This is a genomic window from Streptomyces alanosinicus (genome assembly GCF_014650595.1).
GTDB lineage: Bacteria > Actinomycetota > Actinomycetes > Streptomycetales > Streptomycetaceae > Streptomyces > Streptomyces alanosinicus.
The window spans coordinates 1-82,159 of sequence record NZ_BMVG01000031.1 but is presented as its reverse complement, the minus strand read 5'-3'; the positions used below and the strand labels follow the sequence as shown (position 1 = coordinate 82,159).

Here is an 82,159-nt window from a genome sequence, read left to right as displayed (position 1 = left end):
TTGAAAAGCCAACCAAGTGGTGGGAAGAGCGAACCTGGCGATTTTCAAGAATCGCCATCAGCTGTACCGACGAGGAGTCCTGGCTCGGCTGCTGACCGACGAACCCGTGGAGGTACAGGGCCTCGCCCGGCATGCGGCCGCCAATCCCGGATACCTGCACATTGCCCTCGGCCTCCTGGCCAATCAGGGATGGCTCGTACCCCACGCGGGCCCAGGGCCCGTCGACACACTGCACTACCAACTCACCGGTCATGGCCGTACCGTCCTGACCGCGCTTGCCGCCTCGTACGCGTCGGCAGTCGCGTTCCTACCATTGGCCCAGCGGCTCGGTAGGGTGCTGTTCGCGGACCATGACCCGGAAGCCGAAGAGGAACTGGTCGTGGTGCGCGATCTCATGCGGGCCGAGTGGCACGTGCCCGCCGGTCTGCGTCCTGTGGCGCCCAGGCTTCAGGTACTGGCCCATCTGGACGGCCACATCACAGCGCCGCTGATGGTCCATCTGACCAAGCAGAGCCTCCTGAACCCGGCCACCGAATCCATTCCGTTCGCCGTGGACTGTGCAAACCCACGCGCCCTGAAGACCGCCTGCGAGATCCTCGCGCAGCAGGGATGGGTCATCGTGGACGACGGCGTCGCCCGGGTAACCCCGTTAGGCGCTGTCGCCGCAGCGTATGCGCGCCAGTACTGGCACCCAGTCAGCTATTTGCCGACTCTCAGAAATGTGGAGAACCTGCTCTTCGGTGACCCAAGTACCGTTGTTGCTGCCCTCGGCGAAGACGCACATCTCGACCGGGAGCTGGACATCGTCTTCAGTGGGGACGTGTTCACCGCCACCTGTTCTGAACCCTTTCTGGACGTGTGCCTGCCCCTCTTCGACAGCTCGGATCTCGACCGGCAGCCCGCATTGGTTATCGACTCGGGATGCGGCGACGGAACCCTGTTGCACACGCTCCACACCGCGATCCGAGAGCGCACGGCACGGGGCACACGGCTTCATGAGCGCCCGCTTCTCATGGTCGGTGTGGAACCGAGCCCCGTAGCCCGGCGAATCACCGACGAACGGCTCGCCGGCGTAGGCATCCCTCATCTCGTCATCGACGGCGACATCACCGATCCCTACAGCTTGGGACGTGCGCTGGCGGAGCATGGTCTAGACGCCACTGACGCTTTGCACGTCAGCAAATCGGTCATTCACGACCGGAACTTCCGGGCCGGGCGGCCAGATACCGTGCCCCACACGGGCCGCTCGCCCCGCATGCTCCGTTTCTTCGCGGCTCCTGACGGGCAGGCTGTCAGCCCGGACGCCATGGCCCGCGATCTTGCCGCACACTTCCGCAGCTGGCGTCACCTTGCCCGCCGTCACGGTCTAGTCGTGATCGAGGCTCATGCCGTGGACGTGACGCGAGCGGCATCTGTCAACGGCAGCACCCTGGCAAGCGATCTCGATGCTACGCACGGCTACTCCCATCAGTATCCAGTGGAACCGGCGGTGTTCGCCTGGGCAGCTGAAGTGGCTGGATTTCACAGTCTTCGACATCACGAGCTTGGCGTCGTGAACTCCGGACATACGATGCTGACCATCGACCACTTCACGACGCGTGAGGAGCGATGATGGTGCTGTCCGTCGAGGACGTGTGCGCCGGATACCGGGGGCGGTCCGTCCTGACGGACGTGAATCTGGACTTCGGGCCGGGAGTGCACATCCTGCTCGGACCCAACGGAGCTGGAAAGACCACCCTGTTCCGGGTACTGGCCGCAGTGCTCAGACCCACGTCCGGGCGAGTACTGATCGCTGGTCTCGATCCGCATCACGATCCCAGTGCCAAACGGTTGGTCTCCGTGACCGCGCACCGGCCTGCGCTCTCCCCCCAGTTGACCGTCGGCGGAAACCTCGGTTACTGGGCTCGGGTACTTGATCTGCCCGTTGTGCTGCGCAAGCAGCGCGTCGCCGCCGCCGTATCCGCGCTGCATCTACACGATCTCGTCGCATGCAAGGCCGGCACGCTCAGCCGCGGACAGGCGCAGCGCGTCGCGCTGGCCAAGGCGCTGTTGTCCGATCCGCCCGTCCTCCTTCTGGACGAACCTACAACCGGTATGGATCCAGCGGCGACTGCCGATCTCAGGGAGCGGCTGCGAGGACTTGCTGCGGATGGCCGTACGATCATCGCGTCGACCCACAACATGAGTGAGGCGCAGGCACTGGCCGACGATGTCACGCTGCTCAGTAGCGGTCACATCGCTGGGCGCGGAACCCCTGCCGAACTGCGTGAGCAGATGGTCGGCCGAGGTATTCGCCTGCGTATCCGCGCCCGGCTGGACCCCACCGATGTACTCCGCGGTCTCGGCCATGAATCGCTCCATGACCGTGACGGTGCGGTCCTGGTCGAGGTCGCCGACGACAGCGGAGCCGAAACCCTCATTGAGGAACTCGCCCGTCAAGGCGTGGGACTCAGAGAGGTCGCCCACTCCGGCAACGCCCTCGAAGAGGTATTCCTCCACCTGGACGGCCAGTCCCGCCACCAGCCCACCTACCAGGCCTGGGACCAACAGTGACGGCATCCTCGGGCAATCCCCGCCCGTTCGCGCTCACCCACGCACTCCTCTGGCGCCTGCTCCACGAGGGCAGACACCATCTGCTCGCGCCCGTGCTCCCCTTTGTCGCGGCCCTGGCCATCATGGTGCTCACCTCCCTGCGTGGCAGCGGAGCGGTCAACGGCGCTGGCTCCTTCCTCAACGTCGCCGCCCGCTACACCAGCGGTGGCCATGCTGTCACGGTGGGCATCCTGCTGACCCTGGGCCCCGCTTTGGCCGCGCTATTCAACTCCATGTCCGTGACCCGCGCCGTCCAGGGCCTGGTGGGTGCGGAGGTCACTCGGGGCGGCTTCGAGGAGCTCCTCGGCGCCCCCTACACACCCCGGCGCATCGCCGCCGCCATCCTCGGTTACATGGCCGCCGCTGCGACCTGCTTCTGGGCCGCCTACATGGCCATCGTGGCCTTGGCGACGGGCTTGCTCGTCGCCACGACATCGACGAGGCTCCACCTGGGCGCGGGATACACGGCCCTGGCCCTCGTCCTGCCGTTGCTTATCGCCCTTACTGGCGGGAGCTTGGCCCTCCTGGTCAGTCTGCTGTTCCCCCGTCTCACCCAGATCGGGGGCGCTGCCGGCCTGTCCGGCGGAAACCTGGGCAACGTCATCTCCATGCTGCCCGCGCTCGGGTCCGTGTTCGTGCTGACCTACGGTCTGCCGCACCTGGGGGCCACCCGGCTGCTGGTTGCTGCCGGAGGCACCACGTTCGTCATCGCGTTCGCCTCGGTCACTATCGTGGCCGCCTGTTTCAGCCCGGAAACCGCACTCGATTCCTGACACGTCGATTGAGCCGCCACGGCAAGGAGGAGATGGACAATGGCTCCCAATACCATCGTGCGATGCTCCGCGGGGCACCAGTACACGGCGACGTGGACTCCGCTGATCTACATTCGGTCGGTACGCTTCACGCACGGCCGACGTTTCACGAGGTGCCCTGTCAAACGCCATTGGGGTGTGGTGGCCAAAATCGACAGCATGAACCCGGGCCAAGCCGAACTGGCATCGGCCCAGTCCCGCGACGCGGGCCTGTAGTAGCCCGGCCACGCCCCAGATCCCGACCCACGGCGCCACTCACGGATGCCGGCACTGCGAGTCGAACTAGGCCTCGCTGTCCTGCGTCCAGCCATAGCGCGCGCCGCCGACCGGGTCGCTGACGTCCGCCCTTACCTGGCTCACTCCGCCGTCGTACTTGGCTTCCACCCTCGTGCCGGAGCTGCGCGAACTGACGGAGGAAGGGACCGGCCGATGCTCCGGATTGCCCCCGTGGTCCAAACTGTCATAACTCGGCCAGAGCATGATATGGCCGAATTAGTCTTCGCCGTTTGGTCCTCCCACTGCAAATAGCCGCTGCCGGGCGCGGCACGCCAAGCGACTCCACTGCTGCGGGAACTTCCCGAGGCACTGATCGCGGGGTACGGATTCATTTCCGGAGTGGAGCAGACGGAACGCGCTGCCGTCGTGCTCTTGCTGACCTATGCCCACGGCTTCGCCACCTACGTCGGACGGCACTCAGTGCTCGTCGTGTACGCCGAGGTGACGTCAGGTACGTTGGCTTCGAAGGATGCGCCGCACTCGACGGAACGGACCGACTCAGTGAGCGTCTTTCATCCTGAGTTCGTGCAGATCAGGAGAGTGTGGACTGCACGGACGATGCGGCCGGGGCGGTTGGTTGAACAGCGTGCCTTTCGGAGCAGGCGCCAGGACTTGAGCTGGGCGAAGGCGCGTTCGCCGGATGCGCGCAGGTGGGCGTGGTCGCGGTTGTACTGCTGGTAGTGCTCGGGCAGTTCGTGGTGACCGTAGTAGGGGGTGCGGACGGTGGCGCCGGCGCCCTGGTAGGCGTGGTCGGCCAGGATGAGGATCTGGCGTGTCAGGCAGGCTTGGACGATGCCGTGGGCGCGGGCGGCGGTCAGTCAGGTCGTGGGTCCGTCCCGGCGTTGCCCGTGAGAACCACAGCGGCGTACCGTCCGGCGTCGTGATGACCTGGACGTTCATGCCGTGCTTCTTGTGCTTTCGCGAGTAGTACGGCTCGTCGGCCCGGATGCGGTCGGTGGGAATCAGCGTCCCGTCGACGATGACGAAGTCGCCCTCGCCCAGGCCCACCAGGGCCTCGTGCAGGCCCGGTGCCCAGGCGGCCAGGACCTCGAGTGTCTCGTCTACATACCGCCACGCCGTCGCCTCCGACACTCCGAACCCGGCCCCCACCTGGGCGAACGTCTCGTTCTTCCGTAGGTGGGCCAGGACCAGCAGGGCCTGCTTGAAGCAGCCCAGCCTCCGCCACGGAGAGTTCAGTTCACGCCTTCGGGCGTAGATGAGCCAGGAAACATGCTCGACCAGCTCATGCGGGGCATCGAGCATGGAAGGATACGGAACCAACGAAGCCCCCCGGCTGTCGGCGTGTTGAGTGAGACCACAACACCAACGACGAGGGGCTTCGCCGAGTCACCGTTCCTGACCAGCCCTTTTCACTCCTGAACCACAGGATGAAAGAGGCTCAGTGCCTCGACGAGTTTGCCAATGCGCTACATGGCCGGTCACGGAAGCGTCTTGATCATGTCGATGACGTCGCTCTTGTTGTATCCGAGGCGCGCCGCGTCAGCCACGACATCAAGTAGTCGGTCCAGTAGCGCTGAGCGTTCATCTGCCCTGCGGGTCACAGTCACACCTCGACCTCGTCGGAATTCCAGTAGTCCCTCGTTACGTAGAGTTCGAAGGCCGCGTAGGGTCGTGTTGACGTTCACCCGCAGCGCTTGGGAGAGGGCCCGCGCAGCGGGGAGTCGGTCGCCCGGCGCCCAGTCTCCCTCAGCGATGGCGCGCCGAATCGCACTGGCCACCTGTTCATGCAGGGGGCGCTTGTCCGCCGTGTCTAACTCAAGCATGGTGCCAGCGAGAATAGCTCCAAGGTTGGGAAAGCTTATGACTTGAGGCGCACCCCCGTGCCAGGGGCCAGATCAGGTGATATTTCTGGATTGATCACGGGATCCCGAGGGCGACCAGTGGGCGGTCGGTGTCGCGGGCGTGGTGGCGGAGCACAGCTTGCGAGGGGCTGCCGCCAGGAGTCGCTGCTGTCTTCGGCGGCGTGGAACACGTCAATGCAAGGTAACCCGATGCAACTGGGCAGATGAACAACTAAAGCAAGGAATTCGGTGATGGTCATGGTGAACGTCGTCGTAGACATCCGTCCGTCGCTGGTGGCGATGCCCTTCCACCGTGCCTTCACGAGGCCAGTAGTGGACATCGACGGGGTTGAGTGGCCCGCGAGGTGGGGCACGACGGAGGTATTGATCGAGCCAGGAGCCCATAAGATCGCCGTGTTCTTCCGCTACAAAGGTCAGCGGGCGGCCCGGCTCGGTGTAGGCACGGAGGAGTTTACGGTGCAGGGTGACGCCCGCATACAGCCGCGGGTAACGGCGCGACTCGGCCCCCGCAATGGCAGCGGCTTCAAGGTCAAGTCCGCCTGAAGTGCCAAGGAGAAGGGGGGATAAATGGCTAAAAACGATCGTGCAGTGCTCAGCGGATACTTCTGCACGGCTCTCCGTCGCGCGCAGCACGATGAAGGAGCGGGACCGGGGCGACGGCGGCGATGTGCGGGCTGTGGGTGGTGAGGATGAGCGATGGCCCGGTGCGCAGCAGATACCTGAAGAGGTGCCGTTGGAGGGTGACGTGGAGGTGGGCTTCGGGTTCCTCCACGGAGACGAGGGTGGCGATGAACTCCTCGTCCAGTCGCTGCTGGCTGAGTGCTTCCAGCAGCAGGCCGAGGTAGATGACGTTGGCGCTGCCCAGGCTGGTGTCGGAGATGCCTCTGCGGCGGGCCGTGTCGAAGAACAGGCGCACAGCGCGGATGAGTTCGTCCGGCTTGGAGGAGGTAAAGCCCAGGGTGGGCTGTACCGCCAGGCGCGGCCCGAGCATCGCTCCCAGCCGGGCCGTCAGGTGGCCTTCCAGTTTGGCGACGTTGTCCATCCTTGAAGTCTCCCCTGACTACGACGGCTGTTGGCACCGTTGCGCCTTCCGCTCCCGTGCCGGAACGGTTGCGTGGCCCGAGCGCGCGTCGGAGCTGAAGCAGCGGGTCGTGGCCGATCGGCGCGCCCCGGCGGAGCAGCGCGAGTGGTGGACCGTCACGGCCGGCCGGGTCACTGACCTGGACGACTCCGTCCCGCTCTCCGCCACCACAGCCTCCTCTGCGGAGGCTCAGGCCGGTCCCCGTACCTGCGTCGACATCCACCTCGCCCGCGGTACCTGGCAGCGTAAGCCACTGCCCTGGATCCGCCTGTACCGCGCGCACGCCGCCCCCGATGCCACCTCATGAGCGACCGCCCCCGCGAGGAGCGACCACCAGCACCCGAGGCTCCGCCTTCAGCCGATGAAGCCCCGGAGCCGGCTGCGTCGGTCGACGATGCTCCGGAGTCGCCCGCGCCGAGGGACGTTTCGGGACCACCTATCGACACCGCCGCCCCGGCCGACGAGGCTCCGAAGCCGCCGACGGATGCTCCGGAGCCGGCTGATGGGGTGCGGCAATCGCCGGCGGACGTCCTGGGCTCGGCTGACGAGGTCCCCGAGCCGACGCCACCGGTTGACCTTCTGTACCAGGCGGCCCCGGTAGAGGCCTCGGATGTGGGCGGCGGAGCTTCGGACCGGGCTGATGAAGCCCCCGAACCGCACTCGGCCGACGAGGCTCCGAAGCCGCCGACGGATGCTCCGGAGCCGACCGATGGGGCGCCGCACTTGCCAGCGGACGCCCTGGGCTCGGGTGACGAGGCCCCCGAGCCGACAGCACCGACCGATGTTGCGGAGGCGCAGGCAGAAGGTGCTCAGAACCCCGTCGCGCACGCTGAGAACGAGGCCAGGCCGGTCGAAGGGCTCAAGGCCAAGACTTCCAGAGACGAGGCCGGGGCCTCCGACCTCGTCGGTCCCGGTGCAGAGGCCGGGAACACCGTCCTGTCGGGTGACCGCAACCGCATCCCCCAGGCCATCGAGCCGACGGCCGAGTTGGAGGTCGGCGCGGCCGAGGGTGGAGCCGACCAGTACGGCAACAGCGCGCTACGTGACGGCCCGAACTACCAGGAGGAGATCGACGACCAGCTGGGGGCACGCAGCCTGGACCGCTCTGAGCATGACAAGCTCCGGCTCACCCCGACCAACGATCTGACCGAGGCGCAGGCCCGCGAGGTCGTCGGGGTCCGTGACGGGATCAAGCTCGGTGAGGGTCGTATGGTGACCAAGGTACTCAAGCCCGAGGTCGCGCAGGCCTATCTGGAGAACGCCACAAAGCTCGGCAATTACGACTTTAAGCCCGGCGAGTTCCGCGGCTCCATTGCGCGCGGCTCCGACACCGCCGACCTGCGCAGCATGGACCAACTGCGCGACGGGCTCGCCCTTGACGATGGCGGGGCCGGCTGGACCCCCGTCCCACCGGGCGCGTCCGAGGCCTACCAGCTGCGCTTCCCGGCCCCGCATGGCATGCGCGCCGAGGTGACCCTCGGCGCCGTCGGCGACCAGGAGCTGGCCGACCACGTCGCCGGCATGGCCGGCCAAAGCCCGGGACGGGCCTGGGATGACCCGTTCCTCGGCACCGGCTACACCGGCGGAGGCGTCCCGGAGTGGGACGCCAAGCCCACCGGCTTCCCACACCATGCCGAGATCTGGCGTATGAACGCCGACGGAACCGAAGAGGCCGTCGGCTTCTTCGACAAGAACGAAAGGCTGTGGAACTACTATGACTGACCCTGCGGGCCACCCCTTCCCGGTCAGAGGCGAGGTCGCAGCCTTCCACGGCGACCTCTACCAGGCCCGTGCCGCCGTGGGTCTGTGGCCGTACGTCGAGCTGCTACCCGAGCCCGGCCGCCCCGCACCCGCAGACCTCGCGCCGCGCGAGGCCGCCGACGGGTCGGTGGGATACCCAGTTGCGCCTGAGCGCCTCGAAGCCTGGTACACCGTGCAGTGGACATTCCGCTGGCACGACGAGCTCTTCGAGTGCACCGCCGCCACGCCCACCACGCTCTCGGGCAACTACCTCGGCTCCGACGAACACTTCGCCAAGGAGCACCTCAAGCGCAGGGTCATCGGCTACCGCGGCGTCTTCCCACGCCACGAGATCACGGAGCTGGCGGAGCACCGCGAGGATCTGCTCCAGCCACTGCGCGCCCTGGTGCGGCGTTTGGCCGAGGCCGACCATTTCCGCCCCCAGACCTACGCGGTCCACCACGGCCAGACGTATCCGGCTGCCGCCGAGGCCGACGCCTCGGGCCTCATCGCGCTGACCACCGGGCACGACCGACCTGAGGATCTTGGCGCCGATCCCCGGGACCCGAGCGCCGAGCACTTCCTGGCCGCCCCGGAGCAGTTGGACGCCTGGTACCGGACCCACTGGACCTTCCGCTGGCAGGGCGGCCCCTTCGACGCCATCGGGACGGTGGACGGCAGGATCAAGGGCGTCTACACAGGCGGCAGCTGGGGCTTCGCGGACACCTGGCAGCTGACCCGGGAGACGGGTCCCGACGCAGTACACACCCGATACACCGTCGAGGTGGACCTCGACGGTGTCACCGACCTCGAACAGCACCGCACCGACCTACTGGCCAACCAATAGCCGAAGCCCTGGAGGCCTGAGGTCGCAGCCTCACGCCGCAACGAGACCCCGACCACGCACCCACTTCCAGCATCTCTGTCAAAGACTGACGGCCTAGTGCCGCGAGCACATAGGTTCGCCGGGTTCGGCCTTGCCGACCTTAAATTCGCGCACAGGGCATGGAGGTCCAGGGACACCATGGGCGTCATGGATCTGGTCGCGAAGCAACCCCGGATTGACGATGCCTTCGGCCGTGTTCTGGCCCGTTGCTGGGAGGCCGGTGCCGCGCCGTGGTCGGTGGTGGAAGTGATCGAGCGCGACGACGGCCTGATCGCGGCCAATGACGCCTCCCGGTACTTCAGCGAGCCCGCACAGTGGTCGGCGCTGGATCGGTGGGCGTGGGAACAGGCTGAGGGCCGGATCTTGGACGTGGGGTGCGGCGGCGGGCGCCACGCGGTCGCGTGGGTGGCCCGCGGGCACGAGGTAGTAGGTGTGGACCCCTCGCCCGCGGCTGTGCGGATCACGCGCGAGCGAGGGGCCAAGGCCGTGGTGGGCTCGGTGCCGTCGCTGCCCGAAGACCTCGGGAGGTTCGACACGATCGCCCTGTGCGGGGACAGCCTAGGCCTGCTGGGCGGCCCCGAACAGGCGCCGCAGGTCCTGTCGGCCCTTGCCACAGCGGCAGGCCCCGGCGCGCGGTTGATCGGCACCGGCACGGATCCCGGCGACGGTGCCGACACGGTCCACGCTGACTACCACTCCTGGAATCTCAGCCGCAGCCGAGCACGTGGGCAGCTGCGGCTGCGTGTACGGGACGGCGCAGTGGCAACGCCCTGGTTCGACTACTGGCTGGCGTCGCCGGAGGAGTTCGCCGCGGCCGTGGACGGTTCCGCCTGGACCCTGGAGACGCTGCACCGCGACCCCGCCGGATCCGGGTACGCGGTGAGCCTGCGCAAATAGAGGTTGACACATCGAACCCGAAACTGCTGCCCAGGCTCCCGCCCCAGGAATGAGCCGCTCTCACTCCAACGCGCGGACCCCGCCCCTGTCCCCGGCATGCGGTGCACAGTAGGGCAGCCTTCCTGCGGAGGGGCCGTGGCCGGGACAATGGCGGGCATGACTGGTCAGCGGGAAGAGCTGGGCGACCGCGGCGAGCGGGTGGTGCGGATCTCGGCCGGCCGCCAGGACGAGGCCGTTGTGGCGTAGCACTTTGGGTGCTCATTGATCTTGTTTGTGGCCTGCTGTTGTGCAGTTGTGCTGGGCGGTGTTTTTGTTGTGTGGGGGAGGGTTCCACGCGGGGCCGTACATAGTCGGCGCACTCATGAGGTCGGTCCAGCGACGATCCGTTGTTCACCCGGCATCGGTGATTTCGATGCCGGTGCCAACGCCCTCGTAACCTCAGCGGCGGTGGACGTGTGCCGAGCGGGCGAGCGTGAGCTCGACTGCGGCCGGGGGCACGGCACTTGATGCCCCTTCTCCTCGGTGCGGCAGACATCGGACATCCGTTTGCACGTGATCACGGGCTACTGGATGATGTGGTGTCAGATAATGGTTGATGGGGGACGATCAGCGTGATGGACACAAGCGGCGGACAAGATGGATGGGCCGCGTCGGGCGCGGTCGGGCCGAACGAGGCCGACGCGGCCTGCCACAGCCAGGCCATGAAGTACGGCGACGTCGAATGCCGATGGGTCGCCCTCCGTGGATGCCACCCTCGCACCTTTCCCGGGCTGTGAGGGCTGCCGCCGCCGCTGTGCCTTCCGCTCGCGCGCGGCCACAGCTGTCAGTCCCGAACACGCCTTGGAACTGAGGAAGCGTGTAACCCCGTGCCCCGGGGCGAAGCCGGACCAGTCCGCCTGGTGGCAGCCCACCGCCACCGGGATCGCCGAGATCGACGGCGGTCCTCCTCCCGGGCCCCACCGCCACCCCCGAAGCGGTGGCCGACTACCGCGCCTGCGTCTTCCTCCATCTCACCCGCACCACCCGGCAACGCAAACCCTCCCCTGGGTACGGCTCTACCGGAGTCGCACCGTCCCACCCGGAGCTTCCAATGACCGATCGCCCTTCGGAACGACCCCCGATACCGGAGGCGTCTCGTCCCGCGGACGTCCCGGACCTGGAGGCACCCGACCCGACCGAGGCGCCTGACTCAACCGAAGCCCCGGGCCCCTTGAAGGCTCTCGACACGGCAGACACGCCGGATCCGACCGAGGCCCCGGATCCAGCGGAGGCCGGCGATGATACGACCGAGCACCCTGAGCCCACGGAAGCCCCGAACTCTGCAGAGGCCGACGAAAGCACCGACGCTCCCGACCCGGCGGCCGCGGAGCAGGTGGACGCTCCTGAACCAGCCGAAGCCTACGACCCGACCGAGGCCCCGGACCCCACAGAAGCCGACCATGACACGACCGAACACCCTGAGCCCACGGAAGCCCCGCACCCTGCGGAAGCCGACGAAAGCACCGACGCTCCCGACCCGACGGAAGCTCCCGATCCGACGGAGGCCGCAGAGAAGGTGGCCGATCCGGCCGAGAGCCCTGCAGTCGTCGACGTCGACGGAGGGGCGCCGGACCCGGCTGAGACTGGTGATCCGGACGAGGTGCCCCAGCCGGTCGAGACCACCGATGACACCGATCCGGGCGAGGTATCTGACCAGGGCGAGCCGGTCGAGGACGAGGCAGGAGCGGGTGGTGCCGATGCGGACACCCCCGAGCGTCTGCATGCCTTCGGCAACAAGGAAGCGCCGAGACCGGTACGGCTGGACCGGGACCTGGAAGCGGAGGACGCCGACGACATCGTCGGGCCCTTCGCACCGCAATCTCCCACCGATCATGTCCTGGGCGCCTCCACCTTCATCGACCCTGAACGAGCACCGACCACGGGCCAATACCATGTGCTGCCACAGGACGCCGTCCTCCCGCCCGGACTCGGACTGCACGCCGACGGGGAGGACAAGGGAGGCAACGCACCATGGGGGCACCGAACGATCTATCCCACGGAACAGATGAGTGCCGGTGACTTCCGGGACCGGGTGGCCGGGCTGGACTGGCAATGGGCCGGCAACAAGAAGAAGAAGTGAAAGGGAACACTGACGTGCCGAACACCGAACCGGAGTGGGAGCCTTTCTCGCACGCTCTCGCGGCAGCCGGCGCCCTGAACCGCTCACTCGTACCACTGCGACAGGACAGGGAAGCCACCGTGCGCGTGCTCGGGGAAGCCCTGCAAACATTCGAAACACGGGACGAGGCACTCCTGCTCCTGGCAGCCCTCGGCACAGACATCACCGAAGCGCTCGTTTCCCCTCTGCTCAGGACCGCACTGCGTATCCGAGACACGCTTCGGGTGCGGCAGCTGCTCGGCAGGCTGCCCCACTCCGCCGCCGAGGCCGCAATTCCGCCAGCCGTACGGAAGCTGCTGGACGAGGCGTCGGACAGCGACGACTACCGGCGCATGGCCGAACTGCTCGACCACCTCGGCCTGGACGCTGCTCTCCACGACCTTTGCATCCGGGCACGCGACAGCATCGACGAGGAAATGCGAGAGGTAGCCGAGGACTTCGACGGCGAATGACCGCACGCGCAGCCACGCGACAGCCCGCAGAGTAGAACGACGCAAGCCCTGCCGGGAGTGGGCGAATTCCAGGGGGCGTTGCAACACAAGTGATCAACTGGCTAGGTCCAGGAGCTTAGCGAGACGCTCGGCTGGGTTTCCCAGCCGAGCGTTTTGCGTGGGCATCCGTTCAGCTCGGCGGCTACCGGCCGACCGGTGCCCAACGCGCCGCGCTGGCCCTGTTTCCCACGGTCTACCGCAGCCAGGACGGGACGGTGTCACTGACTCACCAGTGGTTCTACAGCCGGTTCCGGCCCTGGGTGGACGCCATGGACCTCGACCACTACGTCCCCCATCAGGCCCGTCATACTCTGGCCACCAGCCTGTTGCGCCACGGCGCCACCCTGACCCACATCCGCCGCTACCTGGGACAGGTCAGTGACCGGATGGCTGAGCACTACGTCCACCTGACCAGCTCTGATCTGGAGAACGTGCTCCAGCACGTCTGGGTCGCCGGCCCCGGCACGGCTCAGCCCGGCGAACTCCTGGCCGGGGAGACCACCCCGCTCACCCGACAGCAGGCCCAGGCTCTGGCGATCGACCTGTCACGCCGCAGCACCCCGGCCGAGGGCGGGTTCTGCACCTTCCAGCCCGTCGTCGACGGCGGCGCCTGCCCCTGGAACCTCGACTGCCACAACTGCGACAAGTTCGTCCTGTCCGGCGCGGACCTGCTCTACTGGCGGCGCAAGCGCGAGCAGTGGCGGCTGCTGGCCGAGGGCGCCCCCGATGACGCCACCGCTGACTACCTCCACCGCTACTTCGAGCCCACCGCCCGCGCCATCGACGGTCTGGAGAAGGCCCTGGCCGGTCTCGGTCTCCTCGATGACGCCCTCGCCCTGGACCTGCGCAAACCCCAGGACTACTTCCACCGCGTGTGGTCCACCGCCTTCCGTGCCGCTGACCTCGCCGACGCGGGCAGCGATGAGCCGGACGAGTACAGCGATACGTGCACAGCCGACGGCGACGACCCCGAACAGGACGCTGCATGAACACCGCCCCCGTTCCCGAACCCCGCACCGCGGTGGCCCTAGCCGCCCGACGCCGCAAGACCGACGCCGCCCTTGAGCGCGTCCACCAGGCCATCGCCCGGCTCCGGCGCGAGAAAGCCCAGGCCAGTATCGCCGCCGTCGCCCGCCGAGCGGACGTCTCGCGCACCTTCCTCTACGACAACGCCGAGGCCAGAGCCGCGGTCGCCGCAGCGATGACCGAGGCCAGCGAACGCCGGTCCCGCACCCTCGCCGAGCAGGACGACGAGCGTGAGGCGACCTGGCGCGAACGCGCCCTGAACGCGGAGGAGGCGCTCAAGGCCGCCCACTCCGAGATCCTCGCTCAACGCACCAGGATCGGTGAACTCCTCGGTCAGATCCGCGACTTGGAAGCCGAGTGGACTGAGGGTGCCATCCAGCGGATCACCACGGAGAACACCACCCTCAAGCAGCGGGTCCGCCAGCTCACCACCGACAACCGCACCCTCGACGAGCGGCTCAAGGCCGCCCGCTCGAACCTGCGCTTCCAGGACCGGCGCGTCGCCGACCTCGAAGCCCGCATTGCCGAACCGGCGCTGAAGTCCTGATCTCTCTCGCCCAACCACTTCACGGCCCGTCCACCGTTCCGGTGGACGGGCCGTCCCATGAGACCTCCCAGGCGAGTTGCAGCAACCGCCCCAACTCCCCGTCGCGGACATGTAGTCTATGAATCGTCGCAGTTCAGAGCCGGTTCACGAGCTCCTGCGGTCGGTAAAGTCGACGAGCTGCACAACACTCGCTGATCACCCGCCATGGCGCCGAAGTCGCCGACACCCTCAAGTACTTCTCCGAGCGCATCGCCGCCACTTTCGTCTACGCCGGCACGTCGAGCACAGCAGCCTGCTCTCCGGCACCCGCGGAGCCCACATCGCCGGACGCTTCACCCTGATCCCCACTCACCTCTTCCCCTACGGCCAGGAGTGGAAAGGGCTGGTCAGCGCCATGGAGAGGATACTGTTGCTGCACTGTCACGCCCCCGGAACACTGGTCAAGCTCGATCGCCTCCTGCACAAACGAACTGGCGGCGTGATCGGCGCGCTCTGCACCCGCGGAGCCTCTCCGGCAGGTTCAGGTCAGGGAGCCGAGCCGGTTGTGATGGCATAGCCGATCGCGGCGGCTGCGTCGGCAATGCCCGCCAGGGATGCCTTGTCGTTCAAAGCGGTGACCACGTCCTGGGTCAGTGGGCGAAGGGCGTATACGTGGCGCACCGCGTGGATGTCGACCGGGATCTCGTAGTAGTCCTCCGCGAACTTCTGGAATGCCTCCGGCGATGGGTCGACCAGCAGGTGGAACAGCCAACCCGAGCCGTCAGGGTCGGTGTTGTCTTCAGGGAAGTCAATCTCTCCTGCCTGCCAGTGCTCGCTTCCCGCCTCACGCCACATGCAGGCCGTCACCCTGGGCATTCCGTCGTCTGTGAAGGCCGGCTCTTCGACGCAACTGCGGAACACCTCGGGGACCGAGTCCACTACGCCTGGCCAGGGCGCGTCGTCGACATATGGGCTCATCGCCGACTCGTGATCGAAGCCTCGGACATACGCGCCTGCCGGAGAGAAGATGACGTCGAACTCGTCCCCCGAGCCGTTGCGCATGGAGGCGATCTTCTCCGTCTCGGACCAGGCCCGGCTGAATGAGTAGTAGCGGTCACCGTCAGGGTTCAGCACAGTCTCCAGCATGGCCATCGACCGACACCGGTCCCGCAGCGTCGGGATATCAGGAAGAGCCTCGGCAACGTCGTGAACAGTCATGCGGCTATCCAAGCGCACGCCACTGACAGCAGATCGCGCGTTCGCTGGGCGGCAGGCCTCGCGACCCGGACGAGGTGACATTCATCCCGAAAGTTGCAGAAGATCGACAACGGCAGATGACAGAAACCGTTACAGGTAACACCTATCGCGTCACGGCGCACTACCGTCCGACCGGTCCAACTTCCCTACGTTGTTCTGCGGGACAGGGCGAGCCCTTCGTATGGTTGGCCCACCCAGGGGCGTCGGGTGTGGCTTTCCAACTTCTGCCGCTTGTGGCTTCCATCGATTGGCCGCCCGGCACCCCACGACGACTCGGCTGCCAATTAGGAATTGCGAATGATCGCTCCGTAGGGAATCGACAGCGAGGTCGTCCGTCGGGAGGAACCTGCAGCACACCGTACGGAGGCACACCGTGGCCGCGATCTGGGCCGGCATCGACGCAGGAAAGACCCACCACCACTGCGTCGCGATCGACGAGAGCGGCCGCCGGCTGCTGTCGCAACGCGTCGCCAACGACGAGCCGGACCTGCTTGAACTCCTCGCCGACGTCCTGGCCTTGGGCGACGAGGCGACCTGGGGCATAGACCTGGCCGACGGCGGAGCCGCCCTGGCCATCGCGATCCTGCTCAACCACGACCAGCCGGTGCACTACATCTCCGGCCGGGCCATCCACCGTGCTTCCGAGAGCTACCGCGGTGAAGGCAAGACCGATGCCAAGGACGCCGCGGTCATCGCTGACCAGGTCCGAGTCCGACGGGACCTCCACCCCATACGTGCCGGCGACGAGACCGTCATCGACCTCAAGATCCTCACCGGCCGCCGCATGGACCTGGTCGCCGACCGAACCCGCACCGTCAACCGGCTCCGCGCCCAGCTCACCGGCATCTTCCCCGGCCTGGAACGCACGCTAGACCTCACCAACACCGGCCCGCTCACCCTCCTGACCGGCTACCAGACGCCGGCCGCTATTCGCAGGCTCGGCGCCAAGCGCCTGGAGACCTGGCTCCGCAACCGGAAGCTCGTTCGCGCCGACCAGCTCGCCGAAGCCGCCGTCCAGGCCGCCGAGCGACAGCACACCAGCCTGCCCGGCGAGAAGCTGACCGCGCAGCTGGTCCACACGCTGGCCAGGGAGGTGATGGCGCTCAACCAGCAGGTCGCCGAGCTCGACAAGGCCATCGAGGCCCGGTTTCGTGATCACAGCACCTTCGAAGTGATCACCAGCATGCCCGGCCTGGGCATCATCCTCGGCGCCGAGTTCCTGGCCGCCACCGGCGGCGACATGAGCGTCTTCGGCACTCCGGACCGCCTCGCCGGATTCGGCGGCGTCGCGCCGGTCCCGCGCGACTCCGGCAAGATCAGCGGGAACCTACACCGCCCGCAGCGATACAACCGCCGACTCCAGCGTGTCTTCTACACCTCCGCGCTGTTCAGCATCCGCAAGTGCGAGGAATCCCGTCGGTTTTACGATCGCAAGCGAGCCGAGGGGAAGCGCCACACCCAGGCTGTCCTCGCGCTCGCCCGCCGCCGCGGCAACGTCCTCTGGGCCGTCTTGCGTGACGGACGAGCCTACGAGCTCACGCCGCCGACTGCCCTCGCTGCTTGACAAACGGCATTAGGAATCGATGACAAACGATCCAGCTTCGATTCACCATGGGCGGCGGCTTACGAGCGATCCAGGGCGTCTGCCCGCAGGTGGGCCAGCAAGGCCCGTACTTCCTGTGGATCGTCGCCGTCCGTGGTGAAGGACAGGATTGCCTGCAGGACACGCCGGGCGAGGTCGCCGGTTGCCTGGACATCCTTGCCCGCGCTGAGAGCCCACCCGGACATCATGTTCAGCGCCACCGTGAGCATGTGCGCGATGAGGCCCTCCCTCAACTCCGCGAGCGCCTCCTGCCGGTCAGCCCCGTCCAGGCCGGCAATGCCGGTGACGACAAGCACCACGTTCTGCAGCCGGGTGTCGCCGTACTGGGCGATCAGCTCCGCCAGCGGTCGCTCGCCATGCCCGCTGCGCACCAGAGCGGCCAGGTCGTCGTTGTCATCGGCCCACGCGGCTTCCAGTGCGGCAACCACACGCATGACCTGATCTGGGGACAGCTCTGATGACATAGGCCGCACCGTAGCCACCCCAGTACGACCGTGGGGGTGACTGCAAGCGGAAGTCCCCGGACGAGTGAAAGGCGGGCCGGCACGCCTCCCACCTCTGGAGTCGGCCGCTGTTGCGGCCTGCCGGACTTCGCAGGTTCTCCCCCTCACCGACACCGAGGCTGGCGCGCGGGCCACTGCACAGTCTTGGTCGGCCGCCGGCCGCCGGCCGCCGGACAGCCGAAGAGCCGAAGAGCCGAAGAGCCGGAAGCGGACAGCAGCAGAGGACCGAAGAGACACAACATCTGCCAGTGAGACGATGTCGTGTGCTCCTGGAGTGCGTCAGCTGTCAGTTGAGGCGGTGCCAGAGGTAGACGCAGCTCTTCAGGCTGGCGAGCTGGGGCCGGTCCAGGACGGCCTGGAGTTTTTCGGGTCCGGTGAGGATGACGGGCAGGCGTGGCTCGTGTTCCTGAAATGCGTCCCACAGCCGGTAGAGGTAGTAGAGGGCGTCGCTGCGCAGCAGGTGGGCGTCGTGGACGACGACCGCCGGCCGGGGGCGTCGCACGAGTTCTGCCTCGATCGTGTCCTGCAGTTGTGCCGCTTGCCGTGGGCGGGTCGCTGTCGGGGCGAGTTGGTCGTGCAGCGAGGCGAGGAGGGCGGGAAGAGTGCCGGGCGCGGTCCCGGTGACGATGACCGGTTCGGCCTGAGCGTGCTGCAGGGCGGCCTGGACGACGGTCTCGCCCTGGACGCTGTCGGGAGCGATGACGCACATCAGCGCGCACGCCTGCAGGACGTGCCCCAGGTTCTCGCACAGCGCGGCGGCCGCTTCGTCCGGCACGGTCTCGTTCATCGGCACCTCCACTGCAGTGACGGTATCTGGGCAGTGCATCACGGTGCCCGCCCCCGATGGGGGCAGGCATTGGAACCGGCTGTCCTCGAACGCTTTGGTGCGCACCGTGATCGGACCTGCACCCTGGCTGCGCTTCCCGGACTGAACCGATGGCCGGATGCTCTGCGAACGGGGTAGTTCGGCGTCGGCGGCTGGTGCGCCGGACGACCCGCGACCGACCGCCGGGGCAGTGGCGGCATCCCGGCATTGGACTGCATGGACTCCCACCTCCTTGGATCAGCAGGCTCGACCTGGGGGCGTGCTCTGAGGGTGAAGGTGGCGTGGGGGAGTTGTTCGTATCTGGTCGACGCGCGTAGCGCACCGTACTGCCGTTGCGGTTTCCTCATACACGCATCTCCAACCCCCCCACAATCTTTGGAGAGTTCATGCGCCGCGCTTTCTACGGCTTGCCCACCGCTGCCCTGCTCCTGATCGGCGTCGGTGCTGCTCCGGCTCTGGCTGATCCTCCGGCGCCGCCGTCGTCGGCGACTGCCCGCGCGGAGCTGTCCGCGCTGAAGGTGGGCGCGCCGCATTCGATGGACGGTTACGCCCGTGACAAGTTCGACATCTGGGCGACCCAGTCGGACGGCTGCACCACCCGTCAGGACGTCCTGGCCCGGGACGGCAAGAACGTCCAGGACAAGCCCGATCGTTGCCAGCCGGCCTCTGGTTCCTGGTACTCCGTCTACGACGACACCACGGTCACCGACGTCGCCAAGGCCACCATCGACCACATGGTGCCCCTCGCCGAGGCCTGGCGCTCCGGCGCCGACACCTGGACCGCGGATCAGCGCAAGGCCTTCGGCAACGACCTGAAGGACCCGCAGCTGCTGATCGCGTCGGGGTCGTCGAACTCGGCGAAGGGCGACAGTGGGCCGGCCGAGTGGAAGCCTACGAACCATGCGTTCTGGTGTACGTATGCCGAGGACTACACGCACGTGAAGTCGGTGTGGAAGCTGACGACCACGGACAAGGAGAAGTCGGCGCTGTCCTCGATGCTGGACGGCTGCAAGAACTGACACGGTGCACCGCACGATCAGCGAGGCGCTGCTGGGTGGTTGAGCCCCCGCGCACCTCACTGCGACGGACGCTTCGTCCCGGAGCCGCCCGTGGGTATGTCCGGCGGGCGGCCGCGGCGAGGAAGCTGTGAGGGGCCGGGTTACGTCCGTCCCGGACTGGGAACGCAGGTCGCGCCTCCCGCGCGGATGGCCTCGACGACCGCTCTGTGGACGGTGGCGAGGCTGTCTGCCGGGAGGGGTACGGGGCTGCCTTGCAGTTCGTACCACTCATCGGCTCCGGCGTACTGGACACTGATGGTGGCCGTGCCCTGACCGGTGTCGGCGGTCCTCACCATGAGGTCACCGGTGATGACCCCGACCTCGACGGTCATGGCCCCGCCGGGGCCGGCGGTGACCTGGTCGGTCACCGCGGGCCGCTGAGGGTTGCTCACTCGCAGGTGTCCAGCATCTCGGTGAGCTTGGCCTTCTCCGCCTCGGTGACGTTGAGGTGGTAGAGGTGCTTGATGTCCGTCCAGGCGCGGGAGTAGGTGCACCAGTAGGCGTGGCGGGGTGGTGCCCACTGGTCGGGGCTCTGGTCGCCCTTCTGCCGGTTGCTGCGGGCGGAGACCGCGATCAGCTGCGAGTGGACGAGGTCGTTGGCGAACTGCCTGCGCTCGGGGGTGGTCCATGTGTCGGCGCCGGAGCGCCAGGCGTTGGCCAGGGGGACGACGTGGTCGATGTCGAGCTGACCGGAGTTGTGGAAGACCGCGGCGTCGTACTCGCTGAACCATGTCCCCGAGATCGCCCGGCACATCTCGTCCTGTGTGACGTCCTGGCCGTCGCGGGCGAGGACGACCTCGCGGGTGTCGCACTCCCCGTACTGCTTGATCCAGTGCGGGAACTTCGCCCGGCTGTAGCCGGCCATCGAATGCGGCGCCTCCACGTTCAGCCCGGCCAGCTCGACACGGACCACGCCGACGGACGGTGGCTCCGGCAGCGTGAACGGGAGCCGGTGTCGGGCTGCGGAGGACGGCTTTGCAGCGGCGGGTGCGGCGGCTCCGGTTGCTGCCGGGACCAGCACAGCGGTAGCGGCAGCAACCATCGTGACGGCGGCGCGGCACCAGGAATTCTTGACCATGCGGAGGGCATGACCAGGAGAAACGCTCCCGCATGCGGGATGTCACCCGAACGAGAACGCCACAGGCCGGCCAGCCATCCGGGCCGTAGAACCTGAGGTTGCGCATTGCCCGGCTGCCATGCCTGCCCGTAAGCCGGTGGTGGCGTGCCTGCTGGGAACCGTGTCTTCGGCGCCGGCGCCATGCGGGCTGGACCGGAAGACGGTTGCGGTCCAGCCCGCGGTGTGCACATGGCAGTGTCCGGTTCAACGAGCCGGTGACAGTCCGGTCACCCGACTCCGAGCCGACCTGGCTGAGCGGGCATCACCCTGGACAACGAACGTGGTCATGAGGTCCTCGCTGACCTGCAAGGACGGGATTGATCGGCACAGGGGCAAGGGCAGGCGCCGGGAGCAGACTGCGAGGGCCCCTGGCGTTCCGGGCGCTGGTCCCCGATACAAGTCACCCTGATGGGCGCGGTCTTCAGCCATTCCAGGCACAAGCCCGATCATCCGCCGACCAGGCCGCTATACAGGCGGAATGATCTCCTCGAACTCTTCCCGCCGCCGCTTTTTGCGCACAGCTGTCGCAGCCGCACCGCTCTCCGCGCTCGGCGTGCTCGCTCCACCCGCGAGCGCCCTACAGGGGCACCGGGGCGAGGACTGGCCGGCCGATCTCACGGACGCGGTGGAACACGCCATGCCTGTCGCTGTGGACTGGGCCCGCCAGGCCCGCTGGCCCTTCGGGGCCGTCCTGGTCGATGCCGGCAGCGGGGCCGTCGTAGCCGGGTCCTGCAACACCACGGACAATACCGGTGACCCGACGGCACACGCCGAGGTCAACCTGCTGCGCAAAGCCACCGATGCCGGCCTGGACCTCCCCTCGCACGTGGTGGTGACCACCGCCGAGCCGTGCGCGATGTGCGCGGGCGCGCTCCTGTGGGCCAAGGTGCGGGGCGTCGCCTACGGCACCTCGGTCGCCAAGCTCATCTCCTACGGGATCTCTCAGATCGATGTCTCCTTCACCGCCATCGCCCAGCGCTCGCGGCTGACCGGACATCCCGTGGTGGCGTGTAACGTGCGGCCGGACCTCACCGACCCCCTCTACAGGCGGCTCATCGGAGAGACCGGTGATGCACCGTGACGAGCTGCCGAGGCCGTCGCTCCGGGTCCGTTGAGGCAGAAGCCCGAACGACTCGGTTCGCTGGGAGGCCGATTCGCTGGAGTGCGACGGGAGAATGTCCCTTTGCCGGGTTCACCGGTAGCGGGCACGAGGGCTGGCCTTGAGGGTAGGGGGCTGTTGACGACTCTGCACGGGCGGTGGCACGTGGGCTTGTCGTTGGAGGGCTTGACCGGGTGAGGGTTCGCGCGTCTGTGCGCCCTGGGCCCCGGGGAGTAGGGCGATAGGGGAGTGGGGGAGCATCTGCTCAGCTGCTGTCTGTCTGTGAGGGGTTGTCATGGGTCTGTCCCGTCGTGTTGTTCCGCTGGTGGCGTTGTCCTGTCTTGTGGTGGCGGGGTGTTCGTCCTCCAGCACGCATTCGGGTGCAGGGGCGGGTGGGAAGAACGGTGCGTCTGCTTCCCGGTCATCGGGTACGACGCCGGCCGGGGGTTCGGTGGGGGCGATTCCGGTGGGTGCGGGGCCGCAGTCGACCTACACGGTGCAGCAGCAGCCGCCCGCGGGCAGCTGTCACTACCGCATGGAGAAGGGTGAGCCTCTTGAGGACCTGAAGTGCAATCCCGGTGCCATCTCTCCGGCGGTGACGCAGGCGAATCTGTCGACGACGATCTGCCGCAAGGGCGGCTACACCAAGAACATCCGTCCGCCGGAGGCGATCACCCGCAAGGAGAAGCAGGCGAACGCCGCCTCCTACGGCTACAAGGGCAGTCTCGGCGACGCCGAGTACGACCACCTCATCTCGCTGCAGCTGGGCGGTGACCCGAACGATGCCCGCAATTTGTGGGTGGAGCCGGCCGACCCGGGTCACAAGCCGGGTTCAGGCGTGAACAATCTCAAGGACCCGGTGGAGACGAAGCTGCACACCGCGGTCTGCTCCGGGAAGGTCACCTTGAAGGCGGCGCAGCAGGCCATCGTCAGTGACTGGACCACCGCGCTGAGCAGTCTCGGTCTGAGCTGACGGCCACCGGGCCGCTGCCGGTCGGTCCCACGGCCAGGTGATCTTCTGCTGTTCGCGCATGTCCCCTGCGGCTCGGCTCCTAGCCGTGGGGCAGCAGCCGTTCGTGAAATGCGCGGGGTGCCCACAACCACGAGAAATTGTTAATACCTGTGGATCAAGCGTTCTATAGACTCCCCGGATGAGTAGCGATCTTCTCCGCCTCACCGTCCTGGGGTGTGCCACGCCCTACGCGACCGTGGACAACCCGTGCTCCGGCTACCTGGTGTCCAGCGGCGGCACTCGGGTCTGGGTGGATGCGGGCAGCGGGACGCTGGCGCAGCTGCAGCGGCATGTCCGGCTCGAAGAGGTGGACGCGATATGGATCTCGCACCTGCATGCCGATCACAGCGCGGACCTGCTCACTGCCTATTACGCGGCGCTCTTCGCGGATATTCAGCTTGCCGCGCCCATCCCCCTGTACGGGCCGCCGGGTATCGCTGACCGGCTGGCCCACTTCCTGACCAACACCTCGACGCGCAGCCCGGTCGAGTCCGCTTTCGCCGTCCATGAGCTGGATGACGGGCATCAGGCGTGTGTCGGCGCGCTCACGTTGACCAGCCGGGCAGTGGCGCATGGCATTCCGGCCTTCGCCGTGCGTATCGAGGCCGAGGGCCGATCGCTGGTCTACTCCGGGGACACAGCACCGTGCGCGAACCTCACGGAGTTGGCCGAGGGATGCGATGTACTTCTGTGTGAGGCCGAAAGCGCCCAGGCGCCGGCCGAGGGCGAACAGGTGCACCACACGCCCGAAGACACCGGCGACACGGCCAGCGCGGCCCGGGCAGGCCGGTTGATCGTCACCCACGTCGGCCGATTCCTCACCCCGCAGCAGGCGGTGGTGCGCGCCTCGGCCCGGTTCGACGGTCCCGTCGACTATGCCTCACCCGGTGCCACCTTCTCGATTGGCTAGGCCGCCACTGCCTTGGGCCGTTCGACAAGGCGGCCGCGTTCGAAGCGGGCTCCAGCGCGGACGAGGGCGACGAGGTGGGGTGCGTTCACGGCCCGCCACCGCTGCTGGGCGGACTCGACGAGCTTGAAGACCATGGCCAGTGCGGCGGCCGCGCTGCCGGCGCCCCGGGTGACCTTCGTTCGCAGGCGGACGGTGGCGAAGGTCGACTCGATCGGGTTCGTACCCGGTATGAACATCGGTGGAGGCCCGTTCTGGTACCGGTAGTGACGGGACGTGGTTCTCGCCGTACGGTGCGACCGTCCGGGCCAGGGGCATCCGGGGATTCAGCATGGGCAGGCCGGTGTTGAACGATGGGCTGTGCGCCCGAGTTAGTAGTTGGCCGCCCCTGCGACCTGCCAGGATGCGCTGCGAGCGCGGATCCGTAGGTGTCGTTTCGCCCAGCTGGTCCCCAGCACGGAAGGATCAGAGGGAGGCGGCCATGGGCCGCAAAATCGGAATGGACATCCACCGCGACTTCGCCCAGATAGCGATTGTCGAGGACGGCCTCCTTCGGGATGCCGGGCAGATCGGCTGCCGCCCTGAGGAACTGCGGGCCTGGGCCGCGACGTTGCGAAAGGACGACGAGGTGGCCCTGGAGGCCACCGGCAACTCCGAGGCGATTGCGCTGTTGCTGCGTCCCAAGGTGGCGCGGGTCGTGGTGTCGAACCCGCACAAGACCAGGGCGATCGCGGAGGCCAAGGTCAAGACCGACAAGGTCGATGCACGGATCCTCGCCCAGCTCCTGGCTGCGGACTTCCTGCCGCCGGTGTGGCTGCCCGACGAGCGCACGAGCCGCCGGCGGCGGCTGATCGCGCGGCGTATGCACGTGGTCCGCCAGCGCACCCGGATCAAGAACCAGGTCCAGTCGATCCTGCACCGTAACCTGATGCCCAGGCCGCCGGTCAGCGACGCCTTCGGCACTCGTGGCCGTGCCTGGCTGCAGCGCCTGCCGCTGCCGGACGACGAACGCGAGGCGGTCGATGCGCTGCTGCGGCAGCTGGACTTCCACGGCACGGAACTGGCCGAGCTGGACCGACGGGTCGCCGTCGAGGCCCTGGACGACCCCGACATCCGCCGGCTGATGACGATCCCCGGTGTCGACGTCAACGTCGCTCTGTCCGTCACCGCGGCCGTCGGCGACTTCGCGCGCTTCCGCTCCGCCGACAAGCTGGTCGCTTACTTCGGGCTCAATCCTCGCGTGCGCCAGTCCGGCGGGCTGCCGGCCGCCACCGGCCGGATCACCAAGACCGGCCGGTCCCAAGTCAGGGGCATGCTGGTGGAGGCAGCGTGGGTGGCATCCCGCTCCCCGGGGCCTCTGCGCGCGTTCTACCAGCGCATCAAGGCGCGGCGCGGTATCCAGGTCGCGATCGTCGCCACCGCCCGGAAAATGACCACCTTGTGCTGGCACTTGGTCACCAAGGGCGAGGACTATGCCTTCGCCCGGCCCAGCCTGGTGGCCTTCAAACGGCGCAAGCTGCAACTGCAGGCCGGCGCCGAGCGCCGCGTCGCCCGCCGCGGCCTGGGTTACGAGTACAACGACAAGGCCCTGCGCCGCCATGAGCGAGAGATCGTCGAGCAACAGGAGCGCGCCTACGCGGTGATGACGGCTCACTGGCAGCCGCGCGGCCCCGCCACTGCATCGAAGAACTCCACGTAAACCCGCCGCAGGGCTTGCCGATTTCATCCGTGGTCCGCAGGTGAATCCAGTGCTCGGCGGGGAAGCCGTAGAACGCCAGCAGCTCGTCCACGCCGTCGGTGACCTTCTTGACGGCCTTGGGGAACTTCGCACCGTATGCCGTCTCGAACGCCGTGATGGCATTGAGCGCGTGGTCGCGGTCCTCGGCGTTGTAGATCTCCTGCAGGGCCTTCTTCGCGCCGGGCTGCGCAGATTTCGGCAGGGCGTTTGCAACGTTGGCGGTCTTGTGAACCCAGCACCTCTGATGGCGGGCTTCGGGGAACACTTCGGCCAGGGACTTCCAAAAGCCCAGGGCGCCGTCGCCGACCGCGAGGACGGGAGCACGCATGCCCCGGCGTGCGCAGTCCCGCAGCAAGTCGGCCCAGGAGTCGGCGGATTCGCGGTAGCCGTCGGCCATGGCGATCAGCTCTTTGGTGCCGTCCGCGCGCACCCCCATCAGCACCAGGACGCACGACTTCGCCTCCCGCAAGCGTATGCGCAGGTGGATGCCGTCAGCCCACACGTAGACGTAGTCGCTGCCCGACAGATCACGCTCGCCGAACGCGGTGTGGTCCGCCTGCCACTGGGCCGTCAGCCGTGTCACGGTCGCTGGTGAGAGCCCGGCGGAGCTGCCCAGAAACTGCTCCAGTGCGGCTACGAAATCGCCGGACGACAGGCCGTGGAGGTAGAGCAGCGGCAGCACCTCACTGATCTTCGGGGACTTGCGGCACCATGGCGGCAGGATCGCCGAGGAGAATCGCTTGCGCTCACCCGTCGTCTCGTCGACGCGCTTGTCGTTCACCCGCGGGGCTTTCACCTCGACCGACCCGGCCGCGGTCGTGACCTTCCGAGGCTGGTGATAGCCGTTTCGGACCACCAGACGATGCCCGCGCTCATCACGCTTGTCGGTCAACTCGGCTATATAGGCGTCGACTTCGGCCTCCAGCGCGGCGGCCAGCATCCGCCTCGCGCCCTCGCGGACGATGTCGTCGATCAGGGAGCCAGCCTCGGTCGTTCCATCGGCATTCACTACGCTCAGCACGGGCGTGCCTTCCCGACCGACGGTGCAACGTCGGCCTGCTCGATGACCAGAAGTCGATCACTCGGGAAGGTACGCCCTCCGCGTCCAACCCGAGGCCGATCCACAGGTCACGAGCATTGCTCGTCCGCCGCGTCGAATCCGACATCGAAGCCGGCCGCATCGCCGCCGGCTGCCAGGCGGGCAAGCGCCACGACCACAGGTGAAGACCGCAGTCACATCAGGTGGTTGCCTGGCGTCGTGCAGCGTGCCGTACTCACCGAACTGAGCGTCCGCCAGTCCTCCGGGTCCACGCCTAGCGATCGGGCTGTCCTGCTCGCGGAGGAGCCGAGTGGTGATAGCCCTGGTCGGCGTCAGACAGACTCCGCGGTCCTCCGCTGCGTCCGCTATCTCGAAACCGCACGTAAGCGGTTGAAATCCATATAGAGTCCCCCTGCACTTGCTCGAACTCAAAGGGGGGTTCCTTTGCGCGCTCGTCTTGCTGTCTCAGCGGTGGCTGTCGCCGTGGCCGGTGTCTTCTTCAGTGCACCGGCCGCGTCCGCGGCGACCCTGCCGTCGACCAACACCGCTCACCACTGCATCCGCCACACCACTGGTGTGTGCGGCTGGACGCACCGTCAAAAGCCCAGGGACAAGTACGAGACCGCGAAGTGCTACGACGCGAGCGTGTCGTACTCGTCGCACTCACAGGGCACCTGCTCCCACCACCACGGCGTCCGCTACTGGTTCAAGTAGACCGCCATGACGCAGGGTGTCTCCCCCGCGGCCTGCGGAGCAGACACCCTGCACGCATTCACACCAGCCCGTGCACCGGCGTCACCTGCGTCGACGAAGCGGCCGCAGGCGTTGCGCAGGGTCGCGGTGTCACCGTGGTCATCCCGCACCTCGCGGCGTCGGCCCTGATGCAGGTCGGCGCTGGTGTCGCGGCCGTATCCGGTGTGGATCCGGACCATGGCCCAGCCGCTCAGCCACACGTGATGGAAGGTGTAGGTTCGGCCCTCGTCGTCGGAGAGGGTCCGACGGCCGAACTAGACGGGTCCCGCGGCGTTCCAGGCGGTCCCGGTGTAGGCCTTGGTGGCGGACAGACGGCCGTTGACGTAGAGCAGGAGCTGGCCGGCGTCAGCGTCGTAGACGCCGACGAGGTGGGTCCACTTGCCTGCCTGAGCCTTGGCACCGTAGGCGGCGGTGAAGGAGGCACTGGTGCTGTCCATCCGACGCGGCCAAGCCGTCCAGGCCACATGACCTGATGACGGCCCACGCTGCCCACTAGGGAGTGTCCGGTTAGAGAGTGACAGGATCCGTCAGACAGCCCCAGGGACGTGTGGTAGTGCAGCGCGATGCTGTACGACTCCCACGCTCGGTCCGTCAGATTACGGAAAGCCATAGTCCCCATCGGATCGTCGGCAGGTTCATGCCGCAGTACCGGGTCGACCTTGTCTGTCTGTGTCACGAGGCGGTGCTCCTGACTGTCATGAGCACCCGCGCGCTGGGCGCCGTGATGAGTACCGACGCCTGTCGCCACTGCGCCCACGGCACCTCTGGGGCGCGGATCCTCGCCGCCCTCGACCTGCTCGACGGCGCCGACGTCGTGCACCTGGCCGCGGCGACAGGCCTGCACCGCACCACGGTGCGCCGCCGCGTGACGTCGCCCTCGCCCGCGGCACCGCCGGCCTGGGGGAACGGCGCCGCAAACGGCACGGAGACCAGCGGCGCCGGTACCGGGAGCGGCTCACCGCACGGACGCAACACGCCGTCGAGCGTCGCCGGTCCGCCCGGCCGCGGCTGCGGCTGGTGCCCGAGGGCGTGGTCGACGAGAGCACGGGCGAGCTCCGCGACACCGCATGGCGGGGGTGGATCATCGACGACCCGTACCGCCCGACCTGGCCGGACGACGGATCCCTCGAGGCGGTGTGCGGATGACCCCGCCACCAGGACTGCACGTGCGGCCCCGCGCCGGACTGCGCAGACGATGCCCACAGGGATTCCGCACCGACCGGCTGGGCGTGTCTCCAACGCTGCGCTTCAGACGGTTCGGCTTCAGCACGGACCTTGCTGTCCTAGCGTGGAAGGCATGACGGTACTGATCGTGGGCGGCAGCGGGTTCCTGGGCGCTGAGCTGGCCCGCCAGGGACGTGCAGCGGGCCTGGAGACGGCCGCCACCTTCCACTCACACCCCGGCGAGATCGCCGGATTGACGTGGCACCGCCTTGACCTGCGCAATCCTGCGAGTCTGCGGGGAGTCCTGGACGCGGTCAGCCCAACGGCGGTCGTCAACGCGAGCAGTGGCGGATCCGAGTGGGCAGTCACGGCCGAGGGCGGGATGCGACTGGCCCAAGCCGCGGCTCAACGGGGCATCCGCCTGGTCCACGTCTCGAGTGACGCCGTTTTCTCCGGCCGCCGCCACGACCTGTACGACGAGACGTGTCTACCCGACCCGGTAACGCCGTACGGGGCGGCAAAGGCGGCGGCCGAGACCGCCGTGCGGCTCCTGGACGTCGGCGCCGTCGTCGCTCGGACCTCGCTGATCATCGGCGATGGTCGCCGGTCCGAGCACGAACGCATGGTGCACGCCCTGGTCGCCGGCACGCGGGACGGGGCCCTGTTCAGTGACGATGTCCGTTGCCCAGTCCATGTCGGTGATCTGGCCGCCGCACTGTGGGAGCTCACCTTGTCCGATGCGGCTGGCGTCTTTCACCTCGCCGGCCCGGACGCCGTCACTCGCCACGAACTCGGCACCCTCATTGCGCAGCGGGACGGCCTCGACGCATCGCTGTTGCCGACCGGCCGTCGCGCCGACAGCGGCCTCCCTGGCGGACTCCGCGTCCGCCTCGACAGCCGCGTCACCCAGGAATACCTGGCGACCCGCCTCCGCGGAGCCCGGGAGTTCCTCCGGCAGCAAAACCGCGACCGATGAACCGACGGCGCGAGGCCAGCCCTCACCGCCCGCCCTGGCGGGCAACACGACCTGCTTGCCGCCACCACCGACGACACCCCTCAGACCCTCGCCCTGACTACTGACTCGGAACCAGCAGGGCCGGCGAGTTCGGTGACGGGTGGGTGAGGAGCCGTGGGAATGCCGAGGGAATCTGGCCGTAGGGCGGTCTCAGAACGCTGTGCGTGCATCGCTGCGCGGATCCCCGACGGGGGTCCGCTCCTCGTAGAGTCCAGATCGAGCAGTGCGCCGCCACGGGCGGGCGCAGCGAACGGCCATGTCGATGTCTTCGTCCTGCGAGTCGAGGTCGATGTCCGCGATCGCGAGGGCAGGTTGTCCGTTCGCGGGACAGCGCGCCAGCCACCTTCCGCCGGGCGCCACGACCCCGGACGGCACCGTAGCGCTGAACTGGGCCGGGATGGAGTAGCCGAGCCAGTAGTTGTAGAGCGTCCCGTACGCCTGGGCGACACGGGCACGGGGCGCGTCGTCGACCATCACCGACAGCAGGACGCAGTCGACGTCCAAGCGCTCGTACTCGGCGAACACCTCCGGGAAGTTGGCCTCGATGCACAGCGCGAAGCCGAACCGAATGCCGTCCACCTCGATGACGAGCGGCTGGTGTCCTGGGGAGTACAAGTAGGACACCTCGGTGTGTGACAGGAACCTCTTGTCGTACCGTGCGACCAGCTGGCCGTGGTCGGAGACGACGTAGAGGCTGTTGTGCGGTCGGTTCGGCGGTGTGAGCGGGTGGATCGATCCGAACACCGTCCACAAGCGGAGCTTTCCCGCCAGCGCGGTGATCGACTCCGCTTCCTCGCGCATCACATCCCACGCGGCACGGCTCCAATCAGCCGGCACCAGCTCGCCGGCCGGGCCCGCCGCCATTACGTGCTTGCTCGGGTAGGTGATCGCCCCCTCGGGGAACTGCACCAACCGCGCACCAGCCTCGGCGGCCTCGACCATCAGGGCCCGGATCTCTTGCCCGGCCGCCCGCAGTGCTCCTCGATCAGTGGGATCCTCCGGCACCGTGCTCTGCGCGACCGCCAGCCGCAATGTCCTGGCCACACTGAGGCGTTCGTCGGGGGCAGAAGTCGTAGTCATCGCTCTCCGATGGGTAGGTGCTTGCTCGTGGGCGCGGTGAAAGGGCGGTCGGCACGGGGCCGAGGTGTCAGTGGGTCAGCTGGACTGGGTCGCCCTTTGCGGGGCCGGGGGTGAGGCGGGTGAAGTGCTCGATCTGGATGATCCGGTTGCGGTCGGCTTCGGGAAGGCGGGCGAGGATGCCGGGCAGGGGCCGCTCGCGTGCGACTTCGCCGCGGTGCGCGAGGATCGCCGCCCACTTCACGTCGACCCAGGGGGTGACGTCGACCGTGGTGGTGGCGTACGCGTCCGGCACCGCGAGCACGGCTTTGCCGACGGCCTCCAGAAGCGGCCCGAGTTCGCCGACACCGGACTCGGGGTGCGTGGCGCAGTACACGACGCGAGGTTGCCAGGGCTCACCTGCTTCAGGGTGAAGGTGCGGGAGGCCCGCATCCTGAGCGGCGAGGAGAGCGGCCTGGTGGGTGCGGCGGTGGTCCGGGTGACCGGTCAGCTGGCCCAGGGCGTCGTGTGTGACCACGATGTCGGGGCGGAACGAGCGGATCTGCTGGACCAGGGCGGCGACCACCTCGTCGAGCGGTGCGTCGACGAGCCGGGGACGGCCGGGAGCCGCCTGCGGGTTGCGGGCATCGCCGTATCCGAGCATGCGAGGGGCGCCCGCGCCGAGCGCCCGCAAGGCGTCGGCGAGTTCGGGAGCCCGCGGGCTGTCGGGCGCCCACGTCATGGTGACGACGGCGGTGCGCGCGTGCGCGGCGGCGTGCTGGGCGAGGACACCGCCGGCGAGGAGGCTCTCGTCGTCGGGGTGGGCGAACACGCCGAGCAGGGACGGCATCGTGGAGGACGCCGCCGTCTCGGGGATCAACTCGTCGGAGTCAGGCACGCTGTCCCCCTGCGGTCGAGAGGCTCAGTGCGCCGGCGGGGGTCCGTTCCGGCCACTGGAGGACAAGCCGTGCGCTGGGCTTGTCGAGCACGTCGCCGGGCGGCAGCTGGTCGTCGGGCGTTGCCGCCGGGTAGACGGTCATCGGCGGATATCCGCTCTCGCGCACGTCGCGGTCCCAGACGCGCACGCACAGGTGCGCGTAGAAGAACCGCGGCTTCAGCACGGCGGACAGCTCCAGCGCCAATGCCGCAGCCTGCTCCACCGGCACGGTCAGCTCGATGATCTCGATCTCAGTCTGGTCGCCCAGCCGGCTCCGGTAGCGGCGGTCCTCCATGCCGGCGGAGGCCGTAGGGAGTGAACCTGCCTTGAGGCTTTCGCCGACCACGACGGCACGCAGAGTGGGGCTGGTCATGTCGGACAGGGTCCTTTCGGTCGAGCGGATAGGGGGAGAGGTGAGGGTCTCGAAGGCGGCCGGCAGGTGCAGGGCCTGATCAGCGGGGTCTCGGCTCTCATGCCGATGGTCGTGCCGGTGATGGCGATGAACGTCGGGCTTCCGTTGGCCCCGTCTGCAGCGGGGTAGCCGCCAGGCATTCGGTTCACGCTGCGCCCTTGGCCACTGGGCTGATCGGACGACGGTGCAGGCGGACGCCGAGCTGGGTCGGCAGATGGTCGGAGAGCCTGGTCAGGTCCGGAACCTCGGGATTGAGCGTGCGGTAGTCGACCACTTCGATGCGTTGACCGGTAACGAGCGCTTGGTCGAGGCGGAGAGGTACTGGCTCGTTGTCGTACCAGTAACCAACGGTGGGCTCCCGCTGAATCGGGATGCTGGCCTGGGGATCGCGCCAGCCGGAGTTCAGCAGCAGCCTGCGAGCCCGCCGGTCCCAGCTCCCGAACGAGCCGTCCGGGAGAATTTCCCGATAACGGTGCCAAAGGTTCCGCGGTATCTGCGCCCAGCCTTCTGGATCCTCCGGCTCGGGATCATTGTCGTCAGGTCCATTGGCATCCATGAGCAGCACGGCGTCCTCGGGCCAGTCGCCGAACTGCTGCCCGTAGTCGGCGAGATGGTGGGCCTCTCTCAGCCGTGTCTCGCCGTCGGCGTACGCCAGGTGCGCACCGAGCAGGAGCAGGCGGATGCCGTCGACGTCGAAGACCGCTCGGGTAACGCCGTGGTGGAAGGCGCCCCGCGCGAGTTCGGTAGCCGGTGGGATCAGGTGGAGCTTGTCGGCGCGGAAGTACAAGCAGCTGTGGTTACGCCCGTCTCCGACGTGGGAGGTCACGTAGGGGAGGGCGGTCAGGCCCGTGGCGTCGGCGAGTTCCCGGAAGCGGCGGTCGTTGTCCTCGTGCCAGCCGGTGGCCTCCATCGCCCAGAACACGTCGAGGTCTTGGATGGATGCGAGAAACTCCAACTGCTGGAGCCGGCGCTCCTCGGTCTTCTTGTCGACGCCTCCGAGTAGCAGGTTCCAAGCGACGATGGTGAGGTCGATCGGGCTGCTGGTACTGGCCATGTGCGTGCTTCTCCCGTTTGTTGTCGTGAGTCGTGCGGTGACCGATGAGTCCTCGCTGCCGGCTGATCAGCCGGTCGTGCGATATGACCTGCGGCTCGTCCCGACAGCGGCAGCGGGCCGATCAGTCAGGTGGGGATAGCGGACAGGGCTGACCGACCCCACGGCGGATGTCGGCGACGGTCCTGCGGCAGGGGTTTGAGATCAGGAAGCGGCCGGAGTGGGAATCAGGCGTTGAGGACCGTGAAGGTGACGGGAGGGAAGCGGCGACCGTTGACCTGGAGGGCAATGGAGTAGGGCCCGGAGACACCTTCCACGTAGCGGTGGAGCGCAGCACGTGATTCTTGGCGAGGTGCAGTTCCCGGCCCGGCTCGGTTGTGCCGCGATGAAGGAAGTACGCCTTCTCGCGCGGCCTTCCGGTTTGCGTCGTTGTGGAGATCACGAACATCACGTGCACCGGCCCCGGGGCGGTGCTCGTGAGAGCGGCGGAGAAGCTGAGGGTGTCGCCGTCGGACAGCTGGTTGCGCTCCATGGTCAGGGGCGTCAGCTCAACCGGCGCATCGTGCGCGTACCCAAGGAACGCGTAGGCCTCCGGCCAGCCCTTCTTCAGCCTGCTACGCAGAGCCTCCCGGGCGATGAACGTCATGTGCTGGCCGGTGGCGCGGCCCGACTCCTTCCACCGCTGAAGGGTGGCGAGCACCAGTTCGGGCTGGTCCGTGGAGAGGTCATGGAGATGGTTGGCGACCGAGGTGCGCACATAGGAACTGGTGTCGGTGTAGAGCTGGTCAAGGACGGGCAGCGCCGCACCGGTGGGCAGGGCGATTCGTGGGGCCCAGGGCAGGCGGGGACGGGTTGCTTCGCTCGCCAGTCGGCGGACCCGATGGTCCTCGTCGCGAGACCACGTCTGGACGGCCTTCATCGTCTCGTCGGGGAAGCTGGCCAGAAAGTGCCTCGCTGCGACCTCGGCCGAGAAGTACCGGGTCAGGCGCGCGAGAGCGGCCAGGGCCTGGTCCAGGTGCTCGGCTGTGCGCAGGTAGCGGGAGACGTAGTCGGAGTGGGGCGAGTAGATGTGCAGGCCGAAGTCGGTGGTCACGCCGGCCGCTTCGGGAGTCGGCGGCAGCGAGCGCAGCAGGACCTCGAGCGCCTCCGGGCCGGTGACCGGAAGGTAGGCGTGCAGGCCCTCGCTGGTGCGGGTGATCCGGTCCTTCAGCTCCAGCCCGGGAAGGTCGGCCATGACCGACCGGGCGAAGCCGTCGGCATCGAACTCGGGGCAAACACTGTGGACTTCGCGGCCGATACGAGCGATGCGCTCGGCGTTGAGTGCGGACTCTTTCAGAGGAACCTTTACGGTCATGGGCAAAACCTAAGGGCGGTTACGGGGGCGGCCTTCGCGTTCCGACCGCAGGTCATCCGGCGGTGTGACGCGAGGTCTTCGGCTATCGGACGACGGCGCGGTACAGCAGCCGGCGGTTGCGGGAGCTGTCGCACGGGGAGGCGGTGTGGAGTGTGGCGAGGTTGTCCCATACGACCAGGTCGCCCTGTCTCCAGCAGTGGCTGTAGACGTATCGCTCGCTGGTCGTGTGCCGCAGCAGTTCGTCGAGCATGCCACGGCTGTCCTGTTGGGACAGGCCGGTGATGCCGCGGATCACCATGGAACCGAGCAGCAGCGAACGGGCGCCGGTGACAGGGTGCGTCAGGACGAGCGGGTGCTCGACCTCCGGGTGGCCGGCGAGACTTCCGGCCGCCACCGACGACTGCCCGCCGCTGGCCTGGCTCTGTAAGGTGCCCAGATGCTCGGCGGAGTGCACCGCGCGCATCTCCGCGGTCCGCTGGCGCATCGCCGGAGGAAGGCCGGCGTAGGCGCGGGTGGCGTCGGCGAAGCGGGTCTCGCCGCCCGCGCCTGGGGTGATGACCGAGTACAGCAGGGTGGCGGCGGTCAGCCGAGGCTTGAAGGAGTTGTCGGCGTGCCACTCCTCCTCCTGGTCGCCGTCGTAGATGCCGATCGGTGTGCCGTCCTGGTGGATGTTGGAGACGATGGTGAGGCCGGGGAAGCCGGGGACCGTGTAGCGGCGGTCGGTGGCGGTGTCGACGGCGCCGAACAGGGAGGCGGCGGCGACCAGGTCGGTGTGGTTGAGGTGCTGGCCGGGCAGGACCAGCACGCGGTGGTGGTGCAGGGCATCGGTGAGAACGCGTGCTGCGGCGGAGCCGGTCGTGCGGGCGAGGTCGGTCTCGACGCGGGCGCCGAATCCGCCGGGCAGCGGGATGATCGCAAGGTCCATCGTGCCTCCGGGGTGGGAGCCGTGCGTCAGAACTGGGGGGACTGGAGGAATGGCGTGATGTCGCGCAGCCCGGCGGAGGCGGCGCACAGCCGCTCGATGCCGATGCCGAGGCCCGCGGTGTCAGCAGGTACGGCCCCGGCCTCGACGGCTTCCTGGGCGAGCTGCTGCTCGTCGTCGTAGAGACCGACGGCCTTCGCGCGTTCGGTGAAGGCATTCCGGTCCGTTTCGTCGGTGTATCCGTGGACGAGTTCGATGCCGTCGACGATCAGCTCGAACCGTTCCAGGACGGCGGTGGTGCCGGCGGCCAGGCGGGCGCATGGCTCGTCGCCGCCGGTCGGGTAGTCGGTCAGGAACACCGCGCGGCCCACGGTGCCAGCCTCGAGTTCGAGGGCGATGTAGCGGCCGAGGACGTCGCGGAACGGCTCGCCCGCGTCGGAGCCGATCCGGACGGCCATGCGCGAGTGCAGGCCGCCGATGGACTCGGTGCGCAGGTCGATGCCGAACTCGTCGTGGACGTGGTCGGCGATCGAGAGCCGCTCGGGGGCGTAGGAGGGCAGGTGCGGCCCGACCAGGCGCCAGGCGAGGTCGATCAGGTCCTCGAAGCCGAGGTGCGCCGCGTACAAGTCGAGCATCGTGAATTCGCCAGCGTGGAGGGCGTCCGGGGGCTCGGGTCGAAAGCACGGGCCGATCTCGTACACCCGTGGGAGGTCGGTGCTCACGTTGACGCGCAGCGCCGGGCCGATCATCGCGCGCAGGTACCGGCCTTCGTGGAGGCCGGCGGGTGCGCGGCGGCCGGGCCCGAGGTCGGAGCGGCGGGCGACGGGGGTGACGAGCTCAGTGAAGCCCTCCACGTGCAGCAGGGTCCGCAGGCCGTGCAGCACGTGGGCTTTGGCACGGATGGGACCGGACAGCGCGGACATGCGTGCCTCCTCTCAACTCAGGCAAGGAAAAAGGAAGTTTGCGAACCGGAGTACGGCTTGGGCGGCGCGCCCTCCTCGGAGCGCCTCAAGGTAGCCGCACGCCGACGCAGCGCAGAAGGCCGCGCGCACCGGCCGAGCGGGCTGGCGCTCGGCGAGTGGCGGCATTCCAGCGGCCCGCATGAGCGTTTCCCCAGGCCAGAGGCAGTATGGACGCAACGGATGCGCAACGCCCCGGCGCACCTGGCGCAACGTCACAACCCGTTGCTGCTGCCCTTGGCACGGCCCTAACGTGATGGCACGGCCACTCGGCGCGACAGCTTCACCAGCGCCCTCGGCGCAGCGCCTGGCCGGCTCCTTCGAGCCGCGCTCATCTCTGGCTCGACCATCCGATTCACCACGCGCGGCCGCAGCATGCCCGCGGCCGAGAGGAGAACACATGGACCAGAAGCTGAAGCTCGGAATGCGCCCGGGCGAGGGCGTCAAGCTCGGCATGCGCCCCGGCGCGGTCGCCGTCAAGCTCGGCATGCGCCCGGGCGTCAAGCTCGGCATGCGCCCCGGCGCCACCGCCTGACCCCGATCGTCCTCATCGGCTGACGTGCTGCTGCCGGTGAGCGGGGCGCCCCGCCCACCGGCAGCAGCTCACGAAAGGCCAATGTCCGGTTCCAGTCCAGTGATGTCCGGAGGAGAGCAGATGGGCAGGCCCAGCCGGTGGTCGGTACGCCGGCGCGAGAAGACACCGAGGCGCACCCGGCACTCGACCGGCGCGTCCGGTCCGGTCCGGCAGGCGCTGGGGCCGGAGCTGATCGGCAAGCTGGAGGGCTTGTGCGGCGCTCCGAGTGTCGGCCTGCGGGACGTCGCGTGCGATGTCGGCGCGATCGTCGTGGCGGCGCTCGTCGGCGCGCTGGCCGGGCACCTCGTCGGGCCGCTGCTCGCGGTGCTGTACATCGGGGTGCGCCAGCGGCACCTGTCGAACCTGGCGCACGAGTGCGTCCACGCGAAACTGCTGGCCACCGCGCGCGGCAACCGCCTGGTGGGGTACCTGCTGACCGGCATGCTCGGCGAGGGGCTTCGGCCCTACCGGGTCACCCACGGGGTGCACCACGCGCAGCTGGGCACCGGAGCCGATCCGATGTTCCAGTCGTACCAGGCCGGGCGCCTTCACACCGTTCGGGTGCCGATGAGCCGGACCGGGTTTGTGCTGCGGGTGCTTGTCAGGGCCGCGCTGTGGCGGCTGCCGACGTCGGCGCTGCGGGTGCTGCTGACCCGCGGCCCGAGGGAGAGCCGGTGGGCGCCAGCCGCCCGCGCGGTGCTGTGGGCGGGCGTCGCCGTCACGTGCTGGTCCTTCGGCGTCCTCCGCGACCTGCTGCTGTACTGGCTGGTCCCGCTGGTGTTCGTGCGGCCAGCGGTCACCTGGATCACCGACCTCGGCAACCACGCCGGGCTGATCGAGAACCGCGACGACGTGTTGCTGCAGACCCGCGGCTGGTCCTCGCACTGGCTCACCCGGCACCTGCTCGGCGGCCACCTCGACGACATGTTCCACCCGGTGCACCACTGGTGCCCCAAGATCCCCTGGCGGCGCCTGCCCGAGGCCACCGCCCTCCTCTCCGAGTGCCTGGAGCGCTGGGACGAGGTGCCGTGGTGCTCCGGCTATTTCTTCCGCCGCCGTTCCACCCCCGAGGTGCCGTGCGTGATCGAGGACGTCATCGCCCGCCTCGTCTCCAAGCCCGCACCCCCCGCGGCCGTGGCCGCCGAACACGCGGCCGTCTGACCGATCCCCTTCATCCTGTCCACGCCCGGACCGCCCCAGTGCCGCCCGGGCGGCACCCCCTTGCCCGTCCGGGCCGTGCCGGCACCCGCCGCCGAGGAGGCGGCCAACCATGACCCATCCCCAGCTCGACCTGCCCACCGCAAGCGTGCACAGCTTCGACGACTTCACCCGGTTGCGCGAGGTCGTCGTCGGCCGCGCCGACCACTACACCGCGCACGACGCCGACCCGACCTGGCGGCTGTTCTACTTCGAGAACGTCGCCCCCCACCTGGCCGACGGACAGCGGCAGATGCCGATCCCGCAGCAGATCGTCGACGAGCTGAACGAGGACGTCGCCGGCTTCGCCGACGCCTTGGCCGGCTGCGGGGTGCGCGTGCTGCGCCCCGCATCTCCGGGCAAGGACGCCGAGGTGTCCTCCCCCTGGTGGAGCAGCGGAGCGACACCACCGCTGAACGTCCGCGACAACGCGATCATCCTCGGGGAGACGATCGTGGAGACCGCCCCACACATCCGCGGCCGGATCTTCGAGAACGACCACCTCAAGCCCCACTTCACCCGCTACTTCGAGCAGGGCGCGAACTGGCTGTCCATGCCGCGCCCCGCTCTCGCCGCCGGCTCCCTCGACACCGCCTACTTCGACCGACAGGGCATCGACGTCACTGCGGCGATGGCCGACGAGGCCGCCCTGCCGATCGACGGCCTGGGCCTGGAGATGGTCTTCGACGGCGCGCAGTGCATCCGCTTGGGCCGCGACGTGCTGTGCAACGTCGCCAACCGCAACCACCAGCTGGCCTACCGGTGGCTGGCCCGCAACTTCCCTGACCTGCGCCTGCACCGGCTGCCGGGGATCGCCGACAACCACGTCGACTCCATCGTCGTGCCGCTGCGCCCGGGCCTGATGCTGCTGCGATCCCCGCAGTACCTGCAGTTCCTGCCGGAGGCAATGCGCGGCTGGGAGGCGATCTACCCGCCGCCGAGCGCTGTGGCCGAGCAGGACTACGACGCGCTCGGGTTCGTGATCCCCACCGCGTCCCGGTACATCGATATCAACGTCCTGTCGATCGACGAGAACACGGTGGTCGTCAACTCGCTCTACCCGGAGCTGATCGAGCTGCTGGAGCAGCGAGGCTTCACCGTCGTCCCTGTCCGGCACCGGCACCGGCGCCTGTTCGGCGGCGGGCACCACTGTTTCACCCTCGACACCGTCCGCGACGGCGGTCTCGAGGACTACCTCGCGACCTGAACGCCAGGCCCGCACCCCAACAAGCCCGTCCGGCCGCCACCTGCGCGGCCCGAACCCCAAGGAGTACCCGGCCATGAGCAGCAGCACCGGAGCGTGGCCTCCGCCCCGCGCGTTCTGGACCGACATCCTGCCCGAGAAGACCGCCGGCATGAGGCGCCCGTACCTGTTCAAGGGCGTCGTCCCCGCCTCGGCGGCGAACACGGCCGCCGTCCTGGACGGCTTCGCCGCGATCCGCCGTGCCCACGCCACCGGGGTGGAGATCACCGCGAACGCCAGGGTGTACGTGGGCGAGGAGCACCGCCCCGACCTGGTGGACAAGGTGCTGGCCGCCGACGGCTGGCACGAGGGCGGCGGCTTTCCTGCGTGGATGCAGGAGCAGGTCGGCGCCGAGCGGTTCAGCCTGGTCCTCAACACACTGGAGAGCGTCAGCGAGCCGCTGGCCGCGGGCCTGGGCGAGTTCGTCGGCGCGCTGATCGACGGCTGGGGCCTCCCGGCCGGCGGCGCCGAGCTGGTCGCCTTCGTCGGCAACTACAGCGGGACCGCCTTTGGCTGCCACGAGGGCTACGAGAACGCGTTCCTCACCCACTACGGGCCCGGCACCAAGGACTTCTACTGCTGGCCGGCCGAGGAGTACCGCAAGCTCACCGGAGGCAGCGACCCGCTGTACGGCGACTACACGTGGCTCCTGGAGCACGGCGAGCACTTCGCCCTGGAGCCCGGCGACGCGCTGTTCCTGCCCGAGCGGGTCTTCCACGTCGGCCGGCAGAGCGAGTTCTCCGTCTCCGTCGCCATCTGCCTCTACACCCTCCCCGACGCCGCGATCGCCCGGGCCTGGATCGCACCGGACCTGCTCGGTGCCCTGCTGGCCAGCGAGCCGGACACCGACGCCGGCAGGCCGTCCCCGATGCAGCCGCTGACCGCCGGCCCCGGCGAGCTCGCCGGCCGCCTGAGCACGGTGACCGCCGCCGCGTTCACCACCGCCGCCCAGCAGGCGCCGGGCGCCGCACAGCAGCACGCCCACCAGCGCTGGTACACCGTCCTCAGCAACGGCGGCTGGCAGCAGGCCGACCACGACCTCGCCCGCGACGAGGCTGCCGCCGCGTTCGCGGTCACCGACCTCGCGCCCGGCACGAGCGTCGCGGTCCGCGCCCCCTACCGGCTGATGGTCACCGGCAAGCAGGCGTTCCTCCGCAGCTGCGAGACGGCGGCCGACCCCGCCGTCCTCACCCCCGGCCTGGTCGAGCGCCTAAACGACGGCCCGACCACCCTTCCCGACGACCCGAAGGTGATCGCCGCGATCCGCACGCTCGGCGCCACCGGCGGCCTGACCGTCACCACTGCGCCCGAGGAGACCGAGTGACCACCACCGCACCCGCCCCCACGCTCGACAGCCTCAGCGGCACCAGCCTCGTCGAGGCGTATCTGCGAGCGAACCCGGAGACCCGCAGCTACATCCACGCCACCCTCCAGGGCACCCGCAACAGCGGTGACGACCTCGTCGACAAGCACCTGAAGCCCATGATCGACACGGTATACCGGCAGATCCGCGCCCTGGTCGACCCCGGCGCTCTCACCGTGGCCCAGGCCCGCATGTACATCGCCGAGCTCGCCGTCTTCGCCCGACACAATGCCCAGTTCCTGCGCCTCGCCGCCCAGCAGGTCTACGGCTCCTGCCCCGCCCTCGGGCACGAGTTCGACCGCAACTTCCTGGAGGAGGGCGGCGAGCCCGGCAAGGTCCCCGCCCACTACATCCTCTACACCCGCGCGCTGCTCGCCGACCTCGGCCTGCTCGTCAACGGCCACGTCCCCGCCGACGAGACCGCCAAGCTGGTCCTCCAGCACCAGGTCCTCGTGAACTCCCACATGACAGGACTCATCGCCGGCGGCTACTACGCCACCGAGGGCGTCGCCGTCGCTGAGACGGAGATCCTGAGGGAGATCACCGACCGTTACGGCGAGCTGACCATCCAGGCCAGTGGCGCGGAGCTGAAGAACCTGGACTACTACTACCGGCTCCACCTCGACGAAGGCCACGAGGCCGCGCAGGTCGGCGGCATGAGCGTGGAAGAGGCGCACATCGAGGGCCTGGCCCGGTTCATTCGTCAGAGTGAGCTCTTCCACCTCGACCTGCCGCAGGCCTCTGAGGGCTTCCTTCAGATCTTCAACGCGATGGCACACTGGTGGACCCAACTAGCCTATCGCGCAAGGGAATTGAACTAGTGTCCGAGACTGTCGCCGCCACCGGCTCCGGCCCCGAGGTCCGCTCCGGCGGCTGCCTGTGCGGGAAGATCCGCTTCACCGTCACCGGCCCGGTGGACGACCCGCACATCTGCGCCTGCAAGGACTGCTCGAAGCGCTCCGGCGCGCCGTTCCAGTGGTGGCTCGGCTTCGCGATGGCAGGGCTGAAGTGGACCGGTGCCGAGCCGACCTGGTTCGACACCCACCCCGGCAAGACCGCTCGCGGCTTCTGCGGCGCCTGCGGCAGCCACATCGCCGCCCGCGACTACGGTGACGGCATGGTCATCGGCATCCTCGCCACCGCCCTCGACCACTGCGCCACCGACCTGGCCCTGGTACCCACCAACCTGAATCGGCTCGCCGAGGCCGCCCCCTGGCTCGCCCAGTACGACAACCGGCACGCGGCGGCTGGCTGACCCCGGCCCCTGCGGGGGCAGGCGCACCTGACAGCGTGCGCCCCCGCAGGACCCTGTCGCCGGGCTGTGCTGGGGCCGCCTCCACCCCGCACCACCAGCGCCCGCACCGACCGCCCCGGAGGACCCGTGCCCACCGCCACCCATGTCGCCACCGAGTACGGAACCCTGCGCCGCGTCGCCATGCGTCACGCTGGCGACTTCACCCGCCCCCTGACCGGCCCCGGCGTTCACCCCGTCCTCGCCCGCCAGCAAGCCACCAGCACCTGGACCTTCTACGATCCCGCCGCCGTCCGCGCGCAACAGGACCAGCTGATCGGCCTGTTGCGCGATCGCGCCACCGAGGTAGTCCTGCTCCCCGCGGCGCCGGGCTGCTCCGCCCAGCACTACCCCCGCGACATCGCCTTCGTCGTCGACCACATCCTGGTCCGGGCTCGCCTGAACTCAGCGCACCGCCTTCCCGAGACCGACGCCCTCACCGACCCCGCGCTCGGACTGCGGCCCGTCGACCTGGAGCGCGGCACGATCGAGGGCGGTGACGTCCTGCTCCCCGACACAGGACGCGTCCTCGTCGGCCTGAGCGAGGAGACCAGCCCCGACGGTGCGGCAGCCCTCCAGGAGGCCCTCGTCCGGCACCGCGTCGACCGCGAGGTCATCCCCGTGCACTTCGCGGTCAAGGGGATCGTGCACCTCGACGACCACCTCGCCGTGGTCGCGCCGAGCACCGCCCTCATCCACCGCGAGGTGTTCACCGCCGACCAGAACCGCTGGTTCGACGCCCACTTCGACGACATCCTCCCGGTCACCGACACCGAAGCCCTCGCGGTCCAGGTCAACGTCCTGGCCATCGCCCCCGCCACGATCGTGGTCGCCGCCGGAAGCGACCGCATCGCCGCCGCCCTGGCCGCCCGCGGACTCGAGGTCCTAACCGTCGACTACTGCGAGGTCACCCGCATCCCCGGCTCCCTGCGCTGCACCACCCTGCCCCTGCTGCGCACCTGACCTCCGCTCGCCTTCTCGAAGCTGCCCGCTCCCGACTCGCCCACTCGGGCTCGCCCACTCCGGGCTGCCGGGCCGCTCACGCACCGCCGGCCCCCTCGCCGCCGCCCCCGGAGGATCCCTGCGTTGTCCAGTCCTCTCTCACTCGTCCTCGTCGCCGTTCCCGCCGTGGTGCTGGCCTGCCAGGCCGGCGGCTGGGCCGCCCGCCGCCTCGGCCAGCCGCCCGTCATCGGCGAGATGGCCGTCGGCATCCTCCTCGGCCCCTCCCTCCTCGGCTGGCTCGCCCCCGGCGTCCAGCACTTCCTGCTGCCGCCCGCCGTCCTGCCCTACACCTCCGTGCTCGGCAACCTCGCCCTGCTCGTCTTCCTCTTCCTAATCGGCCTCAATCTCGACCTGGGCGCCTTGCGCGCCACCCGCCGCGCCGTCGCCTCCGTAGCCGCTGGCAGCATCCTGCTGCCCCTCGCGCTCGGCGCCGCCCTCGCGCTCGCGATGTACCCGGCCCTCGCGCCTCCCGGCGTGGAGCAACTGCCGTTCGTGCTGTTCGCCGGCACCGCTCTGTCCATCACCGCCTTCCCTGTCCTCGCGCGGATCCTCACCGACCGGGGCCTGGCTACCACCCGCCTGGGCACCTTCGCGCTCGCGTGCGCGGCCACCGACGACGCCCTCGCCTGGTGCCTGCTTATAGCGGTCACCTCCCTGGCCACGGCCGGCTCCCCGATGGATGCGCTCACCGCCCTTGCCCTGACCGCCGCCCTCACCGCCGCGTTAGCCGCGGCGCGCCCCGTCGTGAAGCGGACGCTGGAGCGCGCCGCCCGCACCTCCGACGACCTGGTGACGGTGCTGCTGGTCACCGAGCTGCTCCTGGCCGCGTGCGCCACCGACCGGATCGGCGTCCACCCCGCGATCGGCGCGTTCCTGGTCGGCGCGACCGTGCCGCGCGGGGTGCCGACCGTCGAACGCAGCGCTGCTCGCCTCCAGGCGGTGGTCGTCCCGGTGCTGCTGCCGCTCTTCTTCGTCGACACCGGTCTGCACACCGACCTCGCCGCCCTCCCCGCCGGCCAATGGGGGTGGGCCGCACTCGTCCTGGCCGTCGCCGTGATGGGCAAGTGGGTCGGCGCCGCCGGAGCAGCCAGGCTCGCCGGCTGCGACTGGCGGTGGTCCGCATTGCTGGGCACCCTGATGAACTGCCGCGGGATCACCGAGATCGTCGTCCTCGGCATCGGCCTCCAGCTCGGAGTCATCTCCGCAAACCTGTTCACGATCATGGTCGTCATGGCCGTCGTGACCACCGCCGCCACCGCGCCCCTGCTCGACCGCCTCACCCGCAACGCCCCCGACCTCAATGCCCCGTCCCCCGCCGGGGTGCCGGTCACCGCGCTGCCCAACACACCGGGAGCGACCCGATGACCACCGTCCCTGCCGCACGGGCCGCCGCGGGCGACGCCGAGACGGCGATACGCTCCCGGCGCAGTACCGTCCGCCTCACCGCGCCAGCTCCTGGCCCAGACGAACTCCTCGACCTACTGGCAGCCGCGGCCACCGCACCCGACCACGGCCAGCTGCGCCCCTGGCGTCTGATCGCGATCTGCGGCAACGCCCGCGTCCGGCTCGGCGAAGCTGCGGCCGAGGCCGCGCCCACCGCCGACCTGGCCAAGAGGACCGCCGCCAAACACCTGCGTGCCCCGCTGATGCTCGCCCTCGTCTTCCAGCCCCGCGACCTTCCGGCCATCCCGCGCTGGGAGCAACTGGCCGCGACGTCCGCGATGGCCACCACCCTGCTGCTGCTCCTCGACGCCCGCGGCTGGGGCGGTGTCTGGTACGGCGGGCCCTACCCGGATGCGCCGCAGGTCCGCAAGCACCTCGGCGTCGGCGACGCAGAGCAACTGCTCGGCTACCTGAACGTCGGCACCCCCGTCCCCGGCGAGGCACCCCGGTCGCGTGCCGCTGCCGACGTCCGGTCCAAGCTCAGCTGGCTCGGCGACACCGCCCTCTGACCCCGCTCCGTGATCGGCCCGACCAGTTCACTCCCGGGTCGGGCCGATCAGGTCAGAAGGCGTGGAGCGGGCCCCCCTCGGCGGCGTCGGCCAGGCGCCGCGCCAAGCGCCGACTCTTGAGGTGCTGAGCAGCCGTCTTCGCCTTCGCCAGCGACTCCTCCCACTCCGCCCGGTCACCACGCAGCCGCGCCAGTTCCGCACCGGTGATCAACAGCTCCACACTGTCGCGCGTACGCTCCGGCGGCAGCCCCATCGCCACCTTCAAAGCCTCCGTACCCTCCTCGGCCAGCCCGGCCATCGCCAGCGCCCACGCGGCCTGCCCTTCCAGCTCCGGGCGGTCCAGCCACGCCAGCCACCTCGGGTCCGACCCACGCCCGGCCCGGTCGAACGCGGCACGCGCCCGCTCCACCGCCGCCCGGCACCGCGCGCCGTCACCGTTGTAGGCCCACGCCCTCGCCTCCGTCACCGCAACGTAGGCCCGCACGAGCGCCGGTGCGCCAGTCGCCGCGACCACCGCGCTGCGGGCATGGGTCAGCACCTCCCGGCCGTCGCCCCGTACCGCCGCCAGCCGGGCCTGGTGAATGCATCCGCGTGCCAGCCGGCCGCGATCCCCGATCGCCTGCGCCAGCCGCATCGCCTGCAGGTCGTAGCGTTGAGCCAGGCCCGGCAGCTGGTCGTCGTAAGCCATGCTCGCCAGCGCGAGCACCGCGTCGGCGACGCTGCCGTACAGCAGCCGGGCACGCCCGGCGTTGAAACCCCCTTCGAGCAGCGGAACGGCGTGGGCGGCGAGGAAGGCGGCGAACACGGAGCGGAACTGCCCCCCTCCGTGCCGGGCGTCCGTCCTGCCGTACAGGTCGGTATGCGCGTCCAAGAGCTCGATGTCCGCCACAGTCACCCGCCGCTGTCCGCGCCCGGTGATCTCCGTGTCGGGAAGCATGACCAGCGCCTCGACCGCAGAGGGCGTCGAGGCGAACGGCATCCTCCGCACCGCCGCACTCCTGGGCACGGCGTCCATCTGCCAAAGCCGCCGCAGCATCCGCACAGCGTGTCTCAGGTCGCCGTATTGGAGCGCCTGCTCGGCGACATCCGTGTCCTCGGACGACCATCCCAGGCTCTCAGGGGTCACCTGACGCTTGCACGCCCGGGTCAGGACGTAGCACGCCGCAGCCGCCAGTTCCGGACCCGGCTGCGCCCCCGCGAACCAACGCGACACCGTGCTTGTGCTTACGGACCGGGGATGGCCGGTGGCCGCGCAATGCTCGCGGATCCTCTTGGCGAAACCCGACATCGACCACTTGAGCCCATCCAGCACGATCCGCTCGAGGTCCCTGTTCCTCTGCGAGGCGCCGCGCACCGACGCCGACCCGCTCATGCGCCTGCCCCCGGGATCTGGGTCACCGTCAGCTCACGCATGCCGGTCTCGGACCGGTTGGACGAAGACCTTCGTGCGGTGTCGCGGGGCTACCAGGGCGCTGCAGGACGCGCCCGCCCGATCCATGTCGCCGGCCGTCTCGCCGGTAGGCGGGTCGGTGGAGCTATCCGCGGGCCGAGGCACGGAGCCGGTCGTGTCCATGAGGAGCCCCCGAGGGCGGTGTCAGATGGCGATCTCATTCCGGACCAGGGCGAGGAAGCCTCCGCGCGCCTGGATTGCGGTGAGGGTGTCGGCATAGACACATGGAAAGGTGCTGATATCGACCCGGGACACCGCGACGATGCCGTGGATCTCGCCGCGGCAGATCGCCGCGTACAGCCGGGCCATCTGCGGGCGGATCGCGGGGTCGGCCATGCCGGTGCTGTCGTACGTCGTGATGGGGGCCTGCCAGCTGAGGCGGTGGACCACGGCTTGGGTCTCGGCCAGTCGGCCGGCGGGATCCTGGCCCGGCTTGACCAGGGTGTACCGGCCGACCCGCACGGGTGTACCAGTTGCAGCGAGGCGCTGCACGGCGCGGTTGAGGAATGCCTCACGCAGGGCGAGCAACTGGGCGGTGTTCGCCTCCTCGCGTAGAAATCCTCCGGCGGTGTGCAGAGGCGGTCTGCTGCTCGTGTGCAAGGCGCTGGGCCGTGCCGGCAGATAGGAGACGGACGGGCGCAGGACGCGTACCTCGTCGGCACGCTTCGCCTTCGTTGTGATGGTCGGCAAGACGAAGGGGCGGTCAGCTGTTTGCGGTGTTGTGTCAGCAGGCGATGCCATGGGTCACCTTCACTGCGTCGGCGGCGGGCGAAGAACGATGAGACGAGGTCTGACTGGGGTGGCGTGCGCTGCCGCTGGTGGTGGGGGCGGACCAGAAGGCAGGACGTGTGAATCGGCCGGGGCCGGGAGCGCGGGTGAGGAGCGCGCACACCGGCAGCCGCCCGGGGCCGGAGTGGATGTAGGTGGGCCACGTGCCGGTCAGTGCGGTGACGTCCGGCATGTGCCGGGGCCACAGCCCGATCCCCGCCTTCCGGTGGTGCAGTACCAGCGGGGCGGTGGCGTAGGGGTGAGGCGTGGAGAGGAGGTGGGTGGAGGAGATGACGCTGCCGGGCGGGAGCCCGTGCCGGAGTACGGCCATCAGGTGGCTGGCCGCGTCGTTGGGCAGCCATGGCAGTACGTCGTGCAGGAGGACAGCGATGGGGCGCCGCCAGTCGAGCCCTTGAACCGCGGGATGGGCCAGCAGCGCCTCGGTTGCGGTGATATCGGCGAGGACCGCGTCCGAGCTGTCCGAGCCGGGCCGGCAGACCAGCCCGATGCGGCGGGCAGCGTGCGCGTGGAGGTCGCGGTCGACGTAGACCGTGCGGGCGCCGGCCGGGCCCGGGTGCCGAGCGGCGGCGATCTCGTGGACTTGCGGGCCAGTGGGGGAGGGCAGGCCGCAGCCCAGGTCGAGAATCTGGTCGAAGCCTCGCGCGACGAGGTGGGCCGCCGTGCGTCGTCCGTGCTGATGCAGAGTGCGAGCGGCCTGCGGCCACCAGGTGACTGCTCTGGCTACCTGGGCGGCCACGTTGCGGTCCACCGCGAAGACGGCGCCGCCCAGGAGAGCAGTGTGGATCCGGGCCGCCGAGACAGCGGGTACGCGGGGGTTCATGCCGGCCTCCTTGCCCCGGAGTCCTGTGTCGCGGCATGAACCGTGGCCGCCTGCCGGGTGGCGCGGCTACCGGCGGCCTCGGCGGATGACTGTTGCTGGACAACGGCTTGTTGCAGCTGGGCCAGGCTCCACTGGGAGGGCATCGCCCTGCGGACGGCGTCCTCCAGCAGCTGGCGCTGGCCTATCGCCGCCCGACCGTTGTCTACGCCGCTCTGCGCCTGGCGGGGATGGTGAGTGACGTAGACCTGACGGCGCAGCCGCTGGGTGTTGCTTCCGTCCCAGCCCCATGCCGTGCACGTGTACTCGGTGAGCAGCGCGACGGGTTCAGCCAGTGATTCCGGTACGAGACGCATGGTGATCGCCCCCTTCTCGGCCAAGCGGACGAGCAGGGACAGTCCGTCGGGTATCCGGTCCAGCACGCTCTGGTGCAGCAGCAGTAGCGTCCGGCACCCATGGGAGGACGCCTGTCGCCGGCCAGGGTTGGCGGAGGCCGGTGGGTCCGGCAGAGGCAGGAGGGACGCCGGGAGGGGACCGGCGCTGTAGACGAGGGCGGCCCGGGCGCTGGCCTGGAGCGCGTCCACCCATGCTCCGGACGGGGCGAAACCGTCGAGATGGTGCTGATGGCCCGGATGTGTCAGGAGTGCACGTGCCTCCTGCACCTCGCGGTCGGGTGCTCCGTAGGCGCCCAGCAGGGCGCCCGCGATCGCGGCGGACATCGGAGCCCGGGCCAGCTCCAGGGCGCGAATCCTGCTGGCCGACGCCTTGACGATGTCCGCGGCCTGCTGGTCGCTCAGCCCGGCGCGCGTGCGGTAGCGGCGCATCAGCGCGCCGACCAGGACGCGAGGCAGGGAGGGAATGGCGCACTGCGGTGCACACGGCGGGAAGACGAGTCTGCCGGTGGTCATGGGCGTACCGCCGTGGGACCTGTCGGGACGAGGGCGGTGGGGACCTGGGGTTGGGACCGCAGCCAGTCGCAGGCCTCGACGGTGGTGTCCACGGCAAGGGTGGGCACGGAGCCTTCGGGACAGTGAGTGCGCCCCGCCGCGATCCACACGGTGTGCAGCCCCGCCCGCACACCTCCCTGGATGTCCGTGTCCAGGCGGTCACCGACCATGGCCGCCCAGGTGCTTTCGTCGGCATGGAGTTCGTCCAGCGCCACACGGAACAAGGCCGGGTCCGGTTTGCGTACGCCGTACTCGCCGGAGACGACGACGGAGTCGAAGTACGGCGTGAGCCGGGCCATGTCGAGCTTGATGCGCTGCGCGTCCGGCGATCCGTTGGTCACCACACCCAGCGCCCACCCATCGTCCACCAGCTCCTCCAGGGCGGTGCAGACCTCCGGGCGGTGCGGAACGAGATCGGCGGACCGGCGCCGGTACTCGGCGTGCAGGGTGGCGATGGACGTACGGATCCCGAAGTCGCTTTTGATCTCTTCGAAGAAGTGATGCCGTGCCCCGGCGTGCCGCTGCTCCGCCTCCAGGAGCCAGGGCAGAGGGATGCCCGTGCTCCGGGAGTACTCGGCGGCCCAGCGGGCGAACGCGGCCGTGTGGTCGGTGAGGGTGTCGTCTAGATCGAACAGCGCGATCTTCCGTGCGGGACGCGGGCTTGTCGCAGGCCCAGTGCGTGTCATCGTTGTCACGCTCGCGGCGGCTGCCGTCGGCTCCGCCGAGCTCCTGCGGTGCCGCAAGGTGCAGTCGGCCAGGGTGACTTTGTCAAGGACGGCGCCGCGCAGCTCCCGCAGAAGCTGACGGGCGATGACGCGATGGATGGCGTCGTCGTCGAACCGCACGTCCTGGTCGACCTGTGGCGGATTCGTTGGCGAGTAGACGGTGCCGCGGACCCCGACAAGTTCGGCCTCGCGCACGCGCAGCGCGATGAATCCCTGCTGCAGAACGTGGCAGGCGCGCAGGGCGCGGCGGGCGTCCTTGAGGCACACGGCCGGCGTCGCGGTGACGATATCCCGGGGGAAGGTCAGCGACTTCTGCAAGGCGGCGTCCGCGTTGAGCAGCCATAGCACCCCGTGCTCGTTGCAGTCCGGCTCAGCGCTGCAGACGGCGCACAGCGGCCTTTGGTCCATGACCTCACGCTGCCGCGCCGGGTGGTGCAGGGCCCACTGCCTGGGGCCGGATGGCGTTCCGCCCCACCGCTCCCACAGGACGCCGTCGATGTCGCGGTCCTCGGGCTGCTCGTCGGCGTACGCGACGTGGCCGCTGTCGTCGAAGAGCACGGTGACGTCGCACGGACCTTCGTCCGCGAAGGGAGCGACGTAGAGCTGGTTCCCGGGCGCAATAAGAGCGCTCACGGCAGCCGGGGCCGCGGCGGGTGGGAGAGCGAGGGGTCTCACGGGAGGTCTCCGGGGTTCAGGACGCGAGGGCGCGCGGGGCTACGGCGTTCACAGCGAGCTGGAGGAGCAGCGGGGCAGTGATGACGCGACCGAAGGGCTGCCAGCGGATCCATCGCGTGGAATTGATGAGCGCCGGGGTGGTGCCGGGGATTGGCGGGAGCGGGAGGGTGGTGCCACAACTGAAGTACTGGGTGCGGGCCGGCCACACGGGGATGTCCGATTCCTCGGGGACGAAGAACGCCCATCGGCCCTCGACGGCGCTGACCGCGCCGACCGGGTCGACGGACAGCTCCATCCGATCGAGCAGAGCGACGGCCTGGTGGGCCAAGTCCTCGTCGATGAGGACGACCTCGAAGCCGGGGCCGACGGGCAGGATCCCTGCGCAGTGCAGAAGCAGCAGGTCCGCAAGCTCCGAGTCCGGGCGCACACTGCGGGACAGACGGGTGCTCAACTCGGCCTCCTCGCGGCTTTGGAGTACACCGTGGAGGTCTTCTCATACGGGGCGACTCCCACAGCGGCCGGTACGCAGGAGTAGCTCCGTACGGTGTTGTGGCAGTCGACCTGGACCCGCTCGTTGAACAGGCTGACGGAACAGCTGGGGGTGGCGGTGTGCGTGGGCATCGGGGGAATCTCCAAGGAAGGGGGAGGTGGAGCGGCCTGCGCGTTCGGCGCCCGGTTTAGGCGGGAATGGCCGTTGTGGCGTGGCGGGTGGCGTGCTCCGGTCCGGCGAAGCGGTGGGAGTACTGGCCCTTGGAGGTGCCCAGGGCTGTCTCGGCCAGTCGCAGCAGTTGGATGTCGGAGGTGCCGGCGGGCGCGTAGATGTGGTGCGCGTCGCGCAGATAGCGCTCCATGGGGCGGTCGGTCTGCAGGCCTGCGGCTGCGTGGATTTCCATAGCAGTGCGGGCGGAGTCCAGGAGGAACTCCACATTGACGAACTTGGCGTTCATCAGCTCGGCGTCGCAGGACGGGGGGTCGTCCCGCAACTCGGTGCCGTTGTGCAGAACGCCATCAAGGAGGCTGGCCGCGTGGTAGGCGGTGAGCCGGGCCGTCATCAGCCGCGATTGGATCTGGCCGATCTTGCGTTGGACCGTCGGCAGGGCGTGCAGAGGCTTGCCGTAGCGGATGCGCTCGCGGCAGAACGCCGTGGTGGTCTCCAAGATGGCCTCGTGTAGACCGAGGGCCACGGCCGTGAGGTTGGGGCGGCCGTACAGGATGCTCGAGGAGTAGGCGACGTCTTTGCCGTCGCCCTCGGCGCCGAGCCGGTTGGTGGCGGGAATGCGGCAGTTGTCGAAGATCAGCTCTCCGAAGGAGAACCCGTGCAGGCCGAGGGTGTCCTGGTGTGGTGAGACGGTCAGGCCGGGCCTGCCGGATTCGACGAGGAAGGCGGTCAGCCCTCGGGAACCGGTGCCGGTGCGGGCGACGACGCCGTGAAGGTGGCCGATGTGGGAGTTGCCGACGTAGACCTTGGCGCCGTTGAGGAGGTAGTCGTCGCCGTCACGTTCGGCGGTCATCTGCATGCCGAGTACGTGGCTGCCGGAGACTTCCTCGGTGACCGCGATCGTGGGCAGGCACGTTCCGGCGGCGATCCGGGGCAGCCAGGTGGCCTTCTGCTCGTCGGTCCCGAAGTGCATGATCTTGGCTGTGCCGAGCTGGGAGGCCTGCACCATCGCGCCCATCGAGGCGCTGATGCGGGAGAGTTCCGCGATGATGAGGGTCTTGGCGAGGTGACCGACTGCCATCCCGCCGTACTCCGTTCCGATCGTGGCGCCGACCCAGCCGCGCCGGGCGATCTGACCTGCCAGCTCGTGCTCGATGCGGTGGCTGGCTTCCATGTCCGCGACGCGTGGCGCGACGACGGTCTCGGCGAACGCGCGTACTTCGTGACGGAGCTGCCGGTGGCTCTCGGTCAGGAACGACTCGGACACGGGATTCCCCTCCATTGGGACACCCAGGGTCGGGTGTCGTCGGCGAAGCGGTGACTACGAAAGACGGATGCCGGCACCGTCGTAGACGAGTTGCAGAACGCGGTCGCGGTACTGCTTGATCAGGGCGAGGGATGCCTGGCCGGTGGACTGGTCCATCGCCTCGAGCCCGATGAAGCACACGGTCCCGAAGACGTCGCCGCCGGTTCCGTCGGGGTCGTGGATGAGGGGAGCTCCGGCGTAGGTGCGGATGCCGAGTTGGTCTACGACTGGGTTCACCGCGAAGCGGGGCTTGGCACAGACATTCGGCAGGACGAGGGCCTTGGTGCGGTGGGCAACTTCGGGGCAGTACCCCCAGTCGGGGGCCATCGACCGCTCCACCTGCGGAAGATCGCCGCCCGGGTGGGCGGAGAGGCCGACGAATTCCTGTCGGCCGGTGACCGGGTTGAACGCGTTGACGATGGCGTACGGAGCGCCGGCCTCGGCCGCCAGCGCGGTTGCCAGCTCATCCAGCTGCGGGTCTATGCGGTCCAGGCCGAGATGCTGTAGCAGCTGAAAGCGGGCTTCAGCGGCAGGGGTTCGGGGGGCAGGGATCATGTGCGGGCTCCGAGGACGGTGTGCGGGGACGCGGGCAGGCGGTACAGGGCATGGCGAACGACGTCTTTGAGGACCTCGAGGACGGACCGGCGGTCGCGGGCGTCACACGCGACGACCGGAACGCTGGCGTCAAGTCGCAGGGCTTCGCGGACCTCGTCCAGCAGGTAGCGCGGAGCTCGGTCGAACTGGTTCACCGCGATGAGGAAGGGCAGTTGCTGTGCCTCGAAGTAGGCCACAGCGTCGAAGGCGTCTTCCAGGCGACGGGTGTCGACCAGCACCACCGCGCCGGCTGCGCCACGGGAGAGGTCGTCCCAGATGTTGTTGAAGCGGTCCTGCCCTGGAGTGCCGAACAGCATCAGAATGATTTCCGGGTGGAGGGTGATCCTCCCGAAGTCCATGGCCACGGTGGTTGTCTTCTTGGACTCCACGCCCACCAAGGCGTCGACGCCCTCGCTGGCCTGGGTCATCGCCGCTTCCGTGAGGAGCGGCCGGACCTCGCTGACTGCGCCGACCAGGGTCGTCTTGCCCGTGCCGAAGCCCCCGGCGATAACAATCTTGATCTTCCGCAGGCGCGGGGGAGCAGCCTCACAGGTTGTGTAGGCCGACAAGGACAGCCTCCAGGAGTTCTCGGTCGGGACGATGGCTGGCGTCGTGGTGTTCGGCGATGACCAGGGCTTGGACGTGGAGCAGGTCGGAGGCGAGGATCTTGGCCACCTGAACGGGCTGCCCCAGGTGGAACGCGAGTTCGGCGACGGGCTGGGGAGTCGCGCACAGCAGGCGGATCCGCTCGCCCTCCGGGCCGAGATCGATGTCCGCGGGAACGGGGTGAGCAGCCAGCAGCGTGTCCAGCTGCAGCGGGTAGTCAGAGCGGGTGCGTCCGCCCGTAAGCGCGTAAGGGCGAAGCCGTGCACCTCCCGCCCCGATGACAGCGTCGCTATAGGGGCCGACCACGTCACTGGACCAGCTGCGGTGCGCTGGGGGCAGGGTTGAGCGATGCGCTGCGGACAGGGTTGAGCAAGTGCTCGCGCATCCTGTCGATCCACTGGTGCATCTCGTATCCGACAACGCCCACGTCGGCCGTCGAGCTGGTGAGCACGGCCAGCAGCGCACCGACCATGTTGGGGACCTGCTTCGGGCCGTCCGCCCGCATGATGAACAGCGTGCCGGAGTCGTGTTCGATGGCGGTCTGCTGCACCTGGCCCGGCGCGTCCACGAACACTCCGCTCGACAGGGACGCGAGCCCGCTGACTCCCGCAGCAAGCGTGTCCGCGTCCGTTTCCGAGAGCCCGGCGTATTCGTTGACCAGGCCGTCGGACGTGACGAGGACAGACGCGGCGACTCCGGGGACGCGGTCGACGAAGTCCGCCAGCATCTGACCCAGGGCGCTCAACGAGGTGGTGTGCTGTGACATGAAAATTCTCCAGGGAAGGGGAAAAGGGGGCGTCACTCGCCGGCCGAGCGATGGCCCGCCGCGTGGTGGGCACCCGCGCGGTACTGCGCCATGAGGCCGGGCGTGGGGCCTTTGCTCGCCGGCGCAGACTGGGGTGGAGCAGAGGTCTGGCCAGCGGCGGGCGTGGCAGGGCGGCGGGGCAGGGGAGCTCGCCCCTCGGTCGGGGCTTCGGTGGCATGTTGGCGCACGGCAGGTGCTTCCGTCGCTATCGGGTGCACAGCGCCCGAAGGCTGGGACAGGCCAGAACGGCCTTGGTGGACCGAGAGCTCGGGGAGCACCTGGTATTGCACTGGCTCTGCCGGCGACGCGGGCACGCTGTGGACCGTGGCCACGGGCGAGGTCATGAGGACCGCGTTGGGGATGAGCGCGAAGGCGGTCACCCCGGGGCCGTCGGTGTTCGCCTGCAACTGGACCCGGATGCCGCAGCGCTGGGCAAGCTGGCCGGTGACCACCAAACCGATGCGGCCCGCTTTCAGGTGCGAATAGACGTCCACGGTCTGCGGCGCGGCCAACTGCTCGTTCAGCTGGCACACCAGCGCGGGAGTCATGGACATGCCCTGGTCGCGGACCGCAATCACCAGGCCGCCTTGCTCCACCGTCGCGGTCAGCTGCACCTTCGTCCGGGAATCGGAAAACTGGGTGGCGTTCTCCAGCAACTCGGCCAGCAGGTGGACCACGCTGGGACCCACGTGTCCAGGGAAGGACAGCCTGTCCGGGGCCAGGCCGACCCCCACCCGGTCGTACCGTTCGATCTCCTCGACGGCCTGGCGCAGCGCGGTGGACACCGGCAGAGGATCACGGGGACGGCCAGCCAGACTCTGCCCGCCCAGTACCGCGATGTTCTCCGTGAACCGCCGCAGCTGGGTCACCAGATGGTCGATGCCGAAGAAGTCATTGAGGATGTCAGGGTCCTCAACCCTGTTCTCCGCCTTGTCGAGGGCTGCCAGAGCTCGGCCCACCAGCGCGTTCTGCCGCTGGGCGATGGTCCGCAACAAATCTGTCTGCGCGCGCTCGCCGAGCGCGCTTCGCTGATGGAGCTGCCCTGCACGGTCGATAGCCTGTTCCACCTCGGCACGGGCGTGGAACAGCAGCTGCTCCACGGCCAGCGCGGGGTCGGCGCTGAGCGACCCGATGAACTCCGGTGGGACCGCCGACGGACTGCTGAGGGCTCCACCCTCTACCCGCTCCAGTGCCCCGCTGATCGCGGCACGCAGCTCCTCGACGCCGGTGACCAGGCTCTCCAGGTGCGCGTCAGCGCCCTCGAATGTGGCATCCGCGCGACGAACCCCGAACCAGGTGAACCCGATCCAGGCGGCACCAGCGACGGGCACGGCCACGGCGAGGGGGGCGAACGCCGCGTTGTGCACTGCCCAGGCACCGCCCGCCGAGACACCCGTCGCCAGCATCGGACCTAGGACCAGCCCGCGTAGCGAATTCCTGCTCAGCGGTGCTGAGCGGGCGGTGCGGCGCCGGAGTTGATTGGGGCGGCGGTGGTCAGACATGGGATTCCTCAAGAACACGGGCCCGGCAGGCTAGGGCGGGTGGAAGGGGGAGTCGTCGGCCGAACATCTGCCAGTGGCGGCGCCTGCGCGGCTGTGCTGCTGCGGACGGGAAGGCGGATTCGGCACGAACCCTGGCCAGCAGTTCCTGCACGGCTTCTGCGGCCATCACCAACCGGATCCGCGATTCCATGAGGCCAGCGGGCCCGGGAACACTGCTCAACCGTCGCGCCGCAGCGACTTTCGTGCCGGACATCGAGCCCGCCTCGCTCGCCCTGCCGAGGCCCTCAACATGGCTGGCGAGCCGGGTCAGGAGCTGGTCGACATCGGCTTGCCGCGACGGAAGCGGCAGGTCGTCGCCAAGCACGAGGTAGACGTCGCGCTCAGCCTTGGTGATGACCGCTGCGATATCGACGCCGGGCCGCTTGCCCGCCATGCGCGGCCACCACCACGAACGCGGAGCTGACACGATTGTGCTCAGTACCGGGGATACCGCAGGGGATGTGTCCGAGGCCGGGTCTGCGGAGGCCCTCACAAGGTCTCCTTGTTCCCACGGGAATCCGTCGATGTCATCGCGGTCTTCGGGGCGCTTGTCGGCGTAGCGGGTGCGGCCGGTCGCCGATGGGCACACTGACGCCGCACGGGGCCTCGCCCTACTCATGCGCCGGCTCCAACCGCGGAGCCGGCCAGCCGGAAGGGGTTGATCACGCGTCCGTCCGGGAGGATTTCGCCGGTGTCGAAGCGGACGACGCCGTTGCACAGCAGACCTTCCCTGCGCCGGGTGAGCAGCAAGCACTACGGCGGCATCGCGGTCCTGGGCTTCTGCGGAGGGGCAGTGGGGTCGGTGCTGACACATGGCGGGTCCTCGGAAGAAACGGCTCTGCGGTCATGGGCAGTGGCTGAAGGCGTAGAGGCTGCGAATAACGTTGCCTTTCGGCGGTGCGTTTCGGTAGCAAAAACGGCCCCCACTTCTCCCCACTTCAGGGCCCCCAGAGATTCCGAAATTTCTCCGCGCCACCCCTTCAAAGAACGGATATTCGCGATGAAATGGGACGGTCGGGGCAGTCGTGGTTCACGTGAGCGACGCCCGACGGCGGGAAGCTGTCCGGGGTTCCCACTTCTCCCCACTTCGTCGAAATTGCTTGACTGAAGTCATGGGTAGCGGTACAAGTCCTGGTCTCTGCTCAGGCGAGGCGCCGCCGTTCGCGGGAACACGAAGGGCCCTTCGTTTCTCCTGTTCAGAGCGCCGTGAGGTCTTCTCGGCAAGTCGGCCGCGCCCTTCTCACGTATCCGAGTCTCTGCGGGATGACGATCGCTACTGAGGCGTCGCAGCTCGAAAATCTCCACGATGAACCGTCTCGCTGTACGCATGTGGCACCGCGGGCCGACCAGGTGCGCCTCGAAAGGGAGAGAGTCGCTCGGGCAAGTGGGAAGAAGTGGGGATCTCTTTCGCTACCAATGGCTCTGCCGAATGGTCCACGGTGTTAGCAGGACTTGTAAGTCCGCGCCCCTGGGCGTCTCGAAATGCAGCGAGGAGGCGAGGGTGATCCCCGTGCTCGACCCCATCACCACCGAATCAGCGTGCGGTCATGGCGGCCTGGACGGTGCCCCGCTGACGCACGTCGCCTGTGACATCAGCGGCCTCGCAGCCCCGCAGCAGGCTGCCCGGCGCTTGGTCCGTGACGTCCTTGCGGGAAAGGCCGGCCAGAGCTGGGTGGATGATGTTGTCCTGGTGGCTGATGAGCTTGTAGGAAACGCCGTTCAACACGCCAAGGCCGCGATCGGCATCTCCCTTGATCTGTACGTCTGGGGGGCGACCGTGCAAGTCAGCGACAGCGGCGCGGACGTCGAGGCCGTCCCGGGCTCGCTGCAGTTGGCCGATGAGTTCGACGAGGGCGGCAGGGGCCTCTTTCTGGTTGACGTGCTGTCCAGCGCGTGGGAGGTGCAGCCGGAGGACCACGGGAAGCGTGTTGTCGCAGTCTTCCTGCACCGAGAGGTCGGCGCTGCTCGATGACTCCGCATGATCTTGTCCCGCGTTCCTTGTGCGGTGACCTTGTCTTCCGGCCACTGGGCATCAGCAGCGGAACCTCACGTTGGGGTCCGTCCTCCAGATGCATCAACGACGGGCGGTTGCTTGACGGGCTACGGCGGGCTGTGGAGTCGGGCGTCGACCTTGTCGACACCGCTGACTTTTACGGCAGTGGGCACGCGGAGAGGTTGATCGGCAAGGTGCTCCGGGAATTCCCGGGCCACACGGTGCAGGTCGCCGGCAAGGTCGGGCACGTGCGCGGTTCAGCATCGCACCCGTACGCCGGCTGCCGACTGCGGCACCAGCTCGAACAGACGCTGGAGAATCTCTACCTGGACGCTCTGGCCGTCTACACACTTGATTCCTATGACTTCGGATTGGGGGATCAGCACCTCGATCCGGTTATCGAGCAACTGCAGGCGATGCGAGACCTTCGTCAGATCAGGGCCGTCGGTCTTCGCGGCCCCGATTCCCGCGACTCCGCGCGGCACATACGGCGTTTCCGTGAACTATTTGACCGGATCAGGCCGGACGTGGTCTGGACGCAGGCCAGCGGGCTTCTCCCCCTCGCGATTCTGGAAGACGGAGAGGACCTTGGTGCCTTCACCGCGCGGCACGGCGTCGGCCTCGTGGTTGCCTCCCCCCTGGCCCACGGTGCGCTGGTCGGCGGTTGTCCGGCCAGAGCGCTCGCCGCCCTGGAAGGTCGGGCGCTCGCCGATGCGGATGCGGCCGCCATGGTGATCGACCGGGGCTTGGCGGAGTTGTCCCTCCGATTCGGAGGGGCACCAAGCTCCTTGGTGCGGCTGGCACTGCGCTTCACCCTCCAAGCGGCCTCGCACGCTGTTGTGGTCGTGGGCGTGGGTGATGAACGGCAGGTGGAGCAGTACTTCAGCTGTCTCGCCGGCCCGTTGTCGGACGAGGAGCTCGCCGAGGTTCAGGAAGTTTTTACTCGCATACGGATCGGCCTGCAGGATCGAGCAGGTGGCGTCCCCGTTGCCGGGGTGAACGTGTGATCGAGGAACGGGCCGTTCAGCCGGCCAGGGGCACGGTCACGATCGTCTCCCAGCGGTAGGCGGACCTTTCTCGCCGGAGCTCGACCAGGTCGACCGCACTCACCTGCAACGGAACAGGCGGTAGCTTTCGTAGCTCGCTGACGGCATTAACCACGGGTGCGGCCGGGCGGCGGCAGGGGTTGTACGCGAGTCCGAGGTGGGGTCGGTAACCCGAGGACGGTGCTCCGCCCGGCACTCCGACGCGCCGGCTCACGTCCGTCAGGGTGAGGTGGAGAGCTACCAGTGGCGTCCACGGGGTCAGAGTGAAGCGCACGGCTCCTCGGGAGCCAGCCACGGGATGGGCCAGGAGAGGGAAAGGCGCGACAGGCAGCTGCCACGCCTCACGGCAGAGCCGGTCCAACACGTCCGGTCGCATCTGCGCCGCGGAGCCGACCTTCACTACGGTGATGTGCATCCCGTCCGTTGGCACGAGGTCCATGCCGAGATGCTCGATCTGCTGCTGGCACTGGGCGGCATGGGCTTCCAGGACCGGCGATCCGAAGTCCGTGATCAGCCAATAGAAGTGCCGTTGGCCCTGCGTCCATCCTGGGCGGTCCCAGTGATCAGTCATCGCGTTCAGAGCGGCGAAGGCGGCCCAGTCGTGTTCGACGATCAGGACAGGATCGTCCAGGTCACTCGGAGGAGCAGGCGGGAAGGATCGGTCGTCCCTCGTCAGAACGTCTCGCAGCGGGTGGCGGTCGCTCAGCATCGAGGACCTCCGTTCTGAAGGTAGCGCGGGGACCCGTCATCCAGGGCTAGCAGCGCCTGGACGGTGCGAGCGCGCTGTCGCTCGGGGAGCTGCCGCAGTGCCTCGCCGCGCTCGAAAAACCGATGCTCCGAGATCTCCTCGTCCTGTGGTGACAGCTGCGCGATCTGCTCCGGTTCCAGGACGCCAGCGTCGAACACGAATCCCAGGAGATCGTCCCACGGACCATGCGGTGCCACCCAGTCCACGCAAAGAAAGCGCAGATCACCGACGGCTAGGCCGAGCTCTTCCGCAAGCTCGCGACGTACGGCGTGCTCGGGCGGTTCGTTCTCCTCCGCCATCCCGCCGGGAAGGTCCCATCCTTCCTTGTAGGTGGGGTTCACCAGAAGCAGGCGATCTTGCCTGTCGCGGATCAGGGCGTCGGCGGCCACCCGCTTCCGGGCCTGCTTCGCGTTGCCCTCGGCGAGGTACGCGTCACGGCCAGGTTCGCCTGGCCTGGGTGCAACGGTCACTGCGGGCCTTCCGGGAGGGCGAGACTGCCGAGCAGCAATCTACGGTGCTGGGCAACAGCGGTCATACGCGACAGCAGCTCACGCACAGCGGGGTGGCCGCGGTGCGTCACGAAATCCCCTTGCAGGCCGTCGAGCTGGACGCTGAGCCGAAGGGAGCCGACCGGCTGGCAGGCGTCCAGGAGGTCACCCGCTACAGCGCACGCTGCGTCGACCTGTCCTTGTGCCAGGAAAATCCGGGCCAGTGTGACCTGTCCGAACGCCCGGCTTCGTGCTCGGCTCGCGTCGCGCAGTGCTAGCGCCCTCTCGGCCTCCTCCGAGGCACCCTTGAGCACGTTGGCGTCCAGCAGCGCCAACGCGGACTCGCTTGCGAGGGCGGCGTCATCGAAGGGAGCCACCCAGTCCGGAGTCGTCGTCCCGCGTGCGAGGGCCAGGGTTTCACGCGCCTTCTCAAGAGCGCGCTGCGTCCCGGGCGCCTCGCCGAGCTGCGCGAGCGCGCGGGCTTCCATGGCGTGAAGACGGGAGGAAAGAACCGGCACCGGCGCTGCGCTGGCGATCCGGCTCAGGCCTTGACGGGCCAGATCGGCTGCCTCGCTGGCCTGACCGTTCTGAAGGGCCAGGTGGCTCATGCCGGCCAGGACGTTGGCCGAGACAGAGACGTCCGTCAGGCTCTGGCCCAGGCGCAGTGCGCTGGCGCGATCGTCCCGCCCTGCGTCATGGGCCATCCATGCCGCCATCTCCGTCAGCACGGCTGCCGCACGGAACGCGTCTTCGCCGCCGCCCGGTTGGTTCTCTGCGCCGAAGAGACCGGGGGCGACGGCGGTGTGGAGGTATTGCACTACGGACCTGTAGACGTGACCGCCCCCGAGCTGGCGGTCTGCAAGCCGGAAGGACGCCATGGCGGCGAGGTGCGGAGACTCGGTCTCGGGCCCCGAGGGCCTGCTTTCGGCAGCGGACGCGATCTGAGCATCGCTCCGCTGACTGGTGGATGGCAGTGGTGGGCCGAACAGCTTCTCCGCCGGCTCGCCGAGAAGGTGTTCCAGCACTCTGCAGGTATGCCGTCGGGGGAGGCCCTTGATGTCTCCGATCATCCATCGGTCGAAGGCAGACCGGGAGACGAATGCAGAGGCAAGAGCGGGGTTGCTGTCCAGCCGTGCCACTTCCTTGGCGGCTTGCTTGTAGTGGAGACAGAACGTCTCGTAGATGCCCAGGTTGCGGCCAGTGACCACCTGGTGGAATCGTCGAGCCGTTCCGCGCATCACTGCCTCCGAGACTCAGAGGCCGGTGCCGAAGCCGAGAAGCGGGACGTCGTACAGTTCCGCGGCTCGACGGCGCGTCAGTCCAGGCCTGTTCTCGCTTCCGAGCACCTCGATGATGGGAATCTCGCAGATGAACTGCACGGTCGCGTCCAGCAGGTGAGAGACCCGTCCGTGAGCGGAGTCGCCCTTGAGGCCGGCGGCGACATGGATGTGGGGAGCAAGGTGCTCTTCTTCGGTGTCCCACGCGAGCGTTCCGCCCCCGAGCGCTTCGAGTGTCTCCACCGTGATTTCTTCCCAAAGCGGGGCTTCGGGGTTGGCCAGAGGCGTGCAGGATCCAACCAGCCGGGCTGTGCTGAACCCGCCGACGAAGGACGGGATGAAGCCTGCGCGGATGCCCTGTTCCGAGCAGAACGCGGTGAGGCCCGTGAAGAAGTCCTCGCCGTGGTCGAGCGCGAGCATGAAGGTTCTGCCGGTGTTGATGAGGGTGGAACGCATGGTGTGGTCGGTCCTTGTCTGGTCGGGCGGATCAGTGACGCTCGCGGAAGGCCTTCGCGATCTCGGAGCGGGACGAGCCCGCGGCGAGGAGTGCGCCGAGGAGCAGGCGTGCCTTGTACGGATCGAGCGTGCCAGCACCGATGAGTCCGCGGCTCCGCAGATCGCTCTCCGAGCCGGGAAAGGCATAGGTGCTGTTCAGGATCGGGCCCGCCCCGATGCGAGAGGCGAGAACGACCGGCATCCTGTCGGCCAGCGCCTCAAGGCGGGCACACCAGCTCTCCGGGACGTGGCCCACGCCAAAAGCGGCGATCACCAGTCCGTCGAGCTTGTCCTCAAGCCCGTCGAGAAGGAGGCCGTCGCTGCCCAGCGTGGCGGTGACGAGCTCCACGCGGGGCAGCTGAGAACTGGGCCGGGGGACGGGCGGGACCGGTGCGAGGATGCCTCGGACGTGCGGATTCCCCTCCTCCACGTATCCGACGGGCCCGGTCTGAGGTGAGGCGAACGCGCCGGTGCTCGTGGTGTGCATCTTGCGGACATGACGCGCGGCGTGGATCTCATCGCTCAGGACGACGAGCACTCCCATCCCCCGCACCTCGCTGGCGACGGCCGTTTGTGCTGAGGCCAGGAGATTTGCCGGGCCGTCAGCCCCAGCCGCAGCCGCCGTTCGCATGGCCCCGGTGAACACCACGGGAGCGGAGCCCTGGTAGTAGAGGTCGGTCAGGTACGCGGTTTCCTCAAGGGTGTCGGTGCCCTGAGTGACGACGACGCCGTGGAAGCCCTCGTGGTCGGCCTGGGCGAGCCGCTGAACGAGGCTGACGATGTCGTTGATCGTCAGCGAGGCGCCGGGCATCTGCCGGAAGTCCTCAACGACGATCTCCGCGACCTCCCGAAGGCCCGGCACGGCGGCCACGAGATCGGCCCCCGTCAGGTTCGGCACGACGCCGCTGACGCTTGCGCCAGTGTGCGTCATGGCGATCGTTCCACCCAGGGTCAGCACCAGGAGTTTGCGGTTCAAGGTGGGGTCAGCGGAGTTCACAGAGGGCCTTTCGGAGAGTGTGGATGCCGAGGCAAGGAAGCGGGTTCAGCGGTCTGGTGCGAGTGCGCCGAGGAAGGCGAGGGCCTCGTCGACTGCCTCGACGGTGAGCAGTCTGCTTCGGGGCCGGACCAGGTCGGCCACGCCGTGCTCGCCCAGGGAGCGGCAGCGCGAGGTCAGCCATGCCCAGTCGATGTCGAGATAGTCCGCGAGCGACCGCAGCCGCCCTTCCGTGTCGGTGCCCACCAAGAGATCTTCATCTTGAGCGTCGCCGAACACCTCGGCGTACGTGCGCAGATCCCCGCGGCTGGTAGTGGTACTGGCGGCCCACAGCACCTCACCGTGGACTCGCACCCAGTTCGCAACGACGGCCCTTTGGCCGGGCACCAGGGCCACGCCGTCCACGTCCGAGTACTCCGGCTTCGGTATCACCCGCACGCGGATGCCGAAGTGCTCCATCAGGGCGATGGCCAGGAGCAGGAGGATTCGTTCGTACCGCTCGGAACGAGTCACGGTGGCGTTCGGGAGGCAGAACACACGGGTGGTCGGCGATGCCGTGCTGTGGAAGCGATTCAGCGCTCGCAGGTACTCGATCTTATGCTGGAAGAACAGCCACGGCGCAGCTTCCTCTCCGCTCTGTTCCCGGGTCCAGAAGGTCGGCACCGTGGTGGCGTCGGCGAGCTGATGCTGAATGTGCTGGGCACAGAACGCCGAACCCACCCAGCTCGTGCCGACCGAGGTCAGGTCCACGAACATTCTGCTGGGTGCCGATCTCGGCAGGGCAAGGTAGGTGCTGAGGAGGCGCTGCTCCGCATCAAGTGCCTGGTCGTCGGCCAGCAACCCGTCATCGAGCTGCGTGAGGGACCAAAGGATGCCGTAGGTGAGGTCATCCAGGAGGTAAGCCGAGGGGATCGTCATCCCCGCCGTAGACATGCCTGAGCTTGCCGCCCTACGTGCTGGGCCAGCGTCGCGGACGTAGAACTGCGGGTCGTTGTCCCTGTTCTCAACTCCCACGAGGAAGCCCCGGCGCGCCGGCCGTAAGAACCGCTCGAGTTCGTGGAGTCCATCCGCGTTCATGTCCCAGGCACCCGTGTCATCACCGCATCGAGCGACAGGAAGGAAGTGCACCGCGGCGCTGGTGCCGTCCAGATTCTGCCGGCCAGACAGCTCCCAAGTTCCTACCAGGGCGTCGGCAGGAAGAAGGAGACGCGAGGTGGTCCACCGCGAAGCGATCCGTTCGGCGGCTTCAGTGATCGGCTTCGCAATAGAGTCAGAGCCGTCCGCCGGGCTGAATAGCACATCGACTGTGTGCCCGAACATGCGCTCAAGGACCTGTGCCGCCTCGCCTCGGGGCCGGCCGAACCACGTTCCGGATGACCAGCGGTCGAAGGTTGTGCGTCCTACAGTCACAGAGGCCAGGCGGCGGTTTCCCGACTCATGAGCCAACTCCCTTGTCGACGCCGCAAAGTGGACGCAGAACGCTTCCCAGCGGAGAAGCTGGCGCTCCTGGAGCAGGAGGCTGAACAGCGTCCGGCGCATCGCGCGGCCCTCCCTGGGTGAGTATGGGCAGCAGAGCAGCAGAAGGCCACCACGCGGGGCGACGCAGGCTGCACACTTCGTGATCCCGGCCAGGATGCTCCTCCGGGTGTGTTGTTAGCAACATGACTGAGCAAATTGCTCGGCGGATTGGTTGTATCGGTCCCGACGAACCGTCACACTGGCCACCATGCCGGAAGTGAACCAGGTGCCTTGGTCGCTGACTCTCAGCGAAGTAGGCGCCCGTCTTGAGGAGTTGCGGAAACGCCGCGACCTGACGCAAAGCCACGTGGCCGGCGTGCTACGAGACCGTGGCATCAGGATCGACACGAGCGGGCTGAGCAGGCTCGAGCAAGGCCAACGACGTCGCGTCTCCCGTGACCTCGCCGAGGCTCTCCTCGACTGCTATGACGCCGACTCCACCGAACGTGCCGAGATCCTCCAGCTTCTCAGCGCCGACACCACTCCGGCCGGACGGCCGCGACCAGCACTGTGGCGACGCAACGCCGCACTGCTCGGACCGATGCAGTTCGAGGGCTTCCTGAAGATGGAGCGGAGAGCCACCGCCATCCTCAACTACGAGCGAGCACTCATCCCGGGACTGTTCCAGACTCCGGAATACGCCCGAGCCGTAATTGCTGGCATGCGCCCCGAGCTCCGTCTCGCCGAGGTGAAGGCGCTCGCCGATGTTCGTGTGGACCGGCAGCGGAAGGTCGCCGACTGGGCGCTACAGGACTTCCGAGCCCTCATCGACGAGGAGGCGCTCCACCTCGACGTCGGCGACCCAGCAGTAATGCAGGTGCAGTTGGAGCGGCTCATTGAGGAATCCGAGAAGACGAGCCAGGAGATCCGGATTCTCCCGGACACGGTCGGACTCCATCCGGGGAAGGCGGGGCCGTTCGTTGTTATGCGCTTCCCAGAAGCCGCCCGCGCGGTTGTGTGGGCGGAAACCATGGTCAGCTCGGTGTACTACGACGGAGAGGCGGATGTGCAGCGCTACACCGAGGCTTTCACGAATCTGTGGGAGCGGGCATTGGAGCCCACCGAGTCGCGCGTACGCCTCAAGAAGATGATCAAGGAGCTGCAACAGTGACAGCGAAGCCCGACCCGTCCTCTTTCGACCTCGACAACGTCGAGTGGACAGTCTCCAAGTACAGCGGAGGCGGTGGAAACTGCATCCGGGTCGGCGTGCAGAACGGCTACGTCCTGGTCGGCGATTCCCAGAACCCTGCCCGGCTTCCGCACGTCTTCACGACGGACGAGGCCAAAGCCTGGCTGATGGGCGCGAAGGACAACGACTTCGACTTCCTGCTCGACCTCTGACCTCTGGCTGAGGCAATGGTCGACGGGTCGGCCCCAAGGCGACTGGGGCCGACCCGTCTCATGGTTCCCCACGCATCCGCCGCACACATCTGTGTGCGGTTCCCCCTGGACTCCCTACAGCGGCCATCCACGGAGACGCATGGCAACTGCGCCGTGACTGACGAGGCGACGCTCCTCATGGACTTCGAACGCACGTCGCTCGGACCGCCCGAGTGGGACCTGACATCGACCGCTGTCGCTTATGACACCTTCGGCACGGTGTCGGATGAGCAGTATGCGGCCTATTGCGAGTTGTACGGCTACGACGTCAGGAAGTGGCCAGGCTATCCCACCCTTCGTGGCATCCGGGAGCTGCGCCTCGTGACCTTTGCCCTCCAGATTGCGGGCCAAGATCCAGACATGCTTGCCCAGGCTCGCTATCGCCTTGAGTGCGTAGGGGGCCTGCAAGGGCCACGTCCATGGCGGTGGCAGGCTGTGGCGTGAACAGTGGTCGAATGGGAACGCCCTCCGGCCAGACCGTACCCAACTGGGCTGCTTCGGATGCGTATTCACCGTCCCGCTGTCAGTCGACAGCCAACCCAGTCCGGTCCCAGTCCCTGCCCGGCGCGGACTGGATTGGTATGTCCTCGGAGGGTGTGGCTTCCGCGACATTCGATCTCGTATTCCCGGGCACCGGCGTCCTCGGCCTTCCGACGGGTCCTGGACTCGAATTGCCGGAGACCAGGCAGTTGGCGACCTCGGGAATGCGCTCTGCCTTGCGTTCCAAGGCGTACGTGGGCTGGCCTTCGGAGGGAGACAACTTGCGAACGAGCTGGAAGTGCTGCTGTTGGTAGTACGAGGCGAGGGCTGGGGAGCTGCAGTCGCGGCGGACGCGGCTGATGTCTTCGCGGGCAACGCGGTCGACGGCCCAGTCGGCGATGAGCGTGCCGAGTTTGCGGTGGCGTTCGGCGGGGTCGGTGACGGTGCCGTTGAGGTAGAAGGCGGTGTCCGCAGCTTCGCCTGTGGTCCAGGCCCAGGGCGCCGCGGTCCTAAGGATCGTGGTGCAGCCGAGGATCCGTTCACCCTCCTCGGCAAGAACCCACATCTCGCTCGGGTGCCGCGTGCAGTTGCTGGCCAGCTCGCGGACGTGCAGTCCCCAGCTGTGCCAGCTCGGGAGCTGCTTGGCTTTCATCCAGTCGGAGCGGGCCTGGATCATGGCGGCGAGGCCGGGTTGGTCCTCCGGCGTGGCTGGGCGCATTACGAGCATGCGGTCCGCTCCTGTGCGCTCGTCAGTGAGCGGTCGGCAGTCTGGTGTCCTGGTCTGAACCATAGACGTCTGCTGCCTGGCAGGTGCAACCCTATCGGTGCTGGGTGCTGGGTGCTGGGTGCTGGGTGCTGGGTGCTGGGTGCCGGAGCGGTGTGTGGCGGGATGCGGCGGGGCGGGGCCGGGTACGCCGACGGCGGCCCGGGTCCCAGGGGGCCGGGCCGCCGTCGCGTCGTCCTGAGCCTGTACAGGGTGACGGCTCAGGCGTTGGAGGCCGGGACTGGGTGAGGTTTCCTGTGACGCTGCGCTCCGTCGACAGGACGTGGGCGCGACGTGAGCGGTCGCCCAGACCCAGTGCCTTTGTGGGCAGCCTCGTCAGTCGGTCTGCATGGGCACCGCGAGGTACTGGTTGGCCACCCAGCCCCACTCGCCCTTGTGCGCTCCGCGCTCGACCTTGACGTAGGCCCATGAGCCCTTGTTGCAGGACCACCAGACGCCGGTCATCTTCGGGAGCTGGCCGGTGGCGCTGTATCCGGCGCCCGGGCCGGTGCGGATCTTGAGTGCCGAGGCGGTCTCGACCCACGAGTGGATCTGGGCCTTGCTCGTGCAGGCGCTGCCGCCGACCGTGCCTGCGGCGCTGGCGGTGGAGGCGGTGGCGATGGCGCCGCCGACGAGCAGCGCGCCGGTGGATGCCACGGTCGCGACGCGGCGGGTGAGGGTGTTCATGTGCGGCTCTTCCTGGGGTCGTCGGCCAGAATTCGCTCGCGCGGGCCTGCGCAAGGCTTCTTCACCAGTGATGCGGTGTGGTGAAGGCGGCGAAGAAAGTCAGGAACGCGACAGGTTCGTCTTCGTTCCGGATTCGATCTTCTGTCTGCGCAGGGGAGTTGACCAGGCTCGGTTTATTCCGTGAAACGGGATTCCGGAACGGCGTGGTCAGGTATGGGACGTTCCGGAAAACGGTACGCAGGAAGACGAATTACAGGAAGCGAGGTTTCCGGCAATCCAAGGCGACGGTCATGCCGCGGTGACGGAGACGACGAGGGCCCCGATGACCATGTAGGGGCCGAAGGAGACGTGCGTGCGGCGGGCGCGGCCGACTGCCATCCGCGCCACCTCCGACACCGCGCCGACGACGAAGCCCGCGCCTGCTCCCCAGAACAGGGCCGTCCAGCTGCTCCAGCCCAGGAGCGCTCCGATGGCCGGTGCGAGCTTGACGTCTCCCAGACCCATGGCGCCAGTGAACGCCATGAGGAGGAAGACGGCGGTGAGCACGGCCGCGGCGGCCGCGGCGCGGCCCAGGCTTCCGGGCTCGCCCGCCAGCGCGGCCGCGGTGAGCAGGATCAGCGTCCCGCCGCCGGCGGGGAGGGTGAGCACGTTGGGGAGCCGTTGCACAGCGAGGTCGATCAGCGACCCAGTACTGGGCGGCGGCGAACCAGCCGTTCGCCCCGCCCGCTGCGACCGCGGCGAACGCGGCGGCGGCGGCCGCCTCCGGTGCGAGGGTGTGCGGCCCGATCGCCTGTGTGCACGCCGGGCAGCGTCCGGAGACGGGCAGTACGGGCAGCCGGCCTCGGAGGATGGAGCTGTTGCAGTGCGGGCAGTGGCTGCGTGCGGACGCGGGCGCCGGGACCGAGCGTGCGAAGACCAGCGGGCGTGCTGCGGCACCGGTCAGGGCTCCGACGGCGGCGGTCAGGGCAACGCTGAGGGCGGACAACCGAGACTCCTACGCGCACAGCCCGGCCTCCTTGTGTCGGGCCGGTCGGCTTCGACCTTACGACCCGCCGCGACGACTCCCGTCGGCCCGCCTCCATGAAGCCCCGCTGCTGCGCCCGGTGAGTACCGAGCCCGGGCGGTGCCCCGACGGAACCTGAGGGGGTCCTTGCCGTCGTAGGGCGCTGGCTCATGCTCCCCGTGAGCTGGCGTCGAGCGTCTCCGCCAAGCTGAGCACGGCCAGGACCTGCACCTGGCCCTCGGCCGGCTGCAGGGTGCCGGCCGCGGTCGCCTCGGCGACCCGGGCCGCGTGTTCCAGTGCCATCGCCACGCCGGTCGGCTCCCGGTACGTGGTCAGCCACTCGAATCCCGCGCGGAGCGCGGCTGCGAGGTCGCCGTCGTGGTCCTCGGGACCGTTCGTGGTTAACGCCTTGAGCCACAGGTCGGCATGGGACTGCACGATCGCGGCGAAAGGCCGGTAGTCCGTGACGGTGCCGCACCGGCCGCCGGCGCCTTCGGGTCCGCGCCGCCCGGTCCAGCTGTTCGCCAGCCACCGGTGGCGGTGGCAGACCTCGAGCCGGTAGTCCACCGGCCGGTCCCGTGCTCGGGTGCGGCGTTCGACAACGATGGTCGACGGCGCGGTGCATGTGGTGATCTGGCGCAGGACCGGCACAGCGGTAGCCCCTCCTGGTCGCGGGTGAGGATCTGATCATGACCACGGGAGGTGCACGCCGTTGTCCACGATTGGACGCTACGGCTGTGACCCGGCTCTCATTCTCTGGCCGAGGGATGAAGCGTGAGGTGGCCGGGCGGTTCCCGGACGTCGCCGGGGGCCATGTCGTCGCGCAGGGCCGGTATCGGCCTGCAGCGGCGCACCGCCGTTTGCGACATCACCGAGACGCTGTCGACATGATCGGGCCACGTTCATGCGCACCCGCCACGGTGACGACTACGACGACGTCTCGCCGACCGCCGAGGTGTGGCAGGCCGCGGACGGGGAGACGTCCGTCAGCCGCTACCCGCTCACCTACGTTCCGGTCGGGCCACTGGTGTCTGCCGCGCTCACCGCGGGCGCGGGCGGCCCCCCGCTGCTGCCTCTGCCCGTGCTCACCGAGCACGCCGGGGAAGGGGGGGCTGGTCGTGCTGCTGGGACCGATGTCCGAGCCGGTAGGGCTAGGGCGGGAGCGACTTGGGGGATGAGCCTTCCGGCGTGTCGCGCGGTGTATGGAGGACTGCGGAACGACGCATTTGCATGATCGATGTATGGAGTACTCGGGGCGGCGGTGCCTGGAGGCTGGCCTTTGCCGCGCCGATGGCGGGCGGTGCCGCCAAGCGTGCGCCGCGCTGGCGGGGGAGTGGGGGGATGCGTTCGGCCGTCTGGTCGACGGGCTGCCGGTGAGCCTGGTGAGGCCTAGCGATACCGAGCGGCCGACCTGGGCGGTCTATCAACACGAGCGGTACCTCGGCACGGTGCACGCCCGTCCGGACGACGACGGGCTGTGGCACGTGCAGTCCGTGGCGGAGCAGTGCCCCAGTCTGGATGATGCGGTGAGGGTGCTGCGCCGGCCGTCTTCCTGGTTTCGTCAGCGGCAGCAGGTGGCTCGCTGGGCGCGCACGGTGCTGGCTGATCCGGCGCTGCTGGTGATCGATGTCCAGACTGCCGGTCTGGGCGCACAGGCCTGGGCGGTGCAGATCGCGGCACTGGACGGCAGGGGCCGAACGCTGGTGAATGAGGTGCTCGACCCACGCGAGCCGATCACGGCGGCGGCCAGCGAACTGCACGGAATCACCTGCTCCCAGGTTGCTCACGCTCCCCGTTTCGCCGACCTGCTGCCGGAGCTGACTGGTGTGGTGGCGGGGCGGCGCTGCGTCGCCTACAACGCCCGCTTCGACTGCGGTGTCCTGGCCCGGGAACTGCTGCGCCACCACGCCGACGTCTCTTTGGTGCGGGCCTGGCTGGGCCGAAGCCGCTGGGAGGACGCGATGGGACCGGCCGCAGTGGCCGAAGGACTGTGGTCAGTTGATGGTTCGCACTACCGTCGCCAGCGCCTCGGCGGCCGCTATGACGCGGTCGACAAATGCCGGGCCTTGCTGCGGCGCCTGCATCACCTGGCCTGGGCGGTGTAGCGACGTTTGCTACCGGTCGAGAAGCGAGCGTGGCAGCCCGGGGCCGGCGGGGTGGATCTCCAGGTTGCCGTCGGCGTTCACCAGGACCCGGCGGCCGGGGTAGGTCCGTTGCGCGGTGATGGCATCGCGCTGATCGAAGTCGCCGGTGAACAGCAGCACGCCGTGGATGAGTTCCGTGCGCATCGGGGCGGTCGGCCAGCGGCCCAGGCACGCCGCGATGGTCATGGGCTCATCGGCAGCAGGCAGGTCGTCTGCTGCCATCACAGGCGCCTGTTCGCCCTTGGGTGGCCGTGAGCCGGTGCGCCAGCAGACGGGCGGCCCTCGTGAAGATCGGTGAGGAGCTCATCGATGAGGCCTTCTTCGTAGGCGGCCTGGCCGCACGCGCGCATGCTGGCGGCGAGCGATGGATCCCAGGGGGTGTCGCCGAGACGGTCGGGGGCCAGGGCGACTGGCTCGAAAGGTGAGGGGTGCAGGCTGGCGGTGTAGTAGTCGGCGGTCATGTGCCATGCCTCGGCTTGGGGCACCGCGGCCAGGACCGTCCGTACGAGGGCGAGACCCGCTGCGTCGAAGTCTGCGCGTACGGCGATGCGCCAGCCGCTGTCCGCGAGGCGGGCGAGAGCGTCGACTTCGACGGCCGAGACAGTCCCGGCGGTGCACAGCAGCCGCACTGGGACGTTGGCCGGCAGGGCGAGAGCCGCAGCGGTGATCGAAGGGTTCTCGGTGACGAACACCCAGGAGTCCTCCTCGCGGTCCGGTCCGGGCCAGGTGGCCTCCGCCAAGGTGTAGGGGGGCAGGATGCAGGGATGCCGGGCGGGCAGGGTCCAGCCCTTGGGATGGACGCCGACGCTGAGGAGTCCTCCGCTGAGGGCGTCGAGAGCCACCCGCAGCCGGCTCCAGGCCGCCCGCAGGGGCATGCCGGGGGCGGTCACCCCGGCGAGCGCGGCTTCGGCCAGGACGAGCCCGGCCAGATCGCTGCCCGCGTCCAGCCCGTGGGGGTCGCCGGTTACCCGGTGGGCCAACACGCGGCGGTCGACACAGCCGCGCACCGGCAGCAGCCGCAACACTTCGGCTCCCCTCCTCAGCAACTCCTCGGGCGCGGGATGCTGCAGGATCCGGGCCACACGGCCGGTGTGGTGCAGTTCCTCCCAGCCCTCGTCCGACGGCCGCACCGGGGCCTGGCCGGGCAGGGCCGCGCCAAGGCGCGCCCGAAGCAGCCGCAGCCCGCCTGCGCGGGCTGTCTGGCGGGCCCGCTCGGCAACAGCCGAGCCGAGCGGCCGACCGACCGCGTGGGCGGCGACGGCTCCCGGGGTGAGCCGGGCACCGTGCCGTCGCAGACGAAGCGTCAGCTCCTCCAGCCGGATCCTGCACCGCTCCCCGGGCGCCAGGATCCGGGTGCCGATCAGACCGAGCACTGCTGCTCGCTGCCCGGCGCCCTCGGGTGCTGTGATCACGGTGGTGCCGCCGGTCATGGACCGCTCGCCGCGTTTGTCGGCCCTGGCGGCGAGTTGTTCCCACAGCCACCGTGCTTCGGGGGTGAGCAGGGAGTCCAGCCGGGCGCCGTGGCAAGCCCCGTCCGGGCACCAGCCCCGGGAGCAGTCGGCTGGTGCGGTGCTCACTCGGTCACCTCCATCGTCCGGCCGGTGTTCTGGGCGGGGAGGTGCCCCGTGGCGGTGAGCATCTGGCGGCTGTAGAGGTGCATGGGTTCGGCGATGATGACGCCGGTGGAGGACTTGGCCAGGTCGTGGATGTCGATGCCGTCCCAGGCGCCGGGGGAGCCGTCCCAGTGGTGGCTGGTGCACATCAGGTCCAGGTCGAGACTGGCGGTGTACTTGGCGATGCCGTCCCGTCCGGCCTCGTCGACCTCACCGGGTACTTCGTCCAGCGCGCACAGGCGCAGAGCGTGGGCGGGCAGATCGCGGTACTCCGCCGCCAGCGCGGCAAGCATAGGGGCCAGCACGATCAGCCTGCTCTCGCCGCCGGAGACCGTCGTCTGTGGCTTGCCCCACTGCTCTTCCGTGCCGTCTTCGCGGACGATCATGTACTGCACGGTGACCCAGTTGCGGATGTCGATGGCCTCAGCCAGCCGCGTGGCCCGGTCGGCAGCTCCGCCTTCCTCGCTGTGGCGCATGACGGCCAGCAGTTCCTGGCCGACGCTGTGCTGCTGCTCGGGTGTGCGGTCAGCATCGCCGATCTCGCAGGTGAGCTGGTGGATGAGCGCACGCGAGGGCGTCAGGTCGGGAGCGAGGCGGACTTTGAGCTGGACGAGGAGACCAGAGGATGCTCTGGCGAGCTTCATCTGGGAGTTGATGTCCTTGACCCAGGTGTGGAGATCGACCCATGCGGTGCTGATGGCGGTCGGGATGCGACCGAGGACGAACTGCTGCAGAGCCTGGTCCTCTGCGCTGTCGTAGGCGGCCTGAGCCGCTTGGAGACGGGCGGCAGCGTGTTGCGCGGCCGCCGGCGGCGACATCGCCTTGTGTCCGGTCAGCGTCAGCTCGTGGGTGGGAAGCCCGTCGGGGGCCTGCCCGTGGCCGAGCTGCCAGTCGTCGTCCTCGCTGGCCAGATGTGCGCGCACCGCCGCGGCGCAGTCCTCCAGCGGCGTGCCCGGGGCCGGCACGGCCTGCAGTCGGCCGCGCAGCTCGGTGAGCCACCCGCTGGCGTCGTTGTCGTCGGCCGGCTCTTCGGGTGGGCAGTCGAGCAGTTCCCGCAGTGCCTCGAAGTCCATGAGCCCGCGTACGCGGTCCAGCAGGCTCTGTGCCGCAGGCACTGCTCGCTCCACCCGGCGCTCCGCTTCGTCCGCGGCCCGCCGTGCGTCTCCTGCCCGGCTTGCGACGCTCTCCATCCGGGAGCGGGCCTCCGCCAGCCGCTCTTGAGTGTCGTTGTGGGCCTTGTGGGCGGCTTCGGCCGCTTCCGTCAGCGCGAGCTCGTCCATCCCGCTGCGCTGCCGGCAGGCCTCCATTGCGGCGTGGGCGGCGAGGACTTCTGCGTAACTGGCCTGGGCCGCCCGTACCGCCTGAGCTACTTGCTGTGACGCGGCCTCTGCCTGCCCGGCCGCGTCCTGGACCTTCTTGAGGAGGCGGCCGATGCCCTGCAGATCGTCGGCGGCAGCGCGCACGGCCGCAGCGCGCCGCTGCGCGTCCTGTGCCTCGTGTTCCACCGCGAGGATGGTGTCGGGTAGTCCCAGCGCCACGGCCGAATTGCGCCACCGGCTCAGCGCCGCGCGGTGAGAACTCTCTTTGTCCTGGGCGATGCGGTCCTGCTGTGCGGCATGGGCGTCGGCTGTGTGCGCGGCCCGTGATGCCTCGGCCCGGGTGGTCTCCGCCCGGTCTGCGTCGGCCACGGCATCGTGGGGGAACCGGGAGGCTAGTTCCTGGACGGTGTCAGCGAACAGGGTCATCCGGTGTGCCGCCCGCGCATGCCGCATGGCCTGCTGCTGCCAGTGGTCACACTCGCCTTGAGCCTCTGCCGCGGCGCGCAGGGCGGCCGCCTGCCGGACGGCGGCGCCGATGTGCGAGGCCTGAGGTACCTGCCCGGCGTTCACCGGGAGCCGCCCGGTCATCACACCAGCACGGAACGTGCCGTCCGCGCCCACGACGAGCCCCGCCGCGATGTGGTCTGCCTCCGCCCCGACGGCGCTGGGCAGATATGCGATTCGCTGAAGGACGCGGGCCGTCACTTCCTGCAGCGGATGTCCGGGAACCGCCCGTAGGACGGCAGCCATCGACTGCTGCTCGGGCAGCGCCGGGCCGTGCGGATGCACCAGCCAGCGGCCGTGCCCGTCCGCCCCAAGCTCGGTCACCTCGGCCGACAGCAGACCCGCCGCCGCCATCACCGCCTCGGCCACATCGCGCAGCGCACCGCTCCCGGCGTCCGGCGAGGTCCATTCCACGGCACACGCGAACGCCCGCTCCTCATCGACCCCCTCGTGCCAGGAGGGAGCCGGCAGCGGCAGCAGCTCCCCCGAACCCAGACGCCACGCCCGCTCGGCCGCTTCAACGGCGGCCTTCTGCGCCTGCTCGGCCTGGCCGGCGTGGCGCTCGGCACGCGTGCGCGCCTGCCGGCTGCTGGTATCAGCCTCCAGCGCCACCTTCCGGGCGAGCCGACCGGCGTCGTGAACCACGCCGGAACACTCCCGTCCATCACCCCACCCATGAGCCTGTCCCGCGATCCCCCCGGCATCCAAGTGCGGGGTGCGGCACCGACCGCGGACCTCCCGCGCCCACCCCTGCACGCGGTCCGACAGGGCCACGACCCGCTCCTGGGCGTGCTCCAGGGTCGCCTGGTGGCGAGCAGCGGCCTCCTGCGCCGTCCCGGCGGCGGCATCGGCCAGCTGGCGGGCCTGAACGCTCTCCTCCTGCGCCACTTCGACGTCCCTGTAGGCCAGCGCGACCGCTGCTGCGTCCTCACCGCGCCGCTCCAGCCGCGCGCAGACCTGCTGCAGCTGCTCCACCGACTGCCCGGCAGCCGACTCGTCGACCGCCACGTCCACACGCGGGGCCTGTTCGAAGCCGCGCTCCCCAATACGCAAAGGCGCCTGCTCGTCGAGCCGCACGCTCACCGCAACGGCGACCGGCACCGGCACCAGCGCCGCGCGGCAGGAACGCGCCACCCGGTCCGTCAGCTCCGACACGGCGCCCACCGCGTCCTGCACGTCACCGGCGGTGCGCACCGCCGCCTCCGTGCGCACTGTGAGGATCTCGCAGTCCTTCTCGTGCGCCGAACCCGACCGTGCGACCTCGCCGCGGGCTTGAGCCACGTCGCTGGAGGCGGCATCGCTGGCCAGGGCCTTGGCCAGCTCGGCGGTCTGCCGTTCCGCGGCCGTCAGTTCCTCGATCGACGCCCGCAATCCGTCGAGGTCCCGCGCGCGTGCCTGATCGTTCATGCGCGCCCGGCCCGCCTCTGCCCGGTCTTCGGCCAGCGCGGCGGCGCAGGTAAGGGCGGCGTCGACGGCTTGTGCGCCGACCCGGGCGGCGGCGTGGGACCAGGCAGCGGCCAGGTCTTCGAGAAGCTGGGCGGATTTCGCGTCACGCTCAAAGCGCCGGCGGGTCGTCTCCGCCGCGGCGAGCGCCTCCTGGGTCGCCTTCACCACCTCCGGGCTCACGGTGGGCAGTGCCTTGCGCAGCTCGGCGGCGGCGTCGGCCGGCGACAGCCCGGTCAGCAGGCCGGGGTTGCGGACTTTCCTGATCTGCCGGGCGATCCGCCTGAGCGCCGCTGGGCCGCAGCCGAAGACCCGCTGAGCGAGATCCGCTACGTAGGCCTCGGTGGACCCGAAGACCTCACCGCCCTGGGCTTCGGCCCAGGCGCGGAAGTCGTCGAGGCTCATCGTGGACAGGTCGCTGCCGTCGTGCCCCGGGACGACCGGCAGCCGGAAGCCAGCCGTCTCCACGCTGTTGCTGCTCTGGGCATACTCCAGGCGCAGCCCGTAGTGCTGCTCTCCTGCGTCCGCATCCCCGCTGGCCGGATCGCCGGGCGGGCCGAAACTGATCCACATGTACCCGAAGCGCCGCCTGCCGCTGCTGCCGCCCTTCATCAGCGACACCAGACTCGTGGACCGCCCCGCCGCCGAACTCAGATGGTGGTGTGCGGGGTTCAACAGATAGGGGCACAGTCCCTCCAGCAGCGTCGTCTTCCCGGTGCCGTTGGGACCACGTGCCAGCCACCGCCCGGACGGGCAGGTGAGCACCTCCCGCGTGTAGTACCAGACGTTGTCCACGCCGGCTCCGATCAGATGCCAGCGCCGCCACCAGCGTTCGATCCCGTCCACCGGATTCACCGCCCAGCCTCCCTCACCCCTGTACCGGGCACTGCGGGCACCGGTTGTTCCTCGGGCAGAACCGTCCACCGTGCCCCAGCGGGCGACAGCCACCACCAGTCCTCGTAGCCGCCCACCACCCGCAGCAGATCCGCCTCGGGCTCCAGCACCTGACGCACATCTTCGGCCAGACGCGGCAGATCGCTCCGCAGGTCCTTGCTCCACCACGCATGTCGCCCGGCCATCTCGCCCAGCCGGCCTACCACCCAGCTCTTCGGCGCACCGCACCAACCCGGCCCCGGTGCTCCCGTCCCGCCCCGCTCACCCTCGGCGCTCAGCACGTCGATGAGCAGCAGCGCGGCATGCCTCACCGTTCCCGCACTGCTGCGGCTGCGGCCGGGAAACCGGAACGGCCCCATCACCTGCTCCTCGTATGTCTCCTGCGGCATCACGAACGCCGCCCCCTCCAGCCGGTGCTCCAGCGCCAGCCCGAAGGACCGGGCGACGGCCGCACCGTCCGTGGCGACCTTGTCACTGAGCCACTGCAGCTCGTCCTCTCCCAGATCACAGGCGTGCACCACGGCCTGATCGACGAGCATCGCGCACACCCTGATACCGGCGTCGACGGGCCGGACCAGCCCCGCCAGCCACCCTGCGGGGTCCTCGGCCGGGTCGATGGCCCACTGCCCCCACTCGTCAACGGGCACATCCCTGGGCAATACGCACAGAAGCCGGGTGTGATGGACCCTGAGCAGTACCGGAGGGTCGTCCTCGCCGTCCAGCAGCGCCTCGACGCGGCCCTCCAGCTCCTCCAGCACACCGCACGCGCACAGCCGCCGAAGGCCGGCCGCGAGCGCCGCCAGCTCCGCGCGCGACTGCGTCACCGACAGCTCGATCTCGGCTGCGGCCGCCCGCGCCGCCGCTGCGACCTGGCCCAGCCTGACCTTCACCGGCAACGACTCCAGCGCACTGACCGTGAGCCAGAACCACACCCCCTTGGGGGAGTCCCCCTCGGGCAGTCGCGCCGACAGCGGGGGAGCGGGGTTGTACACCCGCACCAGATCCGGCTCCACCACCAGCACACACCCCACCGCCGCCAGTACCTCGCGCAGCGCACTGCGATGCCGGTACACCGCCTCGATGACCGCGTCATCCCGCCCGCCGACCAGCCACGCCCGCGTCTTCAACACCCGGGCCAGCTGCCAGACGACCTCTTCCTCGTCCTCCCCTTGCCCCCAGCCTCCGGACAGGCTCATGCCAGCACCTCCACGCGCACCGCCGCCACGTCCGACCGCGCGCCACGCAGCTCCGCAGCACGCGCCGCCCCCGTGACAGCCTCCGGATGGAAGGCGACCTGCCGCCCCGGGACCAGCACCGACCACCCCACCCCGTCCACACGCCCCAGCGCCCCCTCCACCGCCGTCAGTACGCAGCCCACCCCGCCCACCTGCCCGGCACGGACGCCGCCCACCTCCACGCCCCGAGCAGCCGCCATCACCGCTCGCAGAGCCACCCGGCACGCACGATCCGACAGCGGGAACACACCCGCGAGTGCCTCGGCCACAGCCTCCCGCTGCTCCGCCTCGACCCGCTCCCGCTCCCGTGCCACCTCCCGCGCCGCCTCCGCACGGTCCCGCCGCGGCGTCACCGTGCCTCTTGGACCGCTCTGCCCGCTCGCGCGCAGCATCGCCAGTGCGGAAACCCGCGGCCCCGCATGCCAGGAGACGACCTCGCCGCCGCCTTCCCCCTCCGCACACGTATGCAGCTTCACCCACGGCCGGTCCGCCAGCGACGCCCGGAACACCGCCTCACCCCGCCGCGCATCACGGCACGCCGCCGCCAGGGACAGCGCCTTCGCCCGCAACGTCCCCGGCCCCGCCACACTCTGTTGCCGCCGCAGATTCGCGTGCATCATCGGGATCGCCCGCACCAGCTGCAACCCGAATCGCGCACACCTGCCCGAAGACGGCGCGAACCAGCTCAGCAACTGTTCCCAGTCCCCCTCTTGCGCCCCGCGCGAAGGAGCAAGCACCCCTCGCGCGACCAGGGCACCCGCCCGGGACTGTGCACGGCACGCCGCCGCCAATTCGGTGAACCGAGGCCGCAACCGCACTAGCTGTGTGTGGACGGCCACCACCCCCTGGTCGAGATGAACGACCACATGGGTCGCGTACTCGACGATGAGCTGCTTGAGCTCGGCCGTGCCATCCGCGTCCAGGTCGAAGCGGTCGGCCAGCTGGGCCAGCATGTCCGCCTGCCCCACCAGCGACGCATCCAGCTGGTCGTGCTCCACGAAAGCCTGCCCCGCCAGCTTCACCAGATCCTCGGGCGTCACATCCTCCTCCTGCAGAGCTGCGAGCGCTTCACGCATCCGGGCCAGCCCGTCCAACGGAATCTCCCGCTGGACCAGCCCTTCCGCCGCCAGCAGCGTCCACAGCCGCTGCACCTGCCGCCCCTGCGCCGTCGCGGTGTACCGCCACCGTGCGCCGTTCAGCTCCTGCCAGCGCTCGATGTCGTTGTCCGGCTGGCCCGAGACCGCCAGAAAGGTATCCCGCAGAGCGCGAAGCCGCTGCGCGACCACCACGGGGTGAAGGTCGACTCCTCCCGCTGCGAGCTGCACCGAGATCTGTGCGGGCGTCAGGTGGTCAACGGCCTGGTCCAGCACGTCCATGATCGCCGCGTACTCCTCGCGGACCGTGCTCATGACGTACCCGAACGCCCGGGTCGGGTCCTGTGCCTTCAGTTTCGTCCTGGCCCACCCCTCGACGATCCAGTTGTCGTCGCCGGAACCACTGAAGGGAACGATATGGGGCATTTGAACCTTTCTGGGGTTATGTGGCATTTGTTTGGATGTGAGGCTAAGTGGGGGCACTGACAATGCCTTCACCCGGGCGAGACCCGATCCACGAGCGGAGTGCGAGGGGATGGCGCCAGTCACTGTCAGGCAGGCGCCAAGAAGGGCCTCGATGTCGGAGAGGCGGAAACGAGCCTCCGCGCCGCGCAGCAGCTGCGCCACGGGCCCGGAGGTGACGGTGGAACCGTCCGCAGGGCGGCGACCCTTCTACCGACGGCACCCGTCACCTGGCCGTGAGCCTCACGAGCCGCGGTCGCGGAACGGGGCCAGGCTCAGAGCCAGTCACCGTGATCGCTCCTGCGAATGGGGCAACTCAGCAGCACATGTATTGAGCTCCGGCCCGACAGGTCCGCTTGCTGTGGTGCTGTGGTGCTGTGGGGGCTGACGGCTCCTCAGGAAGCGGAGGAGAGGCATGGCTTCGCTGCACCAGGCCGTTGCCGAACGGCAGCTGGTGGACCTGCTGGCGACCAGGGAGACCGCTGTGGCCCTGGTGCAGGCCAGATCGGCACACCTGTCGGGTAGGTTCGGCTCCTACGGGGACGCGATCGGTCAGCAGCACAGAACTCTGCCGTCGCGATGGCGGGCCGAGCAGCACGCCTCTTTCCTCATGGTCCACGCGGCGGTGGCGAGCGGGCGGGCTGCTGTGGCCGCAGTGGCGCTTGGCCAGGCCCCGGCTGCGGATGCCGACCGCGCACTCAACGGCCGCGCGCTCGGGCGGCTGCCACAGCCGTATTGTGCCGAGGTCGACCCGGATCAGAAGAGCGGACGGTGCGACGGTCTGATGCGGTGGGAGACACCGGCGGTGGCTAGGCAGTCCACTGGCTGCTCATTCACCAGCGTAGGGTGCCGGAGCCCCTACCCGGTGCCCGTCTACACCCGGACGTGGCTGGATCCGATGGAGATCCCTCTGGAGGTGGGGGATTCGTTGCCATCGCGCACCTGGGCGCACCTGGAGCAGGACGGAGGCGTGGCCCGGTGGCCATACGGCTCGGCATTCGTCTGGATCTTTGTCTCAAGGCGCTCATGATCGGGCAGAGGTGTCCACCTCGGCCAGGACGTCTGAAGGACGGACAAGGTACCGGCTGTACAGCAGCAGTAGATCTGCCGGAATCCCTGAGGCCGGAGACGACGCGCTCACCGGCATGCTGAGGGGTGTGTACCGGGGACGTGAGCGGCGCAGTCGGCGGCGCTGTACTTGTCTCGCGGCATCGACGCGAATCTGCTCCTCGGGCGGGGCGGCGGCCAGGGCGGCCTGTCCGGCCACGGTGCTCAGCACGAGCCGTTCGTCGGCGTGAAGACGGGGGCTCAGGCCCGCTGCGGTGGCCAGGTCGCGCAGGATGTTGCCGATGGTCTGCAGGCTGATTCCGGCGCGTTGTGCAGGGTCTTTGGGCTGGCGGCCGGCCACGGGCCGATGGCCGGCTACGGTTCCGTGCCGGTCGATCCGCCGGAACAGGGGGCCGACGCCGGCCACGCCGGCCGCGCGCAGCGTGGACATCCACTCCTGCCAGGCTCTGACCGGGCACAATTGCGGGTTGGCATGGGCGGGCAGGCGCAGTACCTGGTCGGGGGCGTGGGGCCGCAGCGAGCGGCAGCGGACTTCGAGAGCGGTCATGGACCCGGGAGAAGGAAGTGTCTGGGTGCCTGCCGTCCGTAGTACGACATCGTGCACGTCGTCGAGTTGCAGCGGGTGGGAGACCGCGAGAGCGGAAGCGGCGTATCGGTACAGCAGCAGGACGAGGACGTCGCGGCGCCCGCGGTCGGTGTCGCGATCGCAGGCCGCCGCCATCCGCGCCACGTCAACTTCGGTCACCTGGGTAGCTCTCATCGGTACCGAGTCGTCTTCGAGTTCCTCCGCCGCCGCAAGCCGGGCTTTGATCTGCCGTACGGCGTGCCGGTCAGCAGCCGCCAGGGGATGCCCCTGTTCGCGTAGCCATCCGGCCAGCGTGCCGTTGTAGCTCTCCAGCGTGCTGCTCAGGCGGCGCCGGTCGGCGAGATCTTGCAGAAACAACAACAGCGATGACGCCAGCAAGGGATCGAGTCCCGCTTCATCGCACCATTGCAGATATCGCTTGACGCGGCGCTCGGCGCTTACAACCATCGGTTCCTCATCGGGGATCGCGGGCACCCTCGTGCCCAGGGGAAGAACACGGGTAACGAGCGGGACCGTCTTTGCGTCAGGGCTGCTCTGCCAGGTGGCCTAACCGGTTCTCGGGGTGAGGCCGGGTTGCACGAAGCGACGAGTGACGTTCGGCTGTTGGGCCGTGGCCAGGGGCCGCACCGGCTCCCAGACCACGGCCACGGTGGCCACGGCTCACCGCCGGGTGACGATCACTCCGACCAAGTCGCCAGGACCACCACGGCGCCGAAGGCGACCGTCAGCGGCTGGCCCCAGGACGGGTCACGGCGGACCACGTAGGCGAGGCCAGCCGCGAGCATCGCACCGACGACGGCCAGGAGCAGGATCACCAGTAGGGCGATCGTGGACATGCGCGGTTCCCCCTCAGGGGTCGGGCACCCGGGACAAGCCCCGGGTGCGGGCTGTTGATGGTGGGGGAGAGCGCAAACACTTCCCATCCCTTCCGTGGCGGCGGAGCCGTTTGGACAGGGCGGCGCCAGATTGACTGGTGTGGGGGTTAGGCTCGCAACCCCGGTCTGACCAGGCCGGTTAGTGGAGATGTGAGCCTGGCCATGCATCGGGTCCGGTACTCCGGTGCGCGCAGCACCCATGCAGGTAGATGGGCGGAACTTTCACTCGCCCTGGTACTGGTACAGCTCGCCGAAGATCACGGCGGTCTCGGTGGAGGCGTCCTCACTCCACTCGTAGCGCGACAGCTCCTGGCCGTCGGCCTGGTTGACGACGCGGATGAAGGCGTTGGAGACCTGGCCGAAGGACTAGGGCGTTTCTGATGGCTCTTGCTGGGGTGGGTGGATCAGTTCTTCGGCTGGGCAGG

General features: G+C 69.0%; 81 protein-coding genes and 7 pseudogenes. 37 read left to right on the top strand and 51 right to left on the bottom strand.

Going from position 1 to position 82,159, the window contains the following annotated elements; all coding sequences use genetic code 11:
* Positions 1–16: 16 nt before the first annotated feature.
* The 4 genes and pseudogenes from IE277_RS50165 to IE277_RS36295 form a co-directional block, all read left to right on the top strand.
* Positions 17–136, top strand: a pseudogene (locus IE277_RS50165) (hypothetical protein); the annotation flags it as partial.
* A gap of 198 nt (positions 137–334) precedes the next feature.
* Positions 335–1,612: an AprA-related methyltransferase gene (locus IE277_RS36305; protein WP_229882226.1), complete on the top strand. Its 1,278-nt coding sequence runs from the start codon at positions 335–337 to the stop codon at positions 1,610–1,612.
* Complete coding sequence (locus IE277_RS36300; RefSeq protein ID WP_189958008.1) at positions 1,609–2,553, top strand: ABC transporter ATP-binding protein; 945 nt, start codon at positions 1,609–1,611, stop codon at positions 2,551–2,553. Before IE277_RS36305 ends, IE277_RS36300 begins: the two co-directional genes overlap by 4 nt.
* Complete coding sequence (locus tag IE277_RS36295; protein ID WP_189958007.1) at positions 2,550–3,365, top strand: hypothetical protein; 816 nt, start codon at positions 2,550–2,552, stop codon at positions 3,363–3,365. Before IE277_RS36300 ends, IE277_RS36295 begins: the two co-directional genes overlap by 4 nt.
* Positions 3,366–4,192: 827 nt before the next feature.
* Here the strand turns inward: IE277_RS36295 and IE277_RS36290 are convergent.
* Both IE277_RS36290 and IE277_RS36285 read right to left on the bottom strand, forming a co-directional pair.
* Positions 4,193–4,999 (bottom strand): annotated as a pseudogene (locus IE277_RS36290) (transposase family protein).
* Between the two features lie 120 nt (positions 5,000–5,119).
* Positions 5,120–5,464, bottom strand: a complete 345-nt coding sequence (locus tag IE277_RS36285) for a GntR family transcriptional regulator (protein WP_189958006.1) — start codon at positions 5,462–5,464, stop codon at positions 5,120–5,122.
* A 276-nt stretch (positions 5,465–5,740) separates the two neighbouring features.
* Here IE277_RS36285 and IE277_RS36280 point away from each other — a divergent pair, with 276 nt between their 5' ends.
* The gene (locus tag IE277_RS36280; RefSeq protein ID WP_189958005.1) at positions 5,741–6,046 is read left to right on the top strand and encodes a hypothetical protein; all 306 of its coding nucleotides are present in this window, start codon (positions 5,741–5,743) and stop codon (positions 6,044–6,046) included.
* 49 nt (positions 6,047–6,095) lie between these two features.
* Here IE277_RS36280 and IE277_RS36275 read toward each other — a convergent pair whose 3' ends face one another.
* On the bottom strand, positions 6,096–6,545 hold the full coding sequence (locus IE277_RS36275; RefSeq protein ID WP_189958004.1) for an ATP-dependent nuclease: 450 nt from the start codon (positions 6,543–6,545) through the stop codon (positions 6,096–6,098).
* Positions 6,546–6,654: 109 nt separating this feature from the next.
* Between IE277_RS36275 and IE277_RS36270 the strand changes: the two genes are divergently transcribed.
* From IE277_RS36270 to IE277_RS36235, 8 genes are all read left to right on the top strand, one after another.
* Positions 6,655–6,891 carry a hypothetical protein gene (locus tag IE277_RS36270; RefSeq protein ID WP_189958003.1) on the top strand — a complete coding sequence of 79 codons (237 nt, stop codon included), beginning with the start codon at positions 6,655–6,657 and terminating at the stop codon, positions 6,889–6,891.
* Positions 6,892–7,091: 200 nt separating this feature from the next.
* On the top strand, positions 7,092–8,306 hold the full coding sequence (locus IE277_RS36265) for a hypothetical protein (protein WP_189958002.1): 1,215 nt from the start codon (positions 7,092–7,094) through the stop codon (positions 8,304–8,306).
* Positions 8,299–9,171 carry a hypothetical protein gene (locus tag IE277_RS36260; protein WP_189958001.1) on the top strand — a complete coding sequence of 291 codons (873 nt, stop codon included), beginning with the start codon at positions 8,299–8,301 and terminating at the stop codon, positions 9,169–9,171. The genes IE277_RS36265 and IE277_RS36260 overlap by 8 nt, the downstream gene beginning before the upstream one ends.
* A gap of 186 nt (positions 9,172–9,357) precedes the next feature.
* Positions 9,358–10,107, top strand: a complete 750-nt coding sequence (locus IE277_RS36255) for a class I SAM-dependent methyltransferase (protein ID WP_189958000.1) — start codon at positions 9,358–9,360, stop codon at positions 10,105–10,107.
* 1,555 nt (positions 10,108–11,662) lie between these two features.
* A complete protein-coding gene (locus tag IE277_RS36250) occupies positions 11,663–12,226 on the top strand; it encodes a hypothetical protein (protein ID WP_189957999.1) in 564 nt (187 codons plus the stop codon).
* A 14-nt stretch (positions 12,227–12,240) separates the two neighbouring features.
* Positions 12,241–12,717: a hypothetical protein gene (locus tag IE277_RS36245; protein WP_189957998.1), complete on the top strand. Its 477-nt coding sequence runs from the start codon at positions 12,241–12,243 to the stop codon at positions 12,715–12,717.
* A gap of 254 nt (positions 12,718–12,971) precedes the next feature.
* Entirely contained in the window at positions 12,972–13,745 is a 774-nt protein-coding gene (locus tag IE277_RS36240; protein ID WP_229882225.1) for a tyrosine-type recombinase/integrase, read from the top strand.
* Positions 13,742–14,329, top strand: a complete 588-nt coding sequence (locus IE277_RS36235) for a DUF6262 family protein (protein ID WP_189957997.1) — start codon at positions 13,742–13,744, stop codon at positions 14,327–14,329. The genes IE277_RS36240 and IE277_RS36235 overlap by 4 nt, the downstream gene beginning before the upstream one ends.
* A gap of 525 nt (positions 14,330–14,854) precedes the next feature.
* Here the strand turns inward: IE277_RS36235 and IE277_RS36230 are convergent.
* Positions 14,855–15,526 carry a hypothetical protein gene (locus tag IE277_RS36230; RefSeq protein WP_189957996.1) on the bottom strand — a complete coding sequence of 224 codons (672 nt, stop codon included), beginning with the start codon at positions 15,524–15,526 and terminating at the stop codon, positions 14,855–14,857.
* A gap of 412 nt (positions 15,527–15,938) precedes the next feature.
* Here IE277_RS36230 and IE277_RS36225 point away from each other — a divergent pair, with 412 nt between their 5' ends.
* Positions 15,939–17,129: an IS110 family RNA-guided transposase gene (locus IE277_RS36225; protein WP_189957995.1), complete on the top strand. Its 1,191-nt coding sequence runs from the start codon at positions 15,939–15,941 to the stop codon at positions 17,127–17,129.
* Positions 17,130–17,188: 59 nt separating this feature from the next.
* On the opposite strand, the gene IE277_RS36220 is transcribed toward IE277_RS36225, so the two are convergent.
* Both IE277_RS36220 and IE277_RS36215 read right to left on the bottom strand, forming a co-directional pair.
* Positions 17,189–17,602, bottom strand: coding sequence for a hypothetical protein (locus tag IE277_RS36220; protein WP_189957994.1), 414 nt, complete (start codon positions 17,600–17,602; stop codon positions 17,189–17,191).
* A 355-nt stretch (positions 17,603–17,957) separates the two neighbouring features.
* A complete protein-coding gene (locus IE277_RS36215) occupies positions 17,958–18,458 on the bottom strand; it encodes an AAA family ATPase (protein ID WP_189957993.1) in 501 nt (166 codons plus the stop codon).
* 425 nt (positions 18,459–18,883) lie between these two features.
* Here IE277_RS36215 and IE277_RS36210 point away from each other — a divergent pair, with 425 nt between their 5' ends.
* Positions 18,884–19,516: an HNH endonuclease family protein gene (locus IE277_RS36210; RefSeq protein ID WP_189957992.1), complete on the top strand. Its 633-nt coding sequence runs from the start codon at positions 18,884–18,886 to the stop codon at positions 19,514–19,516.
* Positions 19,517–19,656: 140 nt separating this feature from the next.
* On the opposite strand, the gene IE277_RS36205 is transcribed toward IE277_RS36210, so the two are convergent.
* Together IE277_RS36205 and IE277_RS36200 are read right to left on the bottom strand one after the other, a co-directional pair.
* Entirely contained in the window at positions 19,657–19,947 is a 291-nt protein-coding gene (locus IE277_RS36205; RefSeq protein WP_189957991.1) for a hypothetical protein, read from the bottom strand.
* On the bottom strand, positions 19,944–20,633 hold the full coding sequence (locus IE277_RS36200; protein ID WP_189957990.1) for an HNH endonuclease family protein: 690 nt from the start codon (positions 20,631–20,633) through the stop codon (positions 19,944–19,946). The genes IE277_RS36205 and IE277_RS36200 overlap by 4 nt, the downstream gene beginning before the upstream one ends.
* Before the next feature lie 676 nt (positions 20,634–21,309).
* Here IE277_RS36200 and IE277_RS36195 point away from each other — a divergent pair.
* From IE277_RS36195 to IE277_RS36185, 3 genes are all read left to right on the top strand, one after another.
* The gene (locus IE277_RS36195; protein ID WP_189957989.1) at positions 21,310–21,753 is read left to right on the top strand and encodes a nucleoside deaminase; all 444 of its coding nucleotides are present in this window, start codon (positions 21,310–21,312) and stop codon (positions 21,751–21,753) included.
* 313 nt (positions 21,754–22,066) lie between these two features.
* Positions 22,067–22,744 (top strand): hypothetical protein, encoded by a 678-nt coding sequence (locus tag IE277_RS36190; protein WP_189957988.1) that lies wholly within the window; start codon positions 22,067–22,069, stop codon positions 22,742–22,744.
* 178 nt (positions 22,745–22,922) lie between these two features.
* The gene (locus IE277_RS36185) at positions 22,923–23,693 is read left to right on the top strand and encodes an MBL fold metallo-hydrolase (RefSeq protein ID WP_189957987.1); all 771 of its coding nucleotides are present in this window, start codon (positions 22,923–22,925) and stop codon (positions 23,691–23,693) included.
* Here the strand turns inward: IE277_RS36185 and IE277_RS36180 are convergent.
* Positions 23,690–23,914: pseudogene (locus IE277_RS36180) on the bottom strand (IS256 family transposase); the annotation flags it as partial. The gene IE277_RS36185 and the pseudogene IE277_RS36180 overlap by 4 nt on opposite strands.
* A gap of 257 nt (positions 23,915–24,171) precedes the next feature.
* Between IE277_RS36180 and IE277_RS36175 the strand changes: the two are divergent.
* On the top strand, positions 24,172–25,389 hold the full coding sequence (locus tag IE277_RS36175) for an IS110 family RNA-guided transposase (RefSeq protein ID WP_373310966.1): 1,218 nt from the start codon (positions 24,172–24,174) through the stop codon (positions 25,387–25,389).
* A 19-nt stretch (positions 25,390–25,408) separates the two neighbouring features.
* Here the strand turns inward: IE277_RS36175 and IE277_RS36170 are convergent.
* Positions 25,409–26,449 (bottom strand): annotated as a pseudogene (locus IE277_RS36170) (IS256 family transposase); the annotation flags it as partial.
* 489 nt (positions 26,450–26,938) lie between these two features.
* Here IE277_RS36170 and IE277_RS36165 point away from each other — a divergent pair.
* The gene (locus tag IE277_RS36165) at positions 26,939–27,181 is read left to right on the top strand and encodes a DUF3761 domain-containing protein (protein WP_229882224.1); all 243 of its coding nucleotides are present in this window, start codon (positions 26,939–26,941) and stop codon (positions 27,179–27,181) included.
* 293 nt (positions 27,182–27,474) lie between these two features.
* On the opposite strand, the gene IE277_RS36160 is transcribed toward IE277_RS36165, so the two are convergent.
* Positions 27,475–27,657, bottom strand: coding sequence for a LamG-like jellyroll fold domain-containing protein (locus IE277_RS36160; RefSeq protein WP_189957985.1), 183 nt, complete (start codon positions 27,655–27,657; stop codon positions 27,475–27,477).
* A gap of 860 nt (positions 27,658–28,517) precedes the next feature.
* On the opposite strand from IE277_RS36160, the gene IE277_RS36155 reads away from it, so the two are divergent.
* Positions 28,518–29,360, top strand: a complete 843-nt coding sequence (locus IE277_RS36155; RefSeq protein WP_189957984.1) for an SDR family oxidoreductase — start codon at positions 28,518–28,520, stop codon at positions 29,358–29,360.
* 189 nt (positions 29,361–29,549) lie between these two features.
* Here IE277_RS36155 and IE277_RS36150 read toward each other — a convergent pair whose 3' ends face one another.
* From IE277_RS36150 to IE277_RS36120, 7 genes are all read right to left on the bottom strand, one after another.
* Positions 29,550–30,479, bottom strand: coding sequence for a carbon-nitrogen hydrolase family protein (locus IE277_RS36150; protein WP_189957983.1), 930 nt, complete (start codon positions 30,477–30,479; stop codon positions 29,550–29,552).
* Positions 30,480–30,546: 67 nt separating this feature from the next.
* The gene (locus IE277_RS36145; protein ID WP_189958015.1) at positions 30,547–31,305 is read right to left on the bottom strand and encodes a PIG-L deacetylase family protein; all 759 of its coding nucleotides are present in this window, start codon (positions 31,303–31,305) and stop codon (positions 30,547–30,549) included.
* 40 nt (positions 31,306–31,345) lie between these two features.
* On the bottom strand, positions 31,346–31,765 hold the full coding sequence (locus IE277_RS47950) for a hypothetical protein (protein ID WP_229882223.1): 420 nt from the start codon (positions 31,763–31,765) through the stop codon (positions 31,346–31,348).
* 184 nt (positions 31,766–31,949) lie between these two features.
* Positions 31,950–32,858, bottom strand: coding sequence for an endonuclease/exonuclease/phosphatase family protein (locus IE277_RS36135; protein ID WP_189957982.1), 909 nt, complete (start codon positions 32,856–32,858; stop codon positions 31,950–31,952).
* Between the two features lie 121 nt (positions 32,859–32,979).
* Positions 32,980–34,209: a YhaZ family DNA alkylation repair protein gene (locus tag IE277_RS36130; RefSeq protein WP_229882222.1), complete on the bottom strand. Its 1,230-nt coding sequence runs from the start codon at positions 34,207–34,209 to the stop codon at positions 32,980–32,982.
* A gap of 82 nt (positions 34,210–34,291) precedes the next feature.
* Complete coding sequence (locus IE277_RS36125; protein ID WP_189957981.1) at positions 34,292–35,134, bottom strand: TauD/TfdA dioxygenase family protein; 843 nt, start codon at positions 35,132–35,134, stop codon at positions 34,292–34,294.
* 26 nt (positions 35,135–35,160) lie between these two features.
* Positions 35,161–36,054, bottom strand: coding sequence for an amino acid--tRNA ligase-related protein (locus IE277_RS36120; protein WP_229882221.1), 894 nt, complete (start codon positions 36,052–36,054; stop codon positions 35,161–35,163).
* Positions 36,055–36,490: 436 nt separating this feature from the next.
* On the opposite strand from IE277_RS36120, the gene IE277_RS48995 reads away from it, so the two are divergent.
* From IE277_RS48995 to IE277_RS36080, 9 genes are all read left to right on the top strand, one after another.
* Positions 36,491–36,625: a hypothetical protein gene (locus IE277_RS48995; RefSeq protein ID WP_268252692.1), complete on the top strand. Its 135-nt coding sequence runs from the start codon at positions 36,491–36,493 to the stop codon at positions 36,623–36,625.
* Positions 36,626–36,745: 120 nt separating this feature from the next.
* Positions 36,746–37,825, top strand: a complete 1,080-nt coding sequence (locus tag IE277_RS36115) for a fatty acid desaturase family protein (protein ID WP_189957980.1) — start codon at positions 36,746–36,748, stop codon at positions 37,823–37,825.
* 109 nt (positions 37,826–37,934) lie between these two features.
* Positions 37,935–39,068 (top strand): inosamine-phosphate amidinotransferase 1, encoded by a 1,134-nt coding sequence (locus tag IE277_RS36110; protein WP_189957979.1) that lies wholly within the window; start codon positions 37,935–37,937, stop codon positions 39,066–39,068.
* A gap of 73 nt (positions 39,069–39,141) precedes the next feature.
* Positions 39,142–40,428: a hypothetical protein gene (locus tag IE277_RS36105; protein WP_189957978.1), complete on the top strand. Its 1,287-nt coding sequence runs from the start codon at positions 39,142–39,144 to the stop codon at positions 40,426–40,428.
* On the top strand, positions 40,425–41,288 hold the full coding sequence (locus IE277_RS36100) for a DUF3865 domain-containing protein (protein ID WP_189957977.1): 864 nt from the start codon (positions 40,425–40,427) through the stop codon (positions 41,286–41,288). Before IE277_RS36105 ends, IE277_RS36100 begins: the two co-directional genes overlap by 4 nt.
* Positions 41,288–41,722 carry a GFA family protein gene (locus IE277_RS36095; RefSeq protein WP_189957976.1) on the top strand — a complete coding sequence of 145 codons (435 nt, stop codon included), beginning with the start codon at positions 41,288–41,290 and terminating at the stop codon, positions 41,720–41,722. Before IE277_RS36100 ends, IE277_RS36095 begins: the two co-directional genes overlap by 1 nt.
* Positions 41,723–41,848: 126 nt before the next feature.
* A complete protein-coding gene (locus tag IE277_RS36090; protein WP_229882220.1) occupies positions 41,849–42,721 on the top strand; it encodes a dimethylarginine dimethylaminohydrolase family protein in 873 nt (290 codons plus the stop codon).
* Between the two features lie 123 nt (positions 42,722–42,844).
* Positions 42,845–44,125 (top strand): cation:proton antiporter, encoded by a 1,281-nt coding sequence (locus IE277_RS36085; RefSeq protein ID WP_189957975.1) that lies wholly within the window; start codon positions 42,845–42,847, stop codon positions 44,123–44,125.
* Positions 44,122–44,712, top strand: coding sequence for a nitroreductase family protein (locus IE277_RS36080; protein WP_189957974.1), 591 nt, complete (start codon positions 44,122–44,124; stop codon positions 44,710–44,712). The genes IE277_RS36085 and IE277_RS36080 overlap by 4 nt, the downstream gene beginning before the upstream one ends.
* A 52-nt stretch (positions 44,713–44,764) precedes the next feature.
* Here the strand turns inward: IE277_RS36080 and IE277_RS36075 are convergent, their stop codons facing one another.
* The 14 genes and pseudogenes from IE277_RS36075 to IE277_RS36010 form a co-directional block, all read right to left on the bottom strand.
* On the bottom strand, positions 44,765–46,084 hold the full coding sequence (locus IE277_RS36075) for an NsdA family TPR-like regulatory protein (RefSeq protein ID WP_229882219.1): 1,320 nt from the start codon (positions 46,082–46,084) through the stop codon (positions 44,765–44,767).
* A 222-nt stretch (positions 46,085–46,306) separates the two neighbouring features.
* Positions 46,307–46,852 (bottom strand): hypothetical protein, encoded by a 546-nt coding sequence (locus tag IE277_RS36070; RefSeq protein WP_189957973.1) that lies wholly within the window; start codon positions 46,850–46,852, stop codon positions 46,307–46,309.
* Positions 46,853–46,886: 34 nt separating this feature from the next.
* Positions 46,887–47,771, bottom strand: a complete 885-nt coding sequence (locus tag IE277_RS36065; protein WP_189957972.1) for an SAM-dependent methyltransferase — start codon at positions 47,769–47,771, stop codon at positions 46,887–46,889.
* Positions 47,768–48,676 carry a helix-turn-helix domain-containing protein gene (locus IE277_RS36060; RefSeq protein WP_189957971.1) on the bottom strand — a complete coding sequence of 303 codons (909 nt, stop codon included), beginning with the start codon at positions 48,674–48,676 and terminating at the stop codon, positions 47,768–47,770. The genes IE277_RS36065 and IE277_RS36060 overlap by 4 nt, the downstream gene beginning before the upstream one ends.
* On the bottom strand, positions 48,673–50,073 hold the full coding sequence (locus IE277_RS47945) for an HAD family hydrolase (RefSeq protein ID WP_229882218.1): 1,401 nt from the start codon (positions 50,071–50,073) through the stop codon (positions 48,673–48,675). The genes IE277_RS36060 and IE277_RS47945 overlap by 4 nt, the downstream gene beginning before the upstream one ends.
* 58 nt (positions 50,074–50,131) lie before the next feature.
* Positions 50,132–50,566 carry a hypothetical protein gene (locus IE277_RS36050; RefSeq protein WP_189957970.1) on the bottom strand — a complete coding sequence of 145 codons (435 nt, stop codon included), beginning with the start codon at positions 50,564–50,566 and terminating at the stop codon, positions 50,132–50,134.
* 226 nt (positions 50,567–50,792) lie between these two features.
* Positions 50,793–52,040, bottom strand: coding sequence for an acyl-CoA dehydrogenase family protein (locus IE277_RS36045; RefSeq protein ID WP_229882217.1), 1,248 nt, complete (start codon positions 52,038–52,040; stop codon positions 50,793–50,795).
* Between the two features lie 54 nt (positions 52,041–52,094).
* Positions 52,095–52,634, bottom strand: a complete 540-nt coding sequence (locus IE277_RS36040) for a GAF domain-containing protein (RefSeq protein ID WP_189957968.1) — start codon at positions 52,632–52,634, stop codon at positions 52,095–52,097.
* Positions 52,631–53,242: a GTP-binding protein gene (locus tag IE277_RS36035; RefSeq protein ID WP_189957967.1), complete on the bottom strand. Its 612-nt coding sequence runs from the start codon at positions 53,240–53,242 to the stop codon at positions 52,631–52,633. The genes IE277_RS36040 and IE277_RS36035 overlap by 4 nt, the downstream gene beginning before the upstream one ends.
* Complete coding sequence (locus IE277_RS36030) at positions 53,220–53,585, bottom strand: DUF742 domain-containing protein (protein WP_189957966.1); 366 nt, start codon at positions 53,583–53,585, stop codon at positions 53,220–53,222. The genes IE277_RS36035 and IE277_RS36030 overlap by 23 nt, the downstream gene beginning before the upstream one ends.
* Before the next feature lies 1 nt (position 53,586).
* Positions 53,587–54,045 (bottom strand): roadblock/LC7 domain-containing protein, encoded by a 459-nt coding sequence (locus IE277_RS36025; protein WP_189957965.1) that lies wholly within the window; start codon positions 54,043–54,045, stop codon positions 53,587–53,589.
* 32 nt (positions 54,046–54,077) lie between these two features.
* Entirely contained in the window at positions 54,078–55,490 is a 1,413-nt protein-coding gene (locus tag IE277_RS36020) for an ATP-binding protein (RefSeq protein WP_189957964.1), read from the bottom strand.
* Positions 55,491–55,578: 88 nt separating this feature from the next.
* Complete coding sequence (locus IE277_RS36015; RefSeq protein WP_189957963.1) at positions 55,579–56,019, bottom strand: hypothetical protein; 441 nt, start codon at positions 56,017–56,019, stop codon at positions 55,579–55,581.
* Positions 56,020–56,240: 221 nt separating this feature from the next.
* Positions 56,241–56,439, bottom strand: a pseudogene (locus tag IE277_RS36010) (DUF5999 family protein).
* A 687-nt stretch (positions 56,440–57,126) separates the two neighbouring features.
* On the opposite strand from IE277_RS36010, the gene IE277_RS36005 reads away from it, so the two are divergent.
* The gene (locus tag IE277_RS36005) at positions 57,127–57,597 is read left to right on the top strand and encodes an ATP-binding protein (protein WP_229882216.1); all 471 of its coding nucleotides are present in this window, start codon (positions 57,127–57,129) and stop codon (positions 57,595–57,597) included.
* Complete coding sequence (locus IE277_RS36000; protein WP_189957962.1) at positions 57,594–58,625, top strand: aldo/keto reductase; 1,032 nt, start codon at positions 57,594–57,596, stop codon at positions 58,623–58,625. Before IE277_RS36005 ends, IE277_RS36000 begins: the two co-directional genes overlap by 4 nt.
* 16 nt (positions 58,626–58,641) lie before the next feature.
* Here IE277_RS36000 and IE277_RS35995 read toward each other — a convergent pair whose 3' ends face one another.
* The 6 genes from IE277_RS35995 to IE277_RS35970 are packed head-to-tail and all read right to left on the bottom strand — an operon-like array spanning position 58,642 to position 64,205.
* Positions 58,642–59,373 carry a 2'-5' RNA ligase family protein gene (locus IE277_RS35995; RefSeq protein WP_189957961.1) on the bottom strand — a complete coding sequence of 244 codons (732 nt, stop codon included), beginning with the start codon at positions 59,371–59,373 and terminating at the stop codon, positions 58,642–58,644.
* Entirely contained in the window at positions 59,367–59,882 is a 516-nt protein-coding gene (locus IE277_RS35990) for an NUDIX domain-containing protein (protein WP_189957960.1), read from the bottom strand. Before IE277_RS35990 ends, IE277_RS35995 begins: the two co-directional genes overlap by 7 nt.
* Positions 59,879–61,138, bottom strand: a complete 1,260-nt coding sequence (locus IE277_RS35985; protein WP_189957959.1) for an NsdA family TPR-like regulatory protein — start codon at positions 61,136–61,138, stop codon at positions 59,879–59,881. Before IE277_RS35985 ends, IE277_RS35990 begins: the two co-directional genes overlap by 4 nt.
* Before the next feature lie 15 nt (positions 61,139–61,153).
* Entirely contained in the window at positions 61,154–61,633 is a 480-nt protein-coding gene (locus tag IE277_RS35980; protein WP_189957958.1) for a PPC domain-containing DNA-binding protein, read from the bottom strand.
* A gap of 31 nt (positions 61,634–61,664) precedes the next feature.
* Complete coding sequence (locus tag IE277_RS35975; RefSeq protein WP_189957957.1) at positions 61,665–62,669, bottom strand: asparaginase; 1,005 nt, start codon at positions 62,667–62,669, stop codon at positions 61,665–61,667.
* A 45-nt stretch (positions 62,670–62,714) separates the two neighbouring features.
* A complete protein-coding gene (locus tag IE277_RS35970; RefSeq protein WP_189957956.1) occupies positions 62,715–64,205 on the bottom strand; it encodes a hypothetical protein in 1,491 nt (496 codons plus the stop codon).
* 187 nt (positions 64,206–64,392) lie between these two features.
* Between IE277_RS35970 and IE277_RS35965 the strand changes: the two genes are divergently transcribed.
* The 3 genes from IE277_RS35965 (at position 64,393) to IE277_RS35955 (ending at position 66,008) form a co-directional block, all read left to right on the top strand.
* Positions 64,393–65,295, top strand: a complete 903-nt coding sequence (locus IE277_RS35965; protein ID WP_189957955.1) for a helix-turn-helix domain-containing protein — start codon at positions 64,393–64,395, stop codon at positions 65,293–65,295.
* Complete coding sequence (locus tag IE277_RS35960) at positions 65,292–65,525, top strand: DUF397 domain-containing protein (RefSeq protein WP_189957954.1); 234 nt, start codon at positions 65,292–65,294, stop codon at positions 65,523–65,525. The genes IE277_RS35965 and IE277_RS35960 overlap by 4 nt, the downstream gene beginning before the upstream one ends.
* A 153-nt stretch (positions 65,526–65,678) precedes the next feature.
* Entirely contained in the window at positions 65,679–66,008 is a 330-nt protein-coding gene (locus tag IE277_RS35955) for a hypothetical protein (protein WP_189957953.1), read from the top strand.
* 79 nt (positions 66,009–66,087) lie between these two features.
* On the opposite strand, the gene IE277_RS35950 is transcribed toward IE277_RS35955, so the two are convergent.
* The 5 genes and pseudogenes from IE277_RS35950 to IE277_RS35935 form a co-directional block, all read right to left on the bottom strand.
* Positions 66,088–66,720, bottom strand: coding sequence for a GNAT family N-acetyltransferase (locus IE277_RS35950; RefSeq protein ID WP_229882214.1), 633 nt, complete (start codon positions 66,718–66,720; stop codon positions 66,088–66,090).
* A gap of 423 nt (positions 66,721–67,143) precedes the next feature.
* Positions 67,144–67,494, bottom strand: a complete 351-nt coding sequence (locus IE277_RS35945; protein WP_229882213.1) for an SH3 domain-containing protein — start codon at positions 67,492–67,494, stop codon at positions 67,144–67,146.
* A 288-nt stretch (positions 67,495–67,782) separates the two neighbouring features.
* Positions 67,783–68,160, bottom strand: a complete 378-nt coding sequence (locus IE277_RS47940; RefSeq protein WP_229882212.1) for a prepilin peptidase — start codon at positions 68,158–68,160, stop codon at positions 67,783–67,785.
* Positions 68,161–68,281: 121 nt separating this feature from the next.
* Positions 68,282–68,479, bottom strand: a pseudogene (locus IE277_RS47935) (prepilin peptidase); the annotation flags it as partial.
* A 186-nt stretch (positions 68,480–68,665) separates the two neighbouring features.
* Positions 68,666–69,148, bottom strand: coding sequence for a hypothetical protein (locus IE277_RS35935; protein ID WP_189957951.1), 483 nt, complete (start codon positions 69,146–69,148; stop codon positions 68,666–68,668).
* A gap of 590 nt (positions 69,149–69,738) precedes the next feature.
* Here IE277_RS35935 and IE277_RS35930 point away from each other — a divergent pair.
* Positions 69,739–70,602: a 3'-5' exonuclease gene (locus IE277_RS35930; protein ID WP_189957950.1), complete on the top strand. Its 864-nt coding sequence runs from the start codon at positions 69,739–69,741 to the stop codon at positions 70,600–70,602.
* Positions 70,603–70,611: 9 nt separating this feature from the next.
* On the opposite strand, the gene IE277_RS35925 is transcribed toward IE277_RS35930, so the two are convergent.
* From IE277_RS35925 to IE277_RS48990, 5 genes are read right to left on the bottom strand one after another with little or no spacing between them, the layout of a single operon-like run.
* Positions 70,612–70,863: a hypothetical protein gene (locus IE277_RS35925; RefSeq protein ID WP_189957949.1), complete on the bottom strand. Its 252-nt coding sequence runs from the start codon at positions 70,861–70,863 to the stop codon at positions 70,612–70,614.
* The gene (locus tag IE277_RS35920; protein WP_189957948.1) at positions 70,863–72,218 is read right to left on the bottom strand and encodes a DUF2399 domain-containing protein; all 1,356 of its coding nucleotides are present in this window, start codon (positions 72,216–72,218) and stop codon (positions 70,863–70,865) included. The genes IE277_RS35925 and IE277_RS35920 overlap by 1 nt, the downstream gene beginning before the upstream one ends.
* Positions 72,215–76,375, bottom strand: a complete 4,161-nt coding sequence (locus IE277_RS35915; protein ID WP_189957947.1) for an SbcC/MukB-like Walker B domain-containing protein — start codon at positions 76,373–76,375, stop codon at positions 72,215–72,217. The genes IE277_RS35920 and IE277_RS35915 overlap by 4 nt, the downstream gene beginning before the upstream one ends.
* Positions 76,372–77,610 (bottom strand): DUF2398 family protein, encoded by a 1,239-nt coding sequence (locus IE277_RS35910; protein WP_189957946.1) that lies wholly within the window; start codon positions 77,608–77,610, stop codon positions 76,372–76,374. The genes IE277_RS35915 and IE277_RS35910 overlap by 4 nt, the downstream gene beginning before the upstream one ends.
* A complete protein-coding gene (locus IE277_RS48990; RefSeq protein ID WP_189957945.1) occupies positions 77,607–79,370 on the bottom strand; it encodes a DUF2397 family protein in 1,764 nt (587 codons plus the stop codon). The genes IE277_RS35910 and IE277_RS48990 overlap by 4 nt, the downstream gene beginning before the upstream one ends.
* A 250-nt stretch (positions 79,371–79,620) precedes the next feature.
* On the opposite strand from IE277_RS48990, the gene IE277_RS35900 reads away from it, so the two are divergent.
* The gene (locus IE277_RS35900; RefSeq protein WP_189957944.1) at positions 79,621–80,235 is read left to right on the top strand and encodes a hypothetical protein; all 615 of its coding nucleotides are present in this window, start codon (positions 79,621–79,623) and stop codon (positions 80,233–80,235) included.
* On the opposite strand, the gene IE277_RS35895 is transcribed toward IE277_RS35900, so the two are convergent.
* The 3 genes and pseudogenes from IE277_RS35895 to IE277_RS35885 form a co-directional block, all read right to left on the bottom strand.
* On the bottom strand, positions 80,230–81,306 hold the full coding sequence (locus IE277_RS35895; protein WP_189957943.1) for a site-specific integrase: 1,077 nt from the start codon (positions 81,304–81,306) through the stop codon (positions 80,230–80,232). The genes IE277_RS35900 and IE277_RS35895 overlap by 6 nt on opposite strands.
* Before the next feature lie 230 nt (positions 81,307–81,536).
* The gene (locus tag IE277_RS35890; protein WP_189957942.1) at positions 81,537–81,695 is read right to left on the bottom strand and encodes a hypothetical protein; all 159 of its coding nucleotides are present in this window, start codon (positions 81,693–81,695) and stop codon (positions 81,537–81,539) included.
* Positions 81,696–81,959: 264 nt separating this feature from the next.
* A pseudogene (locus tag IE277_RS35885) lies at positions 81,960–82,100 on the bottom strand (TerD family protein); the annotation flags it as partial.
* Positions 82,101–82,159: the final 59 nt, after the last annotated feature.

Bases quoted from the DNA above. Each gene is read 5' to 3' on its own strand.
- IE277_RS36235 (WP_189957997.1), top strand. From the start codon at position 13,742: ATGAACACCGCCCCCGTTCCCGAACCCCGCACCGCGGTGGCCCTAGCC.
- IE277_RS35995 (WP_189957961.1), bottom strand. From the start codon at position 59,373: ATGCTGAGCGACCGCCACCCGCTGCGAGACGTTCTGACGAGGGACGAC.
- IE277_RS36060 (WP_189957971.1), bottom strand. From the start codon at position 48,676: ATGACCACCGGCAGACTCGTCTTCCCGCCGTGTGCACCGCAGTGCGCC.
- IE277_RS36200 (WP_189957990.1), bottom strand. From the start codon at position 20,633: ATGGTCAAGAATTCCTGGTGCCGCGCCGCCGTCACGATGGTTGCTGCC.
- IE277_RS36220 (WP_189957994.1), bottom strand. From the start codon at position 17,602: ATGCGTGTGGTTGCCGCACTGGAAGCCGCGTGGGCCGATGACAACGAC.
- IE277_RS48995 (WP_268252692.1), top strand. From the start codon at position 36,491: ATGGACCAGAAGCTGAAGCTCGGAATGCGCCCGGGCGAGGGCGTCAAG.
- IE277_RS35965 (WP_189957955.1), top strand. From the start codon at position 64,393: ATGCCGGAAGTGAACCAGGTGCCTTGGTCGCTGACTCTCAGCGAAGTA.
- IE277_RS36195 (WP_189957989.1), top strand. From the start codon at position 21,310: ATGCCTGTCGCTGTGGACTGGGCCCGCCAGGCCCGCTGGCCCTTCGGG.
- IE277_RS36105 (WP_189957978.1), top strand. From the start codon at position 39,142: ATGAGCAGCAGCACCGGAGCGTGGCCTCCGCCCCGCGCGTTCTGGACC.
- IE277_RS36075 (WP_229882219.1), bottom strand. From the start codon at position 46,084: ATGAGCGGGTCGGCGTCGGTGCGCGGCGCCTCGCAGAGGAACAGGGAC.
- IE277_RS36280 (WP_189958005.1), top strand. From the start codon at position 5,741: ATGGTGAACGTCGTCGTAGACATCCGTCCGTCGCTGGTGGCGATGCCC.
- IE277_RS36275 (WP_189958004.1), bottom strand. From the start codon at position 6,545: ATGGACAACGTCGCCAAACTGGAAGGCCACCTGACGGCCCGGCTGGGA.
- IE277_RS35930 (WP_189957950.1), top strand. From the start codon at position 69,739: ATGGAGTACTCGGGGCGGCGGTGCCTGGAGGCTGGCCTTTGCCGCGCC.
- IE277_RS36255 (WP_189958000.1), top strand. From the start codon at position 9,358: ATGGATCTGGTCGCGAAGCAACCCCGGATTGACGATGCCTTCGGCCGT.
- IE277_RS36155 (WP_189957984.1), top strand. From the start codon at position 28,518: ATGACGGTACTGATCGTGGGCGGCAGCGGGTTCCTGGGCGCTGAGCTG.
- IE277_RS47950 (WP_229882223.1), bottom strand. From the start codon at position 31,765: ATGACCAGCCCCACTCTGCGTGCCGTCGTGGTCGGCGAAAGCCTCAAG.
- IE277_RS36015 (WP_189957963.1), bottom strand. From the start codon at position 56,019: ATGGCGGGCAAGCGGCCCGGCGTCGATATCGCAGCGGTCATCACCAAG.
- IE277_RS36120 (WP_229882221.1), bottom strand. From the start codon at position 36,054: ATGTCCGCGCTGTCCGGTCCCATCCGTGCCAAAGCCCACGTGCTGCAC.
- IE277_RS36260 (WP_189958001.1), top strand. From the start codon at position 8,299: ATGACTGACCCTGCGGGCCACCCCTTCCCGGTCAGAGGCGAGGTCGCA.
- IE277_RS35890 (WP_189957942.1), bottom strand. From the start codon at position 81,695: ATGTCCACGATCGCCCTACTGGTGATCCTGCTCCTGGCCGTCGTCGGT.
- IE277_RS36135 (WP_189957982.1), bottom strand. From the start codon at position 32,858: ATGGCCAGTACCAGCAGCCCGATCGACCTCACCATCGTCGCTTGGAAC.
- IE277_RS35985 (WP_189957959.1), bottom strand. From the start codon at position 61,138: ATGCGCGGAACGGCTCGACGATTCCACCAGGTGGTCACTGGCCGCAAC.
- IE277_RS36145 (WP_189958015.1), bottom strand. From the start codon at position 31,305: ATGCCGTCCCTGCTCGGCGTGTTCGCCCACCCCGACGACGAGAGCCTC.
- IE277_RS36020 (WP_189957964.1), bottom strand. From the start codon at position 55,490: ATGCTGGCGACGGGTGTCTCGGCGGGCGGTGCCTGGGCAGTGCACAAC.
- IE277_RS36065 (WP_189957972.1), bottom strand. From the start codon at position 47,771: ATGAACCCCCGCGTACCCGCTGTCTCGGCGGCCCGGATCCACACTGCT.
- IE277_RS36190 (WP_189957988.1), top strand. From the start codon at position 22,067: ATGGGTCTGTCCCGTCGTGTTGTTCCGCTGGTGGCGTTGTCCTGTCTT.
- IE277_RS36160 (WP_189957985.1), bottom strand. From the start codon at position 27,657: ATGGACAGCACCAGTGCCTCCTTCACCGCCGCCTACGGTGCCAAGGCT.
- IE277_RS36150 (WP_189957983.1), bottom strand. From the start codon at position 30,479: ATGACTACGACTTCTGCCCCCGACGAACGCCTCAGTGTGGCCAGGACA.
- IE277_RS36000 (WP_189957962.1), top strand. From the start codon at position 57,594: ATGACTCCGCATGATCTTGTCCCGCGTTCCTTGTGCGGTGACCTTGTC.
- IE277_RS35980 (WP_189957958.1), bottom strand. From the start codon at position 61,633: ATGCGTTCCACCCTCATCAACACCGGCAGAACCTTCATGCTCGCGCTC.
- IE277_RS35895 (WP_189957943.1), bottom strand. From the start codon at position 81,306: ATGGTTGTAAGCGCCGAGCGCCGCGTCAAGCGATATCTGCAATGGTGC.
- IE277_RS36025 (WP_189957965.1), bottom strand. From the start codon at position 54,045: ATGTCACAGCACACCACCTCGTTGAGCGCCCTGGGTCAGATGCTGGCG.
- IE277_RS35910 (WP_189957946.1), bottom strand. From the start codon at position 77,610: ATGAGCCTGTCCGGAGGCTGGGGGCAAGGGGAGGACGAGGAAGAGGTC.
- IE277_RS36230 (WP_189957996.1), bottom strand. From the start codon at position 15,526: ATGACTGTTCACGACGTTGCCGAGGCTCTTCCTGATATCCCGACGCTG.
- IE277_RS36185 (WP_189957987.1), top strand. From the start codon at position 22,923: ATGAGTAGCGATCTTCTCCGCCTCACCGTCCTGGGGTGTGCCACGCCC.
- IE277_RS36215 (WP_189957993.1), bottom strand. From the start codon at position 18,458: ATGAACGAGACCGTGCCGGACGAAGCGGCCGCCGCGCTGTGCGAGAAC.
- IE277_RS35945 (WP_229882213.1), bottom strand. From the start codon at position 67,494: ATGAACACCCTCACCCGCCGCGTCGCGACCGTGGCATCCACCGGCGCG.
- IE277_RS35950 (WP_229882214.1), bottom strand. From the start codon at position 66,720: ATGATCCAGGCCCGCTCCGACTGGATGAAAGCCAAGCAGCTCCCGAGC.
- IE277_RS35925 (WP_189957949.1), bottom strand. From the start codon at position 70,863: ATGGCAGCAGACGACCTGCCTGCTGCCGATGAGCCCATGACCATCGCG.
- IE277_RS35900 (WP_189957944.1), top strand. From the start codon at position 79,621: ATGGCTTCGCTGCACCAGGCCGTTGCCGAACGGCAGCTGGTGGACCTG.
- IE277_RS36130 (WP_229882222.1), bottom strand. From the start codon at position 34,209: ATGACCGTAAAGGTTCCTCTGAAAGAGTCCGCACTCAACGCCGAGCGC.
- IE277_RS36115 (WP_189957980.1), top strand. From the start codon at position 36,746: ATGGGCAGGCCCAGCCGGTGGTCGGTACGCCGGCGCGAGAAGACACCG.
- IE277_RS36125 (WP_189957981.1), bottom strand. From the start codon at position 35,134: ATGGACCTTGCGATCATCCCGCTGCCCGGCGGATTCGGCGCCCGCGTC.
- IE277_RS36285 (WP_189958006.1), bottom strand. From the start codon at position 5,464: ATGCTTGAGTTAGACACGGCGGACAAGCGCCCCCTGCATGAACAGGTG.
- IE277_RS36080 (WP_189957974.1), top strand. From the start codon at position 44,122: ATGACCACCGTCCCTGCCGCACGGGCCGCCGCGGGCGACGCCGAGACG.
- IE277_RS36300 (WP_189958008.1), top strand. From the start codon at position 1,609: ATGATGGTGCTGTCCGTCGAGGACGTGTGCGCCGGATACCGGGGGCGG.
- IE277_RS36110 (WP_189957979.1), top strand. From the start codon at position 37,935: ATGACCCATCCCCAGCTCGACCTGCCCACCGCAAGCGTGCACAGCTTC.
- IE277_RS36040 (WP_189957968.1), bottom strand. From the start codon at position 52,634: ATGATCCCTGCCCCCCGAACCCCTGCCGCTGAAGCCCGCTTTCAGCTG.
- IE277_RS36175 (WP_373310966.1), top strand. From the start codon at position 24,172: ATGGGCCGCAAAATCGGAATGGACATCCACCGCGACTTCGCCCAGATA.
- IE277_RS36210 (WP_189957992.1), top strand. From the start codon at position 18,884: ATGCGCCGCGCTTTCTACGGCTTGCCCACCGCTGCCCTGCTCCTGATC.
- IE277_RS35970 (WP_189957956.1), bottom strand. From the start codon at position 64,205: ATGCGCCGGACGCTGTTCAGCCTCCTGCTCCAGGAGCGCCAGCTTCTC.